At 68.2% G+C, this 115,343-nt stretch carries 102 protein-coding genes and 1 pseudogene (1 of these 103 cut by a window edge); 52 read left to right on the top strand and 51 right to left on the bottom strand.

The genetic code is table 11. The annotated features are described in order from the left end of the window. The first annotated feature begins 177 nt into the window (after positions 1-177). Positions 178-1,185: a phosphate acyltransferase gene (locus tag LY12_RS21780; RefSeq protein ID WP_253859265.1), complete on the top strand. Its 1,008-nt coding sequence runs from the start codon at positions 178-180 to the stop codon at positions 1,183-1,185. Between the two features lie 257 nt (positions 1,186-1,442). Here LY12_RS21780 and LY12_RS21775 read toward each other — a convergent pair whose 3' ends face one another. The 4 genes from LY12_RS21775 to LY12_RS21760 form a co-directional block, all read right to left on the bottom strand. Next, positions 1,443-3,011, bottom strand: a complete 1,569-nt coding sequence (locus LY12_RS21775; RefSeq protein ID WP_253859264.1) for an APC family permease — start codon at positions 3,009-3,011, stop codon at positions 1,443-1,445. 406 nt (positions 3,012-3,417) lie between these two features. Continuing rightward, positions 3,418-5,121 (bottom strand): cobaltochelatase CobT-related protein, encoded by a 1,704-nt coding sequence (locus LY12_RS21770; protein WP_253859263.1) that lies wholly within the window; start codon positions 5,119-5,121, stop codon positions 3,418-3,420. Positions 5,122-5,206: 85 nt separating this feature from the next. Further along, entirely contained in the window at positions 5,207-6,178 is a 972-nt protein-coding gene (locus LY12_RS21765) for an AAA family ATPase (RefSeq protein WP_253859262.1), read from the bottom strand. A 28-nt stretch (positions 6,179-6,206) separates the two neighbouring features. Then, the gene (locus LY12_RS21760; RefSeq protein ID WP_253859354.1) at positions 6,207-7,016 is read right to left on the bottom strand and encodes an IclR family transcriptional regulator; all 810 of its coding nucleotides are present in this window, start codon (positions 7,014-7,016) and stop codon (positions 6,207-6,209) included. A gap of 175 nt (positions 7,017-7,191) precedes the next feature. Between LY12_RS21760 and xsc the strand changes: the two genes are divergently transcribed. Together xsc and LY12_RS21750 are read left to right on the top strand one after the other, a co-directional pair. Next, positions 7,192-9,000 (top strand): sulfoacetaldehyde acetyltransferase, encoded by a 1,809-nt coding sequence (gene xsc, locus LY12_RS21755; protein WP_253859261.1) that lies wholly within the window; start codon positions 7,192-7,194, stop codon positions 8,998-9,000. A gap of 139 nt (positions 9,001-9,139) precedes the next feature. Continuing rightward, positions 9,140-9,856 (top strand): sulfite exporter TauE/SafE family protein, encoded by a 717-nt coding sequence (locus LY12_RS21750; RefSeq protein ID WP_253859353.1) that lies wholly within the window; start codon positions 9,140-9,142, stop codon positions 9,854-9,856. 5 nt (positions 9,857-9,861) lie between these two features. On the opposite strand, the gene LY12_RS21745 is transcribed toward LY12_RS21750, so the two are convergent. Genes LY12_RS21745 through LY12_RS21735 form a run of 3 tightly spaced genes read right to left on the bottom strand, consistent with a single transcriptional unit; the run spans position 9,862 to position 14,147 of the window. After that, complete coding sequence (locus LY12_RS21745) at positions 9,862-10,908, bottom strand: CobW family GTP-binding protein (protein WP_253859259.1); 1,047 nt, start codon at positions 10,906-10,908, stop codon at positions 9,862-9,864. Next, on the bottom strand, positions 10,905-12,584 hold the full coding sequence (locus LY12_RS21740) for an amidohydrolase (protein ID WP_253859258.1): 1,680 nt from the start codon (positions 12,582-12,584) through the stop codon (positions 10,905-10,907). The genes LY12_RS21745 and LY12_RS21740 overlap by 4 nt, the downstream gene beginning before the upstream one ends. Before the next feature lie 57 nt (positions 12,585-12,641). Beyond that, the gene (locus LY12_RS21735; protein ID WP_253859257.1) at positions 12,642-14,147 is read right to left on the bottom strand and encodes a sodium:solute symporter family protein; all 1,506 of its coding nucleotides are present in this window, start codon (positions 14,145-14,147) and stop codon (positions 12,642-12,644) included. Between the two features lie 183 nt (positions 14,148-14,330). On the opposite strand from LY12_RS21735, the gene LY12_RS26300 reads away from it, so the two are divergent. After that, entirely contained in the window at positions 14,331-14,696 is a 366-nt protein-coding gene (locus tag LY12_RS26300) for an FAD-binding oxidoreductase (protein WP_372493601.1), read from the top strand. Next, positions 14,677-15,057, top strand: a complete 381-nt coding sequence (locus LY12_RS26295) for a 4Fe-4S dicluster domain-containing protein (protein ID WP_372493595.1) — start codon at positions 14,677-14,679, stop codon at positions 15,055-15,057. Before LY12_RS26300 ends, LY12_RS26295 begins: the two co-directional genes overlap by 20 nt. Before the next feature lie 1,426 nt (positions 15,058-16,483). Here the strand turns inward: LY12_RS26295 and LY12_RS21730 are convergent. From LY12_RS21730 to LY12_RS21710, 5 genes are all read right to left on the bottom strand, one after another. Next, positions 16,484-18,286, bottom strand: a complete 1,803-nt coding sequence (locus LY12_RS21730) for an FAD-dependent oxidoreductase (protein ID WP_253859256.1) — start codon at positions 18,284-18,286, stop codon at positions 16,484-16,486. Positions 18,287-18,379: 93 nt separating this feature from the next. Further along, on the bottom strand, positions 18,380-19,612 hold the full coding sequence (locus LY12_RS21725; protein WP_253859255.1) for an acyl-CoA dehydrogenase family protein: 1,233 nt from the start codon (positions 19,610-19,612) through the stop codon (positions 18,380-18,382). 65 nt (positions 19,613-19,677) lie between these two features. Further along, positions 19,678-21,036 (bottom strand): flavin monoamine oxidase family protein, encoded by a 1,359-nt coding sequence (locus LY12_RS21720; protein ID WP_253859254.1) that lies wholly within the window; start codon positions 21,034-21,036, stop codon positions 19,678-19,680. 22 nt (positions 21,037-21,058) lie between these two features. After that, complete coding sequence (locus tag LY12_RS21715; protein ID WP_253859253.1) at positions 21,059-22,783, bottom strand: flavin-containing monooxygenase; 1,725 nt, start codon at positions 22,781-22,783, stop codon at positions 21,059-21,061. 96 nt (positions 22,784-22,879) lie between these two features. Beyond that, entirely contained in the window at positions 22,880-23,845 is a 966-nt protein-coding gene (locus LY12_RS21710; RefSeq protein WP_253859252.1) for an alpha/beta hydrolase, read from the bottom strand. 50 nt (positions 23,846-23,895) lie between these two features. Here LY12_RS21710 and LY12_RS21705 point away from each other — a divergent pair, with 50 nt between their 5' ends. The 6 genes from LY12_RS21705 to LY12_RS21680 are packed head-to-tail and all read left to right on the top strand — an operon-like array spanning position 23,896 to position 31,728. Further along, positions 23,896-24,666 (top strand): hypothetical protein, encoded by a 771-nt coding sequence (locus LY12_RS21705; RefSeq protein WP_253859251.1) that lies wholly within the window; start codon positions 23,896-23,898, stop codon positions 24,664-24,666. Then, positions 24,659-26,032 carry a glutamine synthetase family protein gene (locus tag LY12_RS21700; RefSeq protein WP_253859250.1) on the top strand — a complete coding sequence of 458 codons (1,374 nt, stop codon included), beginning with the start codon at positions 24,659-24,661 and terminating at the stop codon, positions 26,030-26,032. Before LY12_RS21705 ends, LY12_RS21700 begins: the two co-directional genes overlap by 8 nt. Beyond that, entirely contained in the window at positions 26,029-26,820 is a 792-nt protein-coding gene (locus LY12_RS21695) for a gamma-glutamyl-gamma-aminobutyrate hydrolase family protein (protein ID WP_253859249.1), read from the top strand. The genes LY12_RS21700 and LY12_RS21695 overlap by 4 nt, the downstream gene beginning before the upstream one ends. Next, a complete protein-coding gene (locus LY12_RS21690; protein WP_253859248.1) occupies positions 26,811-29,150 on the top strand; it encodes an AMP-binding protein in 2,340 nt (779 codons plus the stop codon). Before LY12_RS21695 ends, LY12_RS21690 begins: the two co-directional genes overlap by 10 nt. Next, on the top strand, positions 29,147-30,241 hold the full coding sequence (locus tag LY12_RS21685) for a Zn-dependent alcohol dehydrogenase (RefSeq protein WP_253859247.1): 1,095 nt from the start codon (positions 29,147-29,149) through the stop codon (positions 30,239-30,241). Before LY12_RS21690 ends, LY12_RS21685 begins: the two co-directional genes overlap by 4 nt. A 29-nt stretch (positions 30,242-30,270) precedes the next feature. Continuing rightward, positions 30,271-31,728, top strand: coding sequence for an aldehyde dehydrogenase family protein (locus tag LY12_RS21680; RefSeq protein WP_253859246.1), 1,458 nt, complete (start codon positions 30,271-30,273; stop codon positions 31,726-31,728). Between the two features lie 9 nt (positions 31,729-31,737). Here LY12_RS21680 and LY12_RS21675 read toward each other — a convergent pair whose 3' ends face one another. Then, positions 31,738-32,349 carry a TetR/AcrR family transcriptional regulator gene (locus LY12_RS21675; protein ID WP_253859245.1) on the bottom strand — a complete coding sequence of 204 codons (612 nt, stop codon included), beginning with the start codon at positions 32,347-32,349 and terminating at the stop codon, positions 31,738-31,740. Positions 32,350-32,580: 231 nt separating this feature from the next. On the opposite strand from LY12_RS21675, the gene LY12_RS21670 reads away from it, so the two are divergent. Both LY12_RS21670 and LY12_RS21665 read left to right on the top strand, forming a co-directional pair. After that, positions 32,581-33,276: a transporter gene (locus LY12_RS21670; RefSeq protein ID WP_253859244.1), complete on the top strand. Its 696-nt coding sequence runs from the start codon at positions 32,581-32,583 to the stop codon at positions 33,274-33,276. 23 nt (positions 33,277-33,299) lie between these two features. Beyond that, positions 33,300-34,664, top strand: coding sequence for an NAD(P)/FAD-dependent oxidoreductase (locus LY12_RS21665; protein WP_253859243.1), 1,365 nt, complete (start codon positions 33,300-33,302; stop codon positions 34,662-34,664). A gap of 1,120 nt (positions 34,665-35,784) precedes the next feature. Here LY12_RS21665 and LY12_RS21660 read toward each other — a convergent pair. Beyond that, complete coding sequence (locus LY12_RS21660; protein WP_253859242.1) at positions 35,785-36,576, bottom strand: IclR family transcriptional regulator; 792 nt, start codon at positions 36,574-36,576, stop codon at positions 35,785-35,787. A gap of 156 nt (positions 36,577-36,732) precedes the next feature. Between LY12_RS21660 and LY12_RS21655 the strand changes: the two genes are divergently transcribed. Next, a complete protein-coding gene (locus tag LY12_RS21655) occupies positions 36,733-37,446 on the top strand; it encodes a CoA transferase subunit A (protein ID WP_253859241.1) in 714 nt (237 codons plus the stop codon). A 9-nt stretch (positions 37,447-37,455) separates the two neighbouring features. Further along, positions 37,456-38,106 carry a CoA transferase subunit B gene (locus tag LY12_RS21650; RefSeq protein WP_253859240.1) on the top strand — a complete coding sequence of 217 codons (651 nt, stop codon included), beginning with the start codon at positions 37,456-37,458 and terminating at the stop codon, positions 38,104-38,106. 77 nt (positions 38,107-38,183) lie between these two features. Here LY12_RS21650 and LY12_RS21645 read toward each other — a convergent pair whose 3' ends face one another. Continuing rightward, entirely contained in the window at positions 38,184-38,768 is a 585-nt protein-coding gene (locus LY12_RS21645; RefSeq protein WP_253859239.1) for a TetR/AcrR family transcriptional regulator, read from the bottom strand. Between the two features lie 120 nt (positions 38,769-38,888). On the opposite strand from LY12_RS21645, the gene LY12_RS21640 reads away from it, so the two are divergent. After that, on the top strand, positions 38,889-40,496 hold the full coding sequence (locus LY12_RS21640) for an FAD-dependent monooxygenase (RefSeq protein ID WP_253859351.1): 1,608 nt from the start codon (positions 38,889-38,891) through the stop codon (positions 40,494-40,496). A gap of 143 nt (positions 40,497-40,639) precedes the next feature. Here LY12_RS21640 and LY12_RS21635 read toward each other — a convergent pair whose 3' ends face one another. From LY12_RS21635 to LY12_RS26150, 3 genes are read right to left on the bottom strand one after another with little or no spacing between them, the layout of a single operon-like run. Further along, positions 40,640-41,767 carry a M20 family metallopeptidase gene (locus LY12_RS21635; RefSeq protein WP_253859238.1) on the bottom strand — a complete coding sequence of 376 codons (1,128 nt, stop codon included), beginning with the start codon at positions 41,765-41,767 and terminating at the stop codon, positions 40,640-40,642. Then, positions 41,764-43,188: an aldehyde dehydrogenase family protein gene (locus LY12_RS21630; RefSeq protein ID WP_253859237.1), complete on the bottom strand. Its 1,425-nt coding sequence runs from the start codon at positions 43,186-43,188 to the stop codon at positions 41,764-41,766. The genes LY12_RS21635 and LY12_RS21630 overlap by 4 nt, the downstream gene beginning before the upstream one ends. A 31-nt stretch (positions 43,189-43,219) precedes the next feature. Next, positions 43,220-44,785 (bottom strand): GMC family oxidoreductase, encoded by a 1,566-nt coding sequence (locus tag LY12_RS26150; RefSeq protein ID WP_253859236.1) that lies wholly within the window; start codon positions 44,783-44,785, stop codon positions 43,220-43,222. A 113-nt stretch (positions 44,786-44,898) separates the two neighbouring features. Between LY12_RS26150 and LY12_RS21620 the strand changes: the two genes are divergently transcribed. Further along, positions 44,899-45,468, top strand: a complete 570-nt coding sequence (locus LY12_RS21620) for a GbsR/MarR family transcriptional regulator (protein WP_253859235.1) — start codon at positions 44,899-44,901, stop codon at positions 45,466-45,468. Positions 45,469-45,498: 30 nt separating this feature from the next. Here the strand turns inward: LY12_RS21620 and LY12_RS21615 are convergent, their stop codons facing one another. Continuing rightward, positions 45,499-45,951, bottom strand: coding sequence for an Lrp/AsnC family transcriptional regulator (locus LY12_RS21615; protein WP_253859234.1), 453 nt, complete (start codon positions 45,949-45,951; stop codon positions 45,499-45,501). 160 nt (positions 45,952-46,111) lie between these two features. Here LY12_RS21615 and LY12_RS21610 point away from each other — a divergent pair, with 160 nt between their 5' ends. Genes LY12_RS21610 through LY12_RS21600 form a run of 3 tightly spaced genes read left to right on the top strand, consistent with a single transcriptional unit; the run spans position 46,112 to position 49,499 of the window. Next, positions 46,112-47,191 carry a thiamine pyrophosphate-dependent enzyme gene (locus LY12_RS21610; RefSeq protein ID WP_372493594.1) on the top strand — a complete coding sequence of 360 codons (1,080 nt, stop codon included), beginning with the start codon at positions 46,112-46,114 and terminating at the stop codon, positions 47,189-47,191. Beyond that, positions 47,188-48,174: an alpha-ketoacid dehydrogenase subunit beta gene (locus tag LY12_RS21605; RefSeq protein ID WP_253859233.1), complete on the top strand. Its 987-nt coding sequence runs from the start codon at positions 47,188-47,190 to the stop codon at positions 48,172-48,174. Before LY12_RS21610 ends, LY12_RS21605 begins: the two co-directional genes overlap by 4 nt. Then, positions 48,171-49,499 (top strand): dihydrolipoamide acetyltransferase family protein, encoded by a 1,329-nt coding sequence (locus LY12_RS21600; RefSeq protein WP_253859232.1) that lies wholly within the window; start codon positions 48,171-48,173, stop codon positions 49,497-49,499. The genes LY12_RS21605 and LY12_RS21600 overlap by 4 nt, the downstream gene beginning before the upstream one ends. 459 nt (positions 49,500-49,958) lie before the next feature. Here the strand turns inward: LY12_RS21600 and LY12_RS21595 are convergent, their stop codons facing one another. Further along, a complete protein-coding gene (locus LY12_RS21595; RefSeq protein WP_253859231.1) occupies positions 49,959-50,600 on the bottom strand; it encodes a TetR family transcriptional regulator in 642 nt (213 codons plus the stop codon). A 53-nt stretch (positions 50,601-50,653) separates the two neighbouring features. Between LY12_RS21595 and LY12_RS21590 the strand changes: the two genes are divergently transcribed. After that, on the top strand, positions 50,654-51,580 hold the full coding sequence (locus LY12_RS21590; RefSeq protein ID WP_372493593.1) for a zinc-binding dehydrogenase: 927 nt from the start codon (positions 50,654-50,656) through the stop codon (positions 51,578-51,580). Between the two features lie 145 nt (positions 51,581-51,725). Here LY12_RS21590 and LY12_RS21585 read toward each other — a convergent pair whose 3' ends face one another. The 4 genes from LY12_RS21585 to LY12_RS21570 are packed head-to-tail and all read right to left on the bottom strand — an operon-like array spanning position 51,726 to position 55,859. Continuing rightward, positions 51,726-52,646: a PfkB family carbohydrate kinase gene (locus tag LY12_RS21585; protein ID WP_253859229.1), complete on the bottom strand. Its 921-nt coding sequence runs from the start codon at positions 52,644-52,646 to the stop codon at positions 51,726-51,728. Beyond that, complete coding sequence (locus LY12_RS21580; RefSeq protein ID WP_253859228.1) at positions 52,643-54,112, bottom strand: purine-cytosine permease family protein; 1,470 nt, start codon at positions 54,110-54,112, stop codon at positions 52,643-52,645. Before LY12_RS21580 ends, LY12_RS21585 begins: the two co-directional genes overlap by 4 nt. Before the next feature lie 23 nt (positions 54,113-54,135). Next, entirely contained in the window at positions 54,136-55,137 is a 1,002-nt protein-coding gene (locus tag LY12_RS21575; RefSeq protein ID WP_253859227.1) for an ADP-ribosylglycohydrolase family protein, read from the bottom strand. Continuing rightward, a complete protein-coding gene (locus tag LY12_RS21570; RefSeq protein WP_253859226.1) occupies positions 55,134-55,859 on the bottom strand; it encodes a GntR family transcriptional regulator in 726 nt (241 codons plus the stop codon). Before LY12_RS21570 ends, LY12_RS21575 begins: the two co-directional genes overlap by 4 nt. A gap of 343 nt (positions 55,860-56,202) precedes the next feature. Here LY12_RS21570 and LY12_RS21565 point away from each other — a divergent pair, with 343 nt between their 5' ends. The 3 genes from LY12_RS21565 to LY12_RS21555 are packed head-to-tail and all read left to right on the top strand — an operon-like array spanning position 56,203 to position 58,794. After that, positions 56,203-56,871, top strand: a complete 669-nt coding sequence (locus LY12_RS21565) for a haloacid dehalogenase type II (RefSeq protein ID WP_253859225.1) — start codon at positions 56,203-56,205, stop codon at positions 56,869-56,871. Positions 56,872-56,904: 33 nt separating this feature from the next. Then, positions 56,905-58,008: an alanine racemase gene (locus LY12_RS21560; RefSeq protein ID WP_253859224.1), complete on the top strand. Its 1,104-nt coding sequence runs from the start codon at positions 56,905-56,907 to the stop codon at positions 58,006-58,008. A gap of 57 nt (positions 58,009-58,065) precedes the next feature. Continuing rightward, a complete protein-coding gene (locus LY12_RS21555) occupies positions 58,066-58,794 on the top strand; it encodes an SDR family NAD(P)-dependent oxidoreductase (RefSeq protein WP_253859223.1) in 729 nt (242 codons plus the stop codon). A gap of 181 nt (positions 58,795-58,975) precedes the next feature. Here LY12_RS21555 and LY12_RS21550 read toward each other — a convergent pair whose 3' ends face one another. The 5 genes from LY12_RS21550 to LY12_RS21530 all read right to left on the bottom strand — a co-directional run bounded on the left by LY12_RS21550 (position 58,976) and on the right by LY12_RS21530 (position 63,499). Further along, positions 58,976-60,109: an FAD-dependent oxidoreductase gene (locus LY12_RS21550; RefSeq protein WP_253859222.1), complete on the bottom strand. Its 1,134-nt coding sequence runs from the start codon at positions 60,107-60,109 to the stop codon at positions 58,976-58,978. A gap of 5 nt (positions 60,110-60,114) precedes the next feature. After that, entirely contained in the window at positions 60,115-60,939 is an 825-nt protein-coding gene (locus LY12_RS21545) for an amino acid ABC transporter ATP-binding protein (protein ID WP_253859221.1), read from the bottom strand. Further along, positions 60,936-61,766 carry an amino acid ABC transporter permease gene (locus LY12_RS21540; RefSeq protein WP_253859348.1) on the bottom strand — a complete coding sequence of 277 codons (831 nt, stop codon included), beginning with the start codon at positions 61,764-61,766 and terminating at the stop codon, positions 60,936-60,938. The genes LY12_RS21545 and LY12_RS21540 overlap by 4 nt, the downstream gene beginning before the upstream one ends. 69 nt (positions 61,767-61,835) lie before the next feature. Next, entirely contained in the window at positions 61,836-62,765 is a 930-nt protein-coding gene (locus LY12_RS21535) for an ABC transporter substrate-binding protein (RefSeq protein WP_253859220.1), read from the bottom strand. Beyond that, entirely contained in the window at positions 62,762-63,499 is a 738-nt protein-coding gene (locus LY12_RS21530; RefSeq protein WP_253859219.1) for a GntR family transcriptional regulator, read from the bottom strand. The genes LY12_RS21535 and LY12_RS21530 overlap by 4 nt, the downstream gene beginning before the upstream one ends. 109 nt (positions 63,500-63,608) lie before the next feature. Between LY12_RS21530 and LY12_RS21525 the strand changes: the two genes are divergently transcribed. From LY12_RS21525 to LY12_RS21515, 3 genes are all read left to right on the top strand, one after another. Then, positions 63,609-64,322: a haloacid dehalogenase type II gene (locus LY12_RS21525; protein ID WP_253859218.1), complete on the top strand. Its 714-nt coding sequence runs from the start codon at positions 63,609-63,611 to the stop codon at positions 64,320-64,322. Positions 64,323-64,332: 10 nt separating this feature from the next. Then, positions 64,333-65,634, top strand: coding sequence for an NAD(P)/FAD-dependent oxidoreductase (locus LY12_RS21520; protein WP_253859217.1), 1,302 nt, complete (start codon positions 64,333-64,335; stop codon positions 65,632-65,634). A gap of 77 nt (positions 65,635-65,711) precedes the next feature. After that, positions 65,712-67,082, top strand: a complete 1,371-nt coding sequence (locus tag LY12_RS21515; RefSeq protein WP_253859216.1) for an aldehyde dehydrogenase family protein — start codon at positions 65,712-65,714, stop codon at positions 67,080-67,082. A gap of 76 nt (positions 67,083-67,158) precedes the next feature. On the opposite strand, the gene LY12_RS21510 is transcribed toward LY12_RS21515, so the two are convergent. Continuing rightward, complete coding sequence (locus tag LY12_RS21510; RefSeq protein WP_253859215.1) at positions 67,159-67,365, bottom strand: RNA-binding S4 domain-containing protein; 207 nt, start codon at positions 67,363-67,365, stop codon at positions 67,159-67,161. Positions 67,366-67,598: 233 nt separating this feature from the next. On the opposite strand from LY12_RS21510, the gene LY12_RS21505 reads away from it, so the two are divergent. The 7 genes from LY12_RS21505 (at position 67,599) to LY12_RS21475 (ending at position 72,045) form a co-directional block, all read left to right on the top strand. After that, positions 67,599-67,697, top strand: coding sequence for a pyrroloquinoline quinone precursor peptide PqqA (locus LY12_RS21505; RefSeq protein WP_253859214.1), 99 nt, complete (start codon positions 67,599-67,601; stop codon positions 67,695-67,697). Positions 67,698-67,802: 105 nt separating this feature from the next. Then, complete coding sequence (gene pqqC / locus LY12_RS21500; protein ID WP_253859213.1) at positions 67,803-68,483, top strand: pyrroloquinoline-quinone synthase PqqC; 681 nt, start codon at positions 67,803-67,805, stop codon at positions 68,481-68,483. Then, positions 68,426-68,752, top strand: a complete 327-nt coding sequence (pqqD, locus tag LY12_RS21495) for a pyrroloquinoline quinone biosynthesis peptide chaperone PqqD (RefSeq protein WP_372493592.1) — start codon at positions 68,426-68,428, stop codon at positions 68,750-68,752. The genes pqqC and pqqD overlap by 58 nt, the downstream gene beginning before the upstream one ends. Then, positions 68,743-69,828, top strand: a complete 1,086-nt coding sequence (pqqE, locus tag LY12_RS21490) for a pyrroloquinoline quinone biosynthesis protein PqqE (protein ID WP_253859211.1) — start codon at positions 68,743-68,745, stop codon at positions 69,826-69,828. Before pqqD ends, pqqE begins: the two co-directional genes overlap by 10 nt. After that, positions 69,825-70,706, top strand: coding sequence for a pyrroloquinoline quinone biosynthesis protein PqqB (gene pqqB / locus LY12_RS21485; RefSeq protein ID WP_253859210.1), 882 nt, complete (start codon positions 69,825-69,827; stop codon positions 70,704-70,706). The genes pqqE and pqqB overlap by 4 nt, the downstream gene beginning before the upstream one ends. 151 nt (positions 70,707-70,857) lie before the next feature. After that, positions 70,858-71,496 carry a TetR/AcrR family transcriptional regulator gene (locus LY12_RS21480; protein WP_253859209.1) on the top strand — a complete coding sequence of 213 codons (639 nt, stop codon included), beginning with the start codon at positions 70,858-70,860 and terminating at the stop codon, positions 71,494-71,496. 48 nt (positions 71,497-71,544) lie between these two features. Beyond that, a complete protein-coding gene (locus LY12_RS21475) occupies positions 71,545-72,045 on the top strand; it encodes a pyridoxamine 5'-phosphate oxidase family protein (RefSeq protein ID WP_253859208.1) in 501 nt (166 codons plus the stop codon). A 188-nt stretch (positions 72,046-72,233) separates the two neighbouring features. Here the strand turns inward: LY12_RS21475 and LY12_RS21470 are convergent, their stop codons facing one another. From LY12_RS21470 to LY12_RS21460, 3 genes are read right to left on the bottom strand one after another with little or no spacing between them, the layout of a single operon-like run. Further along, positions 72,234-73,568 carry an MFS transporter gene (locus LY12_RS21470; protein ID WP_253859207.1) on the bottom strand — a complete coding sequence of 445 codons (1,335 nt, stop codon included), beginning with the start codon at positions 73,566-73,568 and terminating at the stop codon, positions 72,234-72,236. 36 nt (positions 73,569-73,604) lie between these two features. Further along, positions 73,605-74,606, bottom strand: a complete 1,002-nt coding sequence (locus tag LY12_RS21465; protein ID WP_253859206.1) for a PDR/VanB family oxidoreductase — start codon at positions 74,604-74,606, stop codon at positions 73,605-73,607. Next, positions 74,606-75,739 carry an aromatic ring-hydroxylating dioxygenase subunit alpha gene (locus tag LY12_RS21460; RefSeq protein ID WP_253859205.1) on the bottom strand — a complete coding sequence of 378 codons (1,134 nt, stop codon included), beginning with the start codon at positions 75,737-75,739 and terminating at the stop codon, positions 74,606-74,608. Before LY12_RS21460 ends, LY12_RS21465 begins: the two co-directional genes overlap by 1 nt. A gap of 110 nt (positions 75,740-75,849) precedes the next feature. On the opposite strand from LY12_RS21460, the gene LY12_RS21455 reads away from it, so the two are divergent. Next, the gene (locus tag LY12_RS21455) at positions 75,850-76,434 is read left to right on the top strand and encodes a PadR family transcriptional regulator (protein WP_253859204.1); all 585 of its coding nucleotides are present in this window, start codon (positions 75,850-75,852) and stop codon (positions 76,432-76,434) included. 184 nt (positions 76,435-76,618) lie between these two features. Here the strand turns inward: LY12_RS21455 and LY12_RS21450 are convergent, their stop codons facing one another. Continuing rightward, a complete protein-coding gene (locus LY12_RS21450) occupies positions 76,619-77,113 on the bottom strand; it encodes a cupin domain-containing protein (protein ID WP_253859203.1) in 495 nt (164 codons plus the stop codon). A gap of 289 nt (positions 77,114-77,402) precedes the next feature. Here LY12_RS21450 and LY12_RS21445 point away from each other — a divergent pair, with 289 nt between their 5' ends. The 3 genes from LY12_RS21445 (at position 77,403) to LY12_RS21435 (ending at position 80,376) form a co-directional block, all read left to right on the top strand. Next, positions 77,403-78,572 (top strand): alpha-hydroxy-acid oxidizing protein, encoded by a 1,170-nt coding sequence (locus LY12_RS21445; RefSeq protein WP_253859202.1) that lies wholly within the window; start codon positions 77,403-77,405, stop codon positions 78,570-78,572. Between the two features lie 156 nt (positions 78,573-78,728). Then, the gene (locus LY12_RS21440; RefSeq protein ID WP_253859201.1) at positions 78,729-79,925 is read left to right on the top strand and encodes an MFS transporter; all 1,197 of its coding nucleotides are present in this window, start codon (positions 78,729-78,731) and stop codon (positions 79,923-79,925) included. Between the two features lies 1 nt (position 79,926). Next, positions 79,927-80,376, top strand: coding sequence for a MaoC family dehydratase (locus LY12_RS21435; protein WP_253859200.1), 450 nt, complete (start codon positions 79,927-79,929; stop codon positions 80,374-80,376). A gap of 33 nt (positions 80,377-80,409) precedes the next feature. Here the strand turns inward: LY12_RS21435 and LY12_RS21430 are convergent, their stop codons facing one another. The 7 genes from LY12_RS21430 to glyA all read right to left on the bottom strand — a co-directional run bounded on the left by LY12_RS21430 (position 80,410) and on the right by glyA (position 88,713). Further along, a complete protein-coding gene (locus tag LY12_RS21430) occupies positions 80,410-81,264 on the bottom strand; it encodes a methylenetetrahydrofolate reductase (protein WP_253859199.1) in 855 nt (284 codons plus the stop codon). A gap of 104 nt (positions 81,265-81,368) precedes the next feature. Beyond that, positions 81,369-82,451 (bottom strand): S-(hydroxymethyl)mycothiol dehydrogenase, encoded by a 1,083-nt coding sequence (locus LY12_RS21425; RefSeq protein WP_372493591.1) that lies wholly within the window; start codon positions 82,449-82,451, stop codon positions 81,369-81,371. A gap of 46 nt (positions 82,452-82,497) precedes the next feature. Continuing rightward, complete coding sequence (locus LY12_RS21420) at positions 82,498-83,085, bottom strand: sarcosine oxidase subunit gamma (protein ID WP_253859197.1); 588 nt, start codon at positions 83,083-83,085, stop codon at positions 82,498-82,500. Beyond that, positions 83,078-85,909 carry a 2Fe-2S iron-sulfur cluster-binding protein gene (locus LY12_RS21415; protein WP_253859196.1) on the bottom strand — a complete coding sequence of 944 codons (2,832 nt, stop codon included), beginning with the start codon at positions 85,907-85,909 and terminating at the stop codon, positions 83,078-83,080. The genes LY12_RS21420 and LY12_RS21415 overlap by 8 nt, the downstream gene beginning before the upstream one ends. Then, positions 85,906-86,175 (bottom strand): sarcosine oxidase subunit delta, encoded by a 270-nt coding sequence (locus LY12_RS21410; protein WP_253859195.1) that lies wholly within the window; start codon positions 86,173-86,175, stop codon positions 85,906-85,908. The genes LY12_RS21415 and LY12_RS21410 overlap by 4 nt, the downstream gene beginning before the upstream one ends. Positions 86,176-86,185: 10 nt before the next feature. Then, entirely contained in the window at positions 86,186-87,415 is a 1,230-nt protein-coding gene (locus LY12_RS21405; RefSeq protein ID WP_253859194.1) for a sarcosine oxidase subunit beta family protein, read from the bottom strand. Next, the gene (glyA, locus tag LY12_RS21400) at positions 87,415-88,713 is read right to left on the bottom strand and encodes a serine hydroxymethyltransferase (protein ID WP_253859193.1); all 1,299 of its coding nucleotides are present in this window, start codon (positions 88,711-88,713) and stop codon (positions 87,415-87,417) included. The genes LY12_RS21405 and glyA overlap by 1 nt, the downstream gene beginning before the upstream one ends. A gap of 444 nt (positions 88,714-89,157) precedes the next feature. On the opposite strand from glyA, the gene LY12_RS21395 reads away from it, so the two are divergent. From LY12_RS21395 to LY12_RS21370, 6 genes are all read left to right on the top strand, one after another. Then, on the top strand, positions 89,158-91,623 hold the full coding sequence (locus LY12_RS21395; RefSeq protein ID WP_253859192.1) for a GcvT family protein: 2,466 nt from the start codon (positions 89,158-89,160) through the stop codon (positions 91,621-91,623). A 41-nt stretch (positions 91,624-91,664) separates the two neighbouring features. Further along, positions 91,665-92,285 (top strand): cyclodeaminase/cyclohydrolase family protein, encoded by a 621-nt coding sequence (locus LY12_RS21390; protein WP_253859191.1) that lies wholly within the window; start codon positions 91,665-91,667, stop codon positions 92,283-92,285. Further along, a complete protein-coding gene (locus tag LY12_RS21385) occupies positions 92,282-93,208 on the top strand; it encodes a bifunctional 5,10-methylenetetrahydrofolate dehydrogenase/5,10-methenyltetrahydrofolate cyclohydrolase (protein WP_253859190.1) in 927 nt (308 codons plus the stop codon). Before LY12_RS21390 ends, LY12_RS21385 begins: the two co-directional genes overlap by 4 nt. Beyond that, the gene (locus LY12_RS21380; protein WP_253859189.1) at positions 93,208-94,581 is read left to right on the top strand and encodes an L-serine ammonia-lyase; all 1,374 of its coding nucleotides are present in this window, start codon (positions 93,208-93,210) and stop codon (positions 94,579-94,581) included. Before LY12_RS21385 ends, LY12_RS21380 begins: the two co-directional genes overlap by 1 nt. A gap of 10 nt (positions 94,582-94,591) precedes the next feature. Continuing rightward, the gene (gene purU / locus LY12_RS21375) at positions 94,592-95,440 is read left to right on the top strand and encodes a formyltetrahydrofolate deformylase (RefSeq protein WP_253859188.1); all 849 of its coding nucleotides are present in this window, start codon (positions 94,592-94,594) and stop codon (positions 95,438-95,440) included. Positions 95,441-95,713: 273 nt separating this feature from the next. Further along, a complete protein-coding gene (locus LY12_RS21370) occupies positions 95,714-96,862 on the top strand; it encodes an aromatic ring-hydroxylating oxygenase subunit alpha (protein ID WP_253859187.1) in 1,149 nt (382 codons plus the stop codon). 207 nt (positions 96,863-97,069) lie between these two features. Here LY12_RS21370 and LY12_RS21365 read toward each other — a convergent pair whose 3' ends face one another. Both LY12_RS21365 and LY12_RS21360 read right to left on the bottom strand, forming a co-directional pair. Beyond that, the gene (locus LY12_RS21365; protein ID WP_253859347.1) at positions 97,070-98,467 is read right to left on the bottom strand and encodes an HNH endonuclease signature motif containing protein; all 1,398 of its coding nucleotides are present in this window, start codon (positions 98,465-98,467) and stop codon (positions 97,070-97,072) included. A 1,190-nt stretch (positions 98,468-99,657) separates the two neighbouring features. Then, positions 99,658-101,091, bottom strand: a complete 1,434-nt coding sequence (locus tag LY12_RS21360; RefSeq protein WP_253859186.1) for an MFS transporter — start codon at positions 101,089-101,091, stop codon at positions 99,658-99,660. Between the two features lie 351 nt (positions 101,092-101,442). Here LY12_RS21360 and LY12_RS21355 point away from each other — a divergent pair, with 351 nt between their 5' ends. Both LY12_RS21355 and LY12_RS21350 read left to right on the top strand, forming a co-directional pair. After that, on the top strand, positions 101,443-101,784 hold the full coding sequence (locus LY12_RS21355) for a bifunctional 3-phenylpropionate/cinnamic acid dioxygenase ferredoxin subunit (protein WP_183780287.1): 342 nt from the start codon (positions 101,443-101,445) through the stop codon (positions 101,782-101,784). Next, positions 101,784-102,947 (top strand): NAD(P)/FAD-dependent oxidoreductase, encoded by a 1,164-nt coding sequence (locus LY12_RS21350; RefSeq protein WP_253859185.1) that lies wholly within the window; start codon positions 101,784-101,786, stop codon positions 102,945-102,947. Before LY12_RS21355 ends, LY12_RS21350 begins: the two co-directional genes overlap by 1 nt. Positions 102,948-102,989: 42 nt before the next feature. Here LY12_RS21350 and LY12_RS21345 read toward each other — a convergent pair whose 3' ends face one another. The 3 genes from LY12_RS21345 to LY12_RS21335 all read right to left on the bottom strand — a co-directional run bounded on the left by LY12_RS21345 (position 102,990) and on the right by LY12_RS21335 (position 104,691). Continuing rightward, positions 102,990-103,613 carry a GntR family transcriptional regulator gene (locus tag LY12_RS21345; RefSeq protein ID WP_253859184.1) on the bottom strand — a complete coding sequence of 208 codons (624 nt, stop codon included), beginning with the start codon at positions 103,611-103,613 and terminating at the stop codon, positions 102,990-102,992. 533 nt (positions 103,614-104,146) lie between these two features. Then, the gene (locus LY12_RS21340; protein WP_253859183.1) at positions 104,147-104,464 is read right to left on the bottom strand and encodes an Lrp/AsnC ligand binding domain-containing protein; all 318 of its coding nucleotides are present in this window, start codon (positions 104,462-104,464) and stop codon (positions 104,147-104,149) included. A 38-nt stretch (positions 104,465-104,502) separates the two neighbouring features. Then, entirely contained in the window at positions 104,503-104,691 is a 189-nt protein-coding gene (locus LY12_RS21335) for a hypothetical protein (RefSeq protein WP_253859182.1), read from the bottom strand. A 50-nt stretch (positions 104,692-104,741) separates the two neighbouring features. Between LY12_RS21335 and LY12_RS21330 the strand changes: the two genes are divergently transcribed. Together LY12_RS21330 and LY12_RS21325 are read left to right on the top strand one after the other, a co-directional pair. Beyond that, positions 104,742-106,115 carry an L-serine ammonia-lyase gene (locus tag LY12_RS21330; protein ID WP_253859346.1) on the top strand — a complete coding sequence of 458 codons (1,374 nt, stop codon included), beginning with the start codon at positions 104,742-104,744 and terminating at the stop codon, positions 106,113-106,115. A 217-nt stretch (positions 106,116-106,332) separates the two neighbouring features. After that, positions 106,333-106,605 (top strand): DUF4242 domain-containing protein, encoded by a 273-nt coding sequence (locus LY12_RS21325; RefSeq protein ID WP_253859181.1) that lies wholly within the window; start codon positions 106,333-106,335, stop codon positions 106,603-106,605. Between the two features lie 159 nt (positions 106,606-106,764). Here the strand turns inward: LY12_RS21325 and LY12_RS21320 are convergent, their stop codons facing one another. After that, positions 106,765-108,153, bottom strand: coding sequence for an MFS transporter (locus LY12_RS21320; RefSeq protein ID WP_253859180.1), 1,389 nt, complete (start codon positions 108,151-108,153; stop codon positions 106,765-106,767). Continuing rightward, positions 108,150-109,376 carry a M20 metallopeptidase family protein gene (locus LY12_RS21315; protein WP_253859179.1) on the bottom strand — a complete coding sequence of 409 codons (1,227 nt, stop codon included), beginning with the start codon at positions 109,374-109,376 and terminating at the stop codon, positions 108,150-108,152. Before LY12_RS21315 ends, LY12_RS21320 begins: the two co-directional genes overlap by 4 nt. Positions 109,377-109,490: 114 nt before the next feature. On the opposite strand from LY12_RS21315, the gene LY12_RS21310 reads away from it, so the two are divergent. Further along, on the top strand, positions 109,491-110,537 hold the full coding sequence (locus tag LY12_RS21310; protein ID WP_253859178.1) for an Lrp/AsnC ligand binding domain-containing protein: 1,047 nt from the start codon (positions 109,491-109,493) through the stop codon (positions 110,535-110,537). A gap of 35 nt (positions 110,538-110,572) precedes the next feature. On the opposite strand, the pseudogene LY12_RS21305 reads toward LY12_RS21310, so the two are convergent. The 3 genes and pseudogenes from LY12_RS21305 to LY12_RS21295 form a co-directional block, all read right to left on the bottom strand. Next, positions 110,573-111,200, bottom strand: a pseudogene (locus LY12_RS21305) (alpha/beta hydrolase family protein). A gap of 143 nt (positions 111,201-111,343) precedes the next feature. Then, positions 111,344-112,321, bottom strand: coding sequence for a hydroxymethylglutaryl-CoA lyase (locus LY12_RS21300; protein WP_253859177.1), 978 nt, complete (start codon positions 112,319-112,321; stop codon positions 111,344-111,346). A gap of 1 nt (position 112,322) precedes the next feature. Then, positions 112,323-113,558 carry a CaiB/BaiF CoA transferase family protein gene (locus tag LY12_RS21295; protein ID WP_253859176.1) on the bottom strand — a complete coding sequence of 412 codons (1,236 nt, stop codon included), beginning with the start codon at positions 113,556-113,558 and terminating at the stop codon, positions 112,323-112,325. Between the two features lie 157 nt (positions 113,559-113,715). On the opposite strand from LY12_RS21295, the gene LY12_RS21290 reads away from it, so the two are divergent. From LY12_RS21290 to LY12_RS21280, 3 genes are all read left to right on the top strand, one after another. After that, positions 113,716-114,552: an IclR family transcriptional regulator gene (locus LY12_RS21290; protein ID WP_253859175.1), complete on the top strand. Its 837-nt coding sequence runs from the start codon at positions 113,716-113,718 to the stop codon at positions 114,550-114,552. Between the two features lie 244 nt (positions 114,553-114,796). Continuing rightward, the gene (locus LY12_RS21285) at positions 114,797-115,087 is read left to right on the top strand and encodes a hypothetical protein (RefSeq protein WP_253859174.1); all 291 of its coding nucleotides are present in this window, start codon (positions 114,797-114,799) and stop codon (positions 115,085-115,087) included. Further along, positions 115,075-115,343: the start of a sodium:solute symporter family protein gene (locus LY12_RS21280; RefSeq protein WP_253859173.1), read on the top strand. The gene runs 1,231 nt beyond the window's last position; 269 of the gene's 1,500 nt are visible here — the first part of the coding sequence; its start codon is at positions 115,075-115,077; its stop codon lies off the right edge, out of view. Before LY12_RS21285 ends, LY12_RS21280 begins: the two co-directional genes overlap by 13 nt.

Genomic DNA, 115,343 nt, shown 5'->3' with positions numbered 1-115,343 from the left:
CGTTGGCGCTTTCTTCGCGGTGCAAAGGGATGATAGTAATGGTCGAGGATGTGGTATGTCGGGAGATGCCCGGCGTACCGGGCGGTAGTGATGGCAACCCACTGTTCCAGGAGTGGGAGCGGGTGGTGCGCGGCAGTGGCGCGCGTCGCCCTTGCAGACGGGGAGGACCCGCGTGCCGTGGAGGCGGCGCTGGAGCTGCACGCGAAAGGGCTGCTCGTGCCACGGCTAGTAGGTCAACGGGACCGGATCGCCGCCGTGGCCCCGAAAGACGTTCCAGAAGACCTCATGCTCGACGTGAACGAGCGGCCGGTCCGCGCGGCGCTTGCCGAAGCTCTTACCGGAAAGCCCGTCGAGCAGCGGCTCGCGGCTGCGAGCGATCCGGTGTTCCTGACTGCGGCGGCCCTGCGCGCTGGGCTAGTGGACTGCGGTGTGGCCGGTTCCTGCCGGCCCACGGCGGATGTGCTGCGCGCGGGTATCCGGGTGGTCGGACTTCGATCCGATGTGGACACGCTGAGCAGCAGCTTCGTCATGGTGCGTCCTGACGGGCGGGCATTGACCTTCGCCGACTGTGCCGTGGTTCCGGATCCGGACGAGTACCAGCTCGCCGACATCGCGGTCGCCGCCGCGGCAACCCACCGGTCCCTGATATCCGATGATCCCGTGGTCGCGATGCTGTCGTTCAGCACGCGCGGCAGCGCCGAACACGACGTCGTGAGGACGGTTCGATCGGCGACGGCCCTGGTTCGCGACCGTGTCCCGGACGTGCTCGTCGACGGAGAGCTGCAGTTCGACGCGGCCGTGGTCGAAGCGGTCAGCGTCCACAAAGCCCCCGGCTCGACGGTAGCGGGCCGCGCGAACGTCCTCGTCTTCCCAAATCTGGGCGCCGGCAACATCGGCTACAAGATCACCGAGCGCTTCGGCGGAGCCCAGGCGCTCGGCCCCATCCTGCAGGGCCTGCGGGCACCCCTCAACGACCTCTCCCGCGTCCGACATCGAGACCCTTGCGGTCGTCAGCGCCGTGCAGACGTTGCGCTGAACAGGACTGCTGCGACGCGGTGGCCTTCCGCGTCGACTCGCACGTGGAGCCCACGTGGATGGAACTGCCCCGCGTGGATGGAACTGCGGAGCGCATCCGGGAGCGAAATCTGGGAGCGCCGACGCGTCTTCGCCGACGGCCGCTGGTGAGCTCCGGGCGTGGTGTTGGAGCCGTTGCGGGTTGTGCCCGGTGGCCACCAGCAGTCCGACCGTCATGATTCCGGCGCGCGATGCGCACGCTGTCGACCGCGCCCCTCGGCAACGGCAATCGAGGAGCGGAACCGCGGGTCGCTGTGAAAGTGGTGCCGACGGACGTCTCGAACAAGGAAGACGGGTGGGCCGTGCGTCGTCCGTCGCAGCCTCGCTGCGGGAACGGTGCACGGCCCACCCGGATGCACTCCGCTTCGTCAGGACGGCGAAGAGGTGCGGGTTTCGACGGGCGAGGCATGCGTCACCGACTCGGCTGGTCCTCCGACACCGGGTCGTGGCTCAGGCAGCTCGAGCGTGTCGTCGTCCGTGACCGGCGCGTCGAGGATCAGGTGATCCAGATCGCGAGCCGGGAGCTGCCGGATCGTCCGTCCCCGACCGAGGTAGAAGGCGATGCCCAGGAGGGTCCATGCGGCCAGGGCGATCCAGGACGGCAGGCTCAACGCGGCGGGGGAGCCCGGCACGAGGAGAAGACCGAGGAAGGTGATCCCGAACAGCGTCCCGAGCAAGCTGAGGAACTTCTTCAGCGGCGCGACGGTGGGGGCGACGGGAATCCGGGTGGATGAGGGGGAGGAGGCCGCGCCGGTGGAGCTCCAACGGAACAGCCGGTAGGCGACCACGCACGTGTAGGTGTAGGCGATCGCCACACCGACGGCCGACATGTCCACGATCCACAGGAGAGCCTGCCTGCCGAACCAGGGAGTGATCAGGCAGATCAGGGCCGTGACGATGATGCCGGCCGCAGGCGTGTTGAAGGTCGGGTGCACTCGGCCGAAGAAGCTCGGCAGGATACGTGCCCGTCCCATGGAGAACATCAGGCGGCTCGCGGCGACGTAGAATCCGTTGAGTCCGGTGAAGATTCCCATGCACAGTGCCACGGCGAGGACGAGCGTTCCTAGCGTCCCGAACAGTCCTGCGATGGCGTCTCCCGTGCCCCATGTCGGATTCGAGGCGATGAGGCTCTGCCACGGCTTGGCCACCGCCGTGGCCATGACCATCATAGAGTAGAACAGCGCTGCCGCTACCAGGGCGAACACGATCAACCGGAAGGCCTTGCTAGGTGCGAAGTTGAACTCCTCCGCGGCCTGGGGAACGTTGTCGAACCCGACGAAAGCCCACGGTGCAATCGCGACGATCGCGAGTACCGCGGACCACGGGGGAATCTCGGGCGTGAATCCGGGCAAACTGTTGGTCGGTGATGTCCCGGGATGGGCGATCACCCCGATTGCGAGCAGCACGGCTCCGACGAGCATGGTCAGCACGAACACGAACTGCAACCGGCCCGAGACAGTGGAACCACGCACGTTGAGCATGGCGAAGACGACGAGCGCGACGGTGGTGATCAGCACCTCGCCGAGGTGGACGTCCCAACCGGCGATCTCGTACATGCGTCCCCACTCGACGAGGGCGGGCACGGTGAATTTCGCGAGCACGCCGAGGGCTGACGCGTTCAGTGCGACGATGGCGAAGTACCCCAGCGCCAGGAACCACCCGCACACGTATGCGTGGGTGCGCCCGAGTCCCAGGTATGCGTAGGCGAATTCACCGCCGGAAACCGGAACCTTCTGAATAAGGAATCCGTAGCTCACGGCGATGACGATCATGAGTGCGCCGCCGATGAGCAGGCCAAGGACGGCACCCAACGGCCCGGCGGTGGCGATCCACTCGGTGGGCAGGACGAAGCTGCCCCATCCGACGGCTGAGCCCAGCGCGATAGCCCATACCCATTGCGGTTTCAGTGTCTTCGAAAGCTGCGCTCGTTCTTCCACGCGTTACTCCTTCCGGCTGCTGCACCTTCGGTGACGCGGGTCGTCGAAGGTGTGGGGCGGCGCCCGGTACCGGTTCGGCCAGTCGGCCGTGTCGGCGTTGACATCGCGATGAGAGACCGCGTGTGAATTTCACGTCGTCACGGACTTCTCGGATGGCCCGTGACTTGTTGGTCGGCCATGCCGGACCCGGTCTCCACGTTGTGTTGCGGGTCATAGTAGGGACAGCAGGCCCGTTCGGCGGAGGTCCAGTTTGCGAGAAAGTGAGCGGCCCAGAATTGCGAGCGCTGGTGTGTGCTGCCATCGGCAGTCGGCCCGCGCGGTGTGCGGGCAGTGCGACCGGCTTCGGCGCGACTCTGCGTGCAGTTGTGCTGGATACGGTGCCGCGGTGATTACCGGAAGAGTCCGATTACCGGCGCCGCCCGCCGGAGAGCATCCCGACGACCTCGGCGAGGACGCCGTTGCTGACGCCCTCGGACAGATCCAGCGCGTGCGAACGGCCGTAGTGGGCGCTCAGGTCCAGACCAACACCCAGCCCGTGGATGCGCGTCGCCCCCGCCCGTTCCTCGTGTCGCACGACCTGGGTGAGGTGCTGGTCGAGATAGTGTTCGTCGTTGGTCAGGTTCGTCGCGCTGTCCATCGGGCTGCCGTCGGAGACCACCACGAGGAACCGGTTGTTCTGCGGCTGCTTCCGGGCACGGTCGCAGGCCCACGTGACGGCCTCACCGTCGGCGCCTTCCCGGTACAGGTCGGTCTTGAGCAACGCCGCGATGTTGTGTCGCGCCCTGTGCCAGGAGGTTTCCGCGCCTTTGAGGATCAGGTGGCGGCGTTCGTTGAGGCGTCCTGGATGCGGAGGACGGCCTGCCCGCCGCCAGTCCCTCATGGCGCGACCACCGTTCCACGCCCCCGTGGTGAAGCCGAGGATCTCGCTGGTGCCGCCGATACGCTCGAGTGCATGGGCGAAGACGTCGACGAGGACCGCCACGGACTCGGCGTGCTGCTTCATCGACCCTGAACAGTCGACGAGGAACGTCACCAGGCAGTCGGTGACCAATTTGGTGCGCTCGGTGCGGAACAGGCGCCGCTCGGCGGGAGAAGCGACCAGCTGCGCGAGCCGGCGCCCGTCCAGGCGCCCCTCCTCCTGGGCGCCGTCCCACCCGTTCACGGCGGGCTCGGAGAACAGGGCCTCGAGTGCGCGAGCCAGCCAGACGAGATTCAGTCCCTGCGCGGCGATGCTGCGGTCCAGCTGCCGGCGGTACTGGGTGAGCAGTTCGGGACGCACGAGTGAGGACGTCGCCTGCTCGCGGTCGTGGGCAGTGGTGAACACCCGGTAGCCCTCACCAGCGGTGAACGCCCGGCTGTGTCCGGTCTCTGCGGAGGGCGTGGGGACGGAGGCGTCGTCCTCGTCGTCGATGAGCGGGAGCCCCGCGCGAGACCCGTTGCGGTGCGGAGCGCCGGCGCCGCCTTCGTCGGCACCGCGCAGCATCTCGCCGACGAGGTCGGCGATGGTGCGCGCGTGCTCGGCGTAACTGTGCTGGTCGTGTCGGTGCCGGCGAAGCCCGGCCAGGCTCCCGCCCATCCTCGTGGCCAGGGCGGCCCGGGTGTGCTCGATGACGTCGCGTGTTTCCTCCACGACGGGTTGCCCGGTGACGCGCGCCCGGCATACCTGGGCCACGGTGTAGAGCAGCAGGCCGCGAGCGGTCTCGGTCAGGCCGCTGTGGTGGAACTGTCGCGACCACGCGACGTGCCGGTGCCGCAGGTTGGTGACGATGCCGGGCAGGTGTTCCGGGGCCAATGCCTCGACGCGGAACTGCTCGAGCATGTCGAGGACCAGCCTGGGGATCGGTTCGGTGGGGCGAAGCATCCGGTGCAACTCGGCGTCGGAGTGCCGCACGCGCAGAGCCAGCCCGTCCGCCGCGCCCCGAAACGATCCGAGATCGTCCCCGGCCCCCGGGTGCAGATGCGGGGCGTGGATGGCGAGACGGGTGTGCCCGCGGTGAAGCCGGCCGCCGCGGAACCGCAACTCCGGCTCTCCGGTGAGGGCGCGGATGGCGGCAGCGCAACGTTCCTCGACGTGCTGCTGTTCTCGTGCGCCGTTGGCCGTGCTGTCCACGAAGCTCCTCGCGAGGTCGAAGATCGGCAACATGCCCGCTCGAACGCGAGTGTGCTGCGGTGCCGAGGCACTCGCGTTCGGTGCATCATGCGGCGGTGTCCAGCTCGGTGGCGGACTCGTCGAGCTCGTGGTCGAGGCAGCGCTGGAAGTACTCGGCGATCAGGGGCCGTTCGGCCTCGTCGCACTTGTTGAGGAACGACAGCCGGAACGCCAGAGCGGTGTCGCCGAAGACCTCTACGTTCTCCGCCCAGCTGATCACGGTGCGCGGTGACATGAGCACCGACAGGTCACCGACTCGGAAGGCGCGGCGGGTCAGATCGGCGACGGCCACCATCGAGGAGACGAGGTCTCGCCCAGCCTGGTCGCGCAAGTGTGGCACGCGCGCCTGCACGATGGCGATCTCGTCGTCGGCGGGAAGGTGGTTGAGTGCGGCGACGATGTTCCAGCGGTCGATCTGGGCGTGGTTCAGGCGCTGTGCCCCGTGGTACAGGCCATTGAGGTTGCCAAGGCCGACGGTGTTGGCGGTGGCGAACAACCGGAAGGAGGGATGGGGAGCCAGCACCCGGTTCTGGTCGGTCAGGGTGAGTTTGCCGTCGCGCTCGAGCAGGCGCTGCAACACGAACATCACGTCGGGGCGACCGGCGTCGTATTCGTCGAGGACCAGCGCTACGGGCCGTTGCATGGCCCAGGGAATGACGCCCTCCTGGAACTCGGTGACCTGTTGCCCCTCCCGGACCACGACGGCGTCACGGCCGACGAGGTCGAGGCGACTGATGTGACCGTCGAGGTTGATGCGCACGCAGGGCCAGTTCAGGCGCGCCGCCACCTGTTCGATGTGCGTGGACTTTCCGGTGCCGTGCAGTCCCTGGACGAGCACCCGCCGGTTGCGAGTGAACCCGGCGAGCAGCGCCCGGGTGACGTCGGGGTTGAACCGGTAGTCGGCGTCGATGTCGGGCACGTGCTCGTCGGGCTCGTTGAAGGACGGGACCACGAGATCGGTGTCGAGGCCGAACGCCTCCCGCGCGGTGACCGTGGTGTCGGGGTGGGTGAGCGTCATGCTGGCTTCCTCATCGTGTACCGGGGGGTCAGTCTGTGGGAGAGCCCGATCCCTCGGACTCGATGCGGCCGATGGCCTCGGCGGCTTCGCGCAGGGCGGGGACGAGGTCTGGGGCTCGTTGTGCGGTCAGGCGCATCACCGGTGCCTGCGCCGCCAGGCACAGGTTGGACCGGGTGGTGCCGGTCGGGATGAGAACCGCCGCGCATACCAGTCCCGGGAGGAACTCCTCGTTGTCGATGGCGAACCCGTTGTCGTGGACGAGCTTGAGCTCGTCCTCCAGTGCGTCGAGCTCGGTGATGGTCGTGCGGGTGTACTGCGTGAGGGGTGCGTGGGCAAGTAGCTTGCGGCGTTGCGCGGCGCTGAGCTGGGAAAGGATCAGCTTGCCGCTGGCTGAGCAGTGGAGGGGCACCCTGGATCCCGGTCGCAGGTAGAAGCGAAGCGGCTCGGGTGTTTCGACGCGGTCGAGGTAGACCACCTCGTCGCCGGTCATCGCCGTGATGTTGCAGCTCTCGCCGATCCGCTCGACGAGGTTGCGCAGTACCGCATGCCGGGCGCCGTGCTGGGTGGAGTTGAGCAGGAGGTTCTCGGCCAGTCTGCGCAGGCGGCTTCCGGTCCCGTAGTGGCGGCCGTCGGCCTGGCGGATCAGCAGGCTGCCTCCCTCGAGCTGCTGCAGCATGCGGTGCAAGGTCGGCTTCGGCACGCCCGTCTCGTCGACGAGTCCCTGCAGGGAGACGAACTCGTCCTTGGCCGCGATGAGTTCCAGCAGCGCGAACAGCCGCATAGCGGGCGTCTCGCCGCCAAGCTCGGCGGCCGCCTCGATCTCACGAATCGGTTCCATCACGTCAACACACTACCTGAGGTACCGAAAATCAGTACATGTCGTTCGACTTAACGGTATATCCATTGACTCCGATGTGGCGGCGCTCTACCGTCGAGTCCTGATATTAGGGACGTGGCGTACCGATTCTTCATACATGGTGCCTGTTCCAGCTTCCGGCGTGAGAGGAATCCCAATGACCGACAACACCGAAGGGACCAGCCGGGCGGTCGTCTCCGGCCAGCAGCGAATGACCCCGTCCGAGGCGTTCGTGGAAACGATGGTCGCCAACGATGTCACCGACATCTTCGGCATCATGGGCTCGGCGTTCATGGACGCCATGGACATATTCGCGCCTGCCGGTATCCGGCTGGTTCCGGTGGTGCACGAGCAGGGCGCCGGGCACATGGCCGACGGTTACGCCCGGGTCAGTGGCCGTCACGGCGTCGTGATCGGGCAGAACGGGCCCGGTATCAGCAACTGCGTGACGTCGATCGCCGCGGCGTACTGGGCGCACAGTCCGGTGGTCATCGTCACGCCGGAGGCAGGGACCATGGGCACCGGACTGGGTGGGTTCCAGGAGGCCAACCAGCTGCCCATGTTCCAGGAGTTCACCAAGTATCAGGGCCACGTGAACAACCCCGCCCGGATGGCCGAGTACACGGGCCGGTGCTTCGACCGGGCTCTGTCGGAAATCGGGCCGACCCAGCTCAACATCCCACGGGACCACTTCTACGGCGAGGTCACCACCGAGATTCCGCAGCCGGGCAGGCTCGACCGCGGTCCTGGAGGCGAACAGAGCCTGTCGGAGGCGGCGGAGCTGCTGGCCGAGGCGGAGTTCCCGGTCGTGATCTCGGGCGGTGGTGTCGTCATGGCAGATGCCGTTGACGAGTGTCGGCAGCTGGCTGAGCGGTTGGGTGCCCCGGTGGTCAACAGCTACCTGCACAACGACTCGTTCCCGGCGAGCCATCCACAGTGGTGCGGCCCGCTGGGATATCAGGGGTCGAAGGCGGCCATGAAGCTGATCTCGCAGGCCGACGTGGTCGTGGCCCTCGGCACGCGCCTCGGCCCGTTCGGCACGCTCCCGCAGCACGGCCTGGACTACTGGCCGACCAACGCCAAGATCATTCAGGTCGACGCCGACCACAAGATGCTCGGCCTGGTCAAGAAGATCGCCGTGGGCATCTGCGGCGACGCCGGCGCCGCCGCGACGGCTCTGTCCGAGCGGCTCTCCGGTCGTGAGCTGGCGTGTGACACCACCCGTGAGCAGCGTTGGGCCACGATGCGGGCGGAGAAGGCCGCATGGGAGACCGAGCTGGACGAGTGGACCCACGAGACCGACCCGTACAGCCTGGACATGATCGCCGAGCAGGAGCAGGAGGAAGGCAACTGGCTGCACCCGCGGCAAGTGCTGCGCGAGCTGGAGAGGGCGATGCCGGAGGAGGTCATGGTCTCCACCGACATCGGCAACATCAACTCGGTGGCCAACAGCTACCTGAGGTTCGAACGGCCGCGCAGTTTCTTCGCGCCGATGAGCTTCGGCAACTGCGGCTACGCGCTGCCGACGATCATCGGGGCCAAGGCGGCTGCCCCGGAACGCCCCGCGATCGCCTACGCCGGTGACGGCGCCTGGGCGATGAGCATGGGCGAGATCATGACCGCGGTCCGCCACGACATTCCTGTCACGGCAGTGGTGTTCCACAACCGCCAGTGGGGTGCTGAGAAGAAGAATCAGGTCGACTTCTACAACCGGCGGTTCATCGCCGAGGAACTGGAGACGGACAGCTTCGCCAAGATCGGCCAGGCGATGGGTGCCGAGGGCGTCGTGGTGGACAAGCTCGACGAGGTGGGCCCCGCGCTGCAGCAGGCCGTGGAACGGCAGATGAACGAGGGTGTGACGACCGTCGTGGAGATCATGTGCACCCGCGAACTGGGTGATCCGTTCCGCCGGGACGCCCTGCGCAAGCCCGTACGGTACCTGGACAAGTACAAGGACTACGTCTGATCGACGGTGGCGAGCCCACGGTTGAGCCGGTCCCGGCACGCGACGAGGCAGCCGGGACCGGCCGACCGTGGGCGCAGTGCTTGTCCTGTGCACGGTAACGACGGCATGGTCGACGACATGGAGGCGGCCTTTGACCACTGTGGTCCTTGGGGGTCTGGGAATCGTGGCCGTTGCCGCGTTTCTCGGCGGCATGACCGGATTTGGCTTCAACATCGTGGCCACACCGCTGCTTTTGGTGCTCGGTGTCGCGCCGGCGACGGCCGTCTCCGTCACCCTGACGATCGCGCTGGTTACCCGGCTACAGGTGGTCCATCGGCTGCGACAGTTCATCCGGTGGCCTCGTGCTCTGCCGCTGACCCTCGCGAGTCTGCCTGGGTTGTTGGTCGGCGCGAGCGTCGGTGGCGCGCTCGATCCGGAGTACCTGCGCATCGGCACCGGCGCGATGGTCCTGATCGCCGCGCCGATAATGCTGTTCACTCGGCCTCGTGCTCAGGGTGGTTCCCCCGTGCGGTACGCGGTGTCGGGTTTCGCGGGCGGTGCACTGGCCACCACGACGTCGCTGAACGGGATTCCCCCGGCGCTTGGCCTGTCCGCCGACGCCGCTGACCAGCGGAGTTTCATCGCGGACCTGGCGGTGTACTTCGTGCTGAGCAATATCGCCGGGTTGTCCATCCTGCTGGTCCGTGATGGCGTGGATCCGGCTCATCTCGGACTGCTCGCGTGGTGGCTGCCGTGCGCGCTGACGGCGAATTGGGTTGGGACGAGGCTGGCGCCGAGAATCGCACCCGCGAAGTTCCGCCTGATTACTTGCGGCCTGGTGGTTGCGGCGGGCGTAGCAACCCTTTCCTCCGCGTGAGAGCCTCAATCGCCGGGGCACGTGTCGCTGTCCGGCCTCATCCGACATGCCGACGGCGGACCGCTCGGTGCGCTTCCGCGGATCGGAGCCAGCGCCGCAGCGGCCTCCCCGGCTTGTAGGTCCGCCTCCGGTCCCGCGGCGATGAGCACCAGTGCCGGTCGTCCGGGTGGAAGCCCGCCGCCAGGCCGCGGGCGCACGTCGACCCGCTCGCCGGCGAGCTGGACCTCGTGCCAGCGTCCCGCTGTGTCTCGGACGACGCCCTTCGCCCGGATGAGCCGATCCGCCTGTTCGCCCAGCGCTCGGGCGAGCATGTCCACGTCCACCGGATCCGGGCACTCGAGCACGGCGGAGGCGTGGTCGGGCCCACTGTGGCGGTCCGTCCAGCCAGCAGCGCCGGCCTCGCCGTGGTCCTCTCGCTCCTTGTGGCTGCCGTGTTCCACGGCGCCGCCGTCGTCCGCACCCGGCACCGCCGCGGCGAGGGCCTCGGTCGCCGTCGCCCCCGGATCCGCGACATCCTGCAGGATCAGCCGTGCCCGCGGGGCCGCTGCGTGGCACGTCTCCGAGGCGGCCTCGGTTTCGGCAGGCAGGGCCAGGTCGGTCTTCGTCACCAGCACGACCTCCGCCGCGGCGAGTTGCCGCGCCACCGTGTCGCCGACGTACTCGTCGCGCAGCAGCCGCCGTACGGCGGTCGCGTCAGCGCACACCAGCACCGGGCCAGGGGAGAAGCCCGGGAAGTCCCGCCACATGGCGAGCCGGCCGGGGTCACCGACGCCGCTGACCTCGCAGAGCACGTGGTCAAGGTCCCTGCGCGTGGCCAGCGCCGACATGGTGCGGGACGCGTCGTTACTGATCTGGCAGCAGATGCACCCGTTCGTCAGCTCCACTGTGTCCTCGGAGGCCGAGGCGATGAGGTCCGCGTCGATGTTGACGCTTCCGAAGTCGTTGACGACGACGGCGACGCGGCCCCGCAACCCGCCCGCCAACAGTCGGTTCACCAGGGTGGACTTACCGGAGCCCAGGTAGCCGCCGATGATTCCCAGCCGGGCGGTCACGACGCGGGCACTTCCGAGGGGGCCGCGGCCTTCGTAGCGCGGTGGCGGCCGCCGACTACGGTGCCGAGGACGTGGATGTCGCCGATGTGCTCGGGTTCGACGGCGAGCGGGTCCTCGGCCAGCACGGCCAGGTCCGCGAGCTTCCCCGCCTCGAGCGAGCCGACCTCGTGGTCCATCTTCAGCATGTACGCTCCGCCGATCGTCACCGACTCCAGCGCCTCCTGTACACCGATCCGCTCGTGCTCGCCCATGATGCGGCCGGAGACCGTCAGCCGGGTCGCGGCGTGCTTCACGGCGTGCAGTGGGCCCAGCGGCGTGACCGGGGTGTCCGAGTGCAGGGAGATTGGCACCCCGAGGCGCAGTGCCGTCGCGGCCGCGTTCATGCGGGCGGCCCTGTCCGGGCCCACTGTGACGTCGATGTGCTGGTCACCCCAGGCCCAGATGTGGTTGGCGAAGATGTTCGCGCACATGCCCAGGGCGGCCATGCGCCGGTATTGCGCCGCGGTGCTCAGTTGCGAGTGCGTGCACGTGTGGCGGTGGTCGGGACGCGGGTGCGCGGTGAGGATGGTTTCGAGCGTGTCAAGGAACAGCTGGGTGGCCTGGTCTCCGTTACAGTGCACGTGGACCAGCAGTCCGGCCCGGTGAAACACTTCGAACGCCTCGCGGAACTCCTCCGGGCTGACGTTCCAGATCCCGTTCGGCTGTCCACCGAGGTAGCCCGGGTCCCGCAGGCGCGCGGTGAAGCCCTGGATGGAACCGTCAAGCATGAGCTTGACGTTGCCGAAGCGAAGCTTGGTCGTGGAGATCTCGCGCAGCCGCACCAGCCGCTCCGCGGCCTCCGGTAGGGACAGTGCGAACCGGCCGACCCCGGCGCCGAAATGGAACACGTTCAGGCGGATGGGGAAGTCCTCGTCGACGGTCGAGCGGTAGAGGGCCACGCCGTCGTCGTCCATCAGCAGGCGCGTGCCCAGGTCCGTCAGCGTCGTGGTGCCCGTGTTGACGCCTTCCTGCGCGAACCGGTGCAAGGCCTCGGGGTTGATGTCCAACAGACCCGAGCCCTCGACGAGCTCGCCGACCAGCCCCATGGCCGCGAACTCCTGCAACTCCCCGGTGGGTTCGCCGGCGTCGTTCCTGACCACGCCGGCGACGCGCGTGGACGCGTCGATCCCGAACCGGCGAAGCACCGCCGAATTCACGGCGCACACGTGCCCGCTGGTGTGTGAGACGTGGATGGGACGCGTGGTCGAGACCCGGTCCAGTTCAGCGGCGGCCAGGGGCCGGCCAGGGAAGTAGATCGGGTCAAGGCCCCACGCCATCAGTGGCTCGTTCGGATCCTGCAGCTCGGTCTCGGCCGCGCGCAGCCGGTCCAGAACCTCGTCGATGGTGCGGCAGCCGGGCCATCGTCGGCCGTCCGGGGCGATCCGGTCCACGAAGCCCACGTACGTGTCGGCCCACACGTTGCCGGAGCCGGCGTGGCTGTGGGCCTCCACGAACCCGGGCAGCAGGACGGTGTCGGCGTAGCGCTCGTCCAGAACCGCGCCGGGGTAGGCCATGAGTTCGGAGACACTGCCGACCGCGCGGATTCGCTCGCCGCGCACGGCGACGGCCTCCGCCGTCGGACGGGCAGGGTCCATGGTGCGGACGATGCGGGCAGGGTAGACGGTGGTGTGTTCCACGATTGCCCTTTCGGTTGGGGGAAGCTGAACAGTAGGGAAAGCGCCGTGCCGCTGCGTCTAGCGAGGTAGTGCGTCATCCGTGGTTCTCCCGGCATCGATCGGGGCGGAGGGTGTCGGAGCGGTGTCCGTGTCCGGGGCCTCGCTGTCGGTTATGCGGCCACGCCGGAATGCGTGGAAGTACGCGGTGACTGTTTCGTCGTCGGAGTGGCGCGTGGCGAGACTGACCGCGACGAGCAGCACGGCCGAGACGGCGAGTCCCGGGGCGATCTCGTGGATCCCGAACGGTGTTCCCGCGAGGCGCCAGGCCAGGGACGCGACCAGGGCGCCGATGGTGCTGGTGATGACGCCGGCCTTGGTGGCCCGCTCCCAGAACATGGCGGCCAGCGCCGGGGCGACCAGCGCGGAAGCCGTGAAGGACAGCGCGATCTGGTAGATGACGATGATGTCGGTGACCCACAGGGCGATCACGAGACCGAGCACGGCCATGAAGGCGACGGACAGGCGGGAGATCTTGAGGATCTGGGCGTCGCCGGCCTTGGGGTTGATCCACCCCTCGTAGATGTCCTTCGAGATGTTGATGGCGCCGCTGAGCAGGAACGAGGTGGCACCGGTGAGCAGCGCCGCCAACAGCGAGACCATGAGCAGACCCCCGATGGAACCGGGGAAGATCTGCGTGATGAACGAGGTGTAGACGACGTCGGGGTCGGTTCCTGCAGGGAACATCTGGACGGCGGCGATGCCGATGAAGATCGCCAGGAGGCCGACCAGGCCGGAGATCACGAAGCCGATCGTGACGGCGGAGATGCCCACCTTCGTGGACCTCGCGGCAGTGATCCGCTGCCAGGTGGTCTGCCAGACGAGGTAGAACGGGCCGAAGATCAGGAACCAGTTCAGCAGCTCCGTGAAGCCGATGCTGCCGAAGCTGAGCAGACGCTCAGGGGTGGCGGCGGCGACGACGCCCGGACCGCCCACGTGCGCCACGCCCACGACGAGCGTGAGGACCACTCCGCCGAGGATCACTACGGTCTGGATGGCGTCCGTCCAGGCCACGGAAGGCATACCGCCGATCAGGGTAAACGCGACGACCACGGTAAAGCCGAGGACGATGCCCCAGAGGAACGACAGGTCGGTGATGGAGGAGAGGATCGAGCTCATACCCACCAGTTGCATCCCGAAGGTGGGGGTCATGTAGAGAAAGCCGATGATCAGTGCGGGGATGAGAGCGGCGAGCTTGCCGAAGCGGCGGGCGAACAGCTCTGGCACTGTATAGAGGCGCAGCTTCCGGATCACCGGCCCCAGGACCAGCATGCCCACAACGGTGAACAGCACGTAGCTGGCGGTGACGAGGTAGGAGATCCCCATCTCGAAGCCCTTGCCTGCCCCGCCGATGAGCGCCGCGGAGCCTGTCACGGTCGCGATGATGGACCCGCAGATCGGGAAGAACCCCAGCTTGAAGTCGGCCATCGCGTAGTCGGCGGCCGTCTTGACGGTCTTCGCCGACTTCACGCTGACGGCGAACAAGAGGATCAGAAACCCAACGATCCATACCAGATACCAGTTCACGGGCAATACCGCCGTTCCGATCGAGCTCGGGTGGGATCCGGATTGTCAAGCGATCACCAGCCCGAGGCCGAGTCCAGTGTTAGCCGTGAATACTGATAGCCCTGTGGCCTCCGTTACAGGTCCAGCTCACCTCCTCTTTCGTGGTACCAGTTTTGCCGAAGCTCGGAACAGACGGAACCCGGGCTGGAAGGGATTCCGTTCGGCCACTTCGGAGAGGGCTGCGTCCATCTCCGGATCTCCTTCGACCTCGAGACCGAACCGGGTCTGGCCCTGTACCGCCGTTTCATCGAACGTGCTATTGAGCTCGTCCGTTCCTACGGCGGCTCCGTGTCGGGAGAACACCGCGACGGGCAGGCTCGTTCTGAGCTTCTTCCAGCGATCTACTCACCGGCAGCGCTGAGGGGGTTCCGGGCATTCAAGGAAGTCTTCGACCCTGACGGAGTGTTCAACCCGGGCGTGCTGGTCGCCCCGAACCGATCGATCACGGAGTGCGCCGGGGCCGGGACGAGGCCAACTCGAGCTGACGTCGGTGCACGCCTTCTCTCGTGACGGAGGATCATTCACCAGCGCCGTCAACCGGTGTGTGGGTGTGGGAGCGTGCCGCTCCGACGTCGGGGCCGTGTGTCCGTCTTTCCACGTCAGCGGCGACGAGGTCCACTCCACGCGAGGACGGGCCCGCGTCCTGGCCGAGATGCTGCGCGGACAGAGCATCAGCGACGGGTGGAAGTCCACAGAGGTCTGTGACGCACTGGACATGTGCCTGTCCTGCAAGGCGTGCGTCTCCGAATGCCCCGTCAACGTGGACATGGCAACGTACAAATCCGAGTTCCTTCATTATCATTACCGGCGAGGTGTCAGAGGGTTCTTCGGAAAGAACCGGCGGCCGCGGGCGCACTTCACGATGGGCTGAATGCCGTGGGTGCTGCGCTGGTTGGCGAAGGTCCCAGGCGCCTTGCAGCTGGTCAACTTGGTCGAGTCTTTCCGGCCCGTCGAAGAGTTGACCAAGTGGCTCGGCGGCATCGAGCCGCGGCGGCAGATGATCGGCCTCAACGCCGTGTCCTTGACCCGATGGCATACCCGCAGACCAGGCGTATCCGGGGACGACGCCGCGCGACCGAAAGTACGGGCCGCAGGGGAGTACGACGTTATCCTTGCAGAGGGTTCTCCTGCCGGACGCAGATCCACCAAGGCACCGACGCCGAAAGCAAGCAGCTGGCAGAAGTGTTGGCGGGTGTGCTCAGGCGAGACGACTCAGAGCCGACCGCACCCGACCAGCACTGATGCGCCTGGTGTTGACCGGAACTACTTGGAGCGAGCGCCCGAGCAGTTCCGGTCGCAGGCGTGGTGAGGCCAGGCCTTTGGGCGCACCATAGCGTGCTTGGTCCGGGATTGATCCAGACCGTGCCGAACTTGAGGTTTACGCTCAGGGCGTGCGATCGCTCGATGGTGACAACCGAACCGAACCCTTCCTTCTGCATGATCTCCAAGTCCTGTTCGACGTCGGTCAGCACAGCGGGGAATAGTAGGAGCCGGGCCGGTCGAATTGCGTTCCACCAAAGTCGACGGGTTTGGCCGCGCGGCGCGTGCGCGGTCGACCAGGCCTGTGACGGTCCAACTGTTTCGCGGAGACGAGTCGGCCCTTTGCGGTGTCAGGGTCCGACGGCCAACGTTCCTGCGTGGTGCACGTATCTGTCGATGAACTCCTTGGCTCCGGACTCGGCGACGATCACTCGGGAGGCCGTGCAGCAGACACAGAGCTCGGACTCGGATCGTACGTCTTTTGACCGATTCGAGGCCAGAATGGTGTTGATCAACGGGACTGGCATGGAAGAGGAGTTCGCCAACCGGAAGATGATCCGCGTAGTCGGTTGAGGGTGCAGGGCGTCAATTCGGTCGTGGGTGACTGGAGCATTGGTTCACCGCCGACCGAGTTGAGCCGCCTTGGTGGCGCTGCACCTATCGGCGCACCTCGTTTCGCGAGGTGCGCCGATAGGTGACCGGCTCAGCGCACCTGTGGGTGCGAGTTTGGGTGCGAAACGGTTCCTCATGGTGCCTAGTTCGCACCCATCGTGACGTCTCGTGGAGCGTCACTGCTGGTGAGGGCTCTGTGCGACGGCTGCCGGGTGTCTCATAATCCTTTGGCCGTCGGTTCAAGTCCGACCCGGCCCACCCTTGTGACCTGCATGTTCTCGACTCGGTTGGTTGGGGTTGAACAGCAGGGATCGGCGGGGTCACGGCAACACGTGCGCCGCGGTGGCTCGCACAGCGCACGCGTCAGCCGGCTCCCCGCCCGGATCCGCCGTCACCGGATGAGTCCCGTGTGTGAGGTCGCGTGGTTAGTACACGTTTCCGGTGGATCCGCCCAGGTCGGCGACGGTTTTCCGGAGTTCGTCGAGGTGGTGTTTGCCGACGTCCCTGGGCGTGGTGCTGTGCTGGAGACAGATCTTGGCGGCGGTTGCGGTGGCGAGGGCGTGTTGTGCGCCGTTGCCCATGAATTTGGTGACCGAACCGGCGATGTGAGTGACGCTGATGTGTTTGCCGGCCATCATGAGGTTGTCGATGTCGGCGGAGTAGAGGCATCGGAACGGGATCTCGAACGGAGTCTGGTCGCGGGTGTCCCATTTCCAGTCGCGTAGCCGGAAGTCGTATCTTTCGTGGCCGGGGTAATGGAGGCAGAAGGCGCCGGAGTTCCATGCAACGGTGTCGGTGAATTCCCGGTGGTCACGGATGTCGTTCTCAGTGAGTACGTAGTCGCCTTTGTATCGGTGGAACTCACCTTGACCGGGGACGTGCGCGACCCAGTCGAGCGCAAGGTTCGCGTAGGTGTCGGGTTCGAGGGTTTTCACGTTGGAGAACGTTCCGTAGATCGCCCGTAGCAGGTGGTCGCGGATGTGTTCGGCATGGGTGTACGGATCGAGGTCTTGGCCGTACTCCCAGAAGTGGGTCGCGGGAAAGAGCATGCGCCGGCGGATACCGGGATCGGGTGTACGGGCGGGACCGGCGACGGGTCCGGGGGCGTTGTCGACGCCGGGACGTTCGAGCTGTCCGGCGAGGTCGGCGTAGTCCTTGGCCACCTCGACGGCCCAGGGCACGTCCGGGAAGTCGCAGGGCTGGTCTGATTCCCGGGTCCGAAAGAACAGGGTGTTGCCGTGGTGGGACTCGATGCGTTGTTCGGGTGCGAGTGGCTCGTCGAACTCGGCGCGGCTTTCGTAGCCGAACATCGTTTCGGCGCCGGCGTACAGGCCGAGGATGGCGGTACCAGTGCAGTCGATGAACATCGCGCCGTGGAATCGGCTCTCGTGTCCGGACCGGGCGTCGCGGGCGTCGACGGAGGTGATTCGACCGTCGGTGCAGGTTGCATCGAAGATGTGGTGCTCGAGGAATACCGACACGGTCGGCTCCGCCCGCAGCAGATCGAGGGCGGCGAGGTCGCCGTCGTCGGCTCGGTCGGAGAGGGCTTTGACCATGGGGCCGGTCTCGCCGCGTGGGGTGAGTCCGATCTCGATGCTGGCATTGCCGCCCAGGACCGGCCGGTTCTGGATCAGGGCCACGGTCAGCCCCAGCCGGGCTGCCGCGAGCGCGGCCGCCGACCCGGTAACGCCTCCGCCTGCGACCACGACGTCGAACGTGCCGCCGTCGACCGGGTCGTCCGGCAGGCCCCGCAGCCGACGTCGCCACGAACGGGCGTCGGAGCCGGCGCCATTGGGTGGCGGTGCGTCGCCGGTGGTCAGGTAGAGGGCGTCACAGCGGCCGTCGAACCCGGTCAGATCGGTGAGCGTCAGCGTGGTCGAACCAGCGGCCAGCTCGATCAGGCCTGCGTCTTCCCAACTCCAGTCTTGGCTGTTGGCGCCGAACTCGACCGGTAGCCGTTCGCCGTTGATCGAGACGGTGAACCGACCCGGGTGATGCGCCGGGACCCAATCCTTCGCGCGAACCCAGACGCGATAGGACCCGCTCACCCCGACTTCGACGGTGGTGGTGGCATCGGCGACCGGCACCCCCAGGCCGTGCGCGAGCAGATAGGGCGAGCCCATCTCCGCATCGAACTGCGAGTCGAGAGTCCAACCACCGAAGTCGTCGAACTCCTCGGCCTCGACCAGAATGTCGCCCTCCGACGCGAACGGCTGCGGCTGCTGCATGGGGATCTCCTTGTCACGTCGGCGTTATTGGGGCGAATCGACGAAGATGCCGTACATGAGTCCATCGGCTGAGCATGGTGCGCCCCGTCAGGCTCATCCGGTGATCTCCTTGCCGAAGATGGTGCGCGCGACGACCCCCTTCAGGATCTCGTTGGCCCCCTCGTAGATCTCGCCGATCTTGCTGTCGCGGTAGATGGCCTCGACCGGTCCGGGCGTGCCGTCGGCGCCCTGTTCGCGGACGAATCCGAGTCCACCGAACGCCTGCACGGCATCGCGAGCCATGTCGACGGCGAGGGCGCTTCCGGAGAACTTGGCCATGGAGGCTTCGGGCTCGGCAAACGTCTCGCCTGCGTCACGTCGTAGGGCCGCCTTGAGATACAAGGTCCTGGCGTTGTCGATCTCGGCGGCCCGCTCGGCCATCCTGAACTGCCAGTGCTGGTTGGCGGCCAGCTTGCGCCCGAAGGCTTCGCGGGTCGACAGATGGGCGACGGCGTGGTCGAAGGCGGCTTGCGCCATGCCGACACCGGCCGCGGCGATGCCGATGCGGCCGAGGGTGAGTGTGGCCAGAGCGTGGCGAAGCCCGTGTCCTGGCTCGCCGCCGAGCAGTGCGTCGTTTTCCAGCTCGACCTCGTCGAACCACACATCGGCGGTGAGCTGGCCCCGGTTGCCCATCTTCCGGTCGGGCTCGCCCACGGTTACGCCAGGCAGATTCGTATCGACGATGAACATCGACATGCGTTCCCCTGTACGGGCGAGGGTGACGATGAACCCGGCGGCCGGGGAGTTGGAGATCCAACGCTTGCGGCCGTTGAGCACCCAGGTGTCGCCGTGGGGGACGGCGACGGTCCGCAACGCCTGTGGGCTGAGGTCGGACGACGCCTCGGGTTCCGTGGTGGCGAAGGCGCCCACCGTCGTGCCCCGGGCCACCTGGGGTAGCCACTTCTCGCGCTGGGCGGTGGTGCCATGGGTCAGCGCGTTGCCGGCGAGGATGCAGTGCACGTCGAAGACGGCGGCGATGCTGCTGGAGTAGTAGGCGAGTTCCTCGATCGCGACGGCTGTCGCGGTCACCGGGTGATCAAGACCGCGGCCCCCGACCTCGGCGCTGAACGGTACGCCGAAGAGCCCGGCCTCGGCGAGGCCGTCGAACACGTCTCCGGGGAACCCGTCGACTCGCTCGTCACCATTGGCGATCCGGCGAGCGGCAGGCGCGACGACATCGGCAGCGACCTTCCGTGCTCGGTGGCGGACCTCGCAGGTCTCTTCGGGGGAGAGGAAATCGTGATAGAGGCGATCGCTCTGGCGGACGGGGTGGTTCGTGGTCGTCATGGAAGCCCATTTCGTGGCTGGGGCCGGTTCCTCCGCGAATCGCAGGAATCGGCCGTGGTTGGGGGCTACAGGCTCGCGAGCACCTTCTCGGCGGCCTGCTGACCCGAGCTGGCCGCATCGGCGAGAGAAGGCAGGTCGAGTTGGTAGTCGCCGGCCAGGTGGACAGGGCCGAGGTTCTGGCGCAGTGTCGGCAGCGAAGCCCGTCCTTCGGGCGCCCAGAACGGGACGACCCGCGGATGACGGCGCAGAATGCCCTCGCCGAGTTTGCCTTCCAGCTCGGGGTAGAGCGAGAGCAGATCCGCCGTGAAGCGGGAGACGATCTCGGAGTCGGTGAGCTCGAACAGCTTGTCGGCCTCCGCACCGCCGGCGAAACAAGCCAGCGCGCCGCCGGGCCTGCGTGAACTGCCGCGGCGCAGGGCGGCGGCATGGTTGAACACCGCTTGGAACGCGAGACCCGGCGTCGAAACGGCCAGGTAGTCGTCCCAGCTCTGCGGCCCCTCCTCATGGGTGAAGAAGCCCACCACTACGTACCGGCCGTATCGGATGGCGTCGTACGCCTTCCGATACTCCGGTGGCAGCCCCGGCATGATCGTGACAGCGACGTCGGCGGGTACGGCGACGATGGCGCGTCGGGCGTGCAGGCGCACGGGTCCGGCGTCGTCCTCATAGTCAACGACGACGCCGTCGGCGGTCCACGCCACCGACGTCACGGGCGAGTTGAGCCTGATCTTGTCGCCGAGGTCCGCGGTCAGAACGTCGGTGAGTGTCTGGTTGCCACCCTGGGGGAGCGTGAGGTTCGGAACCTTCTCGGGGTCGGTCAGCAGTATGCCCATCGAGGAGACGAACTGTGTCGCGGCCGTCTCCTCCGGCTCACATCCCATCCACTGACCGGACCAGGAGCGAACCATATCCTTGGTGAGCTTCGAGCCGATGCCGCGCAGCACGTACGACGCAGGGCGCGCGTCGAGTTTCGCCCGCGCCCACCGGGCGAGACGCTTGGCGGGATTCATCTCCAGGAACGGCACGTTCGCGAGGATGCGGGTTCCGACCACTGCCAGCCCCACCCGATCCAGGAAGCTCATCCGGGATCGCACCATCAGACTGAAGGGGTTGGAGGTGTCGACCTGCTTCCCACCGAGCGAGAGCGCCACCGACTTTCCTTCCAACGTTCCCAACGGGATCCGGTGGCGGTGCAGGGCGTCGATCAGCGGGCCGGTGCCTTCGGTGAACTGGGTACCGAGGTTGATCCAGTAGTCGCCCCGGCGGACGGTGTCGACCCGGCCACCGGCGCGGTCCGCGGCCTCGAGCACCACGACGTCCCGGTCGGCCAGTGTCGTAGCGGCCATCAGACCCGCCATGCCTGCGCCGATGACGACGACCTCGTGGGTTTCCTCGCGCGCGCTGGGTGATTCGTTCGTGCTCATGGCTTCTCCCGGTGAACGATCGTCATCGCCCGACGGCGGTGGCGACGTCCGCCTGTGCCGCTTCCGATTCCCTTGCCGTGGTCGCGTTCTCGACCTCCTCGTCGATACGGCCGATCCGGGTGGCCACGGCCTTGCCGTCGATCTCGACGCCGGGGTAGCCGCGCTCCGCGATCTCGTTGCAGATCCGGCGATATTTGCCGACGCCACCGATGTAGCCCATGAACGTGCTCGGCTTGCCCGCCACGTTGGATCCCCGGTACCAGGAATCGGTGGCGGCGTAGAGCGTCTGGTTGACCGTCCACTCGGTGATGTCCACCCAGTCGTCCTGGGCCTGCGGCGTCGCTTCGATGAGTTGGCGGCCCTCGGCCCTGGCGTGGGCGATCAGGTCGGTGATCCAGTCGACCGCCTGCTCGATGGTCATGACGACGTTGCTCGCGAGCGCAGGGCTCTGCGGGCCGGCGATCATGAAGAAGTTGGGGAAACCGGCCGTCATGAGACCGAGGAAGGTCCGCGGGCCCTCACTCCAGGCCTCCTGCAACCTGCCGATGCCGGGCGTGGTGACATTGAGCCCGAAGAGTGGACCGGTGAAGGCGTCGAAGCCGATCGCCAGGACGATAGCGTCGACTTCGTAGGAACCACGTTCGGTCACGATGCTGTCCGCGGACATGGTGGTGATCGGTTCATCACGGACCGAGACCAGGGAGACGTTCGGGCGATTGAAAGTCTCGTAGTAGTCGGTGCCGAAGCAACTCCGCTTGGCTCCCATGGGAAAACGGGGCTCCAGTAATGTTGCCGTCTTCTCGTCCTGGACGATTTCGTGGATCTTCCCGCGGAAGAAGTCCGCAGCCGTCTCGTTGGCCTCACGGTCGGTGAGAAGGTCGGTGAACTCCGCGCCGACACCCAGGAATCCGCTCCGCTCGTACGCCGCCTCGTACCGCCGCTGTCGCTCCTGCGCGGAGACGTCGAACGCACGATCGGTCACCGGCCGCTCCGGGATCCCGCCGGCGGAGTACCGGCACTCCTCGCGGATGTCCGGGTACTGTCGCTTGACCTCGGCGACCGTTTCCTCGCGCAGCGGGGCGTTGCGGGCGGGGAAGACGTAGTTGGCGGTCCGCTGGAAGACTGTGAGGTGCTCGGCGACCTCGGCGATCAGCGGGATGCACTGCACGCCCGACGATCCGGTGCCGATCACCGCGACGCGTTTGCCGGCGAGGTCGTCCAGCGAGATGTTCCAGCGGCTCGTCGACACGGTCAGTCCGGTGAAATTCTCCAGCCCCGGCACGTCGACGTCCTTCGGCGTCGAGAGCCCGCCGGAGCCGGCCAGGAGGTAGCGGCCGCGCCGGGTGTCGCCGGAGTCGAGGGTCACCTCCCAGAGTTGCTCGTCGGGAAGCCAGTTCGCAGCCACCACCTCGGTGTTGAACTCGAAGTGCCGACGAAGGCCGAAGCGGTCGGCGACATGGTTGATGTAGCTCAGGATCTCTTCCTGGGGTGCGAAGCGCTCGCTCCACGTCCACTCTCTCTGGAGCTCGTCGCTGAACGAGTACGAGTAGTAGATGCTCTCCACGTCGCAGCGCGCGCCGGGATACGTGTTCCAGTACCACGTGCCGCCGACGTCGGGTGCCTTCTCGAACCCGGCGAAGGTCCAGCCCCGTTCGGCTGCCTGGTACGCGACGTACAAGCCGGAGAATCCGGCACCGACGCACAGGACGTCGACGGTCGGGGAGGTGGACGAGGTGGTGTCAGTCATGGCATCTGCCTTCTGGTCCGCGAGCTAGCCCTTGCGTAGGTAGTCATGCGTCTAGGTCAAGTGACTAACTAAAGTAGAAGCCCGTGCTCGTTGGCGTCAAGGCCCGTCACCGGCAATCCGCCGCAGGTGACGTACGACGTCGTCGATTGCTGCATCTGCTTTGGTGAAGACGGCGACCTCGGTGAAGAAGCCGTGGAACACGCCGGAATGTCGGATCGAGGTGACCGGCACGCCGTCACCTCGCAGTCGCTCGGCGTAGGCTTCCGCGTCGTCACGAAGGGGGTCGACCTCGGCGGTCAGTACCAACGCCGGCGGCAAGCCACGCCACGATGCCGCCTTCATCGGGGCCGCGTACTGGTCGACAACGGTGTGGCCGACGTACTGCTCCCAGCACCACCGTGCGTCGGCGGCACTCAGCAACGGTGCGTCGGCAAACTCCCGCCAGGACTCCGTGGCGAACGCATCGTCGACCGCGGGGTAGACGAGGACCTGCGCCACGGGCGGCGGAAGTCCGAGATCGCGGAATCGCAGGCATAGCGCGGCTGCGAGGTTGCCGCCTGCGGAGTCGCCGGCGACGGCGAGCAGGTCGCGGTCGATGCCGAGGTCGGGAGCCGACCGACGGAGCCAGGTCAGCGTGTCGAGCGCGTCATTGAGGGCCGCCGGGTAAGGGTGCTCGGGGGCGAGTCGGTACTCCAGCGAGAGCACGGCCCACCCGGATCGTGCCGCGAGGGCGCGGCAGGCCTCGTCCGCTCCCTCGAGCGTGCCGAGGACGAAGCCGCCGCCGTGGAGGTACATCAGTGCGGGTCGCTGGCGGTTGTCGCACGGGTCGGGCGGGTAGTAGAGCCGCGCGCGAAGGTGTCCTGACCGCGTGGGCACCCGTAGCTCGTCGATGCGCTCGAGAGGGGTGAGCGGCCGGTCGGGCTGCGTGCTCGCCAGGAGCTTGCGCGCCGTCTCGGCTCCGAGTTCGCGAACAGGTGTCGTCAGCGCGTTCGCGACGGCCTGTGCCGCGATCCGGGCGTCGGGGTCGAGGCGTTCCCAATGCGGGGGGAGCGGGACGTTCATACCGCGGCCTTTCCGGGTGAGTTCGGGCGGGTGTTGACACGGTGTGGCTCGTGTCGCATCATCCTAGTCAATTGATCGGGTCATTTGACCAACTAATTCCACGAATTCTTCTCGAAGCGTTGAACGTCGCGTCGTGCAGGGATCTCGTGAAATCGAAAGGACCGAGGATGACCGCAACGGCAACGGCGCCCCTTGCGGGAGTCGCAGAGGTCGACATCCGGATCGAGGACGATGCGAGCCCCATCGTCCGATTGATCGGCCGCACCCTGCGCGACTCCGCCCGAATCGGACATACACCGGAGACCCTGCAGCGATCGGCCGGTACCGTCGCGATTCGCTCCCACGACACCCCACAGGCCGCGACGATCGCCTTCGGCCCCAACGGCGTCGACGTGTCCGGCGGCGTTGTGCCCGAGCCGGACACGACCGTCACCGTCGACCTGAACGCGCGGTTCACGCCGGCCGCGGATCCCACCGGTGACCCCGACCTGGCCCGTGATGTCCTGCAGGCACTGACGCCGCCGTTGCCGAACTGGCGCGAGGCTGCCCAGCGCTTCTGGGACACCGCGCGTTCCCTGCCGGGGATGCCCGACGTTCTGATCGCCGTCACCGAAGGGCCGGATGGCCTTGAGCAAGCCGTGATCGGAGCGGGCAGCACGCAGTACCTGATCGCCGGGGATCGCGACACGCTCGCCGGTGTGTTCTCCGGCGCCGACGACCTGCTCGCGGTCTTGTTCTCCGGCGTGCTCGGGATCCAGGGCACCCTCTCCCAACTGTCCGTCATGACCGGCGCTTCCTGGAAGGTTCGTTACGATGTATGAGCCGACGCGGCCTGCCACCGAGGCCGATCGCCCGGAATCGGCAACACGAGCCGTCCGGCTCGAAGCCACAAACCACGAAGGCTGCTATCTCGGCAAGACCGTGGCGCCGAAGAAGTTCGCTGCGGGCAAGGACACCGGTTTCGCTTTCGCCGACCTGTTGTTCGGCCTCGACCTCGGCAACCTTCCCGTCTTCGGTGCCGTGTTCCCGGACTGGCGCGGGCACCTCGACGACGTGTACTTCCGGCCGGACATGTCGACACTGGTCGAGTGGCAGCCGGGCGTCGAGTCCGTCATCGGTGACTACTGGCTGAAGGACGGCACTCCGGTGCCGATCTGCCCGCGGAACCTCGTGCGTCGGATGGTCGATCGGCTGGCGTCACACGGCTTCACCGCGACGGTCGCGGTCGAGATCGAGGCGACGGTTTTCGAGGAGTCGATTCACGAGGCACGTTCTCGTGGCTACCGGGACCTGACGCCCCTGGGTGGGAGCGCGGGAACGGCATACCACCTCGCGAAGTCGCGGGACTGGGTCGACTACATGAACGCGGTGGCCGACCGCCTCGACGAGGTCGGCATTGCGTGGGAGGCCTGGAGCGACGAGGACGCCGCGGGTCAGGTCGAGCTGAACCTGGCACCCGGCGATCCGGTCACCGTCGGCGATGCGTGGGCCCGGGCCCGGCAGATCATGCGCGAGGTCGCGTTCGAACGCGGCCACACCGTGACATTCATGGCCAAGCCGACCGCAGGCTACGGCCAGGCGTCGCACATCAATCTGTCTCTGCAGCGTGACAGCGTGAACGCCTTCCATGCCGAGGACGGACCGTCGGAGACGATGTTGCACGCCATCGGCGGTCTGCTCGCGACGATCGACGGCAACACCTCGCTCGTGCTGCCGCAGATCACGTCCTACCGGCGGCTGGTCGATCTCACAGGACCGCCCGTGACGCGTACGTGGGGCATCAGCAACAAGACCACAGCCGTGCGGGCGGTGTGCGGGAATCCGACGCTGTCGCGCATCGAGTATCGGCTCCCGGGCGCCGACGCGAACCTCTACCTGGCGCTGGCCGGCGTGCTGGCCGGCATCATCGGCGGCATCGAGCAGAAGATCGACCCACCGGAGCAGATCGCCGACATGGCGTGGTGCCTGCCGCCCGGCCTGGGCGTCGAGCGACTCCCGGACACCATCACGAAGGCGGCCGCGGCGCTGGACGCCGATCCCGTCCTTCGTGAGCTGCTCGGCGACGAATTCGTCGACTTCTGGATCGCCTCGCGCAAATGGGAGTGGATGCAGTTCCACACCGCGGGCGGCGACCCCTCCGCCGAGCTCTCGGAATGGGAGTCCGCCCGTTACTTCGAACTGCCATGAGCGCGGCACGGCCACTCATCGGCATCACCGGCCGGCGCTATCGGCTGAACCTGATCACCGGCGCAGACAGCCGATACGGCGATCGGTGTACCGACAGCTACATGTCCGACTTCGCGACCCTCATCGATCAGGCGGGCGGCGTGCCGGTGCACCTGTCCTATGACACCGACGCGGAAGCGGTCTGTCACTGGCTGGCCGGCGTGGTCATCACCGGTGGACAGGACGTGCACCCGGCCCGCTGGGGCGGGGACACGTCCGTGGTCCGCGGGTCCGACCCCCGGTCGGACCCGATGGTCCATGACATCGAGCGTGACGAGTACGAGACAGCACTCGTCAACGCGGCCCTGCAGCAGCGAATCCCTGTGCTCGGTGTGTGCCGGGGCATGCAGGTCATCAACGTTGCGTTCGGCGGCACGCTCATCGCCGACCTGCCGCCCGGTGCGGTGCGGCACCTGTCGCCGGAGTCCGCACCGGCCGACGGAACCGAGGACCACGTGGTGACCTTCGAGCCGGACTCGATCGCGGCGGGCCTGTTCGGCGAACGAGCAGTGACCAACTCGTGGCACCACCAGGCCGTCGATCGATGTGGCACCGGACTCGCCGTGACGGGCCGCGCGAGCGACGGCGTGATCGAGGCCGTCGAGCGTCCCGAGGATGCCGTGCTGGGGGTGCAGTGGCACCCGGAATGGATGGCGACGGCCGATCCGACCCTGACGTGGATCGTCGAGGAGTCCGCGAAACGGCTCCAGAACCCAACGAACACCCGAGAGGCACAGCAATGGCCGTGACGCGAATGGGCGATGATCCGTCGACTCCGACGTTGACCGAACTACTCTCCGATCGCGCCACCAGGACACCCGAGCGGGAGTTCCTCCGCTTCGGCGACGAGTCGTGGACCTTCGGCGAGATCGACGCGTGGACCTCGAAACTCGCGCACCGCCTGATCGAAGTCGACGGTATCGGGGAGGGCGACCGCGTCGCGATCATGCTCCCGAACGTCGTGCAGTGGCCGGTCGTGTGGCTGTCCGTGCTCAAGGCGGGCGCGGTCGTAGTGCCGATCAACTCCTCGTACCAGCAGGCCGATCTCACGTTCGTCCTGAAGGATTCGGGTGTCCGTGTCGTCTTCGCGGACAGGGAGCGAGGTCGGCTCCTCAACGACGCTGTGGCGGCGCAAAGCGATCTGGCCGAGGTTCGCATCGTCGACGTAGCTGACGACGGCACGGCGCGGTTCCCGGCGACCGCGCCGACGAGGACCATCGATGCCGAGACGCTGGCCAACCTCCAGTACACCTCGGGCACGACCGGGTTCCCCAAGGCGTGCATGCTGACGCACGACTACTGGGTGCGCATCGGATGGGTGGCGTCGGCAGCGGCCGGTCTCGGTCCCGACGACGTGCTGCTCACCGCCCAGCCGTTCTCCTACATGGATCCACAGTGGAACACGGCGCTCGCACTGACCGTGGGGGCGCCACTCGTCGTGTTGCCGCGGTTCTCCGCGTCGGGCTTCTTCGCCGACGTCCGCCGGCATCGCGCCACGTTCTTCTACGTGCTCGGTTCCATGCCGACCTTGCTGTTCAAACAGCCGCCGAGCCCTGCCGACCGCGACAACGACGTCCGCGTGGTGTTCTGCTCGGGGATCCCGAAACAGCTGCACCTGCAGCTTGAGGAACGGTGGGGTGCGCCATGGCGGGAGATCTACGGCATGACCGAGTCCGGAGTCGACCTGTTCAGCTCCTTCGACGACGCGGACGCCGTGGGGAGCGGGAGCGTGGGGCTGCCTATTCCGACCAAGCAGGTTCGGGTTGTCGATCCCGACGGTGCGGACCTGCCCGACGGCGAGCCCGGCGAACTGATCGTCACGGGCAAGCCGATGATGAACGGATACTGGAACAGGCCCGAGGACACCGCACGCACCGTGCGGGACGGCTGGCTGCACACCGGCGACGTCGTGATCCGCCGTCCCGACGGCGGTGTCCGGCTGGTCGGGCGGATCAAGGACATGGTCCGGCGCGGTGGCGAGAACATCGCGAGTGCGGAGGTCGAGAGCGTACTGGAGCGAGACGATGCGGTCATCGACGCTGCCGTCGTCGCGGAACCGGACGAGACGTTGGGTGAAGAGGTCAAGGCCTTCGTCCAACTCGCCGACGGGATCGCGGCCGACCGCACGACCGCTGAGCTGATCGTCGAGAGGGCGGGCTCGCAGCTCGCACGGTTCAAGGTGCCCCGGTATGTCACGTTCGTCGACAGCTTCCCGCGCACCCCGTCGGAGCGAATCTCGAAACCTGCGCTCAAAGCTCAAGTGGCGGGCGCGGTCACCCACGACGTCGGGTCGGGACGCAAGAACTCGGCGCCCGCGAAGTCGGGAATGGTCGACGTCGAGGTCGTGCGCGACGTAGCCGTCGTGACACTGCGCCGTCCGGACAAGCTGAACGCGCTCGACGTCGAGGCCCGGGTGAGCCTGGCGAAGGTCATTCGCGAGTACGGCACCGGTGCAGCCGCGCGCGGAATCGTCCTCACCGGCGAAGGGCGGGCCTTCTCGGCAGGGGAAGACCTGACGTCCGCGCCCGACTCGTACGAACAGCTCCGTGCGGCGTTGGATACCTTCCACGACATCACGCGGGCCATCCTGCAGACGCGTGTCCCGGTCGTCGCCGCGGTGAACGGCCTCGCGGTCGGTGGTGCGTCGGAGATCACGCTGTGCTGCGACACGCGCATCGCGACCCCGGAGACGGAGTACTACCAGCCGGAGAACCGTCGCGGGCTCACCATCTCCAACGCGTCGAGCGTGCTGCTCCCGCGGCTGGTCGGGAACCAGGCCATGCACATGGTCCTCGGCTCACCGCGGATCGACGCCGACGGGGCTCGGCGGATCGGGCTGGTGGACGAAATCGTGCCTCCGGAAGAACTTCTCGATCGCGCCATCCACACCGTCCACGCGTGGACGCCGGAAACCGGCACGACGGCACTGCATCTGGAACTCCTGCGACCGCAGCTCGACGAGATCGAACAAGCCTTCGCCCGTGAGGACGTGGCCGGGCGCGAGGCGTGGGACAGCGGGGTCGTCACCGCCGGTATCGGGGGTTTCTGGACAACCAAGGCAAAGGAGAACCCGGCATGATCGAGACCCAGGCAGCCGTCCTGAACGCGGTGAACGAGCCACTCGACCTGGCGACGATCCAGGTGGACGAGCCCGAGCCGCTCGAAGTGCGGGTCGCGGTCAGCCACGTGGGCCTGTGCCACAGCGATCTGCACTACATGACCGGAACCGTGCCCACCGATCTGCCGGTGGTCGTGGGACACGAGGTGGCCGGTGTCGTCGAGGCCGTGGGTCGGTCGGTAACCGGTCTACGGCCGGGAGACCGGGTCGTCGGGGCACTGACGCCGTCCTGCGGGCGGTGCACTAACTGCGAGGCGGGCAGATCGACACAATGTCAGCGCGTCGCCGAGATTCGCCGACGTCCACGACCGGCGTTCCAGCACCCGGACGGCCGGCCGATCGAGCGACTCGGTGATGTCGGCGCGTTCTCGCAGCACACCCTCATGCGCGAGAACGCGCTCGTGAAGCTGCCGGACGACGTGCCGTTGCACGTCGGGTGCCTGCTCTCGTGTTGCATCATCACCGGCGTCGGCGCGGTCTTCCGCGGTGCTCGGGTGCGCCCCGGCAGCACGGTCGCCGTCATCGGCTGCGGCGGGGTCGGCTCGGCCACCATCCAAGGCGCTCGACTCGCGGGCGCATCGGCCATCGTCGCCGTCGACCTCGACGAAGAACGACTCGAGGCGGCTCGTGGGTACGGCGCCACGCACGTCGTGAACGGCTCCGACGACGTCGTCGCCGAGATCCACCGCCAGCTGGGCGAGGGCGTCGACTACGCGTTCGAAGCGGTCGGCTCGGCGCGCACCGCCGCGACGGCGCTGGCCGCCCTCCGCCCGTCCGGCACCGCATGTCTGGTCGGTATCGCGCCGGGCGGTACCGAGTTGAGTCTGCCTGCCTCGGATTTCTTCTTCGAGGAGAAGCGGCTCATCGGGTCGTACCTGGGCTCCGGCCAGGCACGCCAGGACGTCGCCCAGCTGGCCCGCCTGTACCAGCAGGGACGGCTGCTGCTCGACGAAATGGTCACGAAGGTCATCGGATTCGGCGAGATCAACGAGGGCTTCGAGGCGATGAGGTCCGGCGACGTGACGCGCATAGTCCTCGACCTCCGGTCCTGACCTTCCAGCCAACGCAGAGGTGTTTTCTCATGACGAGCAACGCGATTCCCCGGCCGGTGAACTACATCGCCGACGACTGGAGAGAATGCGAGACCGTCCCCGACGCATGGAACGTCGACCCCAACACGCGCGAACCCGTGCATCGCAGTGTCACGACCCCTCCCGCCGAGCTGGAGCGCGCGTTGCAGCACGCGGAGCGGGTGTACGACGTCGGGCGCTGGGACGACGACGCACGACGTCAGCGCGCGGACGTCCTCGAGCGGGCTGCCGCGATCATGGAGACCCGTGCCGAGGAGATCGCCCGCACGGACTCGTTGACCAGTGGGACGCCCATCAGCGTCACGAGGAAGGTCGCGGCGTTCCTGCCCGCCAGGATTCGATCCACGGCGGCCGACCTGGTGCGGATACCGCGAGTGCAGGCGTTGGCCGCGGACGGCCGGGACGTTCGGCTGTACCGGGTTCCGTGGGGACCGGCCGCGATCCTCACTCCGTGGAACGGCCCCAGCTTCATCCCGGCTGCCAAGGTCGTGAGCGCGATGGCGGCAGGCTGCCCCGTCGTGCTCAAGCCGTCCGAGCACGCGCCGAGCAGTGCACAGATCATCGTCGAGTGCTTCGTCCAAGCGGGCCTGCCCAGCGGTTCCCTCCAGTTGGTCCACGGGACCGGTGACGTCGGCGCCACGCTCACTGCCGACCCGCGGATCAAGATCGTCTCGTTCACCGGAGGGCCCGGTGCAGGGCGCGCCATCGCCCGAGCCGGCGCCGAGGACCTCAAGGTTCTGCAGCTGGAGCTCGGCGGCAACAACCCCGCGTTGGTGCTGGACGACGCCGACATCGAGGTGGCCGCGGACGGCCTCGTCGACGGCATGACCAAACTGAACGGCCAGTGGTGCGAAGGGCCCGGCAAAGTGCTTGCCCACCGCGATCTGGTCGATCCACTGTTCGAGGCATTGACGGAGCGCGTCGCCAAGCTCGTGGTCGGACACTCGCTCGACGCGGACGTCGACGTCGGCCCCGTCTCCAATGCGCCACACTTTCAGACTCTGCAGCGCAGGATCGACGGGCTGCGTGACCTCGGCGCGGCCATCCACCGACCCGCTCGGCTGCCTGACCTCGACGGGTTCTTCCTGTCGCCCACGGTCGCCGCGGGCGCCGATCCCGCGCAGGCCACCGCCGAACTGTTCGGGCCGGTCGTGTCGCTCCATCCGGTCGACTCCGACGAGGAGGCGTTGCGCATCGCCAACGCGAACCCGTCGGGACTCGACGCCTACGTGTTCGGCGCCGACACCGACCGGGCGATCGACGTCGGCTCGCGCATTCTGGCCGGCGAGGTGCGCGTCAACGGGGCCAAACTCGCCGACCTCGGTGACGATTCGGCGCAGAGCTTCTGGGGCCCGGCGGGCATCGGCGGCCACGGGCCGGCGGAGTCGGTGCGGGTCTTCTGCGGCGACCGGGTCGTCGGCGTCGACTCACCGGATCTGCCGTTGTGAGACCGCCGGTTACGGTGCAACCGGCACGGCTTCGAGCCGAGTCGCGAGCCAGCTGTCGAGAACCGAGGTCGAGATCTGCATCTGTTTCTCCGCCGCGGACCGATCGCCATACGTCAGCCAGTTCAGCGCAAAGCCGTCCGCCAGCGTGGCGATGACGTACACGATCTCATCGACCGTCTCCGGTTCGAGCGGGTGCTCGGCGCTCGCGCTCCGAAGCGCAGTGCGTACGGCGTCCAGCGCCGTGTCGTACACCAGGATGACGCCACCTTCTTTGTGCTGGCGCCGTGCCCAACTCGTGAGCTCGAGCGACGTCGCAGCGAAGTTGACTGACTCGAGGTAACACTCCATAACGCCGCGGAGGATCTGGTGTGCTGTGGTTTCGAGCTCGGCATGGGGATCATTGCTCGTGATGACGCCGCGAAACTTGTCGGCGACGAACTGGTAGACGTCGGCGAACAAGTCCTCCTTGGAGTTGTAGCAGTAGTGCAGTGTCGCCAGCGGCGCGTTGGCCTGCTCGGCGATACGCCGTGTCGTCGCGCCGTCGATGCCGTGGGTCGCAATGACCTCCACTGCCGCCTTGACGAAGTCAGCGCGCCGCTCTTCGGCGGAGATCCGTGGCACGAAGCCTCCCGTTGCCATGGGCGTCCGCCCCTGACTTGGACGCCCGACTGAGTCACCACCACTTTACCAGCGGATCGACGACGGCTTCATGCACAGAGAAGAAACTTGGTCAATCATCTGGATCAAATGACCAAGTTACTGTTAGTCTATGGCCCCGGTCACAAGTTCGAGTCCTCCGGCGACGCCAGATCCCGGCTCGCGTCCTACCGAAACGCAAAGGAACTGATCGACATGAAGGACATTCTCTTCATGCTGGCGGATCTCTGGATGATCTTCGCCGGCTTCTACTTCGGCTGGAAGTTCATTCGGCGCTACAACAACTATCTGCTGGGTCTGGAGTGGATGGTCGTCGCCACGTCGGGATCGAACTTCTTGTTGTGGGCACTCCTCGGCGGAGCGGAGGACAGCTTCCTGTACAGCATTGCGGCATTCTTCGACGCGTTCTCGCGATCGATCGGCATCACGCTCATCCTTGTCCTCGGTCTGATGCGCGTGACCCATCGGTACAAGCCGAGCGTGGCTGTCGATATCGGCCTGTTCGCGTTGGCCGGAGTCGCCGGCTTGTATCTGCAGCAATTCAGCCCGCACGAGCTGCACGTCGGTCCGGCAACGTTCTACGTCGTGGTCAACGTGCTCACGACGATGTTCCTGGTCTACTTCTCGTGGCGGCTCTGGAAGATCGGAGCCAAGAAGCACGCCATCGGCGCGGGCCTCGCCACCACCGCGGCGTGCATCATCGCGGTCACGTACGACTTCTTCCCGATTCCCGGGGACGACGAACATCGGACGATCTTCTACATCGCCGCGCTGGCCACCTGGGGATTCCAGATGTGCGTGTACTACTTCGCCTACCGTCCTCTGCACGAGCACAACGTGGCGACCGGCGTCGAACCGGCGACCGGCGAGCAGAGCGCTGCCCGTGCCTGAGCGTCGCATCGAGGAGTCGTGACATGAATACCGACCACGTGGACTACGAAGAATTCAGCGGTTGGGTCGATCCGCCCGCCGACCTGGCTCCTGCGCTGACCAAGGACCTCAGCTGTGACGTCGCGGTCATCGGTGGAGGACTGAACGGCATGTCGACGGCCCTGCGGCTCGCCGAGCGCGGCCGCGACGTCGTGCTTCTGGACGCCGAGTTTTGCGGCCATGGAGCCAGCTCCCGCAACGCCGGGCAGGTGGCGGGTGCGCTCGGCGGCGACATCCAGTTGCTGAACATGCTCTACCGCAAGAAGATGCCCGCGCTGTCACGTTTCACCGAGCGCGCGGCGCACAACGTGGAGAACCTGATCGAGAAGTTCGACGTCGACTGCGACTACGAGCCGACGGGCAACGTCTTCGCTGCCGTATCGCGCGGACAGCTGGGCCGAGTACGCCGTGTGGCCAAGATTCTGCAGCGCGGGGGTACCCACGTCGAGTTGGGATCGAGCGAGGAACTCGGGATCCCACGGGGGTTTCTCGGCGGGATGCGTGAGCTGGACGGCGGAATCATGAACCCCGGCCGGTTCACGTTGGGCCTACGGCGAGCACTGCTGTCGTCGGATGCTCGCGTGTTCGAGCGGACGAAGGTCGTCGACGTCACGCGTCGAGGCGGTCAGGTCGTCATTTCGACCCCTCGTGGCGAGGTCCGCGCGAACAAGGCGGTGCTCGCGACCAACGCCTTCGCCGGCGAGTGGGACATCACGCCGCCTCGACTGTCGGTGCCGATCTGGGTGATCGAGGTCGAGACCGAGCCGATCGATCCCGAACGTCTCGCAGCACTCGGATGGACCAGCCGGTCAGGGCTGGTGACTCAGCACAACATCATGGAGAACTACCGCCTGACCTCGCGCAACACCATCGTGTTCGGTGTGCGCCGGCTCGAGCGGGGCACGCGCTATCCGTTGCCTCCGAAGAAGGCGGATCCGGCTCTTGTCGAGGAACTCGGCCAGGCCTTCGCGATGCGCTTCCCCGCTCTTTCCGACGTGGCCGTCGACCGTGCGTGGGGAGGTTGGATAGCCATCACGTCGTCCTGGCTTCCGCTCGCAGGCCAGCTCGGCGAGGACATCTTCTACTCGATCGCGTGCAACGGTCACGGTTTGGCCCAGGCGCCCTACGTCGGATCGCTCATGGCCGATCTCATCGTCGACGGTAGGCGGCACGAAGACCTCGAAGTGCTGTGGCGGAAGAAGCCCAGGTTTCCTCGTCCGATGATGATGGGTCCGCTGGGACTGCGCACCATCTGGGCCGTCGACCGGTTCAACGACTTGGTGAACGGGAGCCGGCGCAACGCTCGAAAGGGGTCGATGCACCGCGACGGCGTCGCAGAAGGCGGCTGATTCCCACCTCTCGAGGGGTGGTCGGTCGACTCCTCGTCCACCTCGTCGTTGGTCACGAACGCGCTGGCATGGCCATCGACGGTCTCCGCGTCCGGGACGACTTCGAGGTGCGTTAGTGGATAGATACGCACCATGCGCCTTCAACGTCGGCCACAGCTTCTCGCGGCCACGCTCGGTTTGGCAGCTCTACGAACGCGCGGCAGACTAACCTTCGCGGTGCGCCATGAGCAATCGGCCGGTCCGTGTGTTCGCCATGGCGTCCGGCTGCAGGCCGGAGAACGAGGCGTTGCGGCGGATGGCGGCGTATCTGAAACAGCCGCCGTCTGCCGGGAAGACGTTTCCATTCGCTGTTGAGGGAGTTGCCATCGAGGGGCGGATGGTGCCGGCGGCACGCGGCTTGTCCATGGTCCTGTCCATGAACTGGCGCTGCCCGATGCCTCGGTTGCGGCGATGCGGCCGACCGTTCGCCGCCCCACCTCCGGTTTCTACTCGTGACGGGTGATCTTGCGGGCTCATTATCCTTTGGCCGTCGGTTCAAGTCCGACCCGGCCCGCCCTTCTGGCCTGCATGTTCTTGGCCCGTTTCGCGAGGTCGAGAGCACTTGTCCATGGTCGAGTTCTTGTCCCGGCGTCGTCGCCGCAGTACGGGTGCTCGGGTGCCGATCGGTGATCGGCAAGGAGATCTACCTGCCGGAGATTGTCCGGGGTCTGATCTTGCCAAGATCTCGTCATAGGAAACGGCTCCACCTGCAGGTCGATATTCTGCGGCCGAGAGTGTGGGGAATTTCCTCGGTCGAAACATCCTGTGGGCGATATGGCGTGAATTCTGCTCGCTTCGTGTAGATACCCATTCGCGGGAAAATGTGGTGGAAGTGGGAGGTGCTACGTGGTCGTAGCGTTCTCGCTGTTCTCGTGGTCGACTGCCCTGCGGCCCGCTTTGTGCACAGGTTGCCACCGGTAGGGCGAGGGCAGCTTCGGCCGGAGTGGCCGAGCGATCCGGCCCTGCGTCTGGAACGACCACGGACTCGCGTTCCTGGCGGAGCGCTGGCCGGGTCTACCGCGGATGTTGGCGTTCCCCGTGAGTGCGATCGGTTGACCGTCCCAGGTCGTGTGGTGGTGTGTCACCGCCGTTGTCCGGGTTTGGCACCCGGGGTGTTGAGGTGCTGGGTGAGGGTGTGGGCTTCGTGGAGGAGTAGTGCGCCGAGTTCGGGTTGTCGGGTGGGTGTGAAGCGGGTTTCGATTCCGGTGAGTGTGAGGGCCCAGGCGGGGTGTCCGGTGTGGTCGAAGACGGCGGCGGCCATGCCCCAGCTGCCTTCGACGACGAGGCCTGGGTTGACGGCGTATCCGTCGCGGCGGGTGCGGTCGATGCGGGCACGGATGTCGTCGGGGGAGTGGGCCTGGCCCCATCGGTGGGTGAGGTCGGTGCGGTCGAGGTAGGAGTTGATCTCCGTGTCGTCGAGGAAGGCGAGGGTGACGAGCCCTGCTGAGACGACGCCGAGGGGGAATCGGGCGCCTTGGTAGAGCACGAACGAGCGGATGGGGAAGTCGCCGTCCTCGCGGATCAGGCACACGGTCTCGTCGCCGCGTAGCGCGGAGAAGAAGGCGCTCTCGCCGGTTGCTTCGGCCAGCCGGTGCACGCTCGCGCGGGCGTGGTGGGTGACGTCGTAGCGGCTCCCGGCGGTCTGACCCAGCAGGAATAGCTCTGGGCCGAGGAACCAGCGGCCGGTCGACTGGTCCCGGTCGACGAAACCTTCCTCGGTCAACGAGGTGAGCAGGCGGTGCACCGTGGGCCGTGGGAGGTCGGTGTCACGAGCCAGGTCGGCGGTGAGGGCGCCGCTGTCGTTTCGCGCGGACAGTGCCCGCAGCACGCCGCCGACTCTGCCGATCAGGTGCGCGTTCGATGCCTCGCTCATGGCCCGATCCTAGGTGTTCACTGAGTGAACGCATAGGTGAAGGTGCGGTCGGTGTGCGACCACCTTGCTGCAGTTGTTCGGGGAAATATTGCCAAGCGATGTGCGAACGGGTTGTACTGCTGGCCGTCCGCTGTTCGGACACAAGGAGGTGGTGAGGTGTCGAAGTTGCGTGCCGATGCGCAGGAGGCGTTGGCCGATGTGCTCGTGGACGGGATGACGTTGGCTGTCGGCGGGTTCGGCCTGTGCGGGATCCCGAACGACCTGATCGAGGTGGTGCGGGACAGCGGCGTGACCGGGTTGACGGTGGTGTCGAACAACATGGGCGTCGATGGCAAGGGCCTGGGGCTGCTGCTGGAGAACAAGCAGGTGGCCAAGGTGATCGCGTCGTATGTGGGGGAGAACAAGCTGTTCGCCCAGCAGTTCCTCGACGAGACCCTGGTCGTGGAGTTCGCGCCGCAGGGCACCCTGTCCGAGCGGCTGCGTGCCGGCGGTGCGGGTATCGCGGCGTTCTACACCCGTGCCGGGGTGGGAACGCCGGTGGCCGAGGGCAAGCCGCTGGCCGAGTTCGACGGGCACCTGCACGTGCAGGAACGGGGGATCGTCGCCGACGTGGCGCTCGTGCACGCGCACACCGCCGACCCGGCCGGCAACCTCGTCTATCGGGCCAGCGCGCGCAACTTCAACCCGGTCGTGGCGACCTGCGGCCGGGTGACGGTGGTGGAAGCCGAACACCTCACCGGCGAGTTCGTCGACCCGGAACGGGTCGTGACCCCGGGCATCTACGTGGACCGCCTGGTTCGAGCGGCGCCGCGGGTCAAGGACATCGAGAAGCGTACGGTGCGCCCTCGCGCCGACGTGTCGACCGACTAGGAGCTGCTGATGGCCTGGACACGTGACGACATGGCGGCACTGGCCGCCGCCGAGTTGCGCGACGGTGATTACGTCAACCTCGGAATCGGCATCCCGACGCTGGTCGCCAACCATGTGCCGGACGGGGTGGAGGTGACGCTGCAGAGCGAGAACGGCCTTCTCGGCGTCGGGCCGTTCCCGATCGAGGGGGAGGAGGACGCCGACCTGATCAACGCCGGGAAACAGACCGTCACGGTCACTCCCGGCGCCAGCTTCTTCGACTCGGCCGCATCGTTCGGCATGATGCGCGGTGGGCACATCGACATCGCCGTCCTGGGCGCATTGCAGGTCAGCAAAGCCGGCGATCTCGCCAACTGGACGATCCCGGGGGCACTCGTCAAAGGTATGGGCGGTGCGATGGATTTGGTCGTCGGAGCACGCCGCGTCGTCGTGCTCACTGACCACGTGGCCAAGGACGGCACCCCGAAGATCGTCGAGGAATGCACCCTGCCCCTGACCGGCTCGGGCGTCGTCGACCGGATCATCACCGACCTCGCGGTACTCGACGTGACCGACACCGGCCTCCGACTGATCATGCTCGCCCCCGGGGTCACCGAAGACGAGGTCCGGAACCGCACCGACGCGCCGATCACGGAGACGGCCGAGGCCGGTCACCGATAACCACCGAACGCGGCGATGCCACGGCCAGTCGGTCCAGCCCCCACCAGCAGCCGGCTCGGCGACGTGTGCCGGTGTGGTCAGGGTGTGCCGTGGAGTCCGTGTTCGAGCAGGTCGAACACGGTGTGGAGGGCGGCGCGGGGGTCGGGTTCGTCGCTGAGGAATTGCGGGATCTCGAGGATGTAGCGGGCGAGGGCGCGGGCGGTGAGGTCGTGGGGGTCGCGGCCGAGTTCGGTGGCGATGGCCTCGGCCAGGGGTTGCTCACAGCGAATCCACAGTTTGCGTGAGTAGTCGCGCAGGGCGGGCGTGTTGACGATCAGTTCGGTGAGCTTGCGGACCTCCGGGGTCGGGTCGGCGACGAACGGTCCGCGCCCGGCCATGAACTCCCGCAGTGCCGCCATCACCGACATTCCGGCGGGGCGCTCATACACCGCGGACAGCAGGCTTTCCCGGCGTTCGGCGCCGTCGTCGAACATCAGCGCCTCTTTGCCGTCGGGGACGTGTTTGAACACCGTCGGGCTCGAGATGTCCACCGCGTCGGCGATCTGTTTGACGCTGACCTGGTCGTAGCCCTTCTCCAGGAACAGTCGCTGCGCGGCCTCGGCCAGCGCCCGGCGTGTCTGGGCGTTCTTGCGTTCCCGCCGTCCGAGCGGCTCAACAGGCATGCCGCCACCCTAGCACAGTGCTTAACTCGATAAATCTCTTAACTTAGTTGTATTTTTAACCAAGTTGTGTTTTTCTGGGTGGGTCAGAGTTCGACCCGAGGGTGCGGGGGTGTGATCGAGATGAACGGCAACGACGACGAGACGGCACCGGTGCTGATCGTCGGTGGCAGTCTGGTCGGGCTGTCCGCCGCGGTGTTCCTGGCCTGGCAGGGCGTTCCGGTCGTGGTGGTCGACAAGCACCGCGGCAGCTCCCCGCATCCGCGGGCGATCGGCTTCACCACGCGTACGGTGGAACACTTCCGGCAGGTCGGGCTCGAGGTGCCGCCGTCGCTACAGGGCATGAAGCCGCCGCGGCGGGCTCGGGTGGAGAGCCTGACCGGGACCTGGCTCGAGGAATACCCGTGGACGCCCGGCGGCAACGGCGCCTACGGCGCGGAAGACTCCCCGGTGCACGCGATCGCGGTCACCCAGGACCGGCTCGAACCCCTCCTGCGTGACCGATCGGTCGAACTGGGCGCCGACCTGCGCCCGGGCACCGAACTGCTCGGGTTCGTCCAGGACGCCCACGGCGTGACCGCCACCCTGCGCCGGCGCGACGACGGTCACGAGTACCGCCTGCACGCCCAGTACATGGTGGCCGCCGACGGTGCGACCAGCGCCGTGCGTGAGGCGTTGGGCATCGGCCGCCACGGGGCAGGCCCGCTGTCGGTGCAGCGCAGCATCCTGTTCCGCGCTCCCTTGGATGAATATCTGGAACACGGCGTGGTCCAGTTCGAGATCGAACAGCCCGACCTGAAGGCATTCCTGACCACCTATTCCGACGGCCGATGGGTGCTGATGCTCAGCGACGACATCGAACGCGACGTCGACGAACAGATCCAGGTGGTGCAGCAGGCGATCGGCCGCACCGACATCCCCATCGAACTGGTGACCACCGGCCGCTGGGAACTGGCCGGGCTGATCGCTGACCGCTTCTCCGACGGCCGGGTGCTGCTCGCCGGGGACGCCGCCCACCAATTGCCGCCCAACCGTGGCGGTTTCGGCGCCAACACCGGTATCGACGACGTGCACAACCTGGCCTGGAAACTGGCCGCCGTGCTGGCCGGTAGATCCGAGCCCCGACTGCTGGACACCTACGACGCCGAACGCCGGCCAATCGCGGACCTGCGCCACGACCAGCTCTTCGCCCGCGCCGACTACAAGGCCTACCTGGCCGCCCCCAGAACGGACGTGCCGGTGCTCGACGACGCGTCGATCGAACTCGGCCAGCTCTACCGCTCGGCCGCGGTCCTGGGCGCGGACGCCACCCTGCCGCCCGCGCAGCGACCCGACCAATGGGCCGGCCAACCCGGCACCCGGGCCCCGCACCTGTGGATCACCACCGACGGCGGGGAAAGCTCGACGCTGGATCTGTTCCGGCGCGACTGGGTGCTGCTGTCCGAAGACGACCGCTGGGCCGCTGCCGCGGTCCGCGCCACCGAGCAGCAGGATATCCCGGTCACGTTCGTACACCTGGGCACTGATGCGAAACCCGTGGAGTCCAACGCTTTCCGCACCGCCTACGGCGTCGAATCCACCGGGGCCACCCTGGTCCGCCCCGACGGATACATCGCCTGGCGCACCATCACCGCCCCGACCGATCCCACCCAGACACTCAACGCCGCGTTGAACGCCACCGCCATGCCCACCCACACCATCGAGACAACAGCAAGCGATGTCCGATCATGACCGACACCGCGCCGCCGTAGTTGATGCCCACCACGACGTAGTTCGGTCGGTTGGCGACCCGGCTCTCGCGGATCCTCACGTGGGTCGCGTCGACCTGTAACGCCGGATACCGCTCCACACACCGAAAGCACGACAGTCCCATCTCAGGCGCGTGCGAGGTCGATCGCCGTCCATGCCATCGCGGTGGCGCCGTCGAGTACGGCCTTGTCGGCGGCCTGGTTGATGCAGGCCGCAGTGAAGTCGGGTTGATGGTTCACGGCGGGCAGGCAGTCCAGCCCGAGCATCGGGTGGATGGTGGGAACGACATGGGAGACGTTACCCATGTCGGTCGCCGCACCGGCCGGGGAGCCGCCGGACAGGTCCGGGAAGACACGCCCGAGCACCTCGGCATTGGCCCGGTACATCTCCAACATGGCCGCGTCGGGACGCAGGTCGGCGTAGTCGAGGGAGATCGGTGTGGTGGTCAGTTCACATCCGGTACCCAGCGCGCCTGCCTCGAAGCAGTGCTGCACGCGTTGCTTGAGCCGGGAGAGCGATTCCAGTGTGGACGATCGGACGATCCACTCTCCGCGGCTCGCGTCGGGAATGATGTTGGCCGCGGTGCCGGCCTCCGTGACGATGCCGGCGATGCGGTCGTCCGGACCAGTCTGCTGACGCAGCAACCCGACCGCGACCTGCGCGAGGGTCATCGCATCGGCGGCGTTGACGCCGTACTGCGGATAGGCTCCCGCGTGCGCGGGTGTCCCGCGGTAGGCGATCTCGAACTGCGAGACGGCGAGCCCGGGCATCGCGGCCATTTCCACCGCGCCGGGATGGACCATCATTGCCGCGTCCATCCCCTCGAATGCTCCGCGTTCGAGCATGAGGACCTTGCCTCCGCCACCTTCCTCCGCCGGGGTACCGAGGACGGTCACCGTCAGCCCCAGGTCGTCGGCCAGCTTGGCGAGCGCCGCTCCGGCCCCGACCGCCGCGGCGGCGATGATGTTGTGGCCGCAGGCGTGGCCGATATCGGGGAGGGCGTCGTACTCGGCGCAGATCCCGATGTGCAGCGGACCTGTTCCGGCGGTCGCGTGGACAGCGGTGGGAAGGCCGTAGCAGCCGTGCTCCACCTCGAACCCGGCCACGGTCAGCGCCTCCGCCACCCACGCGCTCGCCTGCTCCTCCTCGAACGCGAGTTCCGGGTGGGCGTGGATGCGATGAGACAGCTCGATGAGCCGGTCGCGCCAGGCCTCGACCGTATCTGCGGCGTACTGCTTGGCGTCAGCGGTCATGTGTCCTCGGTCGGTGCAATGTGGACGGAAGTCGGGCGGGTGGCCGCGTCGTAGGCCGCTCGGGACCCGGTGGCGCCCATGCCGCTGTCGCCGGCCGGTTCGTACACCATCCCGGGACCGCCGCCCTGCCACTGGTTGACCCACACCACCCCGGCGGGGATACGGCGCGCGGCGACCATGTGCTCGGGGTCGGCGGTGTACACGGTGGCGGCAAGCCCGAATCGGGTCTTGGTCGCTTCCGCCAGGCCTTCCTCGAAGGAGGACACGACGACTACCGGGGCGAGGGGGCCGAAGGTCTCCTCGCTCATGACGAGCATGGAGTCGTCCACATCGGTGAGGACGGTGGCGGGGTAGAAGTAGCCCTGTCCGCCCGGTTCCTTCCCTCCGGTTCGGACGGTCGCGCCGCGTTCGACTGCGTCCGCGACGTGCCGTGCCACGATGTCGCGTTGCCGCCGGTCCACCAGCGGCCCCAGAACAGTGGCCTCGTCGCGCCCGTCTCCGAGGGTGTACGTTCCCGCGACGTCGACGAGGGCGTCGATGAACTCCTCGGCGATGTCGCGGTGGACGTAGATGCGTTCCATGGACGTGCAGATCTGGCCGGAGTTGGCGAACGCGCCGAACGCGACCGCCGCGGCGGTCGCGGCCGGGTCGACGCCCGCGTCGACGACGACGGGGTCCTTGCCGCCGAGTTCGAGGATCGAGCGGCGCAGCAGAGCTCCGCTCTCCCGGCCCACCGCCCGGCCCGCCTCGACCGAGCCGGTGAAGTGCACCAGCCCGATCCGCTCGTCGGCAACGAGCGGCACACCGGCCCGGGAGTCGCCATGCACGAGGTTGACCGTCCCGGGTGGCAGGTCGGCCAGCTCCAGCAACCGCGCCGCCGACATCGGCGACCGCTCGGAAGGCTTGAGCACGACGGTGTTACCCGCGGCGAGCAACGGGCCGAGCGCACCGAGCGTCATGGGCACCGGGAAGTTCCACGGCACGATGACGGCGGCGACGCCGAGCGGATGGCGCAGGAGCGTGGTGCTGCTCCCGTCCGGCCCGGCGACCGTCTTGTCGAACGGGTAGTCCAGGGCCTCGGCCACGGCCGTCTTGAACAGCTGCGCCGCCGCGCCGATGAAGCCGGTGCCGAGAGCGACGGGTTTGCCCATCTCGCGACACTCGACCTCTGCCAGCTCGGGTGCGTGCTCGGCGACGGCGTCCGCCCACTGCGTCAACCGCGCTACGCGCTCCGCCACAGGTAGTGCCGCCCAAGCGGGTTGTGCTTCGACGGCCGCTGCCACTGCCTGGCGGACGTCCTCGGGTGATCCGCTGGGGCACCGGGCCGTGACCTCCTCGGTGGCGGGGTCGATCACGTCGTGGAACGCCTCGCCGCGGGTGTCCCGCCAGCGTCCGCCGATCAGGTTCTGCAGGGTCTTCACCGGGATACTCCTTCGCCGGGTCGGCGGGTGGTCAGCCGAGCCGGTCGGCCATCAGTTCGCCGAGCATGATCGATGCCACGTTGGTGTTGGCCCGCGGCACGGACGGGAAAATCGATGCGTCGACCACGCGAAGCCCGTCGACGCCGCGCACGCGGCAGGACGGGTCGACCACCGCGGAGTCGTCGTCGGTCGCCCCCATCCGGCACGTGCTGGTGCCGTGCTGGGCGTCCACCGCGGTCGCCAACAGGTGGTCGTCGAGCTCGGCATCGTTGTCCAGCACCGCGAACAGATCGCTGTTGCTGTCCTCGACCGACCCGCCGACGACGGTCGCGGCCTCAGGGCCGCGAGCCAGCTCCACCAGGGCGCGGACACCGTCGCGCAGTCGCGCGAGGTCCCGGCCGTCCGACAGCATCCGCTCCCGGACTTCGGGCTGAGCCTGCGGGTCGGTGGAGGTCAGCGTCAGCACTCCGCGCGAGTGGTTGTGGTTCAGCCACACCCCGAAGCCGCCCATCGGGGACCGCGTGTCGGCGCTGGCCATGGACAGCACGTTCATGTTCAGTGACACCAACATCATGTCGTGAGGGGCCGCGCCGGGCGCGCCGCTGCTGTAGCGGACACAGACGTTGGTGTGGCGGTCGTCGTCGGTCTTGATCGCGGCCTCCGCGGTCAGCGGCAACCCGACGACCATCATCGGATGGTCCTGCATACCGCGGCCGACCGGGAGGTCCGCCAGAACCGGGAGGTCGAGGTGGTGCAGATCCGCCGCCGGGCCGATGCCCGAGCGCAGCAGAATCGCCGGGGAGTGGACCACACCGGCGCTGAGCACGATCTCGTCGGCGTACTCGGTCGTCGTCGTGCCGCCGGTGATCACGCGGACGCCGACAGCCCGGCCACCCTCGACGACGACCCGGTCGACCAGCGTGTCGCCGCGGACGGTGAGCCCGGCCAGTGACCGAACCGGTTCGAGGTAGCCGTCGTTGACCGTGACCCGGCGGCCGCCGCGCGAGTTGATCGGGTACGGCGAGACCCCGGCCGCACGGGGCGCGTTCACGTCCGGCGCCCAGGGGTGCCCGGCGGCCTGGGCGGCCGCTGACAGTGCGCCGTCCACCCCGCCCCACTTGTCCTGCGGCGTTCGGAATATCGGCGTCGGTCCGCCGCGCCCGTGGTAGGGCTCGTCCCCGAACTCCTCGTCGTCCTCGAGCTTCGCGAAGTAGGGCAGGACGTCCTCGGGTGACCAGCCGGTGCATCCGGCGGCGGCCCAGTCCTCGAAGTCCTCCATCGGCGGGCGGATGGCGATCTGCCCGTTGATCGACGAACTGCCGCCCGCACCCCGGCCGCGCCAGTACGGTGCCTGGGGCTGCTTGTCCGTCCGAGCCGAGTTCACGCCCTCCCAGACCAGGCCGGCCACGGCGGCGGGATCCATCAGCGCGCGGGCGGGGTTCGGCGACCGCCATGCCTCAGGCATCTGCGCCGTCCGGTAGTCGGGACCGGCTTCCAGGAGCAGCACGCGCTTGCCGCGCTCGGCGGAGCGAGCGGCGAGGGCCGCGCCCGCGGAGCCCGCTCCTACGACGATGATGTCCCAGCCCGGGTCTGTCACGGTGAACCTCCTGTGCTCGGATCAGGAGTACGGGCCGGGGATCTCCGGACCGTTGCTGGGCCGTATACTTCTCCCCAGATTAAGTTCAGTCAATAGTGAATTTTCATTTCTGATTGACCGATTGGAGTTCGGTGGTGTCCAGCCGTGTCGGCGACGATCCTCCCGACGATGCCGACTCCCTGATCGACGACTTCGGCCTGTACATCGGGCGCGCAATGGGCTGGCCGCCGATGGCCGGGCGCGCCGCGGGGGTGCTGATGCTCAGCGAGAGCCCCATGACGATGACGCAGCTCCAAGACGCTCTCCACGCGAGCAAGGGTTCGATGTCCGAGACGACGCGCCTGCTGGTGTTGAGCGGGACCGTCCGGCGTTTCAAGGAACCGGGGTCTCGTCACTACGTGTACGAGTGGCGCGACGATGCCTGGATCGGCTGTTTGCAGCACCAGATCGAGGGGACGACCGACCTGCTGGCGCTGGCGGAGAACGCGCAGGCGCGGGACGCGGCGTTACCCGAGCGCCAGCGCGCACGGCTGCGCGACATGCAGGAGTTCTACACCTTCATGGTGCAGCGCCTCGAAACACTCCTCGGCGAGTACAGGGCGCTCCGGGAGCACGACGACCCTGGCCATGAGGATGCTCGGGACCGCACCGCGGGCGGGGACGACGGAGAACCCGAGCGGTGAGGTCGACGCCGTTCCCGGGTTGACGCGAACTCAGCCGCCCGGCCGGTGGTTGGTGTCGTCCTCGAAGACGAGGAAGGTGCGGGTGCCGAGCACGCCGGGGATCGCTTGCAGTTGCTCGAGTACGACGCGGCGGAGTGCGTCGTTGTCGGCTGCTCTGATCAGGAGGATCACGTCGAACTCGCCGCCGGTCAACGCCATGTGGCGGACCTCGGGGATGGTGCGTAGCCGGTCCTTCAGATCGCGCCAGCTGTTCTGCCGGACGGTCAGGGTGACGTAGGCCGAGGTTGTCAGTCCGAGTTTCGCCGGGTCCACGGTGGCCGTGAATCCGGTGATGACGCCGTCCTGAACGAGCCGTTCGAGGCGTGTGTAGGCGTTGGCGCGGGAAATGGAGACGCGTTCGGCGAGTGCTCGGCCGGACAGGCGGCCGTCGGCTTGTAGTTCGGCGACGATGCGGCGGTCTGTGTCATCGATTGCGGTGTCCAATGGTCTCACTTCCCGGGCTGATGCCAGTGCATTGCTGTCCAATTGGCTTCTTTTGAACAAGCTACGCAGTCGATCATCTCAAGTTTGAACCGTGACGTAGTCAGCTGGACAGCGATCCTGCCACGCTCTCGATACGTTTGTCTCGCGGCGGAGGAGCGGAATGAGTAGCGACCAGCGTGACGCGGCGTCGGCCACGATGCGGGTTCTGGACGAAGCGGGCGATCTCGCCGACGGAGCTGACCGGCCGGATGCGGATGGACTGTTGGCGGGGTACCGGCAGCTCGTACACGGCCGCCGGCTCAACGAGCTGGCCGGTGCGCTCGTCCGGCAGGGCAGATTGGCCGTCTATCCGTCGTCGCGGGGCCAGGAGGCATGCCAGGTCGCTTGTGCCGCGGCACTGTCCGAAGGCGACTGGTTGTTCCCGACCTATCGGGACGCGGTCGCGATCGCCACGCGGGGTGTCGACCCGGTCGAGGTCCTGAGCATGCTGAAGGGCGACTGGCACTGCGGCTACGACGCGGCGCGGCATCGGGTTGCTCCGCAGGCCACCCCCTTGGCGACCCAGTTGCTGCACGCTGTGGGGGTGGCACATGCGGCGCGGCTCAAGGGTGAGGACACCGTTGTCATGGCGCTCTGCGGCGACGGGGCGACGAGCGAGGGCGACTTTCACGAGGCCTGCAACTTCGCGGCCGTGTTCGCCGCGCCGGTGGTGTTCTTCGTGCAGAACAACAAATATGCGATCTCCGTTCCGCTCGCACGCCAATCGGTGGCACCATCCTTGGCTTCGAAGGCTGTCGGTTACGGCATGCCGGGTGTTCGGGTCGACGGCAACGACCTCGCCGCACTGTCCACAGTGCTCGGTGACGCAGTCGAACGGGGGCGCAGGGGAGCGGGTCCGACCCTCGTGGAAGCCGACACCTACCGCGTGGAGGCACATACCAACGCCGACGACGCGACGCGCTACCGCACGGCCGACGAGGTGGACGAGTGGGCAGGGCGCGACCCGCTCACCCGAGTATCTGCCTACTTGCGCGGCGTGGGTGTGCTCGACGACGACATCGAGGCGGAGTTCACCACCGACGCCGACCGCATGGCCGCCCGGGTACGGGAGGGACTCGGTGTCGACGTCGCCCCGGATCCGGGTGAGCTGTTCGCGCACGTCTACGCCACCCCGACCCAGCAGCTCGTGCAGCAGCGGGCCGCGCTGCAGGCCGAGTTCGACGTCGAGGAGGCGCGATGACCGCAAAGATGACCATGGCGCAGGCGATCAACAGTGCGTTGCGAGATGCCATGACCGCGGACGAGTCGGTCGTGGTGTTCGGTGAGGATGTCGGTCCGCTGGGCGGTGTCTTCCGCGTGACGGAGGGGCTGACCCACGACTTCGGTGAGGACCGCTGTTTCGACACTCCGCTCGCCGAGTCGGGCATCGTGGGGATGGCCGCCGGGATGGCCATGAACGGCATGCGTCCGGTCGTCGAGATGCAATTCGATGCCTTCGCCTATCCGGCGTTCGAGCAGGTCGTCAGTCACGTCGCGAAGTTCGGCAACCGGACGCGGGGCAGGCTCAGGCTGCCGATGGTCATCCGGATTCCGTATGCGGGCGGGATCGGGGGCGTCGAGCACCATTGCGACTCGTCGGAGGCCTACTACGCCCATACCGCGGGTCTGACGGTCCTCGCCCCAGCCAACAACACCGATGCGTACGCGCTGCTGCGTGCCGCGATCGAGTCGCCCGACCCGGTCGTGTATCTGGAGCCGAAGCGTCACTACTTCAGCAACGAGGCGGTCGATCTCGCCGCGGCCGATTCGACGATCGGCCGCGCGGCCGTGGTGCGCAACGGCCGGGACGCCACCCTGATCGCGTACGGTCCGTCGGTTCCCATCGCGCTCGCCGCAGCGGAAGAAGCGGCCACCGAGGGACGTGACCTCGGCGTCGTCGATCTGCGGTCAATCGTGCCGTTCGACGACGACACCGTGTGCGAGCAGGTCAAGCACACGGGACGAGCCGTGGTCGTAGCCGAGGCGCCCGGCTTCGCGTCGGTCGCCTCGGAGATCGCGGCACGGGTGACGGAGCACTGCTTCCACTACCTGGAAGCGCCGGTCCGGCGGGTCACCGGCTTCGACATTCCGTACCCTGCGCCGAAGCTCGAGCATTTTCACCTGCCGGACACCGCGCGGATTCTCGATGCGGTCGACGAGCTTCAGTGGGAGGACGCGCTGTGAGCGAAGAAGTCTTCACCTTGCCTGACCTCGGTGAGGGATTGACCGAGGCGACGCTGCTGCAGTGGCTCGTGAAGGTGGGCGACGTCGTCGCTGTCGATGCTCCGGTGGCGGAGGTCGAGACGGCGAAGGCCTCGGTGGAGGTTCCCTCACCGTTCGAAGGCCGGATCACGCGGCTGCACGGCGACGAGGGCTCGACCGTGCAGGTCGGCCGGCCGCTGATCACGGTCGACGTGCCGCCGGCCACCGGCGACGTCGACTCGGCGGCAGCTGACCGGTACGTGGCGGAGGAGCGTGCCGGATCGGGCAATGTGCTCATCGGCTACGGCACCGGCGACGGCGCTGCACGGCGTCGCCGCACCGCGAAGAAACGTGAGCCTGCGCCGCAACCGACGGCTCTCGCCGACGCGAGCACGCCGTTGTCGACGGCCACAGCGGTCCCGCCGCGGCGACCCGTGCAATCGCCCATCGTGCGCAAGCTCGCTCGCGAGCGCGGCGTCGATCTGACCACGGTGACCGGCAGTGGTCCTGGCGGGCTGATCACCCGTGGCGACGTGGAGATGGTTGGACGGCCGCTCTCGCAGGCCGCGTCGCACGCCGAACACGTGGGCACCGGCACCGATGGCCGGACGGGACTTCCCATCCGCACTCGGGTGCCACTGACCGGGCTGCGTAGGGCCGTCGCAGCCACGTTGAGCCGGAGCCGCAGCGAGATCCCGGAAGCGACCACGTGGGTCGACGTGGACGTCACGGAGCTGCTCGAACTGCGCCGGACACTCGGCCATCCGGACCCGGCGCCGGGCATCCTCGCCATGGTGGCGCGCTTCGTCGTCGCAGGCCTGACCCGATTCCCGGAACTGAACTCGCGAGTGGACACCGCGCGGCAGGAGATCACCCACTTCGACGGGATCAATCTGGGGTTGGCCGCCCAGACCGACCGCGGACTGCTGGTCCCGGCCGTCCGTGACGCGCACCGCCTCGGCATGCGGGGACTCGACACCGAGATCCGGCGGCTCACGACAGCGGCCCGCGACGGCACGGTGCAGCCCGACGAGCTCACCACCAGCTCCTTCACACTGAACAATTACGGCGTGCTCGGCGTGGACGGCAGCGCGGCGATCATCAACCATCCCGAGGTCGCCATCCTCGGGATGGGGCGGATCATCCGCCGCCCGTGGGTCGTCGACGACGCGGTGGTACCGCGCAGCATCGTGCAACTGTCACTCGTCTTCGACCACCGAGTCTGCGACGGCGGCACCGCGGGCGGATTCCTCCGCTTCGTCGCGGACGCGATCGAATCACCGGTATCCGCAATGGCCGAGCTGTGAGCGCAAGCTCTGTGGCTACGGCACGGTCGTCGGCCGGCAGGCCGAAGAATCGTCCTTCGTCGGCTCGGTGTTCATCGTGACCGGATGTCCTCGTACATGCCGGTAACGGTGTCGGCGAACGCCGCTGCTGCCGCGCTGGCCAGGCCTCGCCACTGTTCGGGATGGCAGTAGCGGCGTTCGATCACGTTGCGGTGTTCCCTTCTGGAGACCGGGCCGCGGCTGGCGGCGTGTGCGCTGCTGCAGGGGCCGACTGGGTAGAGTTCGCCACGGTTCGTGACCTCATCGGCGCGAGCGATTCGGCGGTTCGCTTGGCCAACGCTCTCTCCGTCGGTAATCGTCGCCGGCGACGTCGAGACCAGTCAGCACAACGTCGACACCTTGCTCGAGGCCCTCTCGGCGACTGACATAGGTGTCGGCGCCGGGAATGGGAACGCTGGTATCCGCCCCCGTCCGGTGGGGTCAGGATCCGGTCGCGCCGCCACTGAACGTGAGCTCTGCGAGAGGTCGCTCTTCAAGGGTTTGCATGTTCCGCCTGATCAGGGCGTGGAGTCTTGCCGGATCCGTGCTTCCCTCGGCTATCCAGTCGCGGCGAGCCAGTCGCCAGGCGCTCAGCACACCCTCCAACGCCAACTCGATGACGTGCTGTGGTGCCTCCTGGAGGGAATCTCGGAGGATCGCGTGTAGTTGCTCGCGTGTCCGCGCGCATAACACCATCGCCGCCGCGTTCGCGGAAGGGCTGCTCTCGAGAAGCTGAGCCGCACCCCTGAATCGGTGCCGCCACGAGGTGTCGAGCCGCCCCAGAGCGATGTCGAAAGCACGCGAGAAGGCGGTCCCGAGTAGCTCAGTCGGGCCAACATCGCCGAGTGCGTCCAAGAGATTCCGAAAGAGCTCCTCTTCGGGGGCCACGACGGCGGCCTCCTTCGTGGGGAAGAAGCGGAAGAACGTCCTCGGTCCGATGTCTGCTTCGGCGGCGATCGCGGCGATCGTTGTCGCTTCGAGGCCGTCGTCGGTGCCCAGTCTGAGCACCGCGTCGATGATGCGGCCTCGTGTGCGGTGCTTCTTCGTCTCTCGGAGATTCGACGCGGGGTTGGCGGGGCTCATATCTCGCATTATGACACAGTGCGCCATGTGGCATACTGTGCCAGTATATCGGCATGCATGCTCTCGTGGCTGACCCCTCGGCGGTCGGTGGATTCTGCCTAGCCGATGTTCCACCTCCACGTCCCGGCGACTCAGAAGCGCTGGTCGAAGTCGCATTCGCATCGGTGAATCCGACCGATCTCCACCGCGCCGGGCACGCGCCGCCTGGAACGGTGCTCGGCTACGACGCCGCCGGGACGGTCGCGAGGGCTGCGGCGGACGGATCGGGTCCAGCGGTGGGTACTCGGGTGACCGGGCTGGCGATGAGTGGCACATGGGCCGAATTCGCCGCCATACCGACCAGTCAGCTCGCAGTCGTGCCAGACGGGATGGACACGGACGCTGCTGCGACGCTGCCTCTGGCCGGAGTCTCGGCATTGCGGGCCCTCCGCGCCGTGGGCCCACTCCTCGGCCGGCGGCTCCTGATCACCGGAGCAACGGGAGCGGTGGGAGGCTTTGCCGTACAACTCGCCGCCGTCGCCGGGGCCTCGGAGATTATCGCGACCGCTCGGAACCCGGTAGCGTTTCCGCGGTTGCGTGAACTCGGCGCGACCGTCGCGGTAGATAGCGTCACTGCCGAGCTCGGGCTCGTGCACGGCGTCGTTGACAACGTCGGAGGGCCCGCTCTGGCCCAGGCCTTCCGGCTGACGGCGGCCGGCGGAACGGTGGTCTCTGTAGGTCGAGCCAGCGGACAGGACACTGTCCTTGCCGCCGATGACCTCCTGGGCGACTGGGGACGCTCGGGTCGTACCGTCCGGACGTTCTTCTTGCCCGAGGAAGGCACCGAGCTCGGCAGTGACATCAGCTTCCTGCTCGGGCTCGCGAACCAGGGCCGGCTGCACCCGACTATCGACCACCGAGAAGAGTTGCGGGGCGACTTAGCGACTCTGCGCAGTGGGCAATGGCGGGGCAAGGCGATACTCCGGATTCACGTGCGTTGACTGCGCCTGATCGAACATCGTTGACCCGCGCCTGGACGCTGTCCGGCTATGCGTGTGAACCTTTCCGCAGGATGCGTTTGTTCCCACCGGGGTATCGCGTACAAGCGAACCACCACCGTTCTGAACACACCGTCCTCCGAGGTTCTCACCCGGCGGGGAGGAACGCGTCGAGCTCGGCTGCGGTCGGTGCCGTCGCCGGGCCCGAGCGAAGCACCGACAACGCTGCTGCCGCATTGGCCCGCCGCGCCGCTTCCCGGAGTGTCGCCCCGTCGAGCAACATGGCCGCCAGCACGCCGCAATGGGCGTCGCCCGCTCCGTTCGTATCGACCGGCGATACCGGGAAACCGTCGACCCGCTCGACCGATCCTCCCGTCGCCACCAGGCAGCCCCCCGCTCCGTCGCGCACCACGACTGCCGACGACGGACGCAGCCGGTCGATGAGGACAGCCGCAGCCTCGCCCAGCTCATCGGTGCCGGCCAAGCCGCGCGCCTCGCGGGCGTTCGTACTGAGAATGTCCACCCGCGACAGCGTCGAATCGAGGACCTCCCGCGGAATCCGGGACGCCAGGGGACCGGGATCCAACAGCACCGCCGCACCCGTCACGGACGGCAACCATGCCTCCAGCGCCCTCCTGTTGGGGCCGTGGAGCAGGCTGTACCCGCTCACGTACACCACATCACCCGCGCCCGCCTCGACGTCGGCCAGCCGCTCTGCCGTCAACCCGGCTTCTGCGCCGCTGCCCGTCACGAAGGTGCGCTCACCCGTGTCGTCGACGAGTGCGACACACACGCCGGTGTCGCTCTCGTCGCTCGGCGGGCACGCCACGGTGACGCCCTCTTCGTGCAACGACGTCCGCACGCGGTCGCCGAACTGCCCGGCGCCGTGCGCACCGGCGTACACGACCTGCGCTCCCGACCTGGCCGCGGCGGCCATCACATTGAAACCGCCGCCCGGCAACAACGCCGTCTCCGAGGCCAACACGTCACCACCCGGATCGGGCAACGAGTCCACTCGCATCACCAGGTCCAGGATGACCTGGCCGGTGTGCACCAACCGGCCCGTCACTGCGCGCGCTCCTGCTCCCGCGCGTGCGAGCGGGGACCGCCGAAGGCGGCATACAACCCACCGGCCACGACGAACGCGATGATCCAACCCAAACCGTTACGTCCCAGCCAACTGTCGGCCCACACACCGCTGAACCACATATCGCCCGCCGGGCCCGCGACGATGAACTGGTAACCGACCACGATCGCCACCGCCCACGCGCCGAGAGCGCGCGGCTCGACACCACCGCGGTACCAATACGAACTCGACCGGCTCAGATCCATCAACCCGGTCGCGTCGTACCGGGTGCGCCGCAGCATGTCGACCAGGAACACGCCGACCCAGGCCGTCGTCGGAATCGCCAGCAGGTTGATGAACGCGATGAACGGCGTGTAGAAGCTGTCGGCGATCAACATGAAGTAGATCGCACCGAGCGTTGTCACGACCACGTCGAGAACCACCGCATACACCCGCTTCGTGCGGATGCCCAACGTCAACGTGGTCAACCCCGCCGAGTACACCGACAGGTGGTTCGACAACAACAGCCCGCCGAACGCGGCGATCAGATACGGAACGGCCATCCACGGCGGCAGCATGTCGCGGATCGCGGCCACCGGATCGCCCGCCTCGGCCAACGTGGGATCGCCCGCGGACAGCAGACTGCCCAACGAGATCAGCAGTACCAGCGGAATTCCCGCCCCCGCAGCCGCGGACGCCACGAGCGACCCCGCGCGCACCGACGGCCGCTGGTAACGCGACATGTCCGCCGAGGCGTTCGCCCAGCCGATACCCGTGCCCGCCGCGATGGTCCCGACACCGGCGATCATCGCGCCGACGGACGCGGGCTGCGCTGCACCGACCGCGGCCCAGTCCACTGTGGCGATGAGGTTCACGGCCACGACGACGTTCAACGCACCGAAGATCCACGTCGACCACCGCTGCACCGCGACGAGCACCCGGTGGCCCAGACCTGACACGACCACTGTGGCCAGGACGAACACCCCGATGCACACGAGAGTCAACGCCGGCGCGCTCTTCGCGCCTGCGTCCGTGCCGAACACGATGGCGCACAACGACAACAGCGCGAACGCCGCCGTCGTCGTGTTCACCGTCTCCCAGCCGAGCCGCGAGATCAACGACACCAGCGTCGGCCCGGCGTTGCCCCGGACACCGAACACCGCGCGCGACAACGTCAATCCCGGCGCACCGCCCCTTCGACCGGCGATCGAGATGACACCGACGATCGCGAACGAACCGACCGCCCCGAGAATCGCCACGAGAACGGCCTGCCAGAACGCGAGATGCTGAATCGCCACCAGCGTCGCCCCGAGTGGCAACCCCAGGATCGAGATGTTCGCGGCGAACCAGACCCAGAACAACTGCATCGGATGACCGGTGCGTTCGCCCTCGGGAACGGGCTCGATTCCCCGCGTCTCGAGGACACCCTCACCGGGCTCGTCGACACCGGTGTCGGTCGCAGTGCTCACGGCAGCCTCCTTGCTGTGTGCGCTCAGCTGTTGCGCAGTTCGAGAAGTCCCTCGACGACACCGCCGAGGTCGAGATCGTTGACCTTCCGCACGTCGGCGGTGAGATCGGCGGGCAGTCCCGAGGCTCCGTGCCGGGCACCGAGGATCGCTCCGCAGATGGCGGCCACCGTGTCGGTGTCCCCACCGAGTCCGGCAGCCAGCGTCAAGGCATCCAGTGGCCGGTCACCCAGGGCCTCGGCGAGCGCGAACGCGGCCACGACCGACTCCTGCGCGGCCACCGACGTGCCGATCACCTCCGCGATCGCCGACGGGAGTGCCGCAGTGTCCAGTTCCCGCACCCACGCGCGGGCCCACCGGATCCGTGGTGCGATCTCGCCGCCTGCCGCCCACGGCGCCCGGGAAGCCCCCTCGGCGGCCGCGCGTTCCGCGTGGTTCATCGCCGAGCCGAGGTCCGCGCCGTCGATCCCGGCCGAGACCGCGGCAGCGACGGCCGCGGCCGCCGAGATGCCGAGGCTGGTGTTGTGCGTCAGCCTGCTCGCGTCGGCGACCGCGACCAAGAGCCGATCGAGGTCGGGTTTCGTGGCGATGGCGACCGGCGTGATCCGCATCGCCGCACCGTTGGTCGTACCCGTCCGGCCCGTCTCTTCCGGAGAAACACCGGACTCCAGCAGTTCGAGTGCCCGCTTCGTCGACGGTCCGAGCAGGTCTGCGAGGTTTCGGCGGATCATGTCCGCTTCCCAGTCGAGCAACGCCCGGGCGAACGTGCGCGGCTCTATCCGGCCACGACCCTCGACGAGAAGTCGTGCGACCAGGACCGCCTGCTCGGTGTCGTCGGTGACCGTGCCTGCGGGCAGACCGGGGGAGATGGGCTGGTGTTCGACGGCGTCGAGCAGCCCTTCGACTCGTCCGTAGTGGGTCGCGATGGACTCGCGCGACATCGACTGGGTCGGCATGCCGAGTGCGTCACCGAGTGCGAGACCTTCGAAGGCACCGACTGCGCGGTCACGGACGTCGCCGCCGATCATGCGGTGCCGAACGTCAGGTGGAACTGGAAACGAGCCGGGTCGAGCAGACTGATGACGTGCTCGACGAGTCCGCCTGCGGAGTCGGTGCTGGTCCGCGCCGCACGGAGGAACAGCTCGCCCTCGCGTCGCTCGAGCAGTTCGGCCGTGTGCGCGGTCAGTGACTCGGTGCCGATCCACTGTTCCCCGCGTGCTGGAGACAGTCCCGCCGCGGTGAGGGTCGCGGTGAGGGAGTCGTCGACGAGCCCGCGCCGCGGCAGCTCGGCGAGCGTGCCGATGGCGGGGACCAGCGCCACCTCGTAGGACACCGGGCCCGCGGCCCGATCGCGTCGCAGTCGGCGGACCGCGATGAAGTCCTCGACCCCGAAACGGGCACTCAACTCGGGGTCGGTCGCTTTCTCGATGTCGAGCAGTTCCGCCCGGATGTCGAAACCCGACCGCGTGAGCGCGGTCGCCCAGCCGACGGCCTGGTCCAGCTGGACGCCGTCGAACGTCACGAAGGACCCGACCCCTGTCTGGGTGGCGATGAGTTCGCGGCGCTGGAGTTCGGACAGTGCGCTGCGCACCGTTCCGCGGCTGACCTCGAACCGCTCCGCGAGTTCGTGCTCCGCGGGCAGCTGCTGGCCACGGGTCAGCACCCCCGCATGGATCTGCCGGGCGAGTTCGTGCACCAGCCGGTCCCGCTTGCTGAATCTCGTCGGACGATCCTGATCAGTCCTGTTCATACCTGTACATTAGGTGGCCCGTGGCGTGCGCACAAGTCCCGCGGGGATGGCCCGAGCCGGCGCCGTCGGCTGTCGCACCGTCGTTCCGGACTCCAGTCGAGGGGGGGGGGAGGCGGTCACGAGTCGATCTCTCGCGGTCCGCCGGCACGGCGCTGCCCCGGAGTCGTCGACCGGCTCCGTTGATCAGCTCCGTGGGCGGCAAGGACTCGGCTGACGCCATCACGGGCGCGTCCTCGCGGAACCGGACGTCGCGACTCGCTTCGGTGCAGGCGCATTGACAGGCAACTCGCGCTGCTCGTAGATTGTCGACAGTCGCCATTCGACAGCGTGGTTGGGAGTGGGCGTGGAACCGAAGTTTGTGTCCTTCGACATGAACGGCACCCTGATCGATTTCCGTATCAACGACGTGATTCGGCGGGTGCTCGGCGACCGGTTGCCAGCCGACGTCGCCCCGGAATTCCTTCGAGTCGGCAACGCCTACCGGATCGACGAGTGCATGGGCGAGTGGAAGTCGTTCCAGTACGTCGTGGGCAGTGCGTTGGAGCGTACGGCACGGCGGTTCGGCGTGGAGTGCGACGAGCACGACGCCAAGGCGGTGTACGACGAGATTCCGACGTGGCGTCCGTACCCCGGCGTCACCGAGGCGCTCAACCGCCTGGCACAAAGCCATTCGCTCGTCATCGTGTCCAACACGGACGATGCGCATGCGCCGCGACTCGTGGAGAACCTCGGCGCGCCGTTCGACGTGGTGATCACTGCCGAGCAGATGGGCGTCTACAAACCCCGACTCGGCGCGTTCGACTACATGCTGGACCGGCTAGGGGTGGCGCCCGACGAGATCGTGCACGTCTCGTCGAGTCCGAAGTACGACCTCCGCCCCGCCGACGACATCGGCATCACGAACAAGGTGTACCTGGACCGGGGTCGTGAGCCGGCCCAGCCGTGGCTCGGCTACGAACGGATCGACGACATCGCCGACCTGCCTGATCTGCTCGCCAGTCCGCGGTGTTGACCCCATGCCGAACTCCCGGCCGTAGGATGCGATGTGCATAGGCTGCAGCGAGCGCTCGACGCGGTCGTCGAGCGCGTCGACACACCGGTCCCGATCGTGCTGGCCGACGTCGTCCAGGACAACATCGACCGGATGCAGGAGTTCGCCTCCCAGCGCGGCCTCGGCCTCCGCCCGCACGTGAAGACCCACAAATGCGTGGAGATCGGGAGACGGCAGATCGAGGCAGGCGCCTCCGGGATCACCGCGGGAAACGTGGGTGAGGCAGAGGTATTCGCCAGGGCAGGGTTCGACGACATCTTCATTGCGTATCCGGTGTGGCCCGCCGGTACCAAGCGGGACCGTATCCGCCGACTCGCCGAGAGCACCCGACTGCGCGTCGGTGTCGACAACGTCGCGGCCGTCGAGGCGTTGGCCGACGCCATGGGCGACGAACCGGAACGGCTGCAGCTCGTGGTCGAGGTCGACTGCGGTGCGCGACGGTCCGGCACGCCGCCCGAGGCCGCAGGCGAGGTGGCGGTCGTCGCCCGGGACCGCGGACTGGTGCCGGTGGGAGTCTTCACGTACCCGGGCCACGGCTCGTCCCGGGACGCCAGGGAGAGCGCGGCGGCCGACCAGCGGAATGCGCTGTCGGAGGCGGTTCGCTCGCTCGCGCGGACCGGCCTCGACGTCGAGGTGGTCAGCGCGGGGTCGACGCCGACGGTCGAGTTCTCGACCGGCGATCCGATCACCGAGGTCCGCCCCGGCGAGTACGTCTTCTGCGACCTCGACAACACGCGGATCGGCGCGTGCGCCGAGGAGCAGGTGGCGCTCTTCGTCGCTGCCACCGTCGTGAGCAACTGGGTTCCCGATCAGGCGATCATCGATGCGGGTACCAAGGCGCTGGGACGGGAGGGCAACCGCGACAAGGGGTACGGCCGCGTCGCCGGGACCGGCGCCGTCCTGGCCAAACTCAACGAATACCACGGGTTCGTGGCCCTGCCACCCGACGCTGCGCAGCCCGAGACCGGCAAGGTCGTGCCGGTGGTGCCCAACCACGTATGTCCGGTGGTCACCAACTTCGAGGAGTTCATCGTCACCGACAGCGAGGGCGCAACACTGCAGCGGTGGCCGGTCGATGCCCGCGGCTTCCTGAACTGAGCGTACCGGTGTGCGTTCGGTGGCGGTGGCGCGGAACAAGGCGAAGGAGGGTTCAGCATGAGACTCGACAATCTCAGGATCGTGGTCACCGGGGCGAGTAGCGGAATCGGGGAAGCGATCACCGAACGCTGCCGCTCCGAGGGGGCGCGTCTGTTCCTGACCGGTCGACGGGAAGATGTCGACCACCCCGCAGACGGGTACGTGCCGGGCGACCTCAACGACGAGTCGTTCGTCGATGACCTCGCCCACCGAGCTGCCGAAGCAATGGGCGGGGTCGACGTCGTCGTTCTCAATCACGGGCTGCAATCCGGCGGCCCGCTCACGGAGACGACCCATGCCGAGGCGAAGAACGTGCTCGACAGCAATCTGCTGAGCGCGTTCTTGATGATGAAGCATTTCGCGCCTGTGATGCCCGACGCCGGAGGGTCCTTCGTATGCGTGGGTTCGCGGCTGGGAACAGTCGCCACACCCGGGCAGACGTTGTACTCCGCGGCCAAGGGCGGCCTCATCATGCTCGCCAAGGGAGCAGCGATCGAATGGGCGTCGCGGAACATCCGGGTCAATGTCGTCGCACCGGGGTTGACGGCGACCCCGACGATCGAAGCGTCGTTCCGGCGCCGGCCCGACCCGGAGGCCTACCGGCGTGAGCGCGCGAGCCAGATTCCGCTGCAACGCCTCGCCACGCCGAAGGAGGTCGCCGATTCCGTCGTCTTCCTCGCGTCACCCGAATCGAGCTACATCACCGGTGCAGTACTTCCCGTGGACGGCGGATACACCGCCTTCTGAACCGCTGAACCGCTGAACCGCTGAACCGCTGAGCCGAAAAGCACGGAGCCGCAGAGGCACGGAGCCGCAGAAGCACTGAACCGTAGAACCGCAGACCGCTGAAGCACCGAAACGCTGAACGGCGTGCCCGCGCGGTCGCCGGGGCGTTGTCGCACCGGCGCCGGCGGGCACGCGTGGTCGATCAGCGCGACGCGAAACGGTCCGGCGAGGCGAATCCCGCTTCCGGGTGCGGCGCGGTGTCGAGCGCTTGTTCCGCTGCAACCCGCCCGAACGCCGCGGCCATTTTGAAGCCCGCCCCGGAGAAGCCGGTCGCGAGGAATGTTCGCGAGCTTCCCGGCGCCGGCCCTACCAGCGGAGCACGGTCGGTGGTGTAGAGGTCCGGGTAGCTGTCGGAGCGGACGATCTCGGGTACGACGCCCGAGAAGAAGTCGCCGACGGTTCTGCGCGATTCCTCGGTTTCGGCGTGGGTCAGCGTGCGGTCCACCGTGGACGCATGGTCCGCGGGCTGTGATCGTCCGTCGAGGGTCGCCTTGATCGTGGAACCGTCGAGCGACGGCGTGCCGTACAGGGATTGGTCGCCGGAGATGCGCACAAAGATCGGGAATCGGTCCGGAGTGAACTGTGCGGGGTCTTGCACCGGGAACCAGGTGAGATAAATCCGCGCCGGATACAGGTGCGGGCGCAGGCTGCTCGGCAGCAGCTCACCGCTCCAACCGCCACCGGCGATGATGACCCGCTCGAACGTCCAGCTGCGCTCACCGTCGGACAGTTCGACGCCGTCGCCGAACTCGCGGATCGAGTTCACCCGGCAGTTGCGCAGAACCTCCGCACCACGGTCCTGCGCCGTTCGTACCGCCGCGAGAACAGCGGTGTCCGTACGGAGAAAGCCGGCGTACGGGTCGAACACCGCGATGTCGTCGTCGTACAAGGTGTGCTGGGGGTAGCGCTCCGCCACCTGGGTGCGGGTGAGCAGCTCGTGCGTGGCCCCGCACCTACGTATCGACCTCAACAGTGCGGGAATGTAGGCCCCGTTCGTATCGCCGATCGACAGGCCGCCGTGCTGGTGGAGGACCGAATCGCCGGAGTCCTTCTCGAGCTCCCGCCACAGGTTGTGGGCATCGGTGAGCAGGGGGTAGTACGGATGTGGGTCGCGGTAGGTCATGCGGAACAGCCTGGTGTCGCCGCCGACCGCGCTGCGCGGATGTGCTGGGGCCGCGGCCTCGAATCCCACGACCGACGACGAGAGCCGACTCGCCTGCCACAACACCATGCTGCCGACCGAGCCGAGCCCGACGACGGCGATCTGTGCGTCCATCGTCGTCACAGCACCTTCTCCAGGAATTGCTGGGTACGCTGTTCCCGGGGATTCGACAGTACTTCCCGTGCGTCGCCGTACTCGACCGTGCGGCCGGCGCACATGAACATCAGGCTGTCGGCCACCTCACGGGCGAATCCCATCTCGTGTGTGGCGACCAGCATCGTCATGCCTTTCTCGGCGAGTTGTTGCATGACCCCGAGTACTTCGCCGACGAGCTCGGGATCGAGCGCACTGGTCGGCTCGTCGAACAGCATGACGCTCGGATCCATGGCGAGTGCCCGCGCGATGGCCACGCGCTGCTGCTGGCCGCCGCTCAGGGCCGACGGGTAGTGGTTCTCGTGCCCGTCGAGGCCGACCTGCGCAAGCAGCGACCGTGCCTGCTCGGCCGCTGCTTGCTTCCTGACGCGTTTGACGAGCACGAGTCCCGACATCACGTTGTTCAGCGCGGTCATATTGGGAAACAGGTTGAAGTGCTGGAACACCATTCCGATCTGCGTCCGCTGGGCCGCCACCTGCTTCTTGCTCAGCGGGCGGTATTGCGTGTCCGTCTCCTCGTAGCCGAGGTCTTCCCCGTTGACTCGGAGGATGCCGGAATCGACCTTCTCGAGTCCGTTGACGCAACGCAGCAACGTCGACTTCCCCGAACCGCTCGGTCCGATGAGGCAGCAGATCTCGCCGGACTCGATGTCGAGGTCGACGTCCTGCAGCACGGTGCGATGGCCGAAGGACTTGACAAGCTGCCGTCCGTACACGGTGCCGTGGCCGTCCGCGGTGGCGACCTGCGATGGTTCCGAGGTCGGTTGCTGTCGTGTCGCGGGCTCGTTCATCGTCCCTCCTCTGCGCCGGCCAAGGCCGGATCGAGTGGCACCGGCGTCCCTGCGCGGGTACCTTTCGAGTAGTGCTTCTCGATCAACGACTGGGGGTATCCGAGGGCGAGCGTCATGAGCAGATACCACAACGCAGCCACAATGAGCAGTGGAATCGTCTCGTAGGTACGCGAATAGATGAGCTGAACGCTTTGCAGCAGGTCCGCGACGCCGAGGACGCTCACCAGTGAGGTCTCCTTGAACTGACCGATCAACTGGTTACCGGTCGCGGGAATAACGGTCGGCATCGACTGTGGAATGATGACTTTACGCAGCTTCGTCCACTCGCTCATGCCGAGCGCATCGGCGGATTCGAGCTGCCCCTTGGGGACCGAGTTGAAGCCGCCGCGTACGATCTCCGCCATATATGCCGCTTGGTTCAGCGTGAGTCCGACGGTTGCCGCCACGATCGGCGTCATCAACGCGTTGACGTCAACCTCGCTCCCGATGTCGGTGAACGGAATTCCGATGCTGATGTCGGGGTACAACGCCGCAACGTTGAACCAGAAGATCAATTGTACGAGTACCGGGGTGCCTCGGAAGAACGATATATAGGAACCCGCGAGGACTCGCACGGGCATTACCGGGGACGAGCGGAGTACCGCGATGAGGATGCCGAGCACGGTGCCGAGGAACATCGTGACGAACGTCAGCATGATCGTCAGCAGCACGCCGTCGATCACCGTTTCGGCGGTGAAGTACTCCGCAACGACGTCCCATTCGTAACGTGGATTCGTCACCAGAGAGTACGCAATTGCGAGGAACACAAGTACGCACAGCACCCACATCACGTGTTCGATGGTGCTCCGTCGTCGAACACGTGGCTTTTGCGTCGCGTCCATGGGCTACACCGATCGTCAGTTCAGGATGGTGGATTTAGGGATCGTTCCCGATTCGAGCCCCCAGCGGCCGAGTGCTTCCTCGTACTTGTCGCTGTCGATCAGCGACTGCATCGCGGCGTGCATCGCCTTCGTCAACGGCGAGTTCTTTTCCAGGCCGAACGTGACGACGTCGGTCCCGGTCTCCTTCTGGTACTGCTTGTCTTGCATTTCGAACTGCTCGGGCTGTTGCTTGGCAGCCCAGGCGAGCGACGGGGTGTCGTAGAAGACCGCTTCCATCCGGCCGGACGACAACTGGGTCAACGCCTCCTGCACATTCGGCAGCACGACCGAGTCGATCGGCTTCTCGCCCGCCTTCCGGCAGTCGGCCTCCAGCTTCGGGAGGTATTTCTCCGCCTGGGTGGTGCCCTTCATGACAGCCACGGTGTGCCCGCACAGGCTCGTGGGTTCTTCGAAGGTCAGGCCCTCCGGATTGTCCACCGGCGTGGCCAACGAGGAGCCCGAGTTCCAGTACGTGACCAGGTCGAGCACTTTGAGTCGCTCGGGGGTCGGCGTCATGTTCGTCGTCGTGAAGTCGTATCGACCACCCTGGATTCCGGGGATGATCGTGTCGAACGAGACGTCCTTGATCTGGACTTCGAGGCCCAGCTTGGCGCCGAGCAGTCGCGCGATGTCGACGTTGTAGCCGATCGGCGACTTGTCCTCTGCGGAAAGAAACGACGTCGGTGGATAGCTGAGGTCCATGGCGACCGTGAGCTCGCCGTCCTTCTTCACCTCGGCGGGGAGCAACTTGACCGCAGCCGGGTCCGCCTCGACCCCTTTCGTGATGTCTCTTTCCTGTTCGGCGGTCGTGCTGCCGTCTGCGGAGCCGCCGTCGGAACACCCCGTCATCGACAGCGCGAACAGGGCGCCGGCCAGAGCCGCGGTCAAGGATGTGGAAATCTTCATTGATTCTCCTGTTGGCCGTTCGTCCAGGCGGACGGTGATGGTGCGTCCGCGGGCCCTTCGCCGTGCTTGCTCTCGGTCAGGTTGCGAGCGGCACTGCTCAAGTGAGACCGGATGACCTCTCTCATGCGTGCCGAGTCACCGGCTTCCAACGCAGCGGTGAACTCCATGTGGTCGTGCATCAGCTCTTCGCCGGAGGGCCGCGCGATCTCCAGCCAGTGGATACACGTGAGCGCCTCGCTGAAGAGGATCGCGTAGGCATCGCTGAGCCGGGAGTTGCGTGCCCCATCGACCAGAGCTCGATGGAACGTCAGGTCCGCGCTGGAAACCTTCTGGAAGTCGCCGGACTGCAACGCCCGTTCCAGCTCATCGAGACAACCACGCAGTTCGGTCAGTACCTCGGCGATGCGGTCCGCTCCCGAGTCGATGATGCTTTGCGCGGCGAACGTCTCGATGGCGCAGCGCGCATCGTAGATCTCCGTGATGTCGGCATCGGTGAACCGGGCGACCCACACGCCCCGGTTGCGACTGGCGACCAGGAGTCGCTCCCGGACCAGCCGCTGCAGGGCTTCGCGGACAGGTGATCGGGAGACGCCCAGTTGGTTCGCGAGCGCAACCTCGCTGAGCTGTTGGCCGGGTTCCAACGCTCCGTCGACGATGAGTTGGCGCAGGTCGTCGGCGATGCGCTCCGGTACGGACTTCATCTCCAACGAGTTCAGGCTCGAGATGCGGTTCACGGTGTGGGCTCCTCACGGACTGAGATTTCCGAGACTGTAATCCGCATCACGTACGCAGTCAACAGTCGGGTGCACATTGTCGACAACCGACAACTTGTCCTCTAGTGTCATGGAACACAACCGCATCGCCACATTCGTGAACGGAGACGTGATGACCGACTTCTCGCCGAAGTACATCTCATTCGACTGCTACGGCACCTTGATCAACTGGCAGATCACGCCGGTGACCCGCGAGCTCGTCGGCGACCAGCTGAGCGAGAACGATTGGCCGGAGTTCCTGCGTCAGTTCGGCAAGTACCGCCTCGACCAGGTGTGCGGCACCTACTACCCCTACCGGCAGGTGCTGGAGGACGCCTTCACCCGGGTGTGCAAGAGGTGGGGTATCGAAGCCGCCCCGGATGCCGGGCAGCGACTCGGGGATGCCGTGTTGAGCTGGGGGCCGCACGCCGACGTGCCCGCCCCGCTCGCCGCGATGGCCCAACACTTCCCGCTGGTCATCCTGTCGAACGCCGACGACGCATTCCTCGACGTGTCGGCGCCGAAGCTCGGTGCGCCGTTCCATGCCGTCTACACGGCGGAGCAGGCCGGTGTGTACAAGCCGCGTTATCAGGCGTTCGAGTACATGTTGGACACGCTGAACGCGTCGCCGTCGGACTTCGTGCACGTCACGTCGCACACCCGATACGACATCATGCCCGCCCACGATCTCGGCTTCGACAACCTCGTGTTCCTCGACCGTGGGTTCGACCCGCTCGTCCCCGCGTACGGCTACACGAAGGTCGACTCGCTCGACGAGCTCAACAAGCTACTCGGCATCGCATAGGCGGGCAGTCATGAAACTCACCTCTTACTGGTACGACACCGCCCCGCCATCGGGCGACTACCGGCGCACCGAGGTGCCCGAGACGGTCGATGTCGCGATCGTCGGCGGCGGGCTGACCGGCCTGTCCGCCGCGTTGGAGCTGACCCGGCACGGCGCCACCGTCGCTGTCCTCGAGTCCGAGACCATGGGCTGGGGAGCGTCCGGCCGCAACGGCGGGATGGCGACGACCGGGCTGGCCATCGGAATCGGCACCGCGATCGCCCGCTACGGCCGGGAGCGCGCGATCGAAATGCATCTCGAGTACGACCGGGCGATCAACACGATCGAGAGCCTTGTCGACGAGCTGGGCATCGAATGCCACTTCGAGCGGCACGGAAAGCTCGCGCTCGCGGTCACCAGACGCGATCTTGCGGGGCTACGGACCGCGCAGGCGGAGATCAACAGCATCCCGGAGCTTCCCGACGTCACCGTGCTGGATCGCAGCGAGCTCGGCAAGGAGATCGGCTCGCCGTACTACGTCGGCGGCATGGTCGATCCACGCGGTGCGGGGCTCCATGTCGGCAAGTTCGTACACGGACTCGCCGGTGCCGCCGCTCGCAGGGGAGCCGAGCTGTGCGAGGACGCGGCGGTCCAGTCGATCTCGCGACGGGGAGCGCGTCATACGTTGCAGACCACACGTGGCACCGTGGACGCGGGCGAGGTGCTCATTGCCACGAGCGGCTACACCGGCGGCACCACGCCCTGGCTGCGTCGCAGGGTGCTACCCGTCGGCAGCTTCATCGTGGTGACCGAACCGTTGAGCCCCGAACTCGCCGGCAGCCTGCTGCCGAACGGGCGCATGGCCTCCGACAGCAAGATGCTCACGTACTACTTCCGTCTCACCCCGGACAACCGGCTCCTGTTCGGTGGCCGCGCCCGGTTCGCACTGTCCAATCCCGATTCGGATCTCCGCAGTGCGAAGATTCTGCAGCGGGCGATGAGCACGGTGTTCCCGCAACTCGCGAGCGCCCGGATCGACTACACCTGGGGAGGTCTGGTCGACATCACCGTCGATCAGATGGTCCACACCGGTGTCCGGGACGGAATGCACTACTCGTTGGGCTACAGCGGTCACGGCGTGCAGATGGCCGCCCACTCGGGACGGGAGGTGGGCCGTTATCTCGCCGGAAAATCGGATGCGTACCCCTGGAACGACCTCACGTTCCCCGCGGTGCCCGGACACTTCGGACCGCCGTGGTTCCTGCCGTTCGTGGGTGCGGGCGCCCACGTGATCGACGGTTGGAACAAGCTGACCGGAGGCCGCGCACGGTGAGCACCGCAGCTGCGGCGGCAACCGTCGGGGCGCGGACGGTTGCCCTTCCGGGCGGAGCTCTCGTGCAAGGGTGCTGGATGCCTGCGCGGATCCCGGTGATGGATCCCGAGGACGGCGCGGTGGTCGGGTATGCGGCACAGACCACGGTCGACGAGGTGTCCGGGGCGATCGGCCACCTGGCGGACTCGTGGCGCAACGAATGGCCGGCCTGGGAACGGGAACGTGCTCTGGGCCGTGCCGCCGAAACGATCGCGGATCGGTCCGAGCGGTTCACCGCGTTGATCGCCGCCGAGGGAGTCAAGACCGCCGCGGAGGCACGCGATGAGGTCACGCGCTGCGTCGAGACACTGTGGCTCGCGGCATCGGCAAGCGGCGAACTGCTCGGGGAGTCGCTTCCGTTCGATGCGACACCTCGAGGAGCGGGCAAGATCGGCTGGTATGCCCGAGCACCACTCGGTGTGGTCGGCGCGATCACCCCCTACAACGATCCGCTCAACCTGGTGGCGCACAAGGTGGCGCCCGCACTGCTCGCGGGAAACGGCGTGATCCTCAAACCGTCCGAGCACACTCCGTTGACCGCGTTGGCCTTCGCCGAGGTGCTTCTCGAGGTCGGTGTACCCGGGGATCGGATCGCGGTCGTCTGCGGCGGCCCCGACGTGGGCCGGGCGATCGTCTCCGACCCGCGGATCGCGGCGCTCTCGTTCACCGGCGGACCACGCACCGCCGAAGCGATCACCCGCACGGCCGGCGTCAAGAAGTTGTTGATGGAGCTCGGCGGGAACAACCCCACGGTCGTGTGCGAGGACGCCGATCTCGAGCTGGCCGCGGCCGCCGTCGTCGACGGAGCCTTCGGTGCCGCCGGCCAGAATTGTCTGTCCGTGCAACGCGTGTACGTGCATGCACGAGTCCACGATCGGTTCCTCGACGGGGTCATCGCCCGAACGAAACAGCGGAGGGTCGGCAGCAAGCGTGCCACCGACTCCGATATCGGCCCACTCATCGACGAGCAGGCGGCGCGGAAGGTCGAGTGTCTCGTCGATCGCGCCATAGGTCAGGGTGCGCGCGCTCTGACCGGTGCTCGTCGACACGGGGTGTTCTACGAACCGACGGTGCTCGTGGATGTACCAGAGGGATCGGACGTGATGACCGCCGAGGTATTCGGACCGGTGGTCGCCATCGAGCCGTTCACCTCGTACGCCGCGGTCGTCGCCAGTGCGAACACCGTGGGGCAGGCGTTGCACGCGGGCGTGTTCACGGCATCGGTCACGACTGCGAGGACGCTCTCACAGCAACTGCACGCGGGGTGCGTACTCGTCAACGCGACAAGCGATTTCCGTATCGATGCGATGCCGTTCGGCGGGTTCGGCTCGACCGGTATCGGACGCGAGGGCGTGCGGCACGCGGTCCGGGAGCTGTCGGCGCCCAAGAGCGTCGTGCTCGCCGAGTGACCGCGGCACCCGCGGCACCCGCGGTGCGCGTGGGTGCCGGGGGAGTCGTCGAGGAGCTACTGGTCCGCTCGACGACTCACCCGACGCGCACCTCGGTGCCGTCGACGGCGACGACGTCGCCGCGCACGAGCTGCCTGCCCCGGCGGTCCTCGGCCTCGCCATTGACCGTCACGCGGCCGTCCTCCAGCAGTGACCGCACATCGGAACCGATGTCGACCGCGCCGGCGAGCTTCAAGAACTGACCGAGTCGGATGGAGTCGGTACTGACGGCAACGTCTCGCATCCCGTCATCATCTCGTGCACCCCGGATCGGCCCTCACCAGGGTCGGTCCGCACGCCGGGCCAGCTCCCACGTGGCCGGTGGCCGACACGGAGATACGTCGTCGGAGACGGGCCAGGGCAGGCAGTCGGAGTGGCTCGGTCGGAGTATCCGTGGCCCGAGGGATAGCGCTTTCAGCGCGAATCCCGTTAGGCTGGCGGCGTTCTCATGAACATCCCAACGGAGGGAGACACGTCATGGTCGAGTCGGGCGAGTTGAAGGTCTGGACCACTCCGGACTTCGAGGAGTACGCGACCACACCGGAGGTCACGGCGTACTTCGGCCGTATGGAGTGACGAGTGTGTCGGCGTGGCCGATGGGAAAGCGCTTACAGTCACCCGTCGGCCACGCCCCACCGACCCGGAAGGACGGCGGTGCGGCCGATGGAGCCGAATCCACCGATGACCGAGCAGACATTCGTCGCCGAGCTGAAGGGACTCTCGCACCGCTACTGGGGCGCCCATCCGTTCCACCACCGGATGCACGCCGGTGAGCTGACCGAGCGCGAGCTGCGGGTCTGGGCCGCCAATCGCTGGTACTACCAGCGCATGCTGCCGCAGAAGGACGCGGCGATCATCAGCAACTGCCCGCTTCCGGAGGTGCGGAGGCAGTGGCTCGACCGCATCGTCTACCACGACGGCCGCGCAGCGGGCGAAGGCGGAGCCGAGCGCTGGCTGCGGCTGTGCTCGGCCGTCGGCCTCGACCGCGGGGAGGTGCTGGACGAGCGCCACGTCGCACCGGGCGTGCGATTCGCCGTCGACGCGTACGTGAACTTCGCGCGCACGAAGCCGTGGACCGAGGCGGTCGCCTCCGGGCTCACGGAGATGTTCTCCGGGCACCTCATGCGCCGGCGGGTCGGCGACATGCTGGCGCGGTACGAGTGGATCCGCAGCGAGGACCTGGCCTACTTCACGAACCGGATCGACACCGTGAGCGGCGAGGGCGAGGAGACGCTCGCGATCGTCGTGGCCCACTGCGGCACCCGTGAACAGCAGGAGGCGGCCGTGGCGGCACTGTCGTTCAAATGCGACGTGCTGTGGTCGATGCTCACCGCGATCGAGCACGCGGCGGCGAAGGCGTGACGCCCCGGCTGCGCCGCGGCGTGCGGCTGACCTACGACCGCACCAGGCAGACCTACGACCGCACCAGGCAGACCCACGTGGTGCTGTTCCCCGAGGGGGTGCTGGTGCCCAATGCGACCGCAACGGCCGTGCTCGAACTGTGTGACGGCGAGCGGTCGATACCTGACATCGCCGCGGCGCTCGGTGAGCGCTATGCGGGTGTACGCGAGGACGACGTCGGCGACGTGCTCGCCAGACTCGTCGACCGGGAGGTGGTCGAATGGGCGTGACCGAGGGGGTGCAGCCGCCGCTGGGCATGCTGGCCGAGCTGACCCACCGCTGCCCGCTGCACTGTCCGTACTGCTCCAACCCCGTCGAGCTCGTCACGCGCGAGCGGGAACTGGGCACCGATGAGTGGTGTTCGGTGCTCGACCAGGCTCGCGAACTCGGCGTGCTGCAGGTCCACCTCTCCGGAGGTGAACCGCTGGCCAGGCCCGACCTGCCCGAGCTGGTCGCCCGCGCATCCGGTCTCGGCTGCTACGTCAACCTCGTGACCAGCGGGCTCGGGCTCACCGAGGCCCGCCTTGCCGACCTCGTGGACCGGGGGCTGGCGCACGTCCAGCTGTCGGTGCAGGGCGCCGACGCCGAGCGGGCGAACCTGCTCGCGGGCACGAAGGCCCACGACCACAAGCTCACCGCCGCGGCGCTGGTGAAACGGTTCGAGCTGCCGCTGAGCGTCAACGTCGTCCTGCACCGGGCCAACCACGACCAGTTGGAAGGCATGATAGCGCTCGCCGAGCGCATGGGCGCCGACCGGCTGGAGCTGGCCAACACCCAGTTCTACGGCTGGGCACTGCGCAACCGCGACGTGCTCCTGCCGACCCGTGAGCAGCTCGCGGCGGCGGAGCCGGTGGTACGAGCCGCGATCGAACGGCTCCGAGGTTCGATGCAGATCGTCTACGTACTCTCCGACTACTACGAGCAGTACCCCAAGCCGTGCATGTCCGGCTGGGGCTCCCAGCAGCTGACCGTGGCCCCGGACGGCACCGTGCTGCCCTGCCCCGCGGCCACGACGATCACGACGTTGCCGCTGGAGAACGTGCGGGAGCGGCCGCTGGCGGAGATCTGGTACGAGTCGGAGTCGTTCAACGCCTATCGCGGTGAGGACTGGATGCGCGAACCGTGCCGAACGTGCGAGCGGCGCACCGTCGACTTCGGTGGCTGCCGCTGCCAGGCGTTCCAGCTCACCGGCGACGCCGCGGCGGCCGACCCGGTGTGCACGCGCTCGCCCGACCGCGGGCTGGTGGATGCATTGCTGGAGGCGCCGCACGGCCCCGGCGAGTTCGTGATGCGGGGCATGCGGTGAGGGCCGTCCTGCTCGGCACGGCCGCGGGCGGCGGGCTGCCGCAGTGGAACTGTGCGTGCGCGAACTGCGAGGCCGTCCGCGACGGGAGCGCACCGCCGCGGACGCAGGACTGCGTCGCGGTGAGTGCGGACGGCCGCGCCTGGTACCTGCTGAACGCCTCGCAGGACATCCACACGCAGTTGGCGTCCCACTCGGCCCTCCGGCCGGGGCCGGGCCCGCGGGAGACACCACTGCAGGGCGTCCTGCTCACCGACGGCGAACTCGACCACACGCTGGGACTGTTCTCGCTCAAGGAGGCTGCCGGGCTCCGCGTGTGGGCTCCCGACGCGATAGCGGCGACCGTGCCGGCGCGGGAGATCGCGGCGCGCTACCACGATTGGGAGTGGCCCCGGCTGGAGGCGAAGTTCGAGCTGGACGGACTGTCTGTCACGGTGCTGCCGGTGAGCGACAAGCGTCCGAAGTACGCCGTGGAATCGACCCTCGACGGTCCGTGGGTCGTGGCGTACCGGATCGAGGACCGGGCTACCGGCGGCTCGCTCGTGTACGCGCCGTGCGTGGCGCAATGGCCCGCCGGATTCGACGAGTTCTGCGCGGGGGCCGGCTGCGTGGTGCTGGACGGCTCGTTCTTCGCGCCGGACGAGATGACGGGCGCGACGGCCGGGGGAATCGGTTCCCACGCCCAGCTCGCGATGGGACACGTGCCGATGGCGGGCGAGTACGGCAGCCTCGCGCGCATCCGGCGTTCGCGGGCGACTCGCTGGCTGTACACGCACGTCAACAACACGAACCCGGTGCTGAACCCGGCGTCGCCGGAGTACGCGGCCCTGCTCGGCGCAGGCGCCGAACTCCCGCCGGACGCCACGGAACTGTTCCTCTGACGGCGAAGCGCCGCGGCGTACGGGCGGCACCGACATCACGAGCGCGGTTCCGTCGCAGCGTTGCCGCCTCGTCCCCGGGTCGGTCGCCGGTCACACCGGCTGCCGGTCCGTTCTCTATCGATCGATGCAATCAGTTGATAGAGTCGCTCGGGTGGTCCACGCAGCCGTAGTGAACGGCCGCCGTCGGCCGGCCACCGAGCAGCGACTGGTCGCCGCGGCCGAGCGCCTGTTCGCCGAGCACGGTGTCGGAGCGGTGTCCCTGCGTGCCGTCATGCAGGCGGCCGAGACGAACGTGGCCGCGATCCACTACCACTTCGGGTCGAAGGAGGGGTTGCTCGAGGCGGTCCTGCGCAGCCGCCTCGACCAGGTGAGCGCTGAACGGCAGGCGGTCCTCGAGGGGCTGCCCGACGGTGAGGTCAGCGCCCGCGAGCTGGCCCAGGCCGTGGTGCGGCCGGTGGCAGCCGTCCGTGCCTCCGGCGGGGCGCCCTGGATCCGGTTGGTCGGTCGGTTGCTGGCGACCCGCGATCCCGGATTGAACACCATCTCCGAGACGTTCTTCGAACGCAACGCCGTCTTCGTGGAACTGCTGGCACGCCTCGATCGGGATGCTTCCCGGCGAACGCTCGATTTCCGCCTCGCCCAGGCCATGAACGTGACGCTGAACGTGCTGGGCGACGTCGAGCAGACCCGGGGGTTGCAGGGGCTCGATGCGGGCACCTGGACCGTCGACGAGGTCGTCGCCGACCTCATCGATGTCACGACATCCATCCTCGCCGGCCCCGGGTCCTAGCGCGATCCGGGGCCGGCGACTGTCGCAATAGGACGAAAGGAGTGGCGGGTGGGGACCAAACAGCGCGCCGAGATCGAGATGACGGCCGAGGAAGTCGCCGAGTACGTGTCGACCCGACGTACGGCCACATTGGTCTCGTTGGGGCCGACGGGTCACCCGCATGCGGTCGCGATGTGGTTCGCCGTCATCGACGGTGTGCTCTGGTTCGAGACCAAGGGCAAGGCGCAGAAGGCGGTCAACATCCGCCGCGATCCACGGATCACCGTCGTGATGGAGGACGGTCTGACCTACGACGCCCTGCGGGGTGTCTCGCTGGAGGGGCGTGCCGAGATCGTCGACGATCCGGAGGCGCTGTGGGCCGTCGGCGTCAATGTGTGGGAGCGCTATCACGGGCCGTACACCGATGAACTCCAGCCGTGGGTGGAAAGCATGCTCCACAAGCGGGTGGCGGTTCGCGTCGACGTCGAACGCGTCCGCTCGTGGGACCACCGAAAACTCGGCCTGGATCCGATGCCGCTGGCCGGCTCGACGGCTGTCCATCACGCGTAGTCGTCGCCCGCCGACAGCCCGGGCGCGGCGTCGGCGGGCGAACACGCTGTCCCGGAGCTCGCCGTGGCGGGGTCGGCAGCGGCCGCGCCGGCGCGGTCATGCGAGCCGCGCCGGCGCGGACGTCACCCGGCTTGTCGCCGCTTCCCACTGCGGAGTTGGCGGGGTCGAAACCCCACGGCCGTGGCGCGTCAGACCGTATTCGGTTCCTTCACCGCCGGCGCGGACTCCGGGTCGTGGCGGCGCAGTCCGATCAGGACGATCGCGCAGATCGCGACCACCGCCGCGGCACCGACGTACAGCTGGGTCGCCGAGGCGCCCGCGTCCTTGAGCATTCCGGCGACGGTGGGGGACAGGATCGCGCCGATCCGGCCCATGCCGAGCGCCCAGCCCATGCCGACGCTGCGGAGGTGGGCCGGATACAGCGGTGGCCCGACCGTGTAGGCACCGGCGATGCAGCCGTTGATCAGCGCACCGACGACCACGCCGATTCCGAATCCGAGCCACAGGACCGAGGTACTCACGATGAACACGATCATCATCGCCGCGGCGAGCACCGAGAACCCGATCAGCACGACTCGCGGCGTGCGAATCCGGGCGGCGACGCCGTAGAGCACAGAGCCGATGGTGCCGCCGATCGAGATCGCCATCCCGGCCGTGACCGCGGCGCCTTCCGAAAGCCCCTTCTCGACGAGCAGGGTGGGAGTCCAGCTGTTGACGAAGTAGAAGCCGAACATGATCGTGATGAAGGTGGCCCAGAGCAGGAGCGTGGGGGTGAGCAACTGCTTGAGCCACCCCGAGTTGGTCCGCCCGGTCGTGTCCCGCGCGGAGGCGGCCCCGTCGAGCTCGGCCCAGCTGACGGCATCCATCCTCATCCGTGCCAGTGTCCGGTTGATGCGTTCCAGGGCGCCCTGCGGGCGACGCTGCTCGAGATGGGCGACGGATTCGGGCAGCAGCAGCGCGATGACGACGAGAGCGAGCAGGGTGGCGAAACCGCCTGCGTAGAAGACGATCCGCCAGTCACCGCCGACCGCGGCCTTCGCGACGACGCTCGCCACGGTGGCGCCGACGCCGTACCCGGCGGTGAAGACACCGATGGCGAGTCCGCGATTCTTCGCATTCGAGAACTCGCTGGCGATCACGTTGGAGCTGGCCAGAATGCCGCCCACGCCGATGCCGGTGACGAGCCGGAACACGGCCATCACCGGCATCGACGGGGCCATGGCGGCGCCGAACATGCCGATCGTGCCGAGTGCGAGGCTCAACAGGATGAGGGGACGACGGCCGATCAGGTCGGCGAAGGGCGCGAGCAGCATGGAACCCAGCGCCATTCCGATCAGCCCGACCGAGACCAGCAGGCCGAACTCGGAACCGCTCAGGCCGAATTCCTCGGTGACGGAGGGGCCCGTGAAGGCGACAGCCATGACGTCGAAGCCGTCGAGGCAGTTCATGAAGGTGCAGAGCGCGACGATCAGCCATTGGTAGCCGGACATCGGCGCCGCGCCGATGCGTTCAGTGATGTTCATACTGGTGTCCAGGGGTGAGGGGACCGGTGAGCCGGTTCAGGGGAGGTGGAGGGTCACGGTGGCGCGGTCGGCAGAGCTGCCGGTCACCGCGCGGGAGACGCAGAGGCACAGCGCGGAGGAGCGTTCCTTCTGAGTTTCGCTGAGGAAGACGTCGCGGTGGTCGATGGTGCCGTCCACCTCGACGACCTTGGCCAGACAGAGCCCGCATTCGCCCTTGCGGCAGTCCGAGAGCGTGTCGTACCCGGCCGCGTTCAGTGCGTCCAGGATCGATGTGTCGGGCGCGATCACGACCTCGCGGTCGAACTGGGGAAGTCGCACGCGGAACTCTTCGGCGCCGTATCGGCCGCTGGAACCGAAGGTCTCGAACCGCAGGTTGGTTTCCGGCAGGGCGTGCTCGGTCCAGCTCGCTCTGATCGCGTCCATCAGCCCCATCGGGCCGCACATGTACAGCTCGGTGGCGGCCGCGTTCGGCGCCGCAGCGATGTCTCCGACCAGGTCGGGTACCGACAGCGGCGTGCCCTCGTCGTCGACGTGAACGCGGACCCGGTCGCCGTGCTCGGCGCAGAGCTCGTCGAGATAGGCCATGACCCGGCGGCTGCGGCCGACGAGCACGAGCTCGTAGTCGGCGCCGCGGCGGCGCAGCGCGGTGGCCATGGCGACCAGTGCCGTGACGCCGATGCCGCCGGCCACCAGGACGTAACGACCGGCGCCGACCGCGAGCGGGAAGCTCTGCACGGGGCCGGTGACGGTGAGTTCGTCACCGACGCGCAGCGCGTGCATCGCCTTCGAACCACCACGAGAGGTGGGGGAGAGCTGCACGCTGAGGGTGAGCCTGCGGCCGTCGCTTTCGGACCGGACCACGGAGTAGGAACGGGTCTGCGGTCCGCCGTCGGCCGGCAGCTCGACGTCGACGTGCGTGCCGGGGGCCGCATGCTCGGGGTGGGCGACCTCCAGCACGATCCGGCGGACGCCGTCGGCGACGTCGTCGGCCTCGGCGATGCGAGCCTGCTGCCTGCGGGACTGGGACTGGACCGCCATCAGGTCTCCTTCCCCGCGGCGGGTGCCGCCGATGGCCGGCCCTCGGCGGCCAGCATGCGCTCGAGGATCTGACGTACCCACATCCCGCCTGCGTCGATGTTGAGGCTGTAGAACTCGTGCCCTGGGTTGGCGTCGATCGCACGCTGCTGGGCGCGCAGCATGTCCTCGTCCTCGCCGAAGACACCGTGCACACCTTGGCGCAGCTGGGTGGTGATGGTCTGGCTGTCCAGGCAGTAGTTGCGCATGAACGCCCAGAAGTAGTGGCAGGAGCGGTCGCTCTCGGGGGTGATCGTGTTCATGACGTAGCCGTTGACGCCCTGGCTGCGGTCGCCCTCGGGTGCGCCGGTGCCGGCCTTGGCGACGCCCACGTCGATGCAGATCGTGGCAGGCGCCTGAAACCTGATGATCTGCCAGCGGTCGACCTTGCCCTCGAAACCGGGGAACTTGTCGCGCATGTTCTTCAGCCAGAACGGCGGGGCATCGATGTCGCGCATCCAGCGGGTGACCGTGACCGTGTCGCCTTCGTGCGTGACGTCGAACTCGGCCCCGGAGAGCTCGTCCTGGCCGATGCTCGAGGAGTGCACGAACTCCTCGTGGGTGAGGTCCATCAGGTTGTCGAGGACGAGCTGATAGTTGCAGTCGGCGTGAATCGTCTCGCCGTCGCCTGCCCACGACGGGTCGTCCATCTGGTGCATGTCGGGCACGGTCGTCGGATCGGCCAGGTCGGGATCGCCCACCCATACCCAGACGTACCGGTAGCGCTCGACGACGGGGTACGAGGGCACCACCGCGCTCGGATTGAGGGTCTCCTGCGCGGGCATCGCGGTGCAACGACCGGTCGAGTTGTAGCGCAGACCGTGGTAAGGGCACTGCAGCTCGTTGCCGAGGATCTTGCCCTGTGACAGCGGTGCCAGCCGGTGCCAGCAGGCGTCGGCGAGGGCGACGGCACGCCCGTCACTGCCCCGCCACAGCGCCAGTGGAACGCCGGCGACGGTGCGTGCCAGTGGCTGCTTGCCGGTGACCTCGTGGTCCCACGCCGCGACGTACCAGGCGTTGCGGGGGTGGTTGAAGATCTTCGCTGCGGCCGTGGTGGGTGCCGCGGCCGTCGTCGGCGGAGAAGGGGTGAGCGTCATTGGCCAACTCCCTATGGAGAGAGGTATGTCTTACGAGGACCACAAACTATCTATCGATATAGTGAGTTGGCAAGAGTGGATAGCGTGACCGACTCGGAGAGGAGGGGAACTTGTCGCTGCGATGGGCGCTGATCGCGCTGCTGACCGGTCGTCCGATGACCGGTTACGACATCTCGAAGAGCTTCAGCCGGTCGGTGGCGCACGTCTGGCACGCTCCGGACTCGCAGATCTATCCGGAGCTCAACCGGATGGAGCGAGACGGACTGCTCACCTCGGTCGAGGTTCCGTGGGGGAAGAAGGGGACGAAGAAGGAGTACCACGTCACCGACGAGGGGCGCGTCGAGTTCCGGGAATGGATGGAATCGCCGCTGGCACCGCAGCGGCAGCGAGACCCCGCTTACCTGAAGGCCGCGTACTTCGAGTTCGCCGACCCGGCAGCCGTGCGTGAACAACTGCGGCAGCAACAGGCGTACTGGGAAGAGCACCTGACGATGCTCGAACGCACCCGGGAGAGTCTCGTCGACCGCACCCACCCCACGCTGGCTGCGAGAATCGAGAAGTTGGACGAGCGGGAGGCCGAGCTCGCGGTCCGATGCAAGATCTACGCCTACGACGGGCTGATCGCTCGCGCCCGCACCGAGCTGGCGTGGATCGAGGACGGCTTCACGCTGGTCGACGAGCTGCACGGCTACTGAACGTGAAGCCGTGGCAGGACTGCTTGCCGCCCGTCAGAAAGCTTGTAGAAGGGAGTTTCTCAGCGGTCTTCTCGCTTACCCGGACCGGATGTTGTACACGGTCGGGGAAATCAGGGTTTCGTGGGGGAGTAGACCGCTGAGGCTCCGCTGATTACCCGCATCATGCGAGAACGGTTCAAAGATCTCAGGCGCCGGGGACGGATCCGGGCGGCAGGAAGTCGACATCGTGCAGGGCGGATAGGCGCACGACCTCGTCGAGGTCTTCGAGGTTGTGAAGCTGCTCGAACAACGCAGGAAGTTTTCCTGTTGGACTCACCCAGAACAGCGATTTGCCGGATTGGTCACCCTTGACGTAGTACGCGTGCGGAAGCCCCATTGGCATGCGGACCGTGTCGCCAGGACCCGCGGTGGTCCACTCGCCGTCGAGGTAGAGCGTGTACACGCCCTCCATGACGTAGATGTGCTCGTCCTGCTTGGGGTGGAGATGCGGTGGAACGCCGGTGTCACCGGGATCCAGTGAGAGCCACGCGAAGCTGGTGCTGCTCTCGACTTTGGCCACATATCGGTGACCGAGGATGTTCCAGCTCTTGTTTCCCACGGCTTCACCGGCGGCCGTGATTCCCTTGGGTAGGTCACCCACGACGATCTCGGATTCTTGCATCTCGTGTCCTCTCGTCATCAGTTGATGATATTGACGCTCGTCAGCATGACAGTCAGGTGTTGTCTCCCGGCCTTGCCGAACCCGCTGCGATGGGCTCCCTTCACGGTGTCGCGCAGGTATGTGCCCCTGAACGCGCGCAGTGGGTGGGACCCCTGGGCACCGCCGGGTACGGGGCCGGGCGGCCCGCGGTTGACGGGCGGCACGGCACCGGCGATCTTGGGGGTCACCGTACGGCCCCGCGCGGCTGTGCGCAGGTGAACGGTTCGCTCGCCCGCGCTCGTGGGCGATGTGCTCGGGAGGTCGGGTCATGTCCCCGCGTTACGGCGATTACCAGCTGGAGATCTATCTGAACGGGATGCGAGGTGTGCAACCCCGGTTCCCTGCCGACGCGGCGACGATGGAGCAGCGCGCGGCCGAGGCGCTGCCGCCGTGGGTGCTGTCGTACGTGAGATCGGGCGCCGGGGACGAGGGCACGCAGCGTGCCAACGTCGAGGCGTTCGCCAAGTGGGGGCTCGTTCCGCGGATGATGGAGGGTGCCTACGAGCGGGACCTGTCGACGAGCTTGTTCGGCATCGAGCTGGAGCACCCGCTGTTTCTGTGTCCGATCGGCGTGCTGGGGATCTGCTCGCAGGACTTCCACGGCGACCTGGCCACCGCCCGTGCCGCCGCGCGCACGGGCGTTCCGATGGTCGTGTCGACCTTGTCGCAGGATCCGATGGAGGACATCGCGGCCGAACTCGGTGACACACCGGGATTCTTCCAGCTGTATCCACCGAACGACCGGGAGCTGGCGCTCAGCCTGATTCGGCGGGCCGAACGCGCGGGCTTCTCGGCCCTGGTGATCACGCTGGACACCTGGGTCACCGGCTGGCGCCCCCGCGACCTGAACACGGCGAACTTCCCGCAACTGCGGGGATACTGCCTGGCCAACTACGTGACCGACGAACACTTCCGCGCCCGGCTCGGTGGCGACCCCGAGGCAGATCCGCTGGCCACGGCGGCGTTGTGGGCCAGCGTCTTCGGCTACGCGACGGCCTGGTCCGACCTCCAATGGATTCGCGAGGCCACGTCGCTGCCGATCGTGCTCAAGGGCATCAGCCATCCCGACGATGTGCGCAAGGCCAAGGATCTCGGCGTGGACGGCGTCTACTGCTCCAACCACGGTGGCAGGCAGGCCAACGGCGGACTACCCGCGCTGCAGACCCTGCCGAAGGTGGTCGAAGCCGCCGACGGCGAGATCCCGGTGCTGTTCGACTCGGGCGTGCGCAGCGGCTCGGACATGGTGAAGGCGTTGGCGATGGGGGCGACGGCGGTCGGCACGGGACGGCCGTACGTGCACGCCCTCGCGGTCGGGGGAGAGGACGGAGTGGTGCACCATCTCCGCTCCTTCCTGGCCGAGGCCGACCTGCTGATGGCCGTCGACGGCTACCCGACCCTGGACCGGCTCCGCGCGGCGGGTGTGGAACGTGTGCACTGACGGCACGGGCTCACAGCCGGAATCCTGGCGAACCACATCCCGTCCTGGCGGCTCAGGCCCCGGACGCGCAACCGGCGCCGGCCGATGCCCGCGGGCGGTCGCCGAGGCCGACGGCGACGTGGCCGGCTCGACCGCGCTCCTCCTCCCCGCCGAGCCATGAGTCCGCTGCAGCGCAGGATCGCGATCGCGGCGGTGCAGGTGCTCGGGCTGGCGGTCTGGTTCTCCATGTCGGCGGTGGTGCCGACACTCCGGGTCGAGTGGGGTATCTCGGCCGCGGCGGCGGTGTGGCTGACGGCGTCGGTGCAGATCGGATTCGTCGTGGGTGCGGTCGGGTCGGCCGCGCTGAACCTCGCCGACCGGGTGCGGCCGCATCTGCTTCTCGCGGGGAGTGCGGCGTCGGCGGCGGTCTGCACGGTGGTGTTGGCACTGTTGGCCGGTGGCATGGCGACTGCGCTCCCGTTGCGGTTCCTGACCGGGGTGTTCCTGGCCGGTGTCTACCCGGTGGGCATGAAGCTGATGGTGTCCTGGTCGGGACAGTCCGGCAGGGGCGTGTCGATGGGCATGCTGATCGCCGCGCTCACCGTCGGTTCGTCGGTGCCGCACCTGATCGCGGGATTCGGCTCGTTGCCGTGGCGATCGGTGCTGCTGGCCGCGGCGGCGCTCGGCGGTCTCGGCGCGCTCGTCGCGATCACCGTCGTGCGGCCGGGACCGCATCTCGGAGCGGGGAGCCCGCTGCCGAATCCGCGCTACGCCCTCACCATGTTCACCGAACGCAGGCCGCGGCTGGCCAACCTCGGCTACTTCGGCCACATGTGGGAGCTGTACGCGCTGTGGACCTGGATCCCGACGTTCCTGCTGGCACGCGACGCACCCGATGCGCCACAGGTGGTCGAGCTGGTGGTGTTCGCGACGATGGGTCTCGCGGGTGCGGCGGGTTGTTTTCTCGGCGGCTGGGTATCCGACCGGTTCGGCCGCTCTCCCGCCGCGGTGTCGGCACTGGCCGTGAGTGGTGCGTGCTGCCTGTTCTCGCCCCTGGCGCTCGATGCGCCGCCGGTGGTGCTGGTGGTGTTCTGCGCGGTGTGGGGTGCTGCCGTCATCGCGGATTCGGGGGTGTTCTCGGTGTCGTTGAGCGAGACGGCCGACTCCCGCTACGTCGGGACGGCGCTGACCGCCCAGACGGCGATCGGCTTCGCGCTGACCGTGGTCAGTATCCAGGTGGTGCCGCTGGCAGCAGCCGTGGTCGGCTGGCAGTTCGCGTTCCTCGCGTTGGTTCCCGGGCCGGTGATCGGTGCGCTGGCCATGCGTTCCTTCGGTTCCCGAGCTCGCCCCACAACCCTATCCACAAAGGAGTGACATGTCCGCTGTGTGGCCGAACGGCAAGCCGGAGGTGGGTTCCAGTGCGGAGCTGTCCCGGCAGGTGGGTTCGAGCGACATCATCCTGTTCACCGAGCTGAGCGGCGATCGCAACCCGCTGCACTACGACGAGGCCGCCGCCGAATCGTCGCGGTTCGGCGAGATCGTCGTGCAGGGCGGGATCACCAGCGCCGTGCTGAACGCGGTGGTAGCGGAGAAACTGCCCGGTCCGGGGACGGTCTTCCTGAGCGTGTCGTGGAACTTCACGGCCCCGGTGCGGCCGGGCGACACGATCACCGGACGCGTCGAGGTCACCGAGGTCAGGGACGACAAGCCGATCACGAAGCTCATCACGCAGGTAACCCGCGACGACGGAACCACGGCACTGGAAGGAACCGCCGTGTGCTGGACGATGGCGATGCCGGAGTGGCGAGGCGGCGACGACGCCTGACCGGCGAGCGGTCCAGCTCTCGGCCGCGTGCGCTCACTCCAGCTGGGCGAGCCACCGCTGCCGCCAGCGCTCGGTGCTGGCGAGATCGTTGAAGGTGAACACGTGGAGCCCGGCGAGCTCGTTGTCGCTGCGGCCGATCCGGTCGGCGAGTCCGCTGATCAGCTTGTCGGGGCGGTAACCGTTGGGCAGGAAGAACCGCCAGAACATGGCGGACTGCTTGGCCAGGAAACGTGCGGACTGGCCGAGCCCGAGGCCTGCCGACACGCGGATCAGCTTCTGCCGGTTGATCGAGCCCGGCACGCCCACGCGGATCGGCGTGCGGATGCCTTCGGAGCGCAGCCGGCGAGCCCAGTCGATCGTGGTGTCGGGGTTGAAGCACAGCTGGGTGATGATCTCGTGCGCGTGGCCGGCCTTGGCACGTAGCGCTTCGTCGATCACCGCATCGGGCAGCTTGCCGTGCCCCTCGGGATAGCCCGCGATGCCCACGCTGCGGAAGGAGCGCCCGGCTTCGGCGAGGGCCACCAGCAGGCTCTCCGCATCGGCGAACTCCCCGGCGGGTTCGGCGGCGTCGCCACCGACCGCGAAGATCCGCTCGATCCCGGATTCCTGCAGTCGTACGGCGATGTCCTCGAGCTCCGCGTGGCAGCGGATCAGCCGGGCCGACAGGTGCGGGGCCACCTGGTAGCCGTTCTTGCTCAGCCGGACGGCGAGCTCCACGGTCGCCTCGATGCCCTTGGCCTCGGTGGCGGTGACCGTCAGTGGCACCTCCGGTGGGACGTGGCCGAGCACCTTGTCCTCGGTGCTGGGGAAAGGCAGCACCTCGTAGGAGGCGTTGCGCAGCGCTCCGGCCAGCGCGGCCCGGTGGCGTACGGACGGGTGAGACGACATCGGGGGCTCCTCTTCGGGTGGTGGAACGTGTGCAGAAACCTCGTGCACCTCGCCGTCGGGGGAGGGCGCGCCCGCGACGGGGGGATACTCCAGCCGGACCGCCATCAGAACGTCACGACCGACCGCAGCACGTCACCGCGGTGGATCCTCTCGAACGCCGCCTCGACCCCGTCCAACTTGATCTTGTCGGTCACGAACTTCTCCAACGGCAGCCGACCCTGCAGGTAGAGCTCGGTGAGCATCGGGAAGTCCCGTTCCGGCAAACAGTCGCCGTACCAACTGGACTTCAGCGTGCCGCCGCGGGCGAACACGTCCAGCAACGGCAGGTCCAGCTGCAGCTGCGGGTCCGGAACGCCGACCAGCACGACGGTCCCGGCCAGATCCCGGGCGTAGAATGCCTGCTCGTACGTCTCGGGCGTCCCGACCGCGTCGATCACCACGTCCGCGCCGACGCCGCCGGTGAGCTCGCGGATCGCCTCGACGGTGTCGGCCTCGGAGGCGTTGACGGTGTGCGTGGCGCCGAACTGGCACGCCCAGTCGAGCTTCTTGGGTGCGGTGTCCACCGCGATGATCCGCCTCGCCCCGGCCATCGCCGCCCCGGCCACGGCGCCGTCACCGACGCCGCCGCAGCCGATGATCGCCACGGAATCGCCCGGCCCGACCCGACCGGTGTTCACCGCGGCGCCGATGCCTGCCATCACGCCGCACCCCAGCAGCCCGGCCACCGCCGGGCGCGCTGTCGGACCGACCTTGGTGCACTGCGCGGAGTGCACCAAGGTCTTCTCGGCGAACCCGCCGATGCCCAGGGCCGGCGACAGCGGGGTGCCGTCGGCCAGGGTCATCGGTTGCTCGGCGTTGTGGGTGTCGAAGCAGTACTGCGGGCGACCGCGCCTGCAAGCCCGGCAGCTGCCGCACACCGCGCGCCAATTGAGCACGACGAAATCGCCCGGCGCGACGTTGCGCACGCCGTCGCCGACGGCCGCCACCGTGCCGGCCACCTCGTGGCCGAGCAGGAACGGGAACTCGTCGGCGACGCCGCCCTCCCGGTAGTGCAGATCCGTGTGGCAGACTCCGCAGAGCTGTACGTCCACGACGGCCTCACCCGGACCGGGGTCCGGCACGTGGATCGTGGTGACCTCCACGGGTTTTCCCTCACCCATGGCCACGACTGCGCGCACTTCGGTCACTGGTTGCTCCATTCGCCGTCGCTCGGGCTCGCCGTCGTGCCCGGTTTCAGACCCGGTACTCGGCGGCCGCGTCCGCCAGCCAGTCGGCGAGGTAACGCGCGAAGGACGAGCGCACGAAGATCCAGAAGCTCGGTTGCTCGACGTCCCGGCACAGCAGCACCACCCCGGTGCGCGCCAGCAGGGTCTGCGCGCACTGGTCGGAGGCGAAGCTGCGCCGGTGCAGGTCGAGCGCGCAGCCCTTGGCCAGCAGCTCGCGGGACTTCGGCCCGGTGACCTCAACGATCGTGCGGTGGCCCGAGACGTCGACCACCGAGCCGTGCTCCTCACCGAGAGCCTCGGTGAGCGTGGCCTGGAGCTGCTCCGCGCCGCCCTCGGGGCCGATCAGCAGCCACTCGTCCGGACCCATCCACAGGATCTGCAGCCGTTCCGTGCGGGCGACCTGTCCCGGCTGGTTGGGCAGCATGGTGCCCACGGCCGTGCCGATGCGTTCGGCCGCCGGGCTCTTCGGGTCGACCCGCAGCGTGACCTGGGCGGTGAAGGCCACTTCGGACAGGTGCAGCACACCGGGCACCGAGGAGCCTGCCAACGTCTCGGCGCGGGTGACCAGCGGGGATTCGCCGTGGAGCTCAGCCATCGCGACGGTTTCCTTCCTTGTCGTAGAAGACCGGTTCGGTGATCTCGACGGGCACGAGCTCGTCACCGACGTGGCCGTAGATGGTCTGCCCGATGCGGTCGCGGCCGCTCTTCACCAGGGCCAGCGCGAAGGGGCGGTCGAGGGCGGCACTGCGGTAGCTGGAGGTGATGTGCCCGAGCATGGGAACCGGGGGTGCGGGCAGCTCGGTGGAGTCCACCAGCTGGGTTCCTTCCGGCACGACAGCGGACCCGGCCGGTGGTAGCAGCCCGACGAGGTGCTTGCGGTCCGAACGGGCCGTGTCCTCCCGGCTGAACGAGCGCATGCCGAGGAAGTCGTCCTTCTTCTTCGACACCGCCCAGCCCATCCCGAGGTCGTGCGGGGTGACCGTGCCGTCGGTGTCCTGTCCGACGATGGGGAAGCCCTTCTCGGCGCGCAGCACGTGCATGGTCTCGGTGCCGTAGGGCGTGATTCCGAATTCGGAACCCGCGCGGTGCAGGGCTTCCCACACCTGTCGGCCGTGCCACCAGGGGACGTTGATCTCGAAGGCGAGTTCGCCGGAGAAGCTGATCCGGCACACCCGGGCGCCGCTGCCCGCAACGGTGCCGTCGGTCCACGACATGAACGGGAACGCGTCGTTGGTCAGGTCGATGTCGGAGGTCACCCGGGCCAGCACCTCGCGAGAACGGGGGCCGGCGAGGGCGATGGTGGCCCACTGCTCGGTGACCGAGGTGAGGTGCACCCGCAGGTGGGGCCACTCGGTCTGCAACCAGTCCTCGAGCCATTCGAGCACGCCGGCCGCACCGCCGGAGGTGGTGGAGACGAGATAGCGGTGCTCGCCGGTGCGCATCACGGTGCCGTCGTCGAAGACCATGCCGTCGGCGTGGCACATGACCCCGTAGCGGATCCGCCCGACCCTGAGCGTGCTCATCTTGTTGGTGTAGACGAGGTCGAGGAACTCGGCCGCGTCCGGGCCCTGCACGTCGATCTTGCCGAGTGTGGAGACGTCCTGCATGCCCACCCCGGTGCGCACGGCGTGGCACTCGCGCAGCACTGCGGACTCCATGTCCTCGCCGGGCTGCGGGTAGTACCACGGCCGCTTCCACTGGCCGACGTTCTCGAACGGGCAGTCCTGCTCGAGGTGCCAATCGTGCATCGCCGTGACCCGGATGGGGTCGTAGAGGTCCCCGCGGTCCCGTCCGGCGAGCGCGGCGAAGGCCACCGGGGCGTAGGGCGGGCGGAACGTGGTGGCGCCGACCTCGGCGACCTCGACGCCGAGGAGTTCGGCGATCACGCCCGAGGACAGCAGGCCGGAGGTCTTGCCCTGGTCGTGGGCGGTGCCGATGGTGGTGAACCGCTTGATGTGCTCCACCGACGACATGCCGGCCCCGACGGCCTTGCGTACGTCGGCGACCGTCGCATCCCGCGCCAGATCCACGAACTGCTCGTCGTCGGAGTCCGCGGACAGGCCAGGCAGCAGCCAGATCGGCTGCGGCGGTGTGACAGGACCGGAGGGGGAGCCGGGCACCTCGGCAACGTCCGCGTGGAACCCGGCCTCACGAGCCGCGTCGCTGCCCGCTTCCGACCCGGCGCGCAGGCACTCCGCCGTGGTGAAGGTTCCGGCGGCAGCGCCCACCGTCCGCACCCCACGGGGAGTGCGGTCCGGGACGAGTGCCCCGAGCTCCTCGGAGTAACGCACGGTGCCGCGTGCCTGGCTGTGCAGGTGCACCGCCGGGTTCCAGCCTCCGGAGACCAGCAGCAGGTCACAGTCCAGTTCGGCCGGAGCCGCGTCGCCGGAGGGCAGGGAGGAGACCTGTGCGCCGCTGACGCGGTCCGCGCCGGAGGTGCCGGTGACCGCACAGTTGGTGAGGATCCGGATACCCCGTTCCACGCAGCGGGCGGTCCACACGGTGGTGGCCACCGGACGCACGTCGACCACGGCCGCGATCTCCACCCCGGCGTCGTGCAGGTCGACGGCCGCGGCGTAGGCGCTGTCGTTGGTGGTGAACACGACGGCGCGGCGGCCGGGCAGCACGCCGTAGCGGTGCAGGTAGGTACGGGCGGACGAGGCGAGCATGGTGCCGGGCCGGTCGTTGCCCGGGAAGACCAGCGGCCGTTCGTGCGAGCCGGTGGCCAGCACGATCTCGCGCGCACGGATGTGCCAGGCGCGCTGCCGGGTGAAGGCGTCCTCGCCGCGGTGCTCGACGGCCACGAGGTAGTTGTCGTCGTAGCACCCGAAGACGGTGGTCCGGGGCAGGACCGTGACGTCCGGCGAGGCCTGCAGCTCGCTGGTGACGCGGTCGATCCAGCGCCAGGCGGGCGCCTGGTCCAGCTCGTCGCGGGTGCCGAGCAGGCTGCCGCCGAACTCGGTGTCGGCGTCGGCGACGATCACCCTGGCTCCGCTGCGGGCCGCGCTCCGGGCAGCGGCCAGCCCTGCCGGGCCGGCGCCGACGACCAGCACGTCGCAGTGCGCGTTGATCGCGTCGTAGCGGGCCGGGTCGGGCTCGGTGGCCAACCGTCCCTGCCCTGGCAGCCCGGAGGCGACCAGGCCGTCGCGCAGCTCGACCGTGGTCGCGGTGAGCATCGGCTCCGGGAAGGGCTCTTCGATCTGCACCAGCGCGTTGGGTTCTTCCGGGCCGGCGGCGGCGATTCCGCGCGGGCGCCCGTAGCGGATGCTGGTGCCGACCTGGTGCACGCCGTTGGCCAGCAGCGCCGAGGCGAGCGTGTCGCCGGCGCATCCTTCGTAGTCGTGGCCGTCGAACCGGAACCGGACCGGGCGGTCGCGGTCGATCCGGCCCCCGTCGGCAAGCCTGTACTCGCCAGTCACCTCGTCACCGCCTCGTGGGAGTCGTCGTGGAAGATCTCGTTGGTGGTCGTGTCACGGCGGACGGTGAACCAGCGGCGGCAGCCCGCCTGGTGGTTCCACCGCTCGGTGAAGATGCCCTTGGTGTTGGCACGGAAGAACAGGAACCGCGCCCAGTCCACATCGGACACCGCTTGCGGGTCGGCGGGGTAGGACACGTCGGCCTGTCCGCCGTAGTGGAACTCGGTCTCGTTGCGCGGCCCGCACCACGGGCACGGAATCAGCATCATGGCGGCTCTCCTAGTGGGCCACGCCGGCGGCACCGTGCTCGTCGACCAGGGCGCCGGTGGTGAAGCGGTCGAGGTTGAAGGGTGCGTTGAGCTGGTGGGGTTCGTCGTGGGCGATGGTGTGGGCATAGCACCAGCCGACCCCGGGCGTGGCCTTGAATCCGCCGGTTCCCCAGCCGCAGTTGACGTAGAGATTCTCGAACGGGGTCAGCCCCATGATCGCCGAGGCGTCCGGGGTGACGTCCACGACGCCCGCCCAGGTGCGCAGCACGTGCGCGCGGGCGAACATCGGGAACAGCTCCACCGCGGCGGTCAGTTCCCGTTCAATGGTGTGGAACGACCCGCGCTGGCCGTAGGAGTTGTAGGAATCGATGCCCGCGCCGAGTACCAGTTCGCCCTTGTGCGCCTGGGAGACGTAGACGTGCACCGCGTTGGACATGACCACGGTGGGATGAACCGGTTCGAGGAGCTCGGAGACCAGCGCCTGCAGCGGGTGGCTCTGAATGGGCAGCGCGAGGCCGAGCTCGTCGGCCAGCACCGAGGTGGAGCCTGCGGCGGCGAGGGCGACCTTGCCCGCGGCGATGTCACCGCGGGTGGTGCGCACGCCGGTGATCCGGTCGCCGATCCGGTCGAAACCGGTGACCTGGCAGTTCTGGACGAGGTCCACGCCCATCCGGTCCAGGGCGCGGGCGAAGCCCCAGGCGACGTGGTCGTGCTTGGCGATGCCGGCCCGCGGCTGCCAGGTGGCGCCCAGCACCGGGTAGCGCAGGTCCTCCGATGTGTTCAGGATCGGGCAGATCTCGGCGACCTGGTCGGCGTCGAGCCACTCGGCGTCGATGCCGTTGAGGCGGTTGGCCCCGACCCGCCGCTTGCTGTCCCGCACTTCCTGCAGCGAGTGGGCGAGGTTGAGCACCCCGCGCTGGGAGAACAGCAGCGGGTAGTCGAGCTCGTCCTCCAGGCCTTCCCAGAGCTTCATGGCGTGCTCGTAGAGGCCAGCGCTCTCGTCCCAGAGGTAGTTCGAGCGGATGATCGTGGTGTTGCGGGCCATGTTCCCGCCGGCCAGCCATCCGCTCTCCAGCACCGCCATGTTGGTGATGCCGTGGTTGACCGCCAGGTAGTAGGCGGTGGCCAGGCCGTGGCCACCACCACCCACGATCACCACGTCGTAGGAGGACTTCGGCTCAGGCGAGTTCCAGAGCCAGTCCGGGTGGTCCGGCAGATCGGCACCGGGCGTACGCGGCATCAGAACCCTCCGATCAGGTTCGGGTAGAGGGGGTGCTTGCTGGCGAGCGCTTCGACGCGAGCGCGGAGGTCGGCGCTGGTGGCCTCGTCGAAGCCGGGTTGGAGCGCTTCGGTGATGATGTCGGCGATCTCGGTGAACTCCCCTGAGCCGAAGCCGCGGGTGGCCAACGCCGGGGTTCCGATGCGCAGCCCGCTGGTGACCATGGGTGGGCGGGGGTCGTTGGGTACCGCGTTGCGGTTGACGGTGATGCCGATCTCGTGGAGGCGGTCCTCGGCCTGCTGGCCGTCGAGTGCGGAGTCGCGCAGGTCGACCAGCACGAGGTGCACGTCGGTGCCGCCGGAGACCAGTCGCACACCAGCTTCGCGGGCGTCGTCGGCCTGAAGGCGTTCGGCCAGGATCCGGGCGCCTTCGAGGGTGCGGCGCTGACGGTCGGCGAATCCTTCGCCGGCGGCGACCTTGAAGGCCACTGCCTTGCCCGCGATGACGTGTTCGAGGGGACCGCCCTGTTGGCCGGGAAAGACCGCGGAATTGAGCTTCTTGGTGAACTCCGTGTCGTTGGACAGGATGACGCCGCCGCGCGGGCCGCCGAGGGTCTTGTGGGTGGTGGTGGTGACGACGTGGGCGTGCGGCAGCGGGTTGGGGTGGAGTCCGGCGGCCACGAGACCGGCGAAGTGGGCCATGTCGACCATGAGGTAGGCACCGACCTCGTCGGCGATGGCGCGGAAGCGGACGAAGTCGAGCTGGCGAGGGTAGGCCGACCAACCCGCGATGATCAGCTGCGGCTTGTGCTCGCGGGCCAGTCGGGCGAGCTCGTCCATGTCGACGCGATGGGTGTCGTCGCTGACCGTGTAGGGCACGACGTTGTAGAGCTTGCCGGAGAAGTTGATCCGCATGCCGTGCGTGAGGTGCCCGCCGTGGGCCAGGTCCAGCCCCATGATGGTGTCGCCGGGGTTGAGCAGGGCGAACATGGCTGCGGCGTTGGCCTGGGCGCCGGAGTGGGGCTGGACGTTGGCGTAGTCGGCGCCGAAGAGGTCCTTGACGCGGTCGATGGCCAGCTGTTCGACGACGTCGACGTGCTCGCAGCCGCCGTAGTAGCGCTTGCCGGGGTAGCCCTCGGCGTACTTGTTGGTCAGTACCGAGCCCTGGGCTTGCAGTACCGCCTGCGGAGCGAAGTTCTCCGAGGCGATCATCTCCAGCGTGTTCTGCTGGCGGCCCAGTTCGGCGCCGACCGCCGTCGCCACCTCCGGGTCCACCGTCGAGAGCGGGTGGTCGAACAGGTCATCGGTGGACGAATTCATGGGACTCCTTCCGCGCTGGCACGCAGCAGGGGGATCGAGGGTTCGCAGGCCGGACGCTGAGATCACCTGAAAGCCAACTGACATATCAGATGAATGTCAAGGTAGCACCGTGCGCCGCGTGGTCAAGGGCCTCAGCGGTTCGGTCTGAAGCCGGGGTGCCCGGAGGGCGGCACCGGAACGGCCGGACCGGACTTCTCGTCGCGAGGCGGCGCAGAAGTCGATCTACCAGGAATTTTCAGCTACGTGTTGACCGCATCACAGCCGTCGTCCTACCGTGTTGTGCAGTTGATATATCAGTCCTCGGTCAGAGGGGTGGACGTTCGCCCTTCCGGAGCGGCCGACGGCGCCGCACACCCCGAATCCCTTCTCAGTAACGAGTTCCGCCTGCCGAAGGCGTGTATCGCTTCTCAGTTCGAAACCTCGCCGTCCCGTAAGGAGACCTGCATGAGCACGACCCCTCGCGTCGTCATCGTCGGAGCCGGGATCGTCGGTGCGAACCTGGCCGACGAGCTCACCAGCCGCGGGTGGAACCAGGTCACCGTCCTCGACCAGGGGCCGTTGCCGCTGACCGGTGGCTCGACCTCGCACGCGCCCGGACTCGTGTACCAGACCGGCGCGTCGAAGACGATGACCGAGTTCGCCACCTACACCGTCGAGAAGTTCAAGAGCCTGAACCCCGACGAGGGCTGGTGCTTCAACCAGGTCGGCGGACTGGAAGTCGCGACCACCCCGGAACGGCTGGCCGACCTCCACCGCAAGCAGGGGCTGGCCACGTCCTGGGGCGTTCCCGGCGAGGTCATCTCCCCCGAGGAGTGCGTCAAGCTGCACCCGCTGCTCGAGGCCGATCGCATTCTCGGCGGGTTCCACACGCCCACCGACGGTCTGGCCAAGGCCCCCCGTGCGGTGTTGGCGTTGGCGCGGCGGGCGGCCGACCGCGGCGCCCGGTTCTGCGGTGAGGTCCGGGTGCTGGGGATCAACCAGCAGGGCGGCCGCGTGACCGGAGTGGAGACGGACCAGGGCGAGGTCCCCGCCGACATCGTGGTGTCCTGCGCCGGGTTCTGGGGGCAGCAGCTCGGCGAGATGGCCGGTATGAACGTGCCGCTGCTGCCCATGGCGCACCAGTACGCCAAGACGGACCAGCTGCCCGAACTCGCCGGGCGCAACGACGAGCGCACCGAGGCCAAGCTGCCGATCCTGCGTCACCAGGACCGTGACCTCTACTACCGCGAGCACGTGGACCGGCTGGGCATCGGCACCTACGCCCACCGCCCGATTCCGGTGCGGCTCAGCGATCTGCCCGAGCTCGACGAGCCCTCAGAGCTGGCCATGCCCTCGGTGCTGCCGTTCACCGACGAGGACTTCGCTCCTTCGTGGGAGTACACCAAGCGGCTGCTGCCCGCTCTCGAGTCGGCGTCGGTCGAGACCGGCTTCAACGGCGTCATGTCGTTCACCCCCGACGGCGGTCCGCTGGTCGGTGAGTCCCCGGACCTGGCGGGCTTCTGGATCGCCGAGGCGGTGTGGGTGACGCACTCCGCGGGCGTGGCCCGATCGGTGGCGCAGCTGCTGGTCGACGGCCGCAGCGAGATCGAGCTGCACGGCTGCGACGTGCACCGCTTCGACGAGATCGAGACGATCCCGGAGTACGTCGAGGAGACCGCCGCGCGCCAATTCGTGGAGGTCTACGACGTCAAGCACCCGCTGCAACCCAAGCTCTCCCCGCGAGACCTGCGGGTGAGCCCGTTCCACGCCCGGCAGAAGGAACTGGGCGCGGTGTTCCTTGAGGCCCACGGCTGGGAGCGGCCGCACTGGTACGAGGCGAACGGGTCGCTGGTCAAGGAACTGCCGATGGAATGGCAGCCACCGGCCCGCGACGCGTGGGCGGCGATGTACCACAGCCCGATCGCCGCGGTCGAGGCGTGGAAGACGCGCACCGACGTCGCCATGTTCGACATGACCTCGCTCAAGCGGCTCGAGGTCAGCGGCCCCGGAGCGCTGGCGTTCCTGGACCGGCTCACCACCAACAAGCTCGACAAGTCGGTCGGTTCGGTGACCTACACGCTGATGCTCGACGAGGCAGGCGGCGTGCGCAGCGACCTCACCGTGGCGCGGCTGGAGGAGCAACTGTTCCAGGTCGGCGCCAACGGCAATCTCGACTTCGACTGGATGCGCCGCGAGTTGCCCGAGGACGGCAGTGTGCAACTGCGTGACATCACCGGCGGTACCTGCTGCATCGGCGTGTGGGGTCCGCGGGCCCGCGATCTGGTGCAGCCGCTGAGCCGGGAGGACCTCTCGCACGAGGCACTGAAGTTCTTCCGCTGCAAGGAGATTCGCATCGCGGGCATCCCGGTCACGGCGATGCGGGTGTCCTACGTCGGTGAGCTGGGCTGGGAGCTCTACACCAGCGCCCAGTACGGCCAGCGGCTCTGGGACGTGCTCTACGGGGCGGGCCGCGAGCACGGCGTCGTGGCTGCCGGCCGCGCGGCGTTCAACAGCCTGCGGCTGGAGAAGGGTTACCGCGCCTGGGGTGCGGACATGACCACCGAGCACAACCCGTTCGAGGCCGGCCTCGGATTCGCGGTCCGGATGCAGAAGGGCGACTTCGTCGGCCGCGAGGCCCTCGAAGCGATCGACCCCGACTCGGTCACGCGGAAGCTGCGTTGCCTGACCATCGACGACGAGCGCAGCGTGGTGCTGGGCTCCGAGCCGGTGTTCGTCGACGGCGTGGCCTCCGGCTACGTCACTTCTGCCGCGTTCTCGCACACCCTCGGAACTCCCATCGCCTACGCCTGGCTGCCCGCCGAGGCCGTCGAGGGAACGCAGGTGCGCATCCAGTACTTCGACCGCATGGTGGCCGCGACCGTCGCGGCCGAGCCCCTTGTCGACCCGGACATGCACCGGATCCGCCGGTGACCAGCACCGCGCCTGAGAGCGCACGACCACAAAGGACGTCCATGCGCACCGACACCATCGAGGATTACCTGCACGAGCTGGCCGCCAGGGTGCCCGCGCCCGGCGGTGGGGCGGCCGCTGCGCTGCACGCGGCGCAGTCCGCGGCGCTGCTGTCCATGGTCGCCCACTACAGCGACGGCGAGAAGTACGCCGAGCACGCCGTCACCGTTCGGGAGGCGTGCGAGGCCGCCGACGAGTTGCGGGGGCTCTGCCTCGAACTGGCCGAGCAGGACGCGGAGGCCTTCGGCGCGGTCGCGGCCGCCTACAAGTTGCCGAAGCAGACTGCCGAGGAGAAGCACGAGCGCTCCGCGGCCATCGCGGCCGCGCTCGCCGAGGCGGGCCGGGTCCCGGCGCGGGTGATCGTCCTGTCCGCCAGGCTCGTCGAGCTCGCCGAGCTGCTGCGGCCGATCGGGAACCCCAACGTGATCAGCGATGTCGCGGCCGCCGCGGTCGCGGCGCGGGCGGCGATCTCGACCGCCCGGGTCAACGTCGAGATCAATCTCGCCGGAATCACCGATCCCGACGTCCACGCCGAACTCGACGAGGCGATCGTCAAGACCGACGACACCCTGCTGCGCGCCGACACCGTCACCTCCGCCGTCCGGGAGCAGATCCTGCGATGACCACGATTCAGCCCACCGAACCCGGAACCACCGCGGCCGTGCGAGAGCTCGGCGGCAGCGGACTGGCCCGCGAGATCCGCGCACGAGCCGCGGCCGACGCCGCCGAACTCGCCGACTCCGGTGTCACGCCGGGACTGGCAGTGGTGGTGGCCACCGACGACGAGTCCAGCGCCTGGTACGTGCGCTCGATCGCCCGCGCCGCGGGCAAGGCCGGGATCGACTGCCGGACGGTCGACCTCGGTGCGGGCGCCGAGGTCGAGCGGATCCGCGCCGCGCTGGAGACGCTGAGTGCCGACGAATCGGTGCACGGCATCATCCTGCAGACCCCGTTGCCGGCGGGGGCTCACTTCGAAGACCTCGCCTCGGCGATCGACCCTCGCAAGGACGTCGACGGGGCCAACCCGGTCTCGCTCGGCAACCTGGCCGCGGGCCTGCCGGCGTACCCGCCTGCCACCGCCGCCGCGGTCCTGGAACTGCTCGACCACCACGAGGTCGAGCTGGCAGGGCGCAACTGCGTCGTGGTGGGGCGCTCGAACGTGGTCGGCAAACCGGTCGCGCAGCTGCTGCTGCAGCGCGACGCGACCATCACGGTCTGCCACCGGCACACCCCGGAGCTGACCGCGTTCACTCCGGATGCCGACGTGCTGGTGGTCGCGGTCGGCAAGCCCGGCCTGATCACCGACAAGCACGTCAGGGACGGGGCGATCGTCATCGACGTCGGCACCAACCCGACAGCCGACGGCGGACTCGTCGGCGACGTCGATCCGTCCGTGCAGGTCGCAGGGCTCACCCCAGTACCAGGGGGAGTGGGCCCGGTGACCACTGCGTTGCTGCTGCAGCACACCGTGTGGTCGGCGACCCGCAGTGTCCGCCGGCTCCGGCACGCCGCCGGGGCCCAGCCGCGAACCGGTTCGGAGCACTGATGAGCCTTTCCGTATTCGACTTGTTCAAGGTCGGCATCGGGCCGTCGAGTTCGCACACCGTCGGCCCGATGCGAGCCGCGTACCTGTTCGTCGAGCACCTGCGTGAGACCGGCACACTGCCGCGGGTCGAGCAGGTGCGGTGCGAGCTGTTCGGTTCGCTGGGCGCGACCGGGCACGGGCACGGCAGTGTCAAGGCCGTGGTGCTCGGGCTGGCAGGCGAGCAGCCGCACCTGGTCGACCCGGTCGCCGCCGAACCGCAGGTGCAGGCCGCGCGCGAAGAAGCCCGGCTGAGCCTCGGCGGCGAACACAAGATCGCCTTCGACGTGGACGAGGACGTCGTGTTGCACCGCAACACCCGGCTCGACTTCCACAGCAACGGCATGGTGTTCGAAGCCTTCGACGACGCAGGAGCGCGGCTCGACCGCCGGGAGTACTACTCGGTCGGCGGCGGCTTCGTCCTCGACGAGGACGAAGCGGGACGGCAGGTGCTTGTCGAGGACGACACCCCGGTGCGCCACCCGTTCAGCACCGGCGAACAGCTGCTGGCGCACACCACCGCCAGCGGGTCGCGGATCAGCGACGTCGTCCTGGCCAACGAGCGCAGTTGGCGCACCGAGGTCGAGACTCGTGCCGGGTTGCTGCACATCTGGTCGGTGATGCAGGAGTGCGTGGAGCAGGGTGTGAACACCGGCGGCACGCTTCCCGGCGGACTCAAGGTCCGCCGCCGCGCTCGCGAACTGCGCGCGAGCCTCGAGGGCAGTGAGGGCGACAGCAGCGGTGCGCAGGACATGGAGTGGGTGACGCTGTTCGCCCTGGCCGTCAACGAGCAGAACGCAGCTGGCGGCCGGGTCGTGACCGCGCCGACCAACGGCGCGGCCGGGATCGTGCCGGCCGTACTGCACTACGCACATCGCTACCTGCCCGGCTTCGACGACGACGCCGCGGTGCGTTTCCTGCTCACCGCAGGGGCGATCGGCGTGCTGTTCAAGGAGAACGCCTCCATCTCCGGAGCCGAGGTCGGCTGCCAGGGCGAGGTCGGATCGGCCTGCTCGATGGCCGCGGCCGGGCTCGCGGAGGTGCTCGGCGGCACGCCGGAGCAGGTGGAGAACGCCGCCGAGATCGGCATCGAACACAACCTCGGGCTGACCTGCGACCCGGTGGGCGGGCTGGTGCAGATTCCGTGCATCGAGCGGAACGCGGTGGCCGCGATCACGGCGATCACTGCGGCCCGGATGGCGCTGCGCGGAGACGGCCGGCACCACGTGTCCCTGGACAAGGCGATCAAGACGATGCGCGAGACCGGGGCCGACATGAAGGACAAGTACAAGGAGACCGCGCGTGGCGGTCTCGCGCTCAACATCGTGGAATGCTGAGGAGAATCCCGTGACACGATCGTTCACCCTCACCTTGAGCTGCCCGAACCGCACCGGGATCGTCCAGGCCGTCAGTTCCTACCTGGTGGAGCACGGCTGCGACATCGTGGAGTACCGGCAGTTCGACGATCCGGTGCGCGGGCGTCTGTTCCTGCGGGTACAGGCCACCGCCGCCGCCGAGGTCGACCTGGATGCGATGTCGCACGACTTCGCGCCGGTGGCCACCGACTTCGAAATGAACTTCGAGCTGCACCCGGACCGCGACGCCCGGGTCGTGGTGATGGTCTCCAAGCTTGGGCACTGCCTCAACGACCTGATCTACCGGTGGCGGGCCGGAGCACTGGGCGCCGAGATCGTGGCCGTGGTGTCCAATCACGAGGACCTGCGCCCGATGGCGGAGGCCGCCGGCCTGCCGTTCCATCACGTGCCGGTGACCTCGGAGACCAAGCCGGCGGCCGAGTCGCAGCTGCTGCAGCTGGTCGACGACCATCAGGCCGATCTGGTGGTGCTCGCCCGGTACATGCAGGTTCTCTCCGATCAGACCTGCAAGGCGCTGCACGGCAGGGCGATCAACATCCACCACTCGTTCCTGCCCGGGTTCAAGGGCGCCAAGCCCTACCACCAGGCCTACGACCGGGGCGTGAAGCTCGTCGGTGCCACCGCGCACTTCGTCACCCCCGATCTCGACGAGGGTCCGATCATCGAGCAGGAGGTGATCCGCATCGACCACACCTACGACCCGGCCGCGCTGCAGACCGTGGGCAGGGACGCCGAGGCGCTGGCGCTGTCCAGGGCGGTGCGGTGGTACTGCGAGAACCGTGTCCTGCTCAACGGCAACAGCACCGTGGTGTTCCGCTAGCCGCGAGGCAAGAAGTGCGAGTATCTTGGCCCGCGAACCGCGATTCTCCCGGTGTTCCCGGCAACGCACCGCGCCGTCGCCACGCGCGAGTCGCTCGGTGGCCCCGCGGCCGCGGACCGCCGTCGCGCGGCGAAAACCTGCGTGATTCCGCCCCGGCGGGCAATCACCGCCCGCCCGAGCCCTACTGCCACACCATCATCGAATTCGAGCCGGCGCCCGCTGTGTTCGCGCCGCAGCGAGAGCCCCACTTCTCTCCGACGAGGAGCGTTACCCATGACGACCGGTGAGCTTCCCACCGCACAGGAGCAGGCAGGCGACCTTCCCGAGAGCCTGCGCGAGACCCTGGCCGGGCACTACTACACCGACCCCGAGATCTTCCGCCTGGAACAGGAGCACATCTTCGAAGCCACGTGGTTCTGCGCTGTGCTCAGCGCGGACGTGGCCAAGCCCGGGCAGTTCGAGACGGTCCAGATCGGACGCGAGAGCGTGCTGGTCACGCGAGGCCGCAACGGTGCGATCAAGGCGTTCCTCAACGTCTGCCGCCACCGCGGCGCGCGGCTGTGCACCGAGGAGAAGGGCGAGGTCCGCCGGTCCTTCCAGTGCCCGTATCACGCCTGGACCTACTCCTTCGACGGCGCATTGATCGCCGCGCCGAACCTGGGCGCGATGGACGACATCGACCGCACCCAGTACGGGCTGCACGAGGTGCATGTGCGCGAGTGGCTCGGCTACGTGTGGCTGTGCCTGGCCGAGGAGCCACCGTCGTTCGAGGACACCGTGATCGGTGATGTCAGCGCGCGGCTGGGAACCCCGGATGCGATCGTCGGCTACCAGGTCGCGGATCTCAAGCTCGGCAGGCGTATCGAGTACGACGTGAAGGCGAACTGGAAGCAGATCGTCGAGAATTTCATGGAGTGCTACCACTGCGCCACGATCCACCCCGAGCTCACCGAGGTGCTCCCGGAGTTCGCCGACGGGCTGGCGGCGCAGTACTTCGTGGGGCACGGCGCCGAGTTCGGTGAGGACGTCCAGGGCTTCACTGTGGACGGGTCGGAGGGCCTGGAGAAGCTTCCCGGGGTCAGCGAGGAACAGGACCGCCGCTACTACGCCATCACCGTACGGCCGCAGGTGTTCATCAACCTGGTGCCCGACCACGTGGTCTTCCACCGGATGTTCCCGCTGACCGCCGAGCGCACGTTGGTGCGCTGCGACTGGCTCTACCTGCCGGACGTGGTGGACTCGGGCGTCGACATCGACCGCTCCGTGGAGCTGTTCCACCGGGTCAACCAGCAGGACTTCGACGCGTGTGAGCGTTGCCAGCTGGCCATGGACTCCCGTGCCTACGCAGGCGGCGGTGTCCTGGTGCCCAGTGAGCACCACATCTCCGAGTTCCACGACTGGGTCCGCGAGCACATCGGCTGACCCCGTCTCGGAAGGGCCCCGCGCCGGGTAGCAGTTGCGCCCCTGGGGGAGGACGGAGAGTTCAGTTCCGGCCTCCAGGGGCAGCTCGGAAAGGCGCGGGGCCTCTTTGCGCCCATGGCCGGGTGGGCGAAGAGGCCCAGGGTTGTCGGAAGGCCCACCGAACTCGGCGTGAGAACTCGGTGTGACCAGCCTGATGGCCGGGTCCGCCTAGAACGGTAGGCCGGCGTCGTCCTGGTGTTCCGGGTCGGTCGTTTCTCGCGTCGGTTCGGCTGCGGCGGTTCGGCGGCACACCAGGGCGTCGCGTGCCGGGTCGTGGCTTTGATGTGCCCGGCTGTGGGGTGCCTGGCCGTGGTGGGCTGGGCCGCGGTGTGGCTGGGTGTCGCGTGTCGGGGCGGTGCGACTCGGGGTGAGGACGGGCTCGCGGTGTGCGGTGTAAGTCGCTCCGTGTGGCATCGTCACGGACGTGATGCCGCGGGCGGGGTCGTAGCGGGTGCTCCAGCCGGGTTGGTCTTTCAGGCGGTGGTGTCGTCGGCAGCGGGGGCCGCCGTTGGCCACCGACGTGGACCCACCACCAGCGCCACCGCCAGCGCTCCGGTCGGGGGTGGCCCAGGGCGTTTCGTGGTCGTGGTCGCAGTGCCGGGCCGGCCGGTGACACCAGGGCATGACGCATTCGCGGTCTCGCACCCGCACCAGGTCACGGATCACCGCACTCGGCCGCCGCCGAGTACGACCCAGATCGACCGGCTCACCCGTCCCGGGATCACACAGCACCGCGCGCCAGGTGCTGCGTTCGTTGGTCATGATCTCCCGCGCGATCGCCGCCGGGACAGGTCCGTAGCCGTCCAGCTCGCACCCCTCATCAGACATCGTCAGGGCCGCATCCACCGGAAGGTGCAGGTAAACCATGGCCGCCGCCTCCGGCGCCGTCACGCCGACATCGCGCCCGAGCAACAGGTCGGCGGTCACGTCGGCACGTAGTTGTTCCAGGGTGCGCCCGTCGCCACCGTGGCGCAGTGACCGTGCCATCCCATCGACCCGCGAGTAGCAGGCCGCTGCGACCTCGGCGGGCAGGCTGGCTTCCAACGTAGACATCGCATGCTCGCCCGGCGTGAGCTCCAGTTTCCGCTCTGCCCGCGCCCGCCGTGCACGCTGGGTTCGCCCGCCGGGGTCCACCTTTTCCGCGAGTCGGCGTGCGCGCTGGGCCAGGTTTCCTGGCTGCCACGCCGTTTCCGGCGCCTCCACCAGCTTGTCGGCCAGCAGCTCGTCGACCTGGCGGGCCGCGTCATCATCGAGCGGATCGACGACGGTCAGCACCCGCCTTGCTCCGTACGCCTCGAGCTCGCCGGTGCGCATCGATGCGAGCAGCCGCGGCATCCGCCGGGTCAACGACTTGCCGTCGTCAATGCGGCGTTCGACCTCACGGGTCGAGACCCGCAACACCGGGGTCAGCTCCTCCGCCAACCCGCGATCGTCACCCACCGCCGCCGAGAGGTCGGCCAGTAGTGCCAGTTCTTCGGCGTCGCGCTGCGCCCGCCAGGCACGTAGGCCCCGCAGCTGCTCGATGCTGTCACCAACACCGTCGTCACTAACTCTGTCGTCCCCCATGTCATCCACAACACCCACGCTATCGAACTGGTGTACGAATCTGCCATTGCACAATAGGGTGAACCGGACTCCGGTGGCATGCACCGAAGGCTCGGCGGAGGAAAGATCCCGGTCCATGCCTCCGCCGGTGGTCTCGACCTGCACGTCGGGCCCGGAAGTCGTATCGACCCGGCACCCACATCGATCCGGCGGCACCTACGTCGGCCCGGCAATGCGCGGCGGGAAGTTCCGGCCTCGGCACCTCGGCCGGACTCTGTGATGTTGCTGGTGGAGACGGCTGTGGCAGCCGGTTGAGTATGGTCGGTCGGGTGGACGAATGATGATCAGCTGGCGGGCTGCGGGGGTCGGCGTAGCGCCGAAGACGCAGGCCGGCGACGCGGCCGGAGACGTTCGAAGACGCGAGAGTGCCCTGACCACGGCAGGCCTCAATCTGTTCCGCCACGGTAGAACACACGTTCCTCGTTCGGGTTCTGCATCTTCCGGTCTCGTGGACCAACGACCCGGATCGCTGCGCGGAGTCCGGAATCGAGGACCACTGCGTTCGCGACGAAACCCGCCCTCGCGACCACGCCGATCGACCACGCCGTTCACCACGGTGCCGATTGAACGCGCTGATCGAACACGCCCTGGATGCCGTGTCGCGGCCTCATGGGTGGCAGGTGAGAGGCGTCCGGCGCCGACCCGGGACTCCGCGCGCGTCTGGAATAGCCGGGCCGGCCAGGGTCTTGCCATCAGCCGCGATCGGCGAACCAGCACCGGGACGGGAACTCTTCGCGCCGATGCGGTCGCTTCGAGACCGCCGCAATACACGTGGACAGCTACGCCGCAGGGGCTCCTGGCAACGACGCCTGCCACCGAAGCCTGGCAACGACGCCTGGTATCAACTCCGGCCACCGACGCCTGAGGCCGCTCCTGGCTCCGTTGGAGCACTTGGCCGTGCTCGCCCGTGCCTTTCCTTCCGTCGTCACGGCCCGCGAAGGAGGGGGTGTGACCACGCAACCCGACAGGTGGATTTCGTTGACCTGCAACGAAATCCACACCTGTGCCCCACACGGATCATCGCACCGGTCGTGGACATCGAGCCTCGAATCGGCCGTTCACCACGGCGCCGATGTCCCGGCACCGAGCACGACAACGCCACTACCGACGATCCAACCCGCGAACCAGGGCCAGCCCGAGCTGCGGGAGTACTAGTGCCGGGGCGGTTCCAGCGGGACGCCGTCCTCGGACAACGGGGGCGGTGGGAGTTCGGCGCTGGAGGTCAGTGGAGCGGCGCCGTCGAGCGGTTTACCGGCGTGCTCGCGGAGGAAATGGGTGGCGACGATGCCTATGATGCCGGCGCCGATGAGGTAGTAACCCGGCCAATCCAGGTTGCCGGTCGCCGTGACCGCGGCCTCGATGATGGTGGGCGCGGTACCGGCGAACAGCGACACCGACAGGTTGAAGATCACCGCGAGGCTGCTGTACCGGATCATGGTGGGGAACAGTGCGGGCAACGTCGACGGTGAGACCGCCGCGAAGCACATCAGGCACATACCGATGATCAGCAACCCGACGATCTGGCCCGCTATCCCGGTGCGCAGCAGCCACACGGCCGGCAAGCCGAGCAGCACCAGCGCCACGCTTCCGGTCATCAGTACCGGTTTACGGCCGATGCGGTCGCTGAGTCGTCCGACGCTGACGATCGCGCACAGCATCACGAGCATGACGGCCACCTGCAATCCGGTGGCGATGCCGCTGGTCGTCCCGCTCTCGCCGTAGCGGGGGAGCGTGCCGGTCAGATAGGTCGGCACGTAGTTGGTCAGCACGTAGTTGGTCACGTTCCATGCCACGACCACGCCCGCGGCCACGAGCGCCGCGGTGCGGTAGTGACGCCGCACGATCTGCACCGCGCGCCTGGTCGACATCGTGGCCAGTGCGGGGGAGCGCTCCATCTGCTGCCGGAACGCCGGGGTGTCCTCCAGGCGCATGCGCAGGTACAGCCCGGCGATGCCCAACGGCAGTGCGAGCATGAACGGCACGCGCCAGCCCCAGGCGATCAGCTGGTCGTCGGGCAGTAGCGCGATCACTGCACCGCAGGTGCTCGCGCCGAGGGTGTAGCCGGTGATCGTGCTGAACTCCAGCCAGCTGCCGAAGAATCCGCGTCTGCGGTCCGGTGCGTACTCGGCCATCAGGGTCAGCGCCCCGACGTACTCGCCGCCGGCGGAGAATCCCTGCAGCATCCGGATGATCAGGACCAGCACCGGGGCCAGCATTCCGGCGGCGCCGTAACTGGGCACGAGGCCGAGCAGGACCGTGGCCACGGCCATCAGGAGGATCGTGGCCGAGAGGACCTTGGTGCGGCCGTACCGGTCGCCGAGTCTGCCGAAGATCAGCCCGCCCAGCGGTCGCATGACGAACGCGGCGGCGAACGCGCCGAGGGTGAAGACCGCCGACCACTGGCCGAGGTCCGGGAAGAAGACCCGGTCCAGTACGACCGCGGCCAGGTAGGAGTAGATGCCGAAGTCGTACCACTCCGCGACGTTGCCGACCGCGGCCGCGCCGGTGGCGCGGCGGACCGTTCGCTCTTCTTGCACCACGGGGGGCGTCAGGCCCCGGCGCGGTCGCCTGGACTTATCGGTCATGGGGCTCCCCGAAGGTGCGATGTGCGGCGGCGAGTGGTGGTGGCGCGATGCCGCGGCAGCATCGCGGTTGTGACCGCGATCGACTACTGATATATCTGTCCGCGATAAGGTAGCCGGTCAGCGCTCTTCGAAGCAAGAATCTACCCCCTCTTCGCAGACGTCCGCGGAGCCGTCACATCGTTCGGTGCGGCTCCGTGGCCACTGCGCGTCCAAGGTCGTTTTCGCTGGTCGTGTCGCTCGAAACTCGCGTGTTTCCGACCGAATTTGACCGTTGACTCGGGGGGTGTCGAGCCCCATCCTGTGAGTTGCGTAATGCACTACTCGTTCCTCTATGAGCAACAGGGGCCCCTAATGATCTTGGTTGGTGAGTTGGCCGGCCTGCCGCCCGGGGAGTCGGTCCGGGTTCAGGGCGAGGTGGCGATCGCGGTATTCAACGTGGACGGTGAGCTCTACGCGATCGACGACACCTGCTCGCATCAGGACGCGTCGCTGTCGGACGGATGGCTCGAGGGGTGCGCGGTGGAGTGTCCGCTGCACGCCGCCTGCTTCGACCTCCGGACCGGTCAGCCGAGCGGTCCGCCCGCGAAGAAGCCGGTGCGCACGCACGCGGTCTCGATCGAGGACGGCTTGATCTACGTGCACGAGTCGACCCGGGTCACCGTCGGTGGCGCGGTTGTGGAGGAGGTCGGTTGATGGAGCACATCACTGTCGTCGGGGCCTCGCTGGCGGGGCTGGCGACCGTCCGCGCACTGCGCGCGCAGGAGTTCGAAGGTCGGATCACCGTGATCGGCGACGAACAGCACGAGCCCTACGATCGGCCGCCGCTGTCGAAGGAATACCTCGCCGGAACCGTCAGCGAGGAGGACATCGGGCTCACCGATTCCGACGACGTCGAACTCGGCGTGGAATGGGTCCTCGGCCAGGCGGCCAGTTCACTGGACAACGCCGGAAAGGCCGTGGTCCTCGAGGACGGATCCCGGGTCGGCACCGATGCTGTCGTCCTCGCCACCGGTGCACGAGCGCGTCAGTTCCCCGGCGGCTGCCCGCAGGGCGTGCACACCCTGCGCACCCTCGACGACGCCAGGGCGCTGCGCAGCGAGCTGGTCCCCGGCGCGCGGCTCGTCGTCATCGGCGCGGGCTTCATCGGCGCAGAGATCGCCTCCACCGCAGCGGCCCTCGGTTGTGAGGTGGACGTCGTCGAGGCGGCGGACGTCCCGCTGCAGCGACCGCTGGGCGCGGAGATGGGCGCCGTGTGCGGCAGGCTGCACGCACGCAACGGTGCACGGTTGCACGTGGGCACCGGGCTCGCCGAGCTGGTCGGGGAGACCCGCGTGACGGCGGTGCGCCTCACCGACGGGCGCGAACTGCCGGCCGACGTCGTCGTGGTCGGCATCGGTGCCCAGCCGAACACCGAGTGGCTCGCCGGATCCGGTCTGGAGATCGACGACGGCGTTCGCACCGATGAGCAAGGGCGCACGACCATCCCCGAGGTCCTCGCGGTCGGCGACTGCGCTCACTCCTACCGCGACTACACGGCCGGCTGGCTGCGTCTCGAACACTGGACCAACGCGTTGCAGCAACCGGCGGCCGCCGTCGCCGCGCTGCTCGGCAGGGAGCACTCGGCCCCGGCGCATCACTCGGTTCCCTACTTCTGGTCCGACCAGTACGGCCACAAGATCCAGTTCGCAGGCCACCGCTCGGCCGACTGCACGGTGCAGGTCGAGGAGGGAGACCCGGACTCGGGCGACTTCCTGGCCCTCTACCTCGACGCCGAGGAACGTCCCGTGGGAGTCCTGGCCATCGACAGGGCTCGTCCGTTCGGGCAATGGCGGCGCAAACTGGCCAAGAGCCGGTGACCGGCACGCCGCCGAACGCACGTCTCCCGAATCGAAACGGTTTCAGACCAACGAGCGCATGGCCTTGTCGAAGTTCAGCACGTGTTCGCGCGCGAGCCGTTCAGCCTTGTCCGGCTCGCGCGCGCTGATCGCCCGCAATAGTCCCGAGTGCTCCATGACGTGACTGTCGAACTCCGGCATGCGGTCGAGGAAGACACAGAAGATTCGGGTCGCGAGATTGTCGTAGCGGATCAGCGTGTCTTCCAGGTGCGTATTTCCCGCCGCGTGGTAGATCGCGCGGTGCACGTGGAGGTCCCACCGCATCACCTCGTCGCGCGTGAGGGAGCGGAAGTCCATGTCGTCGAGGAAATCGGCGAGCTCGGCGAACTCCTCGGCCTCCGTGTCGCCGAGGGTCTCGGCCGCGCGGCGCGCCGCGAGCGGTTCGAGGTGCACGCGCAGATCGGAGATGGATGCCAGGTCGGTGATGTCCACGGCAGTGGCGAAGGTTCCCCGGCGCGGGTAGGACACGACCAAGCGGTCGATCTCGAGACGCTTGAGCGCTTCCCGCACCGGGGTCCTGCCGATGTCGAGCGACTGCGCCAGCGCGGCGTCGTCGATCGGTTCCATCGGCGGGATGTCCAGCATGATCAGCCGGTCGCGGATCGCCTGATAGGCCTTCTCGGCCATGGAAACCGGTTGATCCTCGGTGGTTGCGCTCATCGTGACCCCGATTGCATCGCCGAAACCTGCATCCCCAAATCCAGCACACCTCGAATTCTGATACGAGACTAGTATAGCAGATTCCGTCGCGATGACGGCGAGTGCTGCTTGTCACCGTTGCGCTGCGCCATCGTGACCTGCGAAATCGTCGGGGATTCCCCTTCGGGGAGACGATCCGGCCGGGGAGAATCGCCGGTGCATGTGTTGGCCGCACGGTGGCGATGTCTCGCCGCAGTGCCGTGCGACATTCGATTCTTCGAACTTCGCGCCGTCGTCACCCTCGGTTCATTCGCCGGTCGACATTTCGATAGAACGAATGTGTGATTGTCCGGTGCGGGGCCCTCCCTGGCCCCGGCGCTGCCGCCGGGTCTGCCGAGACGTGCCGGTTCCGCGGGCCGGGGCAACACCGCCCGGGGCAACACCGCCCGGGGCAACACCGCCCGGGGCAACACCGCCCGGGGCAACACCGCCCGGGGCAACACCGGCCTGGGCTACGCGGGTCAGGTGAGTTCGAGGGGAACGACACCGGTGGCGAAGCCGCGCGCGTCGAGCAGGCGCCCGACGAGCTTGTAGGGCCGGAGCACGACACTGCGATCGACCACGTCGACGTGCGGCAGCAGCCGGCGCAGTTGCGTCTCGAGGCGCTGCCCGTCCGCGACCGAGTGCAGCCAGGCGGCGACCGTCAGGTTGACGGGGCCGGCCGCCGTCAGGATCGCCCGAACCTCGGGTACGGCGGCGAGCGTCCGGCCGGCTTCGTCGAGCCGGTCGGAGGGCACTCGGAGGAAGAACCACTCCAGCACCCGCGCCGAAGGCGACACCGGCGGTCGGCGACTCCGGGACGAGCGTTGCGGCGTCACTACCTGCCGACGAGCAGCGCGCCCCGGTCTCCTCCTGGCTGCTGCTCGCGATCACCACGGTGGCGATGCTCGTGCTCGCCGGGCCCGGGCTGGGCGAGGACGCCCATCTGTTGCGCCGGATCGCCTGGCGGGTCGTTCCGGTGGGGCTGACGGTGCTCACCGCGACCTTTCGTGGCGTCGGCGCTCATCGCCCACGGGGTGCTCGCGATCGGGTGAGGAGGCGGTGTTGACTACACACATGAACGTCAGCGTCGTCGAGCTGTTCAGCATCGGCATCGGTCCCTCCAGTTCGCACACGGTGGGCCCGATGCGGGCCGCCCGGCGGTTCGTGGCCGCATTGGCGGAGGAGGGCCTGCTCGCCCGGACGGCACGGGTGCAGGTCGAGCTCTTCGGCTCGCTGGCCGCGACCGGGCCGGGCCACGGCACCGACCGGGCCGTCCTGCTCGGCCTCGCGGGCGAGGACCCCGAGACGGTCGAGCCGGACCGAGCCGGCGCCGTGGTATCGCGGGTACGTGAACAGCAGCGGCTCGACCTGCACGGCACCGAACGGATCGCCTTCGACGTCGACCGTGACCTGGTGATGCTCGCCCGCGAGACGTTGCCGCGACATCCCAACGGCATGCGGTTCCTCGCATCCGGCCCCGGCGGCGACGCGTTGCGGGAGGCGACGATGTACTCGGTCGGTGGCGGCTTCGTCGTGGAGGACGGCGCCGAGGCCGGCACGGGCGGCGAGGCCACCGAGACCGAGCTGCCGTACCCGTTCTCCTCCGGCAGTGAACTGCTCGCGTGGTGTGCCACGGAGCAGCTGTCGATGAGCGCGGTGATGCTGGCCAACGAGTGCGCCGTCCGCGCCGAGGACGAGGTGCTCGCCCACATCGACCGGGTCTGGTCGGTGATGCAGCGCTGTGTCGACGCCGGTTGCAGCACGGAGGGGACCCTTCCCGGCGGGCTGAACGTGCGCAGGCGCGCTCCGCAGCTGCTGCGGCGGCTCACCGAGGAGGGAGCCGGTCGTGATCCGCTGCGCATCGTGGACTGGATCAACCTGTTCGCCCTGGCCGTCAACGAGGAGAACGCCGGGGGCGGCCGGGTGGTCACCGCCCCGACCAATGGCGCAGCCGGGATCATTCCCGCGGTGCTGCACTACTACGTGCGTTTCTGCGAAGGGGCGGACCGCGACGGCGTACGCCGGTTCCTGTTGGCTGCGGGCGCCGTCGGCAGCCTCTACAAGCGCAACGCCTCGATATCCGGTGCCGAGGTCGGCTGTCAGGGCGAAGTCGGTTCGGCCTCGTCGATGGCGGCGGCCGGGCTGTGCGAGGTGCTCGGCGGTACGCCACGCCAGGTCGAGAACGCGGCCGAGATCGCGATGGAACACAACCTCGGCCTGACCTGCGACCCGGTGGCGGGCCTGGTGCAGGTTCCGTGCATCGAACGCAACGCGATGGCTTCGGTCAAGGCCGTCAACGCCGCCCGGCTCGCCCTCAACGGCGACGGCGAACACCGGGTCTCCCTGGACCAGGCCATCGCCACGATGCGGCAGACCGGCGCCGATATGGCCTCGCAGTACAAGGAGACCTCGCTCGGCGGACTCGCCGTCAACGTCATCGAGTGCTGAGACCCGCCGACGGCCGGTGATCCTCCCGTCTGTCCGAATGCGACAGTGGAAGCAGCGTGCCGAACCCGTGTGTCGGTGTCCGGTGACCTGTCCGTTCGGACGGGTCGGGGCGCCCGTTCGGTGCGGTTACGGCTCCCGGCGGGCTGATTAGTGTCCACGGTTGCCAGGTGTCACGTCCGGCACGGAACGAGGTTTCGCCGATACCGAAGGAGCTGCCATGGGTCGCTACGTCGTGGAGCGGACACTGCCAGGAGCGGGCACGCTGTCCGAACAGGAACTGCGGGACGTCTCGGTGAAGTCGAACGAGGTCCTCGCCGGGATGGGAGAGGACGTGCACTGGGTCGAGTCGTACGTGACCGATGACAAGCTGTACTGCGTCTACGACGCGGCCGATCCCGATCTGATCGAGGAACACGCCAAGCGCGGCGGGTTTCCCTGCGACCGCGTTGCTCCGGTCCGCGCGGTCATCGACCCGGGAACCGGATCCTGAGGCGCCGAGGGCGTGTCGGCGGCTCGTGACGCGGGCCGCCGGAGCGAACGGCGACGGCGCCGCCGGCCGACGGTCCGGGGAGGACGGTTACCTCCCCGGACCGTCGACGCATGCCGCTTCAGCTGGCGGGACGCGCACGGTCGACGGCCGCGACAGCCCTCACGACGTGCCTGCGTGAGTGGGCACAGCCGATTTCCGCCTGCCGTGGGCACCGACGTCGTCGCTGCTCAGGTCGATGCCGCGGGTCTCGGGAAGGGTGAACAGCACGAGGATGCTGATCACCATCAGTCCCATCGCGTAGAACAGGAAGAGCGACGGATTGCCGAGGTCGGCGAACAGGGTCTGCAGGTAGGGCGCGGTACCACCGAAGGCCGCCACTGCGATCGCGTACGGGAGTCCCAGGCCGATCGCCCTGATCCTGGTCGGGAAGATCTCGGCGTAGATCGCAGGCGCGATCGACGAGAACCCGCCCATCAGCAGCAGCGCGATCGACATGGCGAGGAACAACTGCCAGGCCTGGTCGCCGAGCAGCGTGTTGAGCGGGATGGACGTGACCAGCAGTCCGCCGGCGGCGATGAACAGCACCGGCTTGCGGCCGATCCGGTCCGAGAGCATGCCCCACAACGGCAGCGACACCAGGAAGAGGAGCTGGGCGCCCACACCGGCCCACAGCGCGCTGGTCGGATCGACGCCGTGCACCGAGATGGCGTAGGACGGCGCGGAGATCGCCCACACGTAGTAGAGCACGGTGGCACCGACCGTTATGCCGATCACCTGGAACAGCAGTTTCGGGTGCTGTTTGATGGTCGCCCACATCCGGCCCTTGGCCTCGGCCGTTTCCTCGTCCTCGTCGTTCTCGGCGAGGAAGACCTCGGTCTCCCGCATCCGCAGTCGCACGTAGAGCGAGTAGAGCCCGAAGACGCCGCCGAGGATGAACGGCACCCGCCAGCCGTAGCTGTACATCTGGTCCTGCGTGAGCACCCCGGACAGCAGCGCGCCGAGCAGGGTTCCGGCGAGCACGCCGCACGTGCCGGAGAAATAGATGAGGCTCGACCAGAGACCACGGCGCTTGCGGGGCGCCACCTCGGCGATGTAGGTCTGCGCCGCGGGCAGCTCCCCGCCGTGCGCGAGTCCCTGGCCCAGCCGTGCGAGCAGCAGCAGTGCCGAGGCGCCGAGCCCGATCTGCTCGTACGTCGGCGACAGCCCGATCACCAGGCTGCCGCCGGCGGCCAACGCCAGGCACAGGGCCATCGAGACCTGGCGGCCCTTGCGGTCGGCGATCCAGCCGAACACGAAGCCGCCCAGCGGACGGGCCGCGAAGCCGACCGCGAAAACGGCCAGCGTGCTCAACAGCGCAGAGACCGAGTCCTCGTTGTTGAAGAACTGGCCGGCGAAGAAGGAGGCGAAAGTGGCGTAGACGGTCCAGTCGAACCATTCCATCGCGTTGCCGGCGCCGAGGCCGAACAGGGTACGACCGCGGTCGGGCACGGTCTCGTCGTCGGTTCCTGCGGAGTGGCCGCCAGCGGGGGATGCGGGGGAGTCGGTCATCGCGGTGCTCCTTCGGTGAAGCGGTCCAGCCGGCGCATCGCGAGCTCGGCGTAGACGGTGGCCGCGCGGGAGAGCGTGGCGGGGTCGAACGTGGCGTACGGACTGTGATTGTTGGGCGCCTCGGCCGGGTCGAGGCCGGGCATGGTGGCACCGAGGCCGAGGAAGGCGCCGGGGACCTCGTCGAGGACCCGCGAGAAGTCCTCCGAACCGGCGACCGGCGTCGGCAGCTCGGTGTAGTGCTCCTCGCCGATCGCCTCGCGCACCACGTCGGCGGCGAACTCGGCCTCGTCGGCGTTGTTGACGGTCACCGGGTACTCGCGCTCGAACCGGACGTCGACCGCGACACCGTGGGCGCGGGCAACCCCGTCGAGGGTCTCGTTGATCATCTCGTCGAGCCGGGCGATCGCCTCGGCGGAGAAGCACCGCACCGTCGCCTCGAACTCGGCGTGGTCGGGGATGACGTTGCGGGCGGTGCCTGCGCGGAGCACCCCGACCGACAGCACGACCGGATCGAAGATGTCGAAGCGCCGGGTCACCATGGTCTGCAGCGCGCCGACCATGTCGGCGGCGGCCGTCACCGGGTCCTTGGCGCGGTGCGGCATCGAACCGTGGCCGCCGGCGCCGCGGACCACGACGCGTAGCCGGTTCGACGCCGACAGGATCGGCCCGGGGCGGCTCGCCAGTCTGCCGCTCGGCAGCGTCGCGGAGAAGACGTGCAGGGCGTACGCCGCGTCGGCCCGGCGGCCTGCGGAGTCCAGTACGCCTTCGTCGATCATCACCGAGGCGCCGTCGTAGCCCTCCTCGCCCGGCTGGAACATGAGCACCACGTCGCCGTCGAGCCGGTCGCGGTGGCTGCTGAGCAGTCGCGCGGCGCCGACCAGCGAGGTGGTGTGCAGATCGTGGCCGCAGGCGTGCATCGCGCCGTTGCGGGAGGCGAAGTCGAGGCCGGTGGCTTCGGCCACGGGCAGGGCGTCCATATCGGCGCGCAGCAGTACGGTCTTCGGCTCGGCGGCGTCCCGCCGCGGGCCGGTGCCGCGCAGCACCGCGGTGACCGAGGTGGTCGCGTCCCCGGTGGTGATGTCGAGGCCGAGTCCGTGCAGCGCGTCCAGCACCTTCTCCTGGGTGCGGGGGAGGTCGAGCCCGACCTCCGGTTCGCGGTGCAGTTCGCGGCGCAGGCGTTCGAGCTCCTCCTGCTGGCCTCGCGCGTCGTCGTGGAGGTCCACGGTGTTGTGCTCCTCGTGCATCGGTGAACGGGTGCCTTCGAGTGTGAGAAGTGACGTCGTCAGGCGCGTAAAATCGATGAATTCGCGCACCTGAGGGCGGAATCAGGAGGAACAGTGACCACTCATCTCGACGAGGAGGACTTTTCGCTCATCCACGCCCTCCAGATACGGCCTCGCGCCACCTGGACCCGCCTCGGCTCCGTCCTGGGCGTTGCGCCGGTGACGCTGGCCCGCCGTTGGGATCGGCTACGCGCCGACGGAAGCGCGTGGGTGACGGCCTATCCGCGGGTGAGCGTGCACTACGAGCTCCGGGTCGCGTACGTGGAGCTGCGGTGTGCCAGCGGGCAGGTCCGCCAGCTGGTCGACGAACTCGTCCAGTGGCCCGCGGTCATGACGATCGAGGAGTCGTCGCGGGAGTACAGCCTGGTGCTCACGCTCTTCGGGCGGGGGATGGCCGAGCTGTCCTCACTGCTGCTCGATCAGCTTCCCGGCCTTCCCGGGGTGCTCAACACCCGCTCCCACCTGGCCGCGCGGATGCATCTGGAGGGGAGCAGCTGGCGGGTCGGGGCGCTGGACAAGGCGCGCACCCGGGCACTGACGACGATCCCGGCCACCGGCGGCGGGCAGGGCGGAGCCGATCGGCCGGCGAGCGTCACGCCCTGGGACGCGCCGTATGCGGACCTGGCCGAGGCACTGGGTATGGACGGGCGTCGGAACGCGGCCCAGCTGGCCCGGCTCGTCCGCCGTCCGGTCGCGACCGTGCGCCGTCAGCTCGGCCGGCTCCTCACCGCCGACGCGATGACGTTCCGATGTGAGATCGCACAGGGGCACACCCCGTCCCCGATCGTGCACAACTGGTGGTGCCGGGTGCCGGTGGGGCACGTGCCCGAGTGCGTCAACCAGCTCCGTGCACTGTCGACGGTGCGGCAGATCGTCAGCCTGCCCGGTCCGGCCAATCTGTTGGTGACCACCTGGATGCGCTCGATCGAGGAGTCGATGCAGGTGCAGGAGTACCTGGAGCAGGACCTGGCGCCGCTGACCGTGGTGGAGTCGGCGCTCGTCCTGCGTACGCCGAAGCGACTCGGCTGGGTACTGGACGAGCACGGCCGCGCGCTCTCGTACGTCGCTCCGTTCGGCCGGTCGCCCGCCCGCGGTGGCTGACCCCGGCGCCCGAACCGGCGCACACCCCGTGCGAGCTAACCGGAACTCGGTAGGTGGCGCCGGAACCACGCGGTCACACCGGCATCGACCTCCCGTGCGATCGGCAGTTGTGGCGCGGGTTCGATGCCCGGTTCGTCGGCGAGCGGGTGTGCCAGCCCGGGGACGGACAGCAGCTGCGTCCCGTCTCCCGTAGCGCTGACCAGTTCCGACGCGTCGACACGCAGGGCGGGATGATCCGACTCGCCGCTGACGACCAGCAGTGGGGCGCGGTCCGCGATGTCGCCGGCCCTCGCGACGAAGTCGAGGCCGTCGGCAGCGGCCCGGGACTCGGCGTCGTAGGGATAGTCACTCCGGACGAGTTCCACGGCGGACCGGATCCGGATGGCGCCGTTCACGACGGCGGCGGCGAACACCGGAACGTCCGTGTCGGCGAGTATCCGCAGCGCGACGGCCCCGCCCAGGGAACCGCCGAGCACGCCGATCGGGCCCTCTCACCCGCCACGCGGGCAGGCCGTTCATCGGCAAGGCCGCGGCGAACGCGGCGTCCGACCTCGGCGAGTCGAGCATGTGCCAGGTGACGATCAACGGTGCGGGTCCGCCGTCGGCCGGTGGCAACGCGGTGAACGGGACGCCTGCCGCCGTCCCCGTGATCGGTGAGTGCATGACGTCAAGCTATGGCCGCCTCAGCGGGCAGGAAAGCGATTGCGCCACCGGCGAAGTCCTCCGGTGGGCCCGTATTCGTGCCGCCCGGCACGGTCCCGCACGGCTCCACGTCGCTCCCGGTTCGTTTCGCCGGCCCGGGCCCGTCAGCCGCGTTCCCCCGTCGGGCCGGTGAGGACGGTCGGGTCGGCGCTCGTGCGACGTGATGCGGCATCGCCGGGCACCGGCCGTGCGACCGGCGCGGCCGGTACGGCCGAGAGCGCCGAGTCGAGCTCGCGGCCGACCGCCGTGCGCAGCTGCGCACGGGCTTCGGTGAGCGCATCCGGGTCGACCCCGGTGTCGATGCCGTCGTGGTGGAACAGGTTCACCAGGTCGTCCGTGGCGACGTTGCCCGCGGCGCCGGGAGCGAACGGACAGCCGCCGATCCCGCCGACGGCGGCGTCGAACCGGCGGATTCCCGCGCGGTGGCCTTCGCGGGCGTTCACCAGTCCCATGCCGTAGGTGTTGTGCAGGTGCAGTCCCAGCTCCAGTTCCGGCTGGGCGTCCTGTACCGCCGCGATCGTGCCACGGACCTGGGCAGGATGTGCGGCACCGATGGTGTCTGCCAGGTGGATCCGTTCGGCCCCCATGGCGACGAGGCCGCCCGCCAGGCGCGCGACCCGTGCGGGGTCGGTGTCGCCGTCGAACGGGCACACGAAGGCCGTCGCGATGGCCGCTTCCACCCGGACGCCCCCGTCGGTGAGTATCGCCGCGCAGCGCTCCAGCCGTTCCAGTGCCCGCGTGGTACCGGCACCGGTGTTCGCGTGGCTGTGCCCGTCGCTGGCCGAGACCGTGATCCGCACGCCGTCCACCCCGCACGCCACCGCCCGTTCGGCACCGGCCGAGTTGAAGGCCAGGGTCTGCAGCGTCACGCCGGGCAGCGTGCCGAGGGCGGTGACCAGCTCGTCGGTGTCGGCCATCGACGGGACCCGGTCGGGGCGTACGAACGCGCCGACCTCGAGCGAGGTGAACCCGGCCGCCGCCAGCAACCGGGCGAGTCGCACCTTGGTGGCCGTGGGAACGATGCCGGGTTCGTTCTGCAACCCGTCGCGCAGCGCCGTCTCGGTGATCAGCACGTCGGTCACCTCAGATCACTCCCGCAGCGCGGAGACTGTCCTGTTCGGACTCGTCAATCCCGATGCCGCCGAGCACCTCGGTGGTGTGCCGGCCGAGTTCGGGGCCGAGCCACTTCGTGCCACCCGGCGTGCCCGAGAGCTTCGGCACGATGCCAGGAACGGAGATCTCGCCGGTCTGCTCGTCCTTGAGCTGCACGGTGTGCTTCTCGTGCATGTTCCGTGCGGCGTAGTGGGGGTCGTCGACGATGTCCCGCGCCGTGTAGATGGGTCCACACGGGACGGACGCGGCGCGGAGCTCGTCGAGGGCGGCGGCGAGTTCGCGCCGTTCGGTCCATCGGGCGATCGCGCCGTCGATCTCCTCGACGTGGGTGACCCGCCCCGGGTTGTCCTGCAACCGCGGGTCGCAGGCCAGGTCCGGCCGCTCGATCAGCTGCATGAGCCGGTGGAAGATGCCGTCGTTGTTGCCGCCGATCACGATGTGCTTGCCGTCGGCGCAGGGGTAGCTGTTCGACGGGACGACGCCGGGAATCGTGCTGCCCGAAGGGCCGCGCTCGACCCCGAACGCTTCGAACTCGGGCACCAGCGATTCGGTCAGGCTGTAGACGGCCTCGTAGAGCGCGACGTCGACGACCTCGGTGCCGGCTCCGCCGCGATGGCGCCGCAGCAGCGTCATCAGGGTGCCGATGACCGCGTAGAGCCCGGCGACCGTGTCGGCCAGGCTGACTCCCACCCGTACCGGCGGCATACCCGGATAGCCGGCGAGGTGGCGCAGGCCGCCCACCGCTTCGGCGACGCCGCCGAAGCCCGGCTGATCCCGGTACGGTCCGGTCTGGCCGTAGCCCGAAACCCGGGTCACCACCAGCTCCGGGTTGATCTCGTGCAGCCGATCCGGGCCCAGCCCCCACCGTTCCAGGGTGCCGGGCCGGAAGTTCTCCAGCAGCACGTCGGCTCGCGCCACCAGTCGTAGCGCGATGTCGCGGCCCTGTTCGGTGCGCAGGTCGAGCGTGACGGACTTCTTGTTCCTGCCCAACAGCCGGAACAACAGCGAGGTATCGGCTCCGTACTGACGCCAACTGCGCAGTTCGTCGCCGGTTCCCGGCCGTTCGACCTTGATCACGTCGGCACCGAAGTCGGCGAGCAGCCTGCCCGCAGAGGGAGCCGCGATGAAGTTGCCCATCTCCAGCACGGTGATGCCGGCGAGTGGGCCGGGCCGGGAGTCGGATTGCGAAGTTGCGGAGTCGTCCATCAGGCCACCTTTCCGGGCCATGCACTCACGATGTGGGTCACCGAATTAGAATGCAGGTTGCGGATGGGTGTCAATGGCTGCGGGTGGCGTCGCGGTTCGCCGCGGGAATCCCACATTGCGGTACGGTCGCCGTGGCACCGCATGAGGAGGAGCGACCGTGGCCGACGTCGAGAACACCCCGGACGACCCCGAGGGGACGGACTCCGAGGGGACGGGCTCCGGCGGGATGGAGGCGTCCGGAAGTTCGGCGCGCCCGATTCTGGTGCTGCAGAAGCTCCGGCGGATCTTCGAGTGCTTCACGCTCGACGAGCCCGAACTCGGGCTTCGGGAGATCGTCAACCGCACCGGACTGCCCCCGAGTACGTGCCAGCGACTGGTCCAGAACCTCGTCAGTGAGGGCTTCCTGAGCAAGGACGGCGACGTCTACCGGATCGGGCTGGGCATGGTGCGCTGGGCCGCTCCCGGCACGTACGGCATGGACCTGGTCAAACTCGCAGGCCCCGTCCTCGACGAACTGCGCGACGCGGCCGGTGAGACCTCCTTTCTCCAGGTGCGCGACGGCCCGCACCGCACGATCGTGTCGCTCTCCGAGGTGCGGAACGTGGTCATCCGCCGCTTCATGGTCGGCATGGTCATGCCGCTGCACGTCGGGTCGGCGGGCAAGGTGTTCCTCGCGCACGATCCCGGTGCCTGGCGCGACGCCATCGACAGCGGCCTGCGGAGTCCCGAGGACAACCGGACCGTCTCCCTCGAGAACCTCCAGCGCGAGGTCGCCGAGGTTCGCGAAGCCGGCTACTCGGCGACGTTCGAGGAACGTTCCGCCGGGGCCGGTTCGCTGAGCGCTCCGGTCTTCGACATGGCGGGCACCATCGTGGCGGCGATCGGGGTCGGCGCTCCGATTCAACGCTTCACCGAGGCCGACGCCGAACGGATCGCACCGTTGGTGATCAGCGCCGCGAAGCGGCTGTCGGCGAGTGTCGGCTATCGCGAGTAGTCCCATATGGTGGGAACGTTTTCCCGATATTTCGGGAAGTTTGCGTCTTGACGAAACGTCCCGCTCCCCGCATGCTTGCCGCTACATCATGGAGGGCTAGCTCACATCGCGGGTTAGCTTCGTCGGTGGTAACGCGGTGACGTCGAGTCCGAGGTCGCATTCGACGCTCCGCGTGACCCGTAGTGCAGGACTGTGATGGATCCGCCCGCCGGACAGCGCCAGTCCGAGCAGGAGAGGAGTCCTTGTGTCTGAATCGGCCCCGTCGCGGCGGAGGGAGCCGATCCGAAATCCGTGGATTTGGATCGGTCTCGTCGTGATCGTCCTGGTGGGTATCCCGTGGTATCTGCCGCCCGGAACGTTGTACCCGCTCCTGTTCGGACTGCCCGTCTGGACGCTCGTGGCGGTCGCTTCGTCGGTCGGGGTGTGCGGCTTCCTGCATTGGGCCCTGTCGAAGCACTGGAATCTGGTGGAGGACGTCGAGGAGGCCGCGGCCTCGGGCGCATCGAAGGACGGGAGCGAGTCGTGGACAACCTGACCTTCGGCGGCTGGGCCGGAATCAGCGTCCTGCTGGGTTTCGCCGTGCTCATGCTGCTCATCGGCTATTTCTCCGGTCGGGGTCAGCCGAATATGCGGCACAACATGAAGAGCTACTACCTCGCAGGCGGCAATCTCGGCGTCGTCGTGCTGTTCTTCACGCTCTATGCCACGCAATACAGCGGGAACACGGTCATCGGCTACGCACCCCAGGCCTACCGGGTGGGCTTTCCGTGGTGGCAGTCGGTCACCTTCTT

Source organism: Prauserella alba (assembly GCF_024171735.1).
In the GTDB taxonomy this organism is placed as follows: Bacteria; Actinomycetota; Actinomycetes; order Mycobacteriales; family Pseudonocardiaceae; genus Prauserella; species Prauserella alba.
This window is presented reverse-complemented; position numbering and strand designations above follow the sequence as displayed.

Coding starts and splice junctions, on each gene's coding strand:
- LY12_RS21765 (WP_253859262.1), bottom strand. CDS start 6,178: ATGACGCTCACCCACCCCGACACCACGGTCACCGCGCGGGAGGCGTTC.
- LY12_RS21760 (WP_253859354.1), bottom strand. CDS start 7,016: ATGGAACCGATTCGTGAGATCGAGGCGGCCGCCGAGCTTGGCGGCGAG.
- xsc (WP_253859261.1), top strand. CDS start 7,192: ATGACCGACAACACCGAAGGGACCAGCCGGGCGGTCGTCTCCGGCCAG.
- LY12_RS21730 (WP_253859256.1), bottom strand. CDS start 18,286: ATGCAGCAGCCGCAGCCGTTCGCGTCGGAGGGCGACATTCTGGTCGAG.
- LY12_RS21725 (WP_253859255.1), bottom strand. CDS start 19,612: ATGACGACCACGAACCACCCCGTCCGCCAGAGCGATCGCCTCTATCAC.
- LY12_RS21720 (WP_253859254.1), bottom strand. CDS start 21,036: ATGAGCACGAACGAATCACCCAGCGCGCGCGAGGAAACCCACGAGGTC.
- LY12_RS21715 (WP_253859253.1), bottom strand. CDS start 22,783: ATGACTGACACCACCTCGTCCACCTCCCCGACCGTCGACGTCCTGTGC.
- LY12_RS21710 (WP_253859252.1), bottom strand. CDS start 23,845: ATGAACGTCCCGCTCCCCCCGCATTGGGAACGCCTCGACCCCGACGCC.
- LY12_RS21700 (WP_253859250.1), top strand. CDS start 24,659: ATGTATGAGCCGACGCGGCCTGCCACCGAGGCCGATCGCCCGGAATCG.
- LY12_RS21695 (WP_253859249.1), top strand. CDS start 26,029: ATGAGCGCGGCACGGCCACTCATCGGCATCACCGGCCGGCGCTATCGG.
- LY12_RS21690 (WP_253859248.1), top strand. CDS start 26,811: ATGGCCGTGACGCGAATGGGCGATGATCCGTCGACTCCGACGTTGACC.
- LY12_RS21685 (WP_253859247.1), top strand. CDS start 29,147: ATGATCGAGACCCAGGCAGCCGTCCTGAACGCGGTGAACGAGCCACTC.
- LY12_RS21680 (WP_253859246.1), top strand. CDS start 30,271: ATGACGAGCAACGCGATTCCCCGGCCGGTGAACTACATCGCCGACGAC.
- LY12_RS21670 (WP_253859244.1), top strand. CDS start 32,581: ATGAAGGACATTCTCTTCATGCTGGCGGATCTCTGGATGATCTTCGCC.
- LY12_RS21665 (WP_253859243.1), top strand. CDS start 33,300: ATGAATACCGACCACGTGGACTACGAAGAATTCAGCGGTTGGGTCGAT.
- LY12_RS21660 (WP_253859242.1), bottom strand. CDS start 36,576: ATGAGCGAGGCATCGAACGCGCACCTGATCGGCAGAGTCGGCGGCGTG.
- LY12_RS21650 (WP_253859240.1), top strand. CDS start 37,456: ATGGCCTGGACACGTGACGACATGGCGGCACTGGCCGCCGCCGAGTTG.
- LY12_RS21645 (WP_253859239.1), bottom strand. CDS start 38,768: ATGCCTGTTGAGCCGCTCGGACGGCGGGAACGCAAGAACGCCCAGACA.
- LY12_RS21640 (WP_253859351.1), top strand. CDS start 38,889: ATGAACGGCAACGACGACGAGACGGCACCGGTGCTGATCGTCGGTGGC.
- LY12_RS21635 (WP_253859238.1), bottom strand. CDS start 41,767: ATGACCGCTGACGCCAAGCAGTACGCCGCAGATACGGTCGAGGCCTGG.
- LY12_RS21610 (WP_372493594.1), top strand. CDS start 46,112: ATGAGTAGCGACCAGCGTGACGCGGCGTCGGCCACGATGCGGGTTCTG.
- LY12_RS21605 (WP_253859233.1), top strand. CDS start 47,188: ATGACCGCAAAGATGACCATGGCGCAGGCGATCAACAGTGCGTTGCGA.
- LY12_RS21595 (WP_253859231.1), bottom strand. CDS start 50,600: ATGAGCCCCGCCAACCCCGCGTCGAATCTCCGAGAGACGAAGAAGCAC.
- LY12_RS21590 (WP_372493593.1), top strand. CDS start 50,654: ATGCATGCTCTCGTGGCTGACCCCTCGGCGGTCGGTGGATTCTGCCTA.
- LY12_RS21575 (WP_253859227.1), bottom strand. CDS start 55,137: ATGATCGGCGGCGACGTCCGTGACCGCGCAGTCGGTGCCTTCGAAGGT.
- LY12_RS21570 (WP_253859226.1), bottom strand. CDS start 55,859: ATGAACAGGACTGATCAGGATCGTCCGACGAGATTCAGCAAGCGGGAC.
- LY12_RS21555 (WP_253859223.1), top strand. CDS start 58,066: ATGAGACTCGACAATCTCAGGATCGTGGTCACCGGGGCGAGTAGCGGA.
- LY12_RS21550 (WP_253859222.1), bottom strand. CDS start 60,109: ATGGACGCACAGATCGCCGTCGTCGGGCTCGGCTCGGTCGGCAGCATG.
- LY12_RS21545 (WP_253859221.1), bottom strand. CDS start 60,939: ATGAACGAGCCCGCGACACGACAGCAACCGACCTCGGAACCATCGCAG.
- LY12_RS21540 (WP_253859348.1), bottom strand. CDS start 61,766: ATGTGGGTGCTGTGCGTACTTGTGTTCCTCGCAATTGCGTACTCTCTG.
- LY12_RS21535 (WP_253859220.1), bottom strand. CDS start 62,765: ATGAAGATTTCCACATCCTTGACCGCGGCTCTGGCCGGCGCCCTGTTC.
- LY12_RS21525 (WP_253859218.1), top strand. CDS start 63,609: ATGGAACACAACCGCATCGCCACATTCGTGAACGGAGACGTGATGACC.
- LY12_RS21520 (WP_253859217.1), top strand. CDS start 64,333: ATGAAACTCACCTCTTACTGGTACGACACCGCCCCGCCATCGGGCGAC.
- LY12_RS21515 (WP_253859216.1), top strand. CDS start 65,712: ATGCCTGCGCGGATCCCGGTGATGGATCCCGAGGACGGCGCGGTGGTC.
- LY12_RS21510 (WP_253859215.1), bottom strand. CDS start 67,365: ATGCGAGACGTTGCCGTCAGTACCGACTCCATCCGACTCGGTCAGTTC.
- LY12_RS21505 (WP_253859214.1), top strand. CDS start 67,599: ATGGTCGAGTCGGGCGAGTTGAAGGTCTGGACCACTCCGGACTTCGAG.
- pqqC (WP_253859213.1), top strand. CDS start 67,803: ATGACCGAGCAGACATTCGTCGCCGAGCTGAAGGGACTCTCGCACCGC.
- pqqD (WP_372493592.1), top strand. CDS start 68,426: ATGCGACGTGCTGTGGTCGATGCTCACCGCGATCGAGCACGCGGCGGC.
- pqqE (WP_253859211.1), top strand. CDS start 68,743: ATGGGCGTGACCGAGGGGGTGCAGCCGCCGCTGGGCATGCTGGCCGAG.
- LY12_RS21470 (WP_253859207.1), bottom strand. CDS start 73,568: ATGAACATCACTGAACGCATCGGCGCGGCGCCGATGTCCGGCTACCAA.
- LY12_RS21465 (WP_253859206.1), bottom strand. CDS start 74,606: ATGGCGGTCCAGTCCCAGTCCCGCAGGCAGCAGGCTCGCATCGCCGAG.
- LY12_RS21460 (WP_253859205.1), bottom strand. CDS start 75,739: ATGACGCTCACCCCTTCTCCGCCGACGACGGCCGCGGCACCCACCACG.
- LY12_RS21450 (WP_253859203.1), bottom strand. CDS start 77,113: ATGACGAGAGGACACGAGATGCAAGAATCCGAGATCGTCGTGGGTGAC.
- LY12_RS21445 (WP_253859202.1), top strand. CDS start 77,403: ATGTCCCCGCGTTACGGCGATTACCAGCTGGAGATCTATCTGAACGGG.
- LY12_RS21440 (WP_253859201.1), top strand. CDS start 78,729: ATGAGTCCGCTGCAGCGCAGGATCGCGATCGCGGCGGTGCAGGTGCTC.
- LY12_RS21435 (WP_253859200.1), top strand. CDS start 79,927: ATGTCCGCTGTGTGGCCGAACGGCAAGCCGGAGGTGGGTTCCAGTGCG.
- LY12_RS21430 (WP_253859199.1), bottom strand. CDS start 81,264: ATGTCGTCTCACCCGTCCGTACGCCACCGGGCCGCGCTGGCCGGAGCG.
- LY12_RS21420 (WP_253859197.1), bottom strand. CDS start 83,085: ATGGCTGAGCTCCACGGCGAATCCCCGCTGGTCACCCGCGCCGAGACG.
- LY12_RS21410 (WP_253859195.1), bottom strand. CDS start 86,175: ATGATGCTGATTCCGTGCCCGTGGTGCGGGCCGCGCAACGAGACCGAG.
- LY12_RS21405 (WP_253859194.1), bottom strand. CDS start 87,415: ATGCCGCGTACGCCCGGTGCCGATCTGCCGGACCACCCGGACTGGCTC.
- glyA (WP_253859193.1), bottom strand. CDS start 88,713: ATGAATTCGTCCACCGATGACCTGTTCGACCACCCGCTCTCGACGGTG.
- LY12_RS21395 (WP_253859192.1), top strand. CDS start 89,158: ATGAGCACGACCCCTCGCGTCGTCATCGTCGGAGCCGGGATCGTCGGT.
- LY12_RS21390 (WP_253859191.1), top strand. CDS start 91,665: ATGCGCACCGACACCATCGAGGATTACCTGCACGAGCTGGCCGCCAGG.
- LY12_RS21385 (WP_253859190.1), top strand. CDS start 92,282: ATGACCACGATTCAGCCCACCGAACCCGGAACCACCGCGGCCGTGCGA.
- LY12_RS21380 (WP_253859189.1), top strand. CDS start 93,208: ATGAGCCTTTCCGTATTCGACTTGTTCAAGGTCGGCATCGGGCCGTCG.
- LY12_RS21370 (WP_253859187.1), top strand. CDS start 95,714: ATGACGACCGGTGAGCTTCCCACCGCACAGGAGCAGGCAGGCGACCTT.
- LY12_RS21365 (WP_253859347.1), bottom strand. CDS start 98,467: ATGGGGGACGACAGAGTTAGTGACGACGGTGTTGGTGACAGCATCGAG.
- LY12_RS21360 (WP_253859186.1), bottom strand. CDS start 101,091: ATGACCGATAAGTCCAGGCGACCGCGCCGGGGCCTGACGCCCCCCGTG.
- LY12_RS21355 (WP_183780287.1), top strand. CDS start 101,443: ATGATCTTGGTTGGTGAGTTGGCCGGCCTGCCGCCCGGGGAGTCGGTC.
- LY12_RS21350 (WP_253859185.1), top strand. CDS start 101,784: ATGGAGCACATCACTGTCGTCGGGGCCTCGCTGGCGGGGCTGGCGACC.
- LY12_RS21345 (WP_253859184.1), bottom strand. CDS start 103,613: ATGGCCGAGAAGGCCTATCAGGCGATCCGCGACCGGCTGATCATGCTG.
- LY12_RS21335 (WP_253859182.1), bottom strand. CDS start 104,691: ATGAGCGCCGACGCCACGAAAGGTCGCGGTGAGCACCGTCAGCCCCAC.
- LY12_RS21330 (WP_253859346.1), top strand. CDS start 104,742: ATGAACGTCAGCGTCGTCGAGCTGTTCAGCATCGGCATCGGTCCCTCC.
- LY12_RS21325 (WP_253859181.1), top strand. CDS start 106,333: ATGGGTCGCTACGTCGTGGAGCGGACACTGCCAGGAGCGGGCACGCTG.
- LY12_RS21320 (WP_253859180.1), bottom strand. CDS start 108,153: ATGACCGACTCCCCCGCATCCCCCGCTGGCGGCCACTCCGCAGGAACC.
- LY12_RS21295 (WP_253859176.1), bottom strand. CDS start 113,558: ATGGACGACTCCGCAACTTCGCAATCCGACTCCCGGCCCGGCCCACTC.